This is a genomic window from Pseudomonas sp. WPR_5_2 (assembly GCF_003634475.1).
GTDB classification, from domain to species: domain Bacteria; phylum Pseudomonadota; class Gammaproteobacteria; order Pseudomonadales; family Pseudomonadaceae; genus Aquipseudomonas; species Aquipseudomonas izuensis.
In genome coordinates this window covers 308,843-424,185 of record NZ_RBLA01000002.1, presented here as the reverse complement: position 1 = coordinate 424,185, position 115,343 = coordinate 308,843, and the positions used below count along the sequence as shown (strand labels likewise).

General features: G+C 55.4%; 98 protein-coding genes and 2 pseudogenes (2 of these 100 running past the window's edge). 34 read left to right on the top strand and 66 right to left on the bottom strand.

The window, feature by feature from the left end; translation table 11 throughout:
* Positions 1–895: the 3' portion of an NADH-quinone oxidoreductase subunit NuoN gene (gene nuoN / locus BJ917_RS10585; protein WP_096510114.1), read on the top strand. 569 nt of this gene lie to the left of the window's left edge; 895 of the gene's 1,464 nt are visible here — the last part of the coding sequence; its start codon lies off the left edge, out of view; it ends in the stop codon at positions 893–895.
* Positions 896–1,263: 368 nt separating this feature from the next.
* On the opposite strand, the gene BJ917_RS10580 is transcribed toward nuoN, so the two are convergent.
* Genes BJ917_RS10580 through BJ917_RS10555 form a run of 6 tightly spaced genes read right to left on the bottom strand, consistent with a single transcriptional unit; the run spans position 1,264 to position 7,221 of the window.
* Positions 1,264–3,006 carry an ABC transporter substrate-binding protein gene (locus BJ917_RS10580; RefSeq protein ID WP_096510113.1) on the bottom strand — a complete coding sequence of 581 codons (1,743 nt, stop codon included), beginning with the start codon at positions 3,004–3,006 and terminating at the stop codon, positions 1,264–1,266.
* Between the two features lie 48 nt (positions 3,007–3,054).
* On the bottom strand, positions 3,055–3,327 hold the full coding sequence (locus tag BJ917_RS10575; protein WP_096515285.1) for a DUF2160 domain-containing protein: 273 nt from the start codon (positions 3,325–3,327) through the stop codon (positions 3,055–3,057).
* 10 nt (positions 3,328–3,337) lie between these two features.
* The gene (locus BJ917_RS10570) at positions 3,338–4,138 is read right to left on the bottom strand and encodes a carbohydrate ABC transporter permease (protein ID WP_096510112.1); all 801 of its coding nucleotides are present in this window, start codon (positions 4,136–4,138) and stop codon (positions 3,338–3,340) included.
* 10 nt (positions 4,139–4,148) lie between these two features.
* A complete protein-coding gene (locus tag BJ917_RS10565) occupies positions 4,149–5,015 on the bottom strand; it encodes a carbohydrate ABC transporter permease (RefSeq protein ID WP_096510111.1) in 867 nt (288 codons plus the stop codon).
* Positions 5,012–6,127, bottom strand: a complete 1,116-nt coding sequence (locus tag BJ917_RS10560) for an ABC transporter ATP-binding protein (protein ID WP_121103326.1) — start codon at positions 6,125–6,127, stop codon at positions 5,012–5,014. The genes BJ917_RS10565 and BJ917_RS10560 overlap by 4 nt, the downstream gene beginning before the upstream one ends.
* Positions 6,127–7,221, bottom strand: a complete 1,095-nt coding sequence (locus tag BJ917_RS10555) for an ABC transporter ATP-binding protein (RefSeq protein WP_096510109.1) — start codon at positions 7,219–7,221, stop codon at positions 6,127–6,129. Before BJ917_RS10555 ends, BJ917_RS10560 begins: the two co-directional genes overlap by 1 nt.
* Positions 7,222–7,607: 386 nt before the next feature.
* Here BJ917_RS10555 and BJ917_RS10550 point away from each other — a divergent pair, with 386 nt between their 5' ends.
* Positions 7,608–9,464: a sigma-54-dependent Fis family transcriptional regulator gene (locus BJ917_RS10550; protein WP_121103325.1), complete on the top strand. Its 1,857-nt coding sequence runs from the start codon at positions 7,608–7,610 to the stop codon at positions 9,462–9,464.
* A 188-nt stretch (positions 9,465–9,652) separates the two neighbouring features.
* Here the strand turns inward: BJ917_RS10550 and cysS are convergent, their stop codons facing one another.
* Together cysS and BJ917_RS10540 are read right to left on the bottom strand one after the other, a co-directional pair.
* Entirely contained in the window at positions 9,653–11,035 is a 1,383-nt protein-coding gene (cysS, locus tag BJ917_RS10545; RefSeq protein ID WP_121103324.1) for a cysteine--tRNA ligase, read from the bottom strand.
* Between the two features lie 16 nt (positions 11,036–11,051).
* Entirely contained in the window at positions 11,052–12,749 is a 1,698-nt protein-coding gene (locus BJ917_RS10540; RefSeq protein WP_121103323.1) for a glutamine--tRNA ligase/YqeY domain fusion protein, read from the bottom strand.
* A gap of 249 nt (positions 12,750–12,998) precedes the next feature.
* Here BJ917_RS10540 and BJ917_RS10535 point away from each other — a divergent pair, with 249 nt between their 5' ends.
* Together BJ917_RS10535 and lpxH are read left to right on the top strand one after the other, a co-directional pair.
* Complete coding sequence (locus BJ917_RS10535; RefSeq protein ID WP_095192734.1) at positions 12,999–13,502, top strand: peptidylprolyl isomerase; 504 nt, start codon at positions 12,999–13,001, stop codon at positions 13,500–13,502.
* Positions 13,499–14,251 carry a UDP-2,3-diacylglucosamine diphosphatase gene (gene lpxH, locus BJ917_RS10530; protein ID WP_121103322.1) on the top strand — a complete coding sequence of 251 codons (753 nt, stop codon included), beginning with the start codon at positions 13,499–13,501 and terminating at the stop codon, positions 14,249–14,251. The genes BJ917_RS10535 and lpxH overlap by 4 nt, the downstream gene beginning before the upstream one ends.
* A gap of 122 nt (positions 14,252–14,373) precedes the next feature.
* Here lpxH and BJ917_RS10525 read toward each other — a convergent pair whose 3' ends face one another.
* The 7 genes from BJ917_RS10525 to BJ917_RS10495 all read right to left on the bottom strand — a co-directional run bounded on the left by BJ917_RS10525 (position 14,374) and on the right by BJ917_RS10495 (position 25,572).
* Positions 14,374–15,906 carry a DHA2 family efflux MFS transporter permease subunit gene (locus BJ917_RS10525; RefSeq protein ID WP_121103321.1) on the bottom strand — a complete coding sequence of 511 codons (1,533 nt, stop codon included), beginning with the start codon at positions 15,904–15,906 and terminating at the stop codon, positions 14,374–14,376.
* Positions 15,907–16,065: 159 nt separating this feature from the next.
* Complete coding sequence (locus BJ917_RS10520) at positions 16,066–17,265, bottom strand: efflux RND transporter periplasmic adaptor subunit (RefSeq protein WP_121103320.1); 1,200 nt, start codon at positions 17,263–17,265, stop codon at positions 16,066–16,068.
* Between the two features lie 15 nt (positions 17,266–17,280).
* The gene (locus BJ917_RS10515; RefSeq protein ID WP_121103319.1) at positions 17,281–18,750 is read right to left on the bottom strand and encodes an efflux transporter outer membrane subunit; all 1,470 of its coding nucleotides are present in this window, start codon (positions 18,748–18,750) and stop codon (positions 17,281–17,283) included.
* A complete protein-coding gene (locus BJ917_RS10510; protein ID WP_096510101.1) occupies positions 18,740–19,222 on the bottom strand; it encodes a MarR family winged helix-turn-helix transcriptional regulator in 483 nt (160 codons plus the stop codon). The genes BJ917_RS10515 and BJ917_RS10510 overlap by 11 nt, the downstream gene beginning before the upstream one ends.
* A gap of 234 nt (positions 19,223–19,456) precedes the next feature.
* Positions 19,457–23,131 carry a translocation/assembly module TamB domain-containing protein gene (locus BJ917_RS10505; RefSeq protein WP_121103318.1) on the bottom strand — a complete coding sequence of 1,225 codons (3,675 nt, stop codon included), beginning with the start codon at positions 23,129–23,131 and terminating at the stop codon, positions 19,457–19,459.
* Positions 23,128–24,855 carry an autotransporter assembly complex family protein gene (locus BJ917_RS10500; RefSeq protein WP_096510099.1) on the bottom strand — a complete coding sequence of 576 codons (1,728 nt, stop codon included), beginning with the start codon at positions 24,853–24,855 and terminating at the stop codon, positions 23,128–23,130. The genes BJ917_RS10505 and BJ917_RS10500 overlap by 4 nt, the downstream gene beginning before the upstream one ends.
* A gap of 66 nt (positions 24,856–24,921) precedes the next feature.
* Positions 24,922–25,572: a GNAT family N-acetyltransferase gene (locus tag BJ917_RS10495; RefSeq protein ID WP_096510098.1), complete on the bottom strand. Its 651-nt coding sequence runs from the start codon at positions 25,570–25,572 to the stop codon at positions 24,922–24,924.
* Positions 25,573–25,886: 314 nt separating this feature from the next.
* On the opposite strand from BJ917_RS10495, the gene xthA reads away from it, so the two are divergent.
* Positions 25,887–26,699 (top strand): exodeoxyribonuclease III, encoded by an 813-nt coding sequence (gene xthA / locus BJ917_RS10490; protein WP_121103317.1) that lies wholly within the window; start codon positions 25,887–25,889, stop codon positions 26,697–26,699.
* Positions 26,700–26,886: 187 nt separating this feature from the next.
* Positions 26,887–28,227: a substrate-binding domain-containing protein gene (locus BJ917_RS10480; RefSeq protein WP_121103316.1), complete on the top strand. Its 1,341-nt coding sequence runs from the start codon at positions 26,887–26,889 to the stop codon at positions 28,225–28,227.
* Positions 28,228–28,335: 108 nt separating this feature from the next.
* Here the strand turns inward: BJ917_RS10480 and BJ917_RS10475 are convergent, their stop codons facing one another.
* The gene (locus BJ917_RS10475) at positions 28,336–29,565 is read right to left on the bottom strand and encodes an acyl-CoA dehydrogenase (protein ID WP_096510095.1); all 1,230 of its coding nucleotides are present in this window, start codon (positions 29,563–29,565) and stop codon (positions 28,336–28,338) included.
* Positions 29,566–29,739: 174 nt separating this feature from the next.
* Here BJ917_RS10475 and BJ917_RS10470 point away from each other — a divergent pair, with 174 nt between their 5' ends.
* The 3 genes from BJ917_RS10470 (at position 29,740) to BJ917_RS10455 (ending at position 32,324) form a co-directional block, all read left to right on the top strand.
* Complete coding sequence (locus BJ917_RS10470) at positions 29,740–30,669, top strand: LysR family transcriptional regulator (protein ID WP_096510094.1); 930 nt, start codon at positions 29,740–29,742, stop codon at positions 30,667–30,669.
* A gap of 206 nt (positions 30,670–30,875) precedes the next feature.
* Entirely contained in the window at positions 30,876–31,277 is a 402-nt protein-coding gene (locus BJ917_RS10465; RefSeq protein WP_007980992.1) for a MerR family DNA-binding transcriptional regulator, read from the top strand.
* 147 nt (positions 31,278–31,424) lie between these two features.
* On the top strand, positions 31,425–32,324 hold the full coding sequence (locus BJ917_RS10455; RefSeq protein ID WP_121103315.1) for a hydroxymethylglutaryl-CoA lyase: 900 nt from the start codon (positions 31,425–31,427) through the stop codon (positions 32,322–32,324).
* A 678-nt stretch (positions 32,325–33,002) separates the two neighbouring features.
* On the opposite strand, the gene BJ917_RS10445 is transcribed toward BJ917_RS10455, so the two are convergent.
* Entirely contained in the window at positions 33,003–34,700 is a 1,698-nt protein-coding gene (locus BJ917_RS10445; RefSeq protein ID WP_121103314.1) for an AMP-binding protein, read from the bottom strand.
* A 207-nt stretch (positions 34,701–34,907) separates the two neighbouring features.
* Between BJ917_RS10445 and BJ917_RS10440 the strand changes: the two genes are divergently transcribed.
* The 4 genes from BJ917_RS10440 to BJ917_RS10425 all read left to right on the top strand — a co-directional run bounded on the left by BJ917_RS10440 (position 34,908) and on the right by BJ917_RS10425 (position 40,598).
* Positions 34,908–36,071, top strand: coding sequence for an isovaleryl-CoA dehydrogenase (locus BJ917_RS10440; protein WP_096510090.1), 1,164 nt, complete (start codon positions 34,908–34,910; stop codon positions 36,069–36,071).
* An 11-nt stretch (positions 36,072–36,082) separates the two neighbouring features.
* On the top strand, positions 36,083–37,690 hold the full coding sequence (locus BJ917_RS10435; protein WP_096510089.1) for a carboxyl transferase domain-containing protein: 1,608 nt from the start codon (positions 36,083–36,085) through the stop codon (positions 37,688–37,690).
* 137 nt (positions 37,691–37,827) lie between these two features.
* The gene (locus tag BJ917_RS10430; protein ID WP_121103313.1) at positions 37,828–38,643 is read left to right on the top strand and encodes a gamma-carboxygeranoyl-CoA hydratase; all 816 of its coding nucleotides are present in this window, start codon (positions 37,828–37,830) and stop codon (positions 38,641–38,643) included.
* Positions 38,643–40,598 (top strand): acetyl/propionyl/methylcrotonyl-CoA carboxylase subunit alpha, encoded by a 1,956-nt coding sequence (locus tag BJ917_RS10425; RefSeq protein WP_121103312.1) that lies wholly within the window; start codon positions 38,643–38,645, stop codon positions 40,596–40,598. The genes BJ917_RS10430 and BJ917_RS10425 overlap by 1 nt, the downstream gene beginning before the upstream one ends.
* Before the next feature lie 39 nt (positions 40,599–40,637).
* Here the strand turns inward: BJ917_RS10425 and BJ917_RS10420 are convergent, their stop codons facing one another.
* The 11 genes and pseudogenes from BJ917_RS10420 to BJ917_RS10375 form a co-directional block, all read right to left on the bottom strand.
* Positions 40,638–41,276 carry a LexA family transcriptional regulator gene (locus BJ917_RS10420; protein ID WP_096510086.1) on the bottom strand — a complete coding sequence of 213 codons (639 nt, stop codon included), beginning with the start codon at positions 41,274–41,276 and terminating at the stop codon, positions 40,638–40,640.
* A gap of 954 nt (positions 41,277–42,230) precedes the next feature.
* Positions 42,231–43,094, bottom strand: a complete 864-nt coding sequence (locus tag BJ917_RS32680) for a methyl-accepting chemotaxis protein (RefSeq protein WP_372237716.1) — start codon at positions 43,092–43,094, stop codon at positions 42,231–42,233.
* Positions 43,089–43,388 (bottom strand): annotated as a pseudogene (locus tag BJ917_RS32675) (HAMP domain-containing protein); the annotation flags it as partial. The pseudogene BJ917_RS32675 and the gene BJ917_RS32680, both read right to left, overlap by 6 nt.
* 987 nt (positions 43,389–44,375) lie before the next feature.
* Positions 44,376–46,838 (bottom strand): RND family transporter, encoded by a 2,463-nt coding sequence (locus BJ917_RS10410; RefSeq protein ID WP_256658539.1) that lies wholly within the window; start codon positions 46,836–46,838, stop codon positions 44,376–44,378.
* A 4-nt stretch (positions 46,839–46,842) separates the two neighbouring features.
* Positions 46,843–47,832 carry a YCF48-related protein gene (locus BJ917_RS10405; RefSeq protein WP_256658538.1) on the bottom strand — a complete coding sequence of 330 codons (990 nt, stop codon included), beginning with the start codon at positions 47,830–47,832 and terminating at the stop codon, positions 46,843–46,845.
* Between the two features lie 189 nt (positions 47,833–48,021).
* Positions 48,022–49,383 (bottom strand): DUF1329 domain-containing protein, encoded by a 1,362-nt coding sequence (locus BJ917_RS10400; RefSeq protein ID WP_121103309.1) that lies wholly within the window; start codon positions 49,381–49,383, stop codon positions 48,022–48,024.
* A gap of 12 nt (positions 49,384–49,395) precedes the next feature.
* Positions 49,396–51,099, bottom strand: coding sequence for a DUF1302 domain-containing protein (locus tag BJ917_RS10395; RefSeq protein ID WP_121103308.1), 1,704 nt, complete (start codon positions 51,097–51,099; stop codon positions 49,396–49,398).
* A gap of 666 nt (positions 51,100–51,765) precedes the next feature.
* Positions 51,766–52,668: a transporter gene (locus BJ917_RS10390; RefSeq protein WP_121103307.1), complete on the bottom strand. Its 903-nt coding sequence runs from the start codon at positions 52,666–52,668 to the stop codon at positions 51,766–51,768.
* Positions 52,669–52,741: 73 nt separating this feature from the next.
* Positions 52,742–53,092: a Rieske 2Fe-2S domain-containing protein gene (locus BJ917_RS10385; RefSeq protein WP_121103306.1), complete on the bottom strand. Its 351-nt coding sequence runs from the start codon at positions 53,090–53,092 to the stop codon at positions 52,742–52,744.
* A gap of 18 nt (positions 53,093–53,110) precedes the next feature.
* Complete coding sequence (locus BJ917_RS10380) at positions 53,111–54,037, bottom strand: VOC family protein (RefSeq protein ID WP_121103305.1); 927 nt, start codon at positions 54,035–54,037, stop codon at positions 53,111–53,113.
* Between the two features lie 95 nt (positions 54,038–54,132).
* Positions 54,133–55,131 (bottom strand): fumarylacetoacetate hydrolase family protein, encoded by a 999-nt coding sequence (locus tag BJ917_RS10375; RefSeq protein ID WP_121103304.1) that lies wholly within the window; start codon positions 55,129–55,131, stop codon positions 54,133–54,135.
* A 291-nt stretch (positions 55,132–55,422) separates the two neighbouring features.
* Here BJ917_RS10375 and BJ917_RS10370 point away from each other — a divergent pair, with 291 nt between their 5' ends.
* On the top strand, positions 55,423–56,019 hold the full coding sequence (locus tag BJ917_RS10370; protein WP_121103303.1) for a TetR/AcrR family transcriptional regulator: 597 nt from the start codon (positions 55,423–55,425) through the stop codon (positions 56,017–56,019).
* A 117-nt stretch (positions 56,020–56,136) separates the two neighbouring features.
* Here the strand turns inward: BJ917_RS10370 and BJ917_RS10365 are convergent, their stop codons facing one another.
* The 7 genes from BJ917_RS10365 to BJ917_RS10335 all read right to left on the bottom strand — a co-directional run bounded on the left by BJ917_RS10365 (position 56,137) and on the right by BJ917_RS10335 (position 62,365).
* Positions 56,137–57,063: a 3-keto-5-aminohexanoate cleavage protein gene (locus BJ917_RS10365; protein WP_121103302.1), complete on the bottom strand. Its 927-nt coding sequence runs from the start codon at positions 57,061–57,063 to the stop codon at positions 56,137–56,139.
* Positions 57,060–57,599 (bottom strand): cupin domain-containing protein, encoded by a 540-nt coding sequence (locus BJ917_RS10360; RefSeq protein ID WP_121103505.1) that lies wholly within the window; start codon positions 57,597–57,599, stop codon positions 57,060–57,062. Before BJ917_RS10360 ends, BJ917_RS10365 begins: the two co-directional genes overlap by 4 nt.
* Before the next feature lie 54 nt (positions 57,600–57,653).
* Positions 57,654–58,124, bottom strand: coding sequence for a PaaI family thioesterase (locus BJ917_RS10355; protein ID WP_121103301.1), 471 nt, complete (start codon positions 58,122–58,124; stop codon positions 57,654–57,656).
* A gap of 11 nt (positions 58,125–58,135) precedes the next feature.
* Positions 58,136–59,125: a fumarylacetoacetate hydrolase family protein gene (locus BJ917_RS10350; RefSeq protein ID WP_121103300.1), complete on the bottom strand. Its 990-nt coding sequence runs from the start codon at positions 59,123–59,125 to the stop codon at positions 58,136–58,138.
* Between the two features lie 13 nt (positions 59,126–59,138).
* Entirely contained in the window at positions 59,139–59,984 is an 846-nt protein-coding gene (locus BJ917_RS10345) for an ABC transporter substrate-binding protein (protein WP_121103299.1), read from the bottom strand.
* 97 nt (positions 59,985–60,081) lie between these two features.
* Positions 60,082–61,041, bottom strand: coding sequence for a PDR/VanB family oxidoreductase (locus BJ917_RS10340; RefSeq protein WP_121103298.1), 960 nt, complete (start codon positions 61,039–61,041; stop codon positions 60,082–60,084).
* 76 nt (positions 61,042–61,117) lie between these two features.
* On the bottom strand, positions 61,118–62,365 hold the full coding sequence (locus BJ917_RS10335) for a Rieske 2Fe-2S domain-containing protein (protein WP_158602481.1): 1,248 nt from the start codon (positions 62,363–62,365) through the stop codon (positions 61,118–61,120).
* A 281-nt stretch (positions 62,366–62,646) separates the two neighbouring features.
* Here BJ917_RS10335 and BJ917_RS10330 point away from each other — a divergent pair, with 281 nt between their 5' ends.
* Complete coding sequence (locus tag BJ917_RS10330; RefSeq protein ID WP_158602480.1) at positions 62,647–63,210, top strand: MarR family winged helix-turn-helix transcriptional regulator; 564 nt, start codon at positions 62,647–62,649, stop codon at positions 63,208–63,210.
* Positions 63,211–63,271: 61 nt separating this feature from the next.
* Here BJ917_RS10330 and hpaR (BJ917_RS10325) read toward each other — a convergent pair whose 3' ends face one another.
* The 4 genes from hpaR (BJ917_RS10325) to BJ917_RS10310 all read right to left on the bottom strand — a co-directional run bounded on the left by hpaR (BJ917_RS10325) (position 63,272) and on the right by BJ917_RS10310 (position 67,379).
* Positions 63,272–63,694: a homoprotocatechuate degradation operon regulator HpaR gene (gene hpaR / locus BJ917_RS10325; RefSeq protein WP_121103504.1), complete on the bottom strand. Its 423-nt coding sequence runs from the start codon at positions 63,692–63,694 to the stop codon at positions 63,272–63,274.
* A gap of 300 nt (positions 63,695–63,994) precedes the next feature.
* Positions 63,995–64,900 carry a plasmid partitioning protein RepB C-terminal domain-containing protein gene (locus BJ917_RS10320; protein ID WP_121103295.1) on the bottom strand — a complete coding sequence of 302 codons (906 nt, stop codon included), beginning with the start codon at positions 64,898–64,900 and terminating at the stop codon, positions 63,995–63,997.
* Between the two features lie 2 nt (positions 64,901–64,902).
* Positions 64,903–65,817, bottom strand: coding sequence for a plasmid partitioning protein RepB C-terminal domain-containing protein (locus BJ917_RS10315; protein WP_121103294.1), 915 nt, complete (start codon positions 65,815–65,817; stop codon positions 64,903–64,905).
* Complete coding sequence (locus BJ917_RS10310; RefSeq protein WP_121103293.1) at positions 65,814–67,379, bottom strand: recombinase family protein; 1,566 nt, start codon at positions 67,377–67,379, stop codon at positions 65,814–65,816. The genes BJ917_RS10315 and BJ917_RS10310 overlap by 4 nt, the downstream gene beginning before the upstream one ends.
* Before the next feature lie 707 nt (positions 67,380–68,086).
* On the opposite strand from BJ917_RS10310, the gene BJ917_RS10300 reads away from it, so the two are divergent.
* Positions 68,087–68,305, top strand: coding sequence for a hypothetical protein (locus BJ917_RS10300; RefSeq protein WP_121103291.1), 219 nt, complete (start codon positions 68,087–68,089; stop codon positions 68,303–68,305).
* Positions 68,306–68,517: 212 nt separating this feature from the next.
* On the opposite strand, the gene BJ917_RS10295 is transcribed toward BJ917_RS10300, so the two are convergent.
* The 3 genes from BJ917_RS10295 to BJ917_RS10285 are packed head-to-tail and all read right to left on the bottom strand — an operon-like array spanning position 68,518 to position 71,896.
* Positions 68,518–69,423 carry a plasmid partitioning protein RepB C-terminal domain-containing protein gene (locus tag BJ917_RS10295; protein WP_121103290.1) on the bottom strand — a complete coding sequence of 302 codons (906 nt, stop codon included), beginning with the start codon at positions 69,421–69,423 and terminating at the stop codon, positions 68,518–68,520.
* On the bottom strand, positions 69,423–70,334 hold the full coding sequence (locus BJ917_RS10290) for a plasmid partitioning protein RepB C-terminal domain-containing protein (RefSeq protein ID WP_256658537.1): 912 nt from the start codon (positions 70,332–70,334) through the stop codon (positions 69,423–69,425). The genes BJ917_RS10295 and BJ917_RS10290 overlap by 1 nt, the downstream gene beginning before the upstream one ends.
* Positions 70,331–71,896 carry a recombinase family protein gene (locus BJ917_RS10285; protein ID WP_121103289.1) on the bottom strand — a complete coding sequence of 522 codons (1,566 nt, stop codon included), beginning with the start codon at positions 71,894–71,896 and terminating at the stop codon, positions 70,331–70,333. The genes BJ917_RS10290 and BJ917_RS10285 overlap by 4 nt, the downstream gene beginning before the upstream one ends.
* Before the next feature lie 110 nt (positions 71,897–72,006).
* On the opposite strand from BJ917_RS10285, the gene BJ917_RS10280 reads away from it, so the two are divergent.
* Entirely contained in the window at positions 72,007–72,351 is a 345-nt protein-coding gene (locus tag BJ917_RS10280) for a hypothetical protein (RefSeq protein WP_121103288.1), read from the top strand.
* Positions 72,352–72,537: 186 nt separating this feature from the next.
* Here the strand turns inward: BJ917_RS10280 and BJ917_RS10275 are convergent, their stop codons facing one another.
* Together BJ917_RS10275 and hpaA are read right to left on the bottom strand one after the other, a co-directional pair.
* Positions 72,538–73,212 carry a hypothetical protein gene (locus BJ917_RS10275; RefSeq protein WP_147432562.1) on the bottom strand — a complete coding sequence of 225 codons (675 nt, stop codon included), beginning with the start codon at positions 73,210–73,212 and terminating at the stop codon, positions 72,538–72,540.
* 985 nt (positions 73,213–74,197) lie between these two features.
* The gene (hpaA, locus tag BJ917_RS10265; protein WP_121103285.1) at positions 74,198–75,100 is read right to left on the bottom strand and encodes a 4-hydroxyphenylacetate catabolism regulatory protein HpaA; all 903 of its coding nucleotides are present in this window, start codon (positions 75,098–75,100) and stop codon (positions 74,198–74,200) included.
* Between the two features lie 177 nt (positions 75,101–75,277).
* On the opposite strand from hpaA, the gene BJ917_RS10260 reads away from it, so the two are divergent.
* The 8 genes from BJ917_RS10260 to hpaI all read left to right on the top strand — a co-directional run bounded on the left by BJ917_RS10260 (position 75,278) and on the right by hpaI (position 82,587).
* Positions 75,278–75,952 carry a fumarylacetoacetate hydrolase family protein gene (locus tag BJ917_RS10260; RefSeq protein ID WP_121103284.1) on the top strand — a complete coding sequence of 225 codons (675 nt, stop codon included), beginning with the start codon at positions 75,278–75,280 and terminating at the stop codon, positions 75,950–75,952.
* Positions 75,949–76,719, top strand: coding sequence for a fumarylacetoacetate hydrolase family protein (locus BJ917_RS10255; RefSeq protein ID WP_121103283.1), 771 nt, complete (start codon positions 75,949–75,951; stop codon positions 76,717–76,719). Before BJ917_RS10260 ends, BJ917_RS10255 begins: the two co-directional genes overlap by 4 nt.
* A 5-nt stretch (positions 76,720–76,724) precedes the next feature.
* Positions 76,725–78,185, top strand: coding sequence for a 5-carboxymethyl-2-hydroxymuconate semialdehyde dehydrogenase (hpaE, locus tag BJ917_RS10250; protein ID WP_121103282.1), 1,461 nt, complete (start codon positions 76,725–76,727; stop codon positions 78,183–78,185).
* Positions 78,186–78,293: 108 nt separating this feature from the next.
* Positions 78,294–79,151: a 3,4-dihydroxyphenylacetate 2,3-dioxygenase gene (gene hpaD / locus BJ917_RS10245; RefSeq protein ID WP_121103281.1), complete on the top strand. Its 858-nt coding sequence runs from the start codon at positions 78,294–78,296 to the stop codon at positions 79,149–79,151.
* A 61-nt stretch (positions 79,152–79,212) separates the two neighbouring features.
* Positions 79,213–79,605, top strand: a complete 393-nt coding sequence (locus BJ917_RS10240) for a 5-carboxymethyl-2-hydroxymuconate Delta-isomerase (RefSeq protein ID WP_121103280.1) — start codon at positions 79,213–79,215, stop codon at positions 79,603–79,605.
* A gap of 42 nt (positions 79,606–79,647) precedes the next feature.
* Positions 79,648–80,952, top strand: a complete 1,305-nt coding sequence (locus tag BJ917_RS10235; protein ID WP_121103279.1) for an MFS transporter — start codon at positions 79,648–79,650, stop codon at positions 80,950–80,952.
* Positions 80,953–80,964: 12 nt separating this feature from the next.
* A complete protein-coding gene (gene hpaH, locus BJ917_RS10230; RefSeq protein ID WP_121103278.1) occupies positions 80,965–81,768 on the top strand; it encodes a 2-oxo-hept-4-ene-1,7-dioate hydratase in 804 nt (267 codons plus the stop codon).
* An 18-nt stretch (positions 81,769–81,786) separates the two neighbouring features.
* Positions 81,787–82,587: a 4-hydroxy-2-oxoheptanedioate aldolase gene (gene hpaI / locus BJ917_RS10225; RefSeq protein ID WP_121103277.1), complete on the top strand. Its 801-nt coding sequence runs from the start codon at positions 81,787–81,789 to the stop codon at positions 82,585–82,587.
* A gap of 64 nt (positions 82,588–82,651) precedes the next feature.
* On the opposite strand, the gene hpaR (BJ917_RS10220) is transcribed toward hpaI, so the two are convergent.
* The 3 genes from hpaR (BJ917_RS10220) to BJ917_RS10210 all read right to left on the bottom strand — a co-directional run bounded on the left by hpaR (BJ917_RS10220) (position 82,652) and on the right by BJ917_RS10210 (position 85,397).
* The gene (gene hpaR, locus BJ917_RS10220; protein ID WP_121103502.1) at positions 82,652–83,074 is read right to left on the bottom strand and encodes a homoprotocatechuate degradation operon regulator HpaR; all 423 of its coding nucleotides are present in this window, start codon (positions 83,072–83,074) and stop codon (positions 82,652–82,654) included.
* A gap of 126 nt (positions 83,075–83,200) precedes the next feature.
* Entirely contained in the window at positions 83,201–84,151 is a 951-nt protein-coding gene (locus BJ917_RS10215; protein WP_121103276.1) for a p-hydroxyphenylacetate 3-hydroxylase reductase component, read from the bottom strand.
* A 76-nt stretch (positions 84,152–84,227) separates the two neighbouring features.
* Positions 84,228–85,397: a p-hydroxyphenylacetate 3-hydroxylase oxygenase component gene (locus BJ917_RS10210; protein WP_121103275.1), complete on the bottom strand. Its 1,170-nt coding sequence runs from the start codon at positions 85,395–85,397 to the stop codon at positions 84,228–84,230.
* A gap of 726 nt (positions 85,398–86,123) precedes the next feature.
* Here BJ917_RS10210 and BJ917_RS10205 point away from each other — a divergent pair.
* Positions 86,124–86,747 carry a TetR/AcrR family transcriptional regulator gene (locus tag BJ917_RS10205; RefSeq protein WP_121103274.1) on the top strand — a complete coding sequence of 208 codons (624 nt, stop codon included), beginning with the start codon at positions 86,124–86,126 and terminating at the stop codon, positions 86,745–86,747.
* A 122-nt stretch (positions 86,748–86,869) separates the two neighbouring features.
* On the opposite strand, the gene BJ917_RS10200 is transcribed toward BJ917_RS10205, so the two are convergent.
* From BJ917_RS10200 to BJ917_RS10170, 7 genes are all read right to left on the bottom strand, one after another.
* Entirely contained in the window at positions 86,870–88,168 is a 1,299-nt protein-coding gene (locus BJ917_RS10200) for an NADH:flavin oxidoreductase (protein ID WP_121103273.1), read from the bottom strand.
* 66 nt (positions 88,169–88,234) lie between these two features.
* Positions 88,235–89,008 carry an SDR family NAD(P)-dependent oxidoreductase gene (locus BJ917_RS10195; RefSeq protein WP_121103272.1) on the bottom strand — a complete coding sequence of 258 codons (774 nt, stop codon included), beginning with the start codon at positions 89,006–89,008 and terminating at the stop codon, positions 88,235–88,237.
* Between the two features lie 43 nt (positions 89,009–89,051).
* Positions 89,052–90,224 carry an MFS transporter gene (locus BJ917_RS10190; protein WP_372237710.1) on the bottom strand — a complete coding sequence of 391 codons (1,173 nt, stop codon included), beginning with the start codon at positions 90,222–90,224 and terminating at the stop codon, positions 89,052–89,054.
* Positions 90,221–90,565: a cytochrome c gene (locus BJ917_RS10185; RefSeq protein WP_121103270.1), complete on the bottom strand. Its 345-nt coding sequence runs from the start codon at positions 90,563–90,565 to the stop codon at positions 90,221–90,223. The genes BJ917_RS10190 and BJ917_RS10185 overlap by 4 nt, the downstream gene beginning before the upstream one ends.
* Complete coding sequence (locus BJ917_RS10180; protein WP_121103269.1) at positions 90,562–92,238, bottom strand: FAD-binding protein; 1,677 nt, start codon at positions 92,236–92,238, stop codon at positions 90,562–90,564. The genes BJ917_RS10185 and BJ917_RS10180 overlap by 4 nt, the downstream gene beginning before the upstream one ends.
* Positions 92,239–92,242: 4 nt before the next feature.
* Positions 92,243–92,698, bottom strand: coding sequence for a hypothetical protein (locus tag BJ917_RS10175; RefSeq protein ID WP_121103268.1), 456 nt, complete (start codon positions 92,696–92,698; stop codon positions 92,243–92,245).
* Between the two features lie 2 nt (positions 92,699–92,700).
* Positions 92,701–92,943 (bottom strand): hypothetical protein, encoded by a 243-nt coding sequence (locus tag BJ917_RS10170; RefSeq protein ID WP_147432561.1) that lies wholly within the window; start codon positions 92,941–92,943, stop codon positions 92,701–92,703.
* A gap of 329 nt (positions 92,944–93,272) precedes the next feature.
* Here BJ917_RS10170 and BJ917_RS10165 point away from each other — a divergent pair, with 329 nt between their 5' ends.
* On the top strand, positions 93,273–93,890 hold the full coding sequence (locus BJ917_RS10165; RefSeq protein ID WP_121103266.1) for a TetR/AcrR family transcriptional regulator: 618 nt from the start codon (positions 93,273–93,275) through the stop codon (positions 93,888–93,890).
* Positions 93,891–94,002: 112 nt separating this feature from the next.
* Here the strand turns inward: BJ917_RS10165 and BJ917_RS10160 are convergent, their stop codons facing one another.
* A complete protein-coding gene (locus tag BJ917_RS10160; RefSeq protein ID WP_121103265.1) occupies positions 94,003–95,115 on the bottom strand; it encodes an FAD-dependent oxidoreductase in 1,113 nt (370 codons plus the stop codon).
* Between the two features lie 540 nt (positions 95,116–95,655).
* On the opposite strand from BJ917_RS10160, the gene BJ917_RS10155 reads away from it, so the two are divergent.
* The 4 genes from BJ917_RS10155 to BJ917_RS32275 all read left to right on the top strand — a co-directional run bounded on the left by BJ917_RS10155 (position 95,656) and on the right by BJ917_RS32275 (position 99,772).
* Complete coding sequence (locus BJ917_RS10155; RefSeq protein ID WP_121103264.1) at positions 95,656–96,660, top strand: ornithine cyclodeaminase family protein; 1,005 nt, start codon at positions 95,656–95,658, stop codon at positions 96,658–96,660.
* Positions 96,661–96,705: 45 nt separating this feature from the next.
* Complete coding sequence (locus BJ917_RS10150; RefSeq protein WP_121103263.1) at positions 96,706–97,716, top strand: dihydrodipicolinate synthase family protein; 1,011 nt, start codon at positions 96,706–96,708, stop codon at positions 97,714–97,716.
* Between the two features lie 27 nt (positions 97,717–97,743).
* Positions 97,744–99,195: an NAD-dependent succinate-semialdehyde dehydrogenase gene (locus BJ917_RS10145; RefSeq protein WP_305955484.1), complete on the top strand. Its 1,452-nt coding sequence runs from the start codon at positions 97,744–97,746 to the stop codon at positions 99,193–99,195.
* Between the two features lie 370 nt (positions 99,196–99,565).
* Positions 99,566–99,772 carry a hypothetical protein gene (locus BJ917_RS32275; protein WP_121103261.1) on the top strand — a complete coding sequence of 69 codons (207 nt, stop codon included), beginning with the start codon at positions 99,566–99,568 and terminating at the stop codon, positions 99,770–99,772.
* 140 nt (positions 99,773–99,912) lie between these two features.
* Here the strand turns inward: BJ917_RS32275 and BJ917_RS10135 are convergent, their stop codons facing one another.
* From BJ917_RS10135 to BJ917_RS10090, 10 genes and pseudogenes are all read right to left on the bottom strand, one after another.
* Positions 99,913–100,278 (bottom strand): histone-like nucleoid-structuring protein, MvaT/MvaU family, encoded by a 366-nt coding sequence (locus BJ917_RS10135; RefSeq protein WP_121103260.1) that lies wholly within the window; start codon positions 100,276–100,278, stop codon positions 99,913–99,915.
* 430 nt (positions 100,279–100,708) lie between these two features.
* Positions 100,709–101,809, bottom strand: coding sequence for an SAVED domain-containing protein (locus BJ917_RS10130; RefSeq protein ID WP_121103259.1), 1,101 nt, complete (start codon positions 101,807–101,809; stop codon positions 100,709–100,711).
* On the bottom strand, positions 101,806–102,303 hold the full coding sequence (locus BJ917_RS10125) for a Mov34/MPN/PAD-1 family protein (RefSeq protein ID WP_158602479.1): 498 nt from the start codon (positions 102,301–102,303) through the stop codon (positions 101,806–101,808). The genes BJ917_RS10130 and BJ917_RS10125 overlap by 4 nt, the downstream gene beginning before the upstream one ends.
* Positions 102,288–103,919, bottom strand: a complete 1,632-nt coding sequence (locus tag BJ917_RS10120; RefSeq protein WP_121103257.1) for a ThiF family adenylyltransferase — start codon at positions 103,917–103,919, stop codon at positions 102,288–102,290. The genes BJ917_RS10125 and BJ917_RS10120 overlap by 16 nt, the downstream gene beginning before the upstream one ends.
* The gene (locus BJ917_RS10115) at positions 103,916–104,893 is read right to left on the bottom strand and encodes a nucleotidyltransferase (protein WP_121103256.1); all 978 of its coding nucleotides are present in this window, start codon (positions 104,891–104,893) and stop codon (positions 103,916–103,918) included. The genes BJ917_RS10120 and BJ917_RS10115 overlap by 4 nt, the downstream gene beginning before the upstream one ends.
* Positions 104,894–105,202: 309 nt before the next feature.
* Positions 105,203–105,450 (bottom strand): annotated as a pseudogene (locus BJ917_RS10110) (IS5/IS1182 family transposase); the annotation flags it as partial.
* A gap of 42 nt (positions 105,451–105,492) precedes the next feature.
* Complete coding sequence (locus BJ917_RS10105) at positions 105,493–106,815, bottom strand: hypothetical protein (RefSeq protein WP_147432560.1); 1,323 nt, start codon at positions 106,813–106,815, stop codon at positions 105,493–105,495.
* A gap of 144 nt (positions 106,816–106,959) precedes the next feature.
* Positions 106,960–108,528: a nucleotidyltransferase gene (locus BJ917_RS10100; RefSeq protein ID WP_121103254.1), complete on the bottom strand. Its 1,569-nt coding sequence runs from the start codon at positions 108,526–108,528 to the stop codon at positions 106,960–106,962.
* 3 nt (positions 108,529–108,531) lie between these two features.
* Positions 108,532–109,848, bottom strand: coding sequence for an HNH endonuclease (locus tag BJ917_RS10095; protein WP_158602478.1), 1,317 nt, complete (start codon positions 109,846–109,848; stop codon positions 108,532–108,534).
* Positions 109,849–110,330: 482 nt separating this feature from the next.
* Positions 110,331–111,239, bottom strand: coding sequence for a site-specific integrase (locus tag BJ917_RS10090; protein WP_121103252.1), 909 nt, complete (start codon positions 111,237–111,239; stop codon positions 110,331–110,333).
* Positions 111,240–111,430: 191 nt separating this feature from the next.
* On the opposite strand from BJ917_RS10090, the gene BJ917_RS10085 reads away from it, so the two are divergent.
* Positions 111,431–112,405, top strand: coding sequence for a DNA-binding protein (locus tag BJ917_RS10085; protein WP_121103251.1), 975 nt, complete (start codon positions 111,431–111,433; stop codon positions 112,403–112,405).
* A gap of 421 nt (positions 112,406–112,826) precedes the next feature.
* On the opposite strand, the gene BJ917_RS31880 is transcribed toward BJ917_RS10085, so the two are convergent.
* Positions 112,827–113,096, bottom strand: a complete 270-nt coding sequence (locus tag BJ917_RS31880) for a hypothetical protein (RefSeq protein WP_158602477.1) — start codon at positions 113,094–113,096, stop codon at positions 112,827–112,829.
* Between the two features lie 1,047 nt (positions 113,097–114,143).
* Here BJ917_RS31880 and BJ917_RS31745 point away from each other — a divergent pair.
* Both BJ917_RS31745 and BJ917_RS10075 read left to right on the top strand, forming a co-directional pair.
* The gene (locus tag BJ917_RS31745; RefSeq protein ID WP_147432559.1) at positions 114,144–114,797 is read left to right on the top strand and encodes a hypothetical protein; all 654 of its coding nucleotides are present in this window, start codon (positions 114,144–114,146) and stop codon (positions 114,795–114,797) included.
* Positions 114,794–115,343: the 5' portion of a DDE-type integrase/transposase/recombinase gene (locus BJ917_RS10075; protein WP_121103249.1), read on the top strand. It continues 38 nt past the right edge of the window; 550 of the gene's 588 nt are visible here — the first part of the coding sequence; the start codon lies at positions 114,794–114,796; the stop codon falls past the right edge of the window. The genes BJ917_RS31745 and BJ917_RS10075 overlap by 4 nt, the downstream gene beginning before the upstream one ends.

Sequence of the window (115,343 nt, the reverse complement as noted above, 5' to 3'; positions counted from 1 at the left end):
TGTCGGTATCGGCCAGGCCCTGGCGGCCACCGGCATGCCGAGCTCGCTGGCGCAACTGGGCCTGGGCATGATGCTGATCGGCCTGGCGTTCAAATTGTCGCTGGTACCCTTCCACCTCTGGACCCCGGACGTCTACGAAGGTGCTCCGGCACCGGTTGCCGCGTTCCTGGCGACCGCTTCCAAGGTTGCCGTGTTCGCGGTGATGGTGCGTCTGTTCCAGATCTCGCCAGCGGCGAGCAGCGGTGTGCTGAGCAACGTACTGACCATCATCGCCATCGCGTCGATCCTGTTCGGTAACCTGCTGGCCCTGACCCAGAGCAACCTCAAGCGTCTGCTGGGTTACTCGTCCATCGCCCACTTCGGTTACCTGCTGATCGCCCTGGTGGCGAGCAAAGGCCTGGCCGTGGAAGCCATCGGCGTGTACCTGGTCACCTACGTGATCACCAGCCTCGGCGCCTTCGGCGTGATCACCCTGATGTCCTCGCCGTACAACGGCCGTGACGCGGACGCCCTGTACGAATACCGCGGCCTGTTCTGGCGCCGTCCGTACCTGACCGCCGTACTGACCGTGATGATGCTGTCCCTGGCCGGTATCCCGCTGACCGCGGGCTTCATCGGCAAGTTCTACATCATTGCCACCGGTGTCGAATCGCACCAATGGTGGCTGGTCGGCTCCCTGGTTCTGGGCAGTGCCATCGGCGTGTTCTACTACCTGCGCGTCATGGTCACCCTGTACCTGATCGAACCCAACCTGCGTCGCCACGATGCGCAACTGCACTGGGAACAACGTGCAGGCGGCGTGATGCTGCTGGCCATCGCGGTACTGGCGTTCTTCCTTGGTCTGTATCCACAGCCGCTGCTGAACCTGGTTCAGCAATCGGGTCTGGCGGGTTGATCGTTTAGCGATACTTGGTAGTTAGTAAATAGAAACGGCACCTTCGGGTGCCGTTTTTGTTTTTGGAGTTTCAATAGCAAAAGATCGCAGCCTTCGGCAGCTCCTACATTTAGATCGCATACTCCCTGTAGGAGCTGCCGAAGGCTGCGATCTTTTGCTCTTTATATATTTGACCTTCCATTAGAAACCTATTGCTTGTGATGGCCCCTTCGCGAGCAGGCTCGCTCCCACAATGGATTTCCTGCGTACACAATATTTATAAACACCCGGGATTTATTGTGGGAGCGAGCCTGCTCGCGAAGAGGCCTTAACAGACACAATCAAAAACGGCACCTTCCGGTGCCGTTCGCCTTTCTCGCTCCAGCCGTTTACTTACGCGCGTCCGCCCAGGATTTCAGCAGTTCGTTGTAGCTCACGGTTTCGCCCTTGGGCTTTTCGTTGGCCAGTTTCGGCTTCGGTGCGCCCGGCTGATCGAACCAGTATTGCGCATCGCGCTCCGGGTTCATCTTCGGTGCGCAGGTGGCTTGTGCCTTCGAACGTTCCAGGCGGGACATGATGGCGTCCTGATCCTTGGCCAGACCGTCCAGTGCTTCTTGCGGAGTCTTGTCACCACTGGCGGCTTCGGCGATGTGGCTCCACCATAGCTGTGCCAGACGTGGATAGTCCGGCACGTTGGTCCCGGTCGGGGTCCACTGCACGCGGGCCGGGCTGCGGTAGAACTCAACCAGGCCACCGAGTTTTGGCGCCAGGTCGGTCATGGCCTGCGAGTTGATGTCCGATTCGCGGATCGGGGTCAGGCCGACGATGGTTTTCTTCAACGATACGGTTTTCGAGGTCACGAACTGCGCATAGAGCCACGCTGCGAGTTTCTGTTTCTCAGGCGTGGACTTCATGAACGTCCAGGAACCCACGTCCTGATAGCCCAGCTTCATGCCCTCCTCCCAGTAAGGCCCGCGTGGCGATGGCGCCATGCGCCATTTCGGCGTGCCATCGGCGTTCACCACGGGCAGGCCGGGTTTGGTCATGTCGGCGGTAAAGGCGGTGTACCAGAAGATTTGCTGGGCGATGTTGCCTTGCGACGGCACCGGTCCGGATTCGGAGAAGGTCATGCCCGCGGCTTCCGGTGGTGCGTAAGCTTTCATCCAGTCGACGTATTTCTGGGTGGCGAACACCGCTGCCGGGCCGTTGGTGTCGCCACCGCGAGTCACGCTGGAACCCACCGGATGACAATCCTCGACACGAATCCCCCACTCATCCACCGGCAAGCCGTTAGGCAGGCCCTTGTCGCCGCCACCGGCCATGGAGAACCAGGCATCGGTGAAGCGCCAGCCCAGGGACGGGTCTTTCTTGCCGTAGTCCATGTGCCCATAGACGCGCTTGCCGTCGATTTCCTTGACGTCTTCGCTGAAGAACTTGGCAATGTCTTCATAGGCCGACCAGTTCACCGGCACGCCCAATTCGTAACCGTACTTTTCCTTGAACTTGGCTTTCAGCTCCGGCCGCTCGAACCAGTCGGCGCGGAACCAGTACAGATTGGCGAACTGCTGGTCGGGCAATTGATAGAGCTTGCCATCCGGCGCAGTGGTGAAGGAAGTGCCGATAAAGTCCTTGATGTCCAGGGTCGGCGAGGTGAAGTTCTTGCCCTCGTTGGCCATCAGGTCGGTGATCGCTTCGGTCTTGCCATAGCGGAAGTGGGTACCGATCAGGTCCGAGTCGTTGACCCAGCCGTCATAGATGCTCTTGTCCGATTGCATCACGGTCTGCAGCTTTTCCACCACGTCGCCTTCCTGCAGCAGGTCGTGGGTGACCTTGATGCCTGTGATCTCGGTAAAAGCCTTGGCCAGTACCTTGGATTCATACTCGTGAGTGGTCAGGGTTTCCGAGACGACCTTGATGTCCATCCCGCGAAACGGCTCGGCCGCCTTGATGAACCACTTCAATTCCGCCAGTTGCTGATCGGCCGTCAGCGTGGATGGCTTGAACTCGCTGCCGATCCATTTCTTCGCCGCTTCTTCATAGGCATCGGCCCAGGCCGTTGCGCTCAAACCGCTGAGTGCCAGCATGGCTGCCAATGAAATGCTATGTCGCAGCTTATTGTTTTTGTCGAACATAGAGACCTCCTGTATGGGATTTCGGAGCAACATTGCCGAGCGACTCGACTAGCCCCAACGCATCACAGCCAACAGCCACACCAGGGACATCGCGAAGGCGACCCAGATGCTCCAGTCGGTCACGCCGATTACCATCAGATGCAGGTAGGCGCTGCCGAGAAGACCGATAAACAGCCGATCGCCACGGGTAGTGGCAATCGGTAGAAAACCTCGCCGAAGCACGCTCGGCGAACGCAGCTCCCAAGTGGTCATGCCCACCAGGATCAAGGCAATGACGCCGAAGAACGCCATCGTAGGGACGGTCCAGCTCATCCATTCCATCATCAGTTCCTCATACCCGACCCAGGGCAAAGCCCTTGGCCACGTGGTTGCGAACAAACCAGATCACCAGCATGCCGGGCAGGATGGTCAACACCCCTGCCGCCGCCAGCACCCCCCAATCGATGCCGGACGCCGAGACCGTGCGGGTCATGACCGCCGCGATGGGTTTGGCGTTCACCGACGTGAGGGTTCGCGCCAACAGCAGTTCGACCCAGGAGAACATGAAGCAGAAAAACGCCGTCACACCGATGCCGGAGCCGATCAGCGGGACGAAAATCTTCACGAAGAATTTTGGAAAACTGTAGCCGTCGATGTAGGCCGTTTCGTCGATTTCCTTCGGCACGCCGGACATGAAACCCTCGAGAATCCACACCGCCAACGGCACGTTGAACAGGCAATGCGCCAGCGCCACGGCGATGTGGGTGTCGAACAGTCCGATCGAGGAGTACAGCTGGAAGAACGGCAGCAGGAACACCGCCGGCGGTGCCATGCGGTTGGTCAACAGCCAGAAGAACAGGTGCTTGTCGCCGAGAAAGCGATAGCGCGAGAACGCATAGGCTGCCGGCAGCGCCACGCTCAAGGAGATCACCGTGTTCAGGCTCACGTAGTACAGCGAGTTGAGGTAACCGGTGTACCAGGCCGGATCGGTGAAGATCACCTTGTAGTTGTGGAAAGTGAAATCCAGGGGAAACAGCGTCAGGCCCCCGAGGATTTCGGTGTTGCTCTTGAAGGACATGTTCAGCAGCCAGTAGATCGGCACCAGCAGGAACAGGATGTAGAGCAGCAGTGGAATCAGCTTTCTCTTGCTCATGGTGCGGGCCTCAGCGGTTGGCGTCAGAGTGAGTCATGGCGGTGTAGAACAGCCAGGACACCAACAGGATGATCAGGAAGTACACCAGCGAGAACGCCGCGGCCGGGCCCAGGTCGAACTGCCCGATGGCCATCTGCGTCAGGGTCTGGCTGAGGAAGGTCGTGGCATTGCCCGGCCCGCCGCCGGTGAGCACGAACGGCTCGGTGTAGATCATGAAGCTGTCCATGAAGCGCAGCATCACTGCGATCAGCAGCACGCTCTTGAGCTTGGGCAACTGGATGTGCCGGAACACCGCCCAGGCCGAAGCCCGGTCAATTCGCGCCGCCTGGTAGTACACGTCGGGAATCGCCCGCAGGCCGGAGAAGCACAACAGCGCCACCAGCGAGGTCCAGTGCCAGACGTCCATCACCAGCACGGTGACCCAGGCGTCCATGGTGTTCGCCGCATAGTTGTAGCTGATGCCCATGGCATTGAGGCTCGAACCGAGCAGGCCGATGTCGGCCCGACCGAAGATCTGCCAGATGGTGCCAACCACGTTCCACGGGATCAGCAAAGGAATCGCCAGGACGATCAACACCACCGACGACCAGCGGCCCTTGGTCGGCATGGTCAGCGCAATCGCGATTCCCAGCGGGATTTCGATCAGCAGCACACAGGCCGAGTAAATGAACTGACGCAGCAACGAGTCGTGCAGACGCGGATCGAGCAAGACCTGTTTGTACCAGTCGGCACCGACGAAGTAGCGGCTGGACTGATCGAAGATGTCCTGCACCGAGTAGTTGACCACGGTCATCATCGGGATCACCGCACTGAAGGCCACCAGCAGGAACACGGGTAGCACCAGCCACCAGGCCTTGTTGTTCTGCACCTTGTTCATGGCTGCACCTCATCCATTGCATGCGGCTCCAGCAGGAATTCGTCGGCGTAGACCATCAGCCACTGCCCCGGAAAACTGATGTAGGCCGTGCCTTGGGGAACCGGCTTGTCTTCGGCCAGGCGCACTTTCAGCGGCACGCCGTCGAGGTTCAGGGTCATGATCTTGTAGGTACCGAGGTCTTCGACGTGTACGACGTGTGCCCGCAGTGCCTCATCGAACGGCTCGTCCCACACGTGGACGAATTCCGGGCGAATGCCGACCTTCAGGGTTTGCCAGGTGCTCTCGGCGATGCGTTTTTGCATGGTCGCTGACAGCGGCAAATGGGTCGAAGCGAAACCGACGCCGCCCGGTTGTGGCTGCACCTCGATCAGGTTCATGCCGGGGCTGCCAATGAAGTAGCCGACAAAGGTATGGCTCGGCCGCTCGAACAGTTCCCGCGGCGTGCCGAACTGCACGATCTGCCCGCCGTACATCACGGCGATTTTGTCGGCGAAGGTCGAAGCCTCCAGCTGATCGTGGGTGACGTAGACCATGGTGATGTTGAACTGCTCGTGGATCTGCTTGAGCTTGCGCCGCAGCTTCCACTTCAGGTGCGGGTCGATCACCGTCAGCGGTTCATCGAACAGGATCGCCGACACGTCATCGCGCACCAGCCCACGGCCCATGGAGACTTTCTGTTTTTCGTCGGCGGTGAGGTTGCGGGCCTTTTTGTTCAGCAGATTCTGAAGGTCGAGGACTTCAGCGATTTCCTGCACCTTGGTGTGAATTTTCGCCTCGGCCATGCCCTGGTTGCGCAATGGGAAGGCCAGGTTGTCGAACACCGTCATGGTGTCGTAGACCACCGGAAACTGGAAAACCTGGGCAATGTTGCGTTTTTCCGGGGTCAGGTCGTTGACCGCTTTACCGTCGAACAACACGTGACCCTGGGACGGACTGAGCAACCCGGAAATGATATTGAGCAACGTTGATTTGCCGCAGCCCGAAGGACCGAGCAAGGCATACGCACCGCCCTGCTCCCAGATGTGATCCATCTCGCGGATCGCGTAATCCTCGGGCACGCTCGGTGTGCTGGTGTAGCTGTGGGCGAGGTTCTGCAAACGGATTTCGGCCATCAGGCAACCCTCGCGACACGCCGGCCCGGCGCCTGGACCAGCCGCCCCTGCGTATCGAACACAAACAGTTTATGGGTCGGGATGTAGATGCGGATCGGCGCATCGACGTCGTATTCGTGAACGCCGGGCAGGTGCAGCACCAGCAGGAAATGCTCGTTGCGCACGTGCAGGAAGGTTTCCGAGCCACTGATTTCGGCGACCTCGACGGTCACTGCCAATTCGAGGTCATCGTCGTTGCTCGGCACCAGCGAGATATGGCTGGGGCGCACGCCAAAGCGGAACTCGCCCTCGCCCACCGGACGCAAATCGACGTTCAGCGGGAAATGCACGAAATTGGCGAAGCTCACTTCATTACCGGCGATACGCCCCGGCATCAGATTGATCGGCGGCTCGGAAAACAGCTCGGCCGCGAGAACAGTCTGCGGCTGGTGATAGACCTCGGACGACTTGCCGCTCTGAATCACCCGCCCCTCGTGAAGAATGGTCGTGGTGCCGCCCAGTGCCAGGGCTTCGTTGGGCTCGGTGGTGGCATAGATAGCGATGGTGTGGTGTGCCTTGAACAGCTCACGCATTTCCTGGCGCAACTCTTCGCGCAACTTGTAGTCGAGGTTGACCAGTGGCTCGTCGAACAGGATCAGTTCGGCATCCTTGACCAACGCCCGGGCCATGGCCGTGCGCTGTTGCTGGCCGCCGGAAAGTTCAAGGGGATGGCGCTGGAGGAATTTCTCGATGCGCAGCATCTTCGCGGTTTCCAGCACCTTGCTCTGGATCAGCTCATTGGACACACCCGCCTGGCGCAGGGGCGAAGCGATGTTCTCGAAGACGGTCATGGTCGGGTAATTGATGAACTGCTGATAGACCATCGACACGTTGCGCAAACGCACTGGCCGCTGGGTGACATCGACGCCATTCATCAGGATGCGACCGCTGTCAGGCTTGTCCAGCCCGGCCATCAGGCGCATGAGACTGGTTTTGCCGGACAGCGTGCGCCCGAGCAAAACGTTGAAGGATCCAGGTTCGAACTTGAGGCACGCATCGTCAATCCAGGTCTGGCCCTCGACGGTGCGGCTGACATGCTCCAGGGTTAATGACATGGCTCGGCCTTTTTTATTTTTGGAGACAAGCGACCGGAGCTGTATAGCGACATTTGTGCCAAAAATTTCAAGCCATTGATCTGTTTGGAAAATCTTTGAAATTGCCGAAAATCCGCGTTCGATGCTGAACACAAATGAACAATCGAGACTGAACAACTGAACAGTTCAACGATTGACAATGAACATTAGTGAACAACACTCTATGGATGCTTTTGTCGCCGCTGGAACGAAGCCAGAATGACAAAACCTGTGGGAGCGAGCCTGCTCGCGAAGAGGGAGTGTCAGTCGACATTGAGTTGCCTGACCCACCGCTTTCGCGAGCAGGCTCGCTCCCACAGAGGACTGCCTATAACAACAATAAAAGCGTCAATCAGAGGCTGACTTCAATGGCCGCACCTGCCCCCGCGTTATCCCATGACGCCATCATCCAGGACTCCTGGAAACGCTGCCGCGCGTTCGGCCTTGATCATCAGAGCGCTCCGGCGTTCGACCAGCTACCGGCCGAAGGCATCGCACAGCTGCTGGAAAGCCAGCACTCACTGGTACAGACCACCCATCAGGAAGTGCTGCCGTATTACGAGAACATCCTCAGCAATTCCAACTGCCTGATCATGCTCGCCGACAACCAGGGCCAGGTGCTGACCTCCTGGGGTACCCAGCGTTTTATCGAACCGAGCCTGACCCGCGGCTTCAGCGCCGGCGCCAGCTGGATGGAGCGTTGCAGCGGCACCAACGCCATCGGTACCGCGCTGGCTTGCGAGCAGGCGGTGCACATCGAGCACGATGAACACTTCCTCAAGGCCAATCGCTTCATGACCGGTTCCGCCGCGCCGATTTTCGACGCCGAGCGCAAGGTAATTGCAGTGCTGGACGTGTCCAGCGACAGCTACCTGCCGCCATCCCATACCCTGGGCATGGTCAAGATGATGAGCCAGACCGTGGAAAACCGGCTGATCCTCAACCTGTTCCACGGCCAGCATTTCCAGCTGACCTTCAACACCGGCCTGAACAACCTCGACAGCCAGTGGGCCGGGTTGTTGATTTTCGATGAGAGCGGCCAGGTGCTGTCCGCCAACCGTCGCGCTGACAATCTGCTGGGCGTGCGATTGTCGCGGGTCAGTGTCGAGAGCCTGTTCAAGGTGTCGCTACTGGAACTGCTGAATCAACCCGAGGGGTTGCCCTTCTCTCTGCAAGCCTCTGGACGCAATCGCTTCCAGTGCCTGCTGAAACGGCCGCAACAGGCGCCGATTCAGGCGAGACTGTTTTCTGAAGCAAAGAATGCGGAACCTGCCGTGGCGGCACCCGCCCCGGCCGCCATCAGCCTCAACACCCTGCACTTCGGCGACAGCCGCGTGGAAAAAGCCGTGCGCCAGGCCGAACGCTTGCTGGAAAAGGACATTCCGCTGTTGATCCATGGTGAGACCGGGGTCGGCAAGGAAGTCTTCGTCAAGGCCCTGCACCAAGCCAGCTCTCGCAGCAAACAACCGTTCATTGCCGTCAACTGTGCGGCGATCCCCGCCGAACTGGTGGAGTCCGAGTTGTTCGGATATGAGAAAGGCGCGTTCACTGGCGCCAATCAGAAAGGCAGTATCGGACTGATTCGCAAGGCAGACAAAGGCACGCTGTTCCTCGACGAAATCGGCGACATGCCGCTGCCAACCCAGGCGCGATTGCTGCGGGTGTTGCAGGAACGTTGCGTGCAGCCGGTGGGCAGCAGCGAGTTGTTCCCGGTGGACATCCGCATCATTTCCGCGACCAACCGCTCGCTGCGCGAACAGATGCAGTTGGGGCGTTTCCGTGAGGATTTGTATTACCGCATCGGCGGCTTGACCCTGGAATTGCCGCCACTGCGTGAGCGCAGCGACAAGCAGGCGTTGTTCAAGCGTCTGTGGGAGCAGCACCGCGAACCGAGCCAGTGGGCCGGCTTGAGCCGAGAGGTATTGGAACTGTTCGATCGCCATCCGTGGCCGGGGAATTTGCGCCAGGTCAGCAGTGTGATGCAGGTGGCGCTGGCCATGGCCGAGGAACAACCGGTGCGACCGGAGCATTTGCCGGATGATTTTTTTGTCGATCTGGAGATGGAGCCGGTCGAGGCACCGGAACCGCTGGCGGTGGATCTTGATGATGCCGAGGATTTGAATCGGCAGTTGCGGGCGGTTGGGGGGAATATTTCCCATCTGGCGCGGCGGTTGGGGGTTAGTCGAAATACCCTCTATAAGAGGTTGCGCCAATCAGAAAGCTGACTGCTGCGCAGTCAATCGCGGGCAAGCCTTGCTCCCACAGGATTTCGTCGTCCACACGTTTCGGACACGACTCATCCCTGTGGGAGCAAGGCTTGCCCGCGATGGCGTCACCTCAGATAACGATGCACTCCTGTCCAAAAAACAAAAACCCGCACAAGGCGGGTTTTGTTTTATAGCCAATACGGCAATCAGTCAGCCAGACGCCAGGTCGTGCCACCCTTGCCGTCTTCCAGCACCACGCCCATGGCGGTGAGCTGGTCGCGGATGCGGTCCGATTCGGCCCAGTCTTTACCAGCACGCGCTGCCAGGCGTGCAGCGATCAGCGCTTCGACTTCAGCTGCGTCCACACGCCCTTCGGCGCCTGCTTGCAGGAAATCATCGGCTTCGAGCTGCAACACACCGAGCACACTGGCCAGTTCCTTCAAGCGCGCCGCCAGACCGGCCGCCGCATCGAGATCGCTCTCGCGCAGGCGGTTGATCTCACGCACCATCTCGAACAGCACCGCGCAGGCTTCCGGCGTGCCGAAGTCGTCGTTCATCACCGTGGTAAAACGCTCGACGAACGCTTCGCCACCCGCCGGCGCCACGTTCGGCAGGCCTTTCAACGCGTGGTAGAAACGCTCCAGGGCGCCCTTGGCGTCCTTGAGGTTGTCTTCCGAGTAGTTGATCGCGCTGCGGTAGTGGCTCGACACCAGCAGGTAACGCACGACTTCCGGGTGGTACTTGTCGAGCACGTCGCGAATGGTGAAGAAGTTGTTCAAGGACTTGGACATCTTCTCGCCATTGATGCGGATCATGCCGCAATGCATCCACGCATTGGCGTACGTCTTGCCAGTGGCCGCTTCGCTCTGGGCGATTTCGTTTTCGTGGTGCGGGAACTCCAGATCACTGCCGCCGCCATGAATGTCGAAGGTCTCACCGAGGCAGCAGGTGGACATCACCGAGCACTCGATGTGCCAGCCCGGACGCCCGGCGCCCCACGGCGATTCCCAGCTCGGCTCGCCCGGCTTGGCAGCTTTCCACAGCACGAAGTCCAGCGGGTCCTGCTTGGACTCGTCGACTTCGATGCGCGCACCGATGCGCAGGTCTTCGATCTTCTTGCGCGACAGCTTGCCGTAGCCCATGAACTTGCCGACGCGGTAGTACACGTCGCCATTGCCCGGCGCATAGGCGTAACCCTTGTCGATCAGGGTCTGGATCATCGCGTGCATGCCAGGAATGTGGTCCGTGGCACGCGGCTCCATGTTCGGCTTCTTGATGTTCAGGCGCGCTTCATCTTCGTGCATCGCCGCGATCATGCGCTCGGTCAAGGCTTCGAAGGACTCGCCGTTCTCGTTGGCGCGATTGATGATCTTGTCGTCAATGTCGGTGATATTGCGCACATAAGTCAGATCGTAGCCGCTAAAGCGCAGCCAGCGGGTCACCAGGTCGAAGGCGACCATGCTGCGGCCGTGGCCCAGGTGGCAGTAGTCGTACACGGTCATGCCGCACACGTACATGCGCACCTTGTTGCCATCGAGCGGCTTGAAGACTTCTTTGCTCTTGGTGAGCGTGTTGTAGATCGTTAGCACGTCTTAAATCCTTGAATCACTGGCCCCACGAATCACGCAGGGTCACGGTACGGTTGAATACCGGCTGACCGGGTTTCGAGTCCTTGATATCCGCGACGAAGTAACCTTCGCGCTCGAACTGGAAACGGTCTTCCGGCTGTGCGTTGCCCAGCGAAGGCTCGGCACGACAACCGGTCAGCACTTGCAGTGAATTCGGGTTGATGTTGTCCAGGAAACTCGCGCTGTCCTCGGCTTTCTCCGGGTTGGCGGAGCGGAACAGACGGTCGTACAGGCGCACTTCGCACTCGACGCTGGCGGCGGCCGGCACCCAGTGGATCACGCCCTTGACCTTGCGCCCCTCAGGGTTCTTGCCCAGGGTGTCCGGGTCGTACGAGCAGCGCAGCTCGACGATGTTGCCGTCGGCGTCCTTGATCGCTTCGTCGGCACGGATCACATAGCTGCCGCGCAGACGCACTTCACCGGCCGGCTCCAGGCGCTTGTAGCCTTTTGGCGGCTCTTCCATGAAGTCTTCACGGTCGATGTAGATCTCACGGGCGAATGGCAGCTTGCGCACGCCCATGTCTTCTTTCGGGTGGCACGGCAGTTCGAGGTTCTCGATCTGGCCTTCCGGGTAGTTGGTGATCACGACTTTCAGGGGACGCAGCACGCACATGGCGCGTGGCGCGCTGTGGTCGAGGTCGTCGCGGATGCTGAATTCGAGCATGCCGAAGTCCACCACGCCGTCGGAACGGTTGGTGCCGATCATTTCGCAGAAGTTGCGGATCGATTTCGGCGTGTAGCCGCGGCGGCGGAAGCCCGACAGTGTGGACATGCGCGGATCGTCCCAGCCATTGACGTGCTTTTCATCGACCAACTGCTTGAGCTTGCGCTTGCTGGTAATGGTGTAGTTCAGGTTCAGGCGGCTGAACTCATACTGGCGCGGGTTGGCCGGCACCGGTAGGTTTTCGAGGAACCACTCGTACAGCGGACGGTGGCTTTCAAACTCCAGGGTGCAGATCGAGTGGGTGATGCCTTCGATGGCGTCCGACTGACCGTGGGTGAAGTCGTAGTTCGGGTAGATGCACCACTTGTCGCCGGTCTGGTGGTGATGAGCGTGACGGATGCGGTACATGATCGGGTCGCGCAGGTTCATGTTCGGCGAGGCCATGTCGATCTTCGCGCGCAGCACACGGGCGCCGTCCTTGAACTCGCCGGCCTTCATGCGGGCGAACAGGTCCAGGTTCTCTTCGACGCTGCGGTCGCGGAACGGGCTGTTTTTGCCAGGCTCGGTCAGGCTGCCACGGTATTCCTTGGCTTGTTCAGGCGTCAGGTCGTCGACATAGGCTTTGCCGGACTTGATCAGTTCGACGGCCCAGTCGTGCAACTGGTCGAAATACTGCGAGGCATAACGCACTTCACCGGACCACTCGAAGCCCAGCCACTTGACGTCGCTTTCGATTGCGTCGATGTATTCCTGGTCTTCCTTGGCCGGGTTGGTGTCGTCGAAACGCAGGTGCGTGACGCCGCCGAACTCCTGGGCCAGGCCGAAGTTCACACAGATCGACTTGGCGTGACCGATGTGCAGGTAGCCGTTGGGCTCAGGCGGGAAACGGGTGACGATCTGCGTGTGCTTGCCCGAGTCCAGGTCTGCCTGGATGATCGGCCGCAGGAAGTTGACCGGCACGGCAGGGCCGGTCTTGGAATTCGAGGTAGGGTCGACAGTGGGCTTGCTCATAGGATCCTTGGCGTACAAGTGCATGGCCTGCGTGAAGGCCGGACAAAACAAAGCCGCTATCATAGCCGATGCCGTCAAGCCGCTGACAGAGCAGGCCCGAAAACGGCTGCATTTAATCGGATGCAAATGAAAAACAGCCTCGAAATTCGCGCCTGTCGCGCTAAACTGCGCTCCTTGGTCGAAACAGACCAACACGGTAAGGGGCCGCGCTGCCTCGACACCCACGAATTCCTTGAAAGAGTAGCCAACATGACCCAAGTCAAATTGACCACCAACTTCGGCGACATCGTCCTCGAACTGAACGCTGAAAAGGCACCGATCACCGTTGCCAACTTCGTTGAATACGTCAAGGCCGGCCACTACGAAAACACCGTTTTCCACCGTGTCATCGGCAACTTCATGATTCAGGGCGGCGGTTTCGAGCCTGGCATGAAAGAAAAGAAAGACAAGCGCCCGAGCATCCAGAACGAAGCTGACAACGGTCTTTCCAACGACAAATACACCGTTGCCATGGCCCGTACCATGGAGCCGCATTCGGCTTCCGCCCAGTTCTTCATCAACGTGGCTGACAACAGCTTCCTGAACCACAGCGGCAAGAACGTACAAGGCTGGGGCTACGCGGTATTCGGTAAAGTGACCGCCGGCACCGACGTTGTCGACAAGATCAAAGGTGTGGCCACCACTTCCAAGTCCGGCCACCAGGACGTACCGGCAGACGACGTGATCATCGAGAAAGCCGAGATCATTGAGTGATATTGCTGATTTCAGACTTGCATCTGGAAGAGGAGCGCCCGGACATCACCCGGGCGTTTCTGGATTTGCTCGCCGGACGCGCCCGCTCGGCGAGTGCGCTGTACATTCTGGGCGACTTTTTCGAGGTGTGGATTGGCGATGACGCCATGACCCCTTTCCAGCGCTCCATCTGCCAGGCCCTGCGCGATTTTAGCGACAGCGGCACAGCCATTTTCCTGATGCACGGCAATCGCGATTTCATGCTCGGCCGGGCCTTCTGCAAACAGGCCGGCTGCACCCTGCTGAAAGACCCGAGTGTCGTGCAGTTCAACGGCGAGCCGGTGCTGTTGATGCACGGCGACAGCCTTTGCACCCGCGACGAAGCCTATATGAAGCTGCGTCGCTACCTGCGCAATCCCATCAGCCTGTTCATCCTGCGGCATCTGCCGTTGAGCACCCGGCATAAGCTGGCGCGCAAGCTGCGCAGTGAAAGCCGTGCGCAAACGCGGATGAAGGCCAATGACATCGTCGATGTCACGCCCGAAGAGATTCCGCAAATCATGCGCAAGTACGGGGTGAAAACCCTGATCCATGGCCACACCCACCGCCCGGCCATCCACAAGTTGCAACTTGGCGATCAGGCGGCCCGGCGCATTGTGCTGGGGGACTGGGATCGTCAGGGGTGGGCGTTGCAGGTGGATGAGCAGGGGTTTGCGCTGGCGCCGTTTGATTTTGCCCCGCCGCCGCAGTTGGCAGCGCCCACTCTCTAACACCGAACACATATCCACTGTGGGAGCGAGCCTGCTCGCGAATGCGGTGTGTCAGGCGACATTGATGTAGCTGACACTCCCTCTTCGCGAGCAGGCTCGCTCCCACAGGGGTTATGTGGTGTTTAGTGGCCCGCGGAGGCCGCAGGGCCTGCTTTCGCGGTAAACGGCGGCTTGGCCAGCCACACGATCAGGATCAAGCCCATGAACATCCAGCCCAGCAAGGTGAAGTAATCCACCGTGGACATGATGTACGCCTGGCTGACCACCGTCTGCTCCAGCTGCGTGTACGCCTTGGCCCCTGCCCCGCCCAGATGGGTCAGCGCTTCGCGGGTCGCCGGATCGAACGGGGTGATGCTTTCGGTCAGGTAGGCATGGTGCTGGTCGGCGCGGCGGATCCAGATCCAGGTGGTCAACGATGCCGCGAAGCTGCCGCCCAAGGTTCGCAGGAACGTGGCCAGGCCCGAGCCGTCGGCAATCTGGTGCGGTGGCAGGTCCGACAGCAGGATGGTCAGGGTCGGCATGAAGAACAGCGCCACGCCAATACCCATGAACAGTTGCACCATGGCGATGTGCTGGAAGTCCACTTCATTGGTGAACCCGGCACGCATGAAGCAGCTCAGGCCAATAGCCAGGAACGCCCCGCCCGCCAGCACCCGCATGTCGAAGCGCGGTGCGTATTTGCCGACGAACGGTGACAGCAGCACCGGCAGGATGCCCAACGGCGCCACGGCGAAACCGGCCCAGGTCGCGGTGTACCCCAAGCGTGTCTGCAACCATTGCGGCAGAATCAGATTGATCCCGAAGAACCCGGCATAGCCCAGAATCAACACGATGGTGCCGTAGCGGAAGTTGCGGTGGGCAAACAGCCGCAGGTTCACCACCGGGTGCTCATCGGTCATTTCCCAGATCACGAAGAACGCCAGGGCGACCACGGAAATCACCGAGCCGATAATGATGAAGCTGGATTCGAACCAATCGGCGTCATTGCCTTTGTCGAGGACAATCTGCAACGCACCGACGCCGATGATCAACGCGATCAGGCCAACGTAATCCATGGGTTGGCGGCTGGTGACCACCGGACGCTTCTTCATCTGTTGCGTGACCACCCACGCGGCGAACAGGCCAATGGGCACGTTGATGAAGAAGATCCACGGCCAGCTATAGCTGTCGGTGATCCAGCCACCGAGGATCGGCCCGGCAATCGGCGCCACCACCGTCACCATCGCCAACAACGCCAGGGCCATCCCCCGTTTCGCCGGGGGGTAGACCGCAATTAGCAGCGTCTGGGTCATCGGGTACAACGGCCCCGCCACCACCCCTTGCAGGACCCGAAAGCCCACCAGTTCCGGCATGGTGGTAGAAATCCCGCACAGGAATGACGCCAGCACGAACAGCAGCGTCGCCCAGATAAACAGCTTCACCTCGCCGAAACGCCGGCTGAGCCAACCGGTCAACGGCAGCGCAATCGCGTTGCTCACCGCAAACGAGGTGATCACCCAGGTGCCCTGTTCCGAACTCACGCCCAGGTTCCCGGAAATCGTCGGCAGCGCCACGTTGGCGATGGTGGTATCGAGCACTTGCATGAAGGTCGCCAGCGACAGGCCGATGGTGCTGAGCACCAGGCTGGGTGGCGTGAAAGACGCGTTATTGCTCATCGCGAATCCTATGAAACAGGGCGGTCGGTCACAGCTAACCCCCTGTGGGAGCGAGCCTGCTCGCGAATCCGGCGTGTCAGCTGCATCGATGTCGCCTGACACACCGGATTCGCGAGCAGGCTCGCTCCCACAGGGCCGGTGTGATGAATGCTTGGCGAATCAGCGGTTGGCGGTCTTGCTGACCGCAGCGCTGTTGTCGTGAATCAGTTGCGTGATCATCGCGTCAGCCTCGGCCAGCTGACGGTCATAGATGCTGGTGCTGAACGACGCCTTCTGCGGTGGCTGTTGCGCCAGCACCGGGCCGCTCTGATCGTGCAGATCGACATCGACCATGGTCGACAGGCCGACCCGCAAGGGGTGTTTGGCCAGTTCTTCGGCATTCACATGAACCCGCACCGGCACCCGCTGCACGATCTTGATCCAGTTACCCGTGGCGTTCTGCGCCGGCAGCAAGGCAAACGCGCTACCGGTACCGGCGCCGAGACTGTCGATGGTGCCGCTGTATTTCACGCTGCTGCCGTAAAGGTCGGTTTCGATTTCCACCGGTTGGCCGATGCGCATGTCGCGCAATTGGGTTTCCTTGAAGTTGGCGTCGATCCACAGCTGATCCAGCGGGATCACCGCCATCAGTGCTGTACCCGGCTGCACACGCTGGCCGAGTTGCACGGTGCGCTTGGCCACGTAACCGGTGACCGGCGCGATCAGGGTGCTACGGGCGTTGTTCAGGTAGGCCTGGCGCAATTGCGCGGCGGCGGCCATCACGTCCGGGTGCGATGACACCACGGTGTCGTCGACCAGCGCGCTGGTGGTCTTCAGTTTTTGCTTCACGTCGGCCAGGGCGTTCTGCGCCGAGGTCAGGTCGTCGCGGGCGTGGGACAGCTCTTCCTGGGAAATCGCCCCACCGGCGGCAAGGTTTTTCCGCCGATTGAAGTTGTCCTGGGCCTTCTGCACTTCGGCCTGTTGCGCATTGACCTGGGCTTTCATGCCATCGACATTGCTGTACAAGCCGCGCACCTGGCGCACGGTGCGGGCCAGTTGTGCCTGGGCGTTTTGCAAGCCGATCTCGGCGTCGTTGGGGTCGAAGTTCACCAGCACCTGGCCTTCATGAACCAGATCGCCATCATCGGCACCGATGCTGACCACCGTGCCAGTGACCAGCGGGGTAATTTCCACCACGTTGCCATTGACGTAGGCGTCGTCGGTGCTTTCGCTCCAGCGACCATAAAACTCGTGATAAGCCCAGACACCAGCGCCGCTCAACGCGACAGCGACGGCAAGGATCAACAACATGAACTTGCGTTTGCCCGAGTTGGGATTGCCCTGGGGTGTTTCAGTTGGGGTTGTTTCGGCAGTGGCCATGACAAATACCTTGAATTAGTGAGTCAGCGTGGCTGGAGCAGCGTTGGCCGAGGCCATGGCCTCAGGCTGGAAGCCACCGCCCAGCGCCTGCATCAGTTGGATCGACAGATCGATCTGCTCGGCATTCAGGTTGGCCAGCTGACGCTGGGCCTGGAGCAATTGCTGCTCGATGCTGAGCACGTCCAGGTAGTTACCGATGCCGGAACCGTACCGCTGGACCACGGTGTTGTAAGAATCCTGGGCGATGTCGGTGGCGTGCTGCTGGGCAGCGATTTGCCGGCCGATATCACGCAATTGGTTGATGCTGTCGCTGACATCCCCCAATGCCTTCACCAGGCTTTTGTTGTACTGCGCCACCGCGAGGTCGTAGTCGGCGTCGCGGGAATCGAGGTCGGCGCGCAGGCGGCCACCGTCGAAAATCGGCACGGAAAGGGTTGGCGCGATGTTGAAAAAGCGGCTCGCCGAACCGAACATCGCATCGCCCAACAAAGATTCGGCACCGGCGGCGGCACTGAGGTTCAAGTTGGGATAGAAGCGGGTTTTGCCGGCGTCGATGTTCTTGCTCGCCGCTTCGACCCGCCAGCGCGCAGCCACCAGATCCGGACGACGGCCGAGCAACTCGGCGGGCAGCACCGACGGCAACGCCACGGCGCTGGCCTTGAGGATTTGCGGCCGGGCGATTTCATTGCCGCGGTCCGGGCCCTTGCCCAGCAGTACGGCCAAGGCGATCTTCGCGCTATTCAGGCGTTTCTCGGCGTCGATCAGATTGGCCTGGGAAGTGGCTTCCAGGCTTTCGGTCTGCTGGAACTGGTACTGGCTATCGATCCCGGCGCTCAGTCGGCGCTTGCTCAGGTCGAGCATTTGCCGGGTGCGCTTGAGGTCTTCGGCGGACAGGTCATGAACGATGTGCGCCTGGCCCAGATCGCTGTAGGCGCGGGCGACGTCGGCGGACAGGGTCAACTGCGCGGCCTGTCGATCCACTTCGGCAGCCCGGGCCTGGCCCAATGCGGCTTCCCAGGCGTCACGCTGGCCACCCCAGAGGTCGAAGTTGTAGTTGAAGCTGGTGCTGATGTTGCGCAGCGTCGCGTAGCGGTCGCCCTGCCCGCTCGGGTCCTGGTCCCGGGCCAGGCGCGAACGGCTGACGCCGGCGCTGGCATCGAGGGTCGGCATCCGATCGGCATCGGCGGCGTAAGCAGCGGCGCTGGCCTGATGGGCACGGGCGTCGGCAATCTGCATGTCGGGGCTGTCGTGCAGGGCTTCGCGGATCAAACCGTCGAGCTGCGGATCGCCGAGGTTTTTCCACCAGTCGCTTTTCGGCCAGGCCGCCGGCGACAGCTTCACATCGCCAAGGGATTGCCCGGCCTTGAGGCTTTTCGCATCGAGGCTGACGCCTTCGGTGGTCAGGCCACTGTAATTGGCGCAACCGGCCAGGCTCATGGCCAACAGCACCAGGCTCAAGCCAGTACGCAGGGTCTTACTGTTCATCGTTTCCACCTACCCGCAGCAAGGTGATCGAGTCACCGGCTGCCAGCAAAATTTTCTTGAGGATCCGTTCCAGGGTTTGCAGCTCTTCCGGAGTTACGGCACCGGCCAGTTCGTTCATGGCATCGGCGCCGATGTGCGGCAGGCGATCGGCCAGTTTCTGCCCCTCTTCGGTCAGCACCAGCCGCACCTGGCGGCGGTCCGCTTCAGAGCGCTGGCGAGCGAGGAAACCTTTCTGTTCCAGTCGATCGAGCATGCGGGTCATCGAACCGCTATCCAGGGACAAGTGCCGGCACAGTTCGCCCGGCGTATCGACCCCGAACTGGGCCATGATGATCAGCACCTTGAACTGCGCGGCGGTGATGCCGTGGGGTTCCATGTGCGTGTCGATGATCTTGTCCTTGAGCAGCGCAGCGCGCCCGAGCAGCAGACCGAGATGGCAATTGTGGAAATCGTCCGGGGAGAAATGCTTCATCTGACCACCAGTTAGCTGCCTAGGCAGTGAATGTATGTCGAGATGTTACTGCCTAGGCAGCCAATGTCAACGTAATAGTTAGGTTGCTTGGTAAATAGTTGACCAATGGTGTCGGGTTTTGTGGCGCCCACACTGACGCTTTCGCGAGCAGGCTCGCTCCCACAGGTACAGCGTGATCCTTGTGGGAGCGAGCCTGCTCGCGAAGGGAGCGACTCGGTTCGTAGATAGTGCGGCTTAGAAATCCCGCTTGTAGAAGATGTCCAGCGAACTGGCCACGCCGCCAGCCGCTTCGAGGTAGACCTTTTTGCTCAGCTTGTAGCGCAAGGCAATGGTGTTGGCCGGCTCGAACACACCGACGCCATAGCGCAGGCTGAGCCTCTCGGAGAGGTTGCCGCTGGCGACCACGCTGGTGGTGTTGCCGCTGCCCTGGGTATCGAGCTGGAAATCCTCGATGCCCAGGTTTTTCGCCAGACCACCGGTCACCCCCGAACTGCCCATCAAGCCCAACCCGAGCGCTGCCTGGGCGAGCATGTTGTTGTCTTCACCCGTGGTGCTCAGCGGACGCCCCAGCACCAGGTAAGACAACGCCTGCTCCTGACTCATGGCCGGCTCGGAGAAAATCTGCGTGGTCGGCTGCTCGGCACTGCCGCTCAAGCGAATGCCGGCGATCACGTCGTCGGTCTGGCGGATCGCTTCGATGTCCAGGTACGGCTGATCGATGGGACCTGCAAACAACAGGCGCGCCCGGCGCACGGTCAGGCGCTGGCCGTACGCACGGTAACGCCCGTCGTTGAGCCAGAGCTCGCCACGGGTGTCGAGGTTGTCGCCGATGTGCACATGACCTTGCAGGTTCGCCGTCAGGCCAAACCCGGCGAAGCTCAGTTTGTCTTCCCCCACCACCACATCGATGTCCATCACCGTGGCCATCGGCGGCTTGCCCTCTTCGGTCTGCTGGCCGACGATCACCGTGTCATCCGACACCTTGACCGTCGATGGCGGCAACTCACGAATGGTGATGTCGCCCTTGGGCACCCGCACTTTGCCGGCGACCGCCAGCTTGTCGTCCTTGATCGAGATCTTCAGGTCCGGCGCCACTTCGAGCTTGGCGTAAGGTTCGACGGTGACGGGTAACTGCGAGCCCTTGAGCGCCAGGTCAACCATCAGTGCCTGACCCCAGGCAATATTGCCGTTGAGGCTGCCCTGCCCGGTCTTGCCGCTTTTCCAATCGCCATTGAGTTGCACGGTTTCGCCAGCGATCACCGCCCGCAGTTGCAAGGCCTGGATTGCCAGCGGGAGTTCAGGCCCGGACACCTCGCCATCACTGAGCAGCAAATTGCCGCTGACCTGCGGTGCCAGCAATCCGCCAGAAATCGTGCCGCTGCCATTCAAACGTCCGGCCAGTTTCTCGACCATGGGCACAAACGGACGCGCCACCGACAGATCCAGGCCACTCAAGCGAAATGAACCGGTCACCGGTTTGTTCTTCGGCAGCGGGTTGATCTGCGCCTCCACCATCAATTCGCCGAGTTTGCCGCCGACGAAATTCAGGTCGGTGTCGATGCGCTTGGGTGTGAGTTTGCTAGTGAGTTTCAGCGTCTGATACGGGAAGTCCAGCCACTGGTCCTTTTCCTTGATCCGCAGCGTGCCGCCACTGGCATCGATGCTGATCTGCCCGTTCGGACCGCTGGCCGGCAGGTCCAGTTGCACGTCGGCGTTGAGTCGGCCCTGCCAGGTGAAATCCTTCGGCAACCACTGCGCGAGGCTGTCGATCGGGAATTGCTTGAGGTGGTAACGCAGCTTCGGCTCAGGCACCAGCCGCTGATCTTCGCCGCAGAGGCTGGCCTGGCCGGACATCCAGCAGTGGGCGCCAAAGTTGATTTGGCCGTCCGCCAGCCGCTCCAGTTTAGCCGGACCCTGGAGTTTCCAGTCCTGGCCACCGGCCTGGATATCGCCGCTGGCCAGGCGACCGCGCCAGTTGCCGGTGTCCAGCGCGCCATCCAGTCCAAGGGCCAGTTTCAGCTTCGGCCCTTGCAGGTCGAGGCTCAGTTTCTGGTTCTTGATGTCGCCCTGGCCGCTGGCGGTCAAGGTGCCGAGCGAGGTATCACCGGTCTGGATGCCGCTGCCCTTGAGGTCGATTTTCGCCCGTTGCGCACTGTCGAGGGTGGCGTCTAGGTTCAGGCTTTGCAGGCGATTGTCGGCGAACGCCAGTTGCGTACCTTGCAGCCCGAGCTTGCCTTGGGGCGCCTTGAGCGTACCGGCGACATCCACGCGACCATTGACCTGGCCGCGCAATTGCGGCCAGAGCTGGGCCAGGCGCGGCAACTTGATGTCGATCTGCCCGACAAGCTTCTGTTGCAGGCTGCCCTTGCCGTTGATGCTGTTGTCGCCCAGACGGATTTGCAGCGCGTTCAGATTCCATAGCTCGCCGCCGCCATCGGCCTTGGCTTGCAATACTGCCGGTTGGCCACGCAGCTTGCCCTTCAGATCAAGGTCGGCGCTCAGGCTGAGTTTTTCATTCTTCATCTCGCCTTTGCTGCGCAACGGTCCGGCGAGGATGCCCGGCAGCTCCGCAACCCAGTACGCCGGGTTGATCGCCGAAAGGTCCAGCGCGGTGTCCCAGGCAATGCCATCGGCGAATTGCAGGTTCAGGTGCCCTTCGGCCTTGCCCTGCCCGGCGGTCAATTGAATTTGTTGCAGGTAGATTTTCGTCAGGTCCCCGGCGAACGGGCTGCTCAGGCTGAACGCTCCGGCCGGGCCATCCGCCACGGCGTCGAAGTGGCCGAGGTATTGGCCGTCGGTGTAGGAGACTTCGCCCTTGAAGGTGCGCAAGGCCACTTGCGGCTCATCGATCAATGGATAGAGGCGGTGCCAGGGGAAATCCAGCCAATCGACCTTGGCCTCGGCGTTCAAGCCTTTGCTCCAATCCAGTTGCCCCGTGAGCTTGAGGCTTTGCTTGTCGTTGGCCGTCAGGTCCAGTGCCGCGATCTGCGCACCGTTGGCGTCGACCTTACCTTGCAGCATCAGCGCCACCGGGCCTTGTTCGGCAGGCAGCGTGGCTTTACCGAGCAACTGATAACCGTTTTTCAGGTCACCGGCACCGGTGAGTTCCAGTTGATTGAGTTGCAGGGTGTCCGGCAAGTCGGCGCTGGCCTTGAAGCCGTCAGCGGTGATCCGCACCTTGGCTGGCAGGTTTTCCACCAAGGGTTGCAGCTCGCCGGTCAATTGTCCGTTCAGGTAGCCGCTGCTGTCAGCCTTCAGGTTCAGGGTCTTGAGCAGGTCGCCATCGACTTTCAGGGCCAGTGCCCATGGCTCGGTGCCTGGCGCAGGAAGCGTGAGTTTGCCTTCTGCCTTGAGCGGCCAGTTGCCGGTCGGTTGCAGCAGGCCGGACAGCTTCAGGCTCAGCTCATCGCGTTGCAAACTGACCAAGTCGATCTGCAAGCCGCTGGTCGTCCAGTGCGCCGCCAGTTGCAGGCCCTTGAGCTGTTCACTGCCGTTGAACAGCAGGCGGCCGATCCGAACGTCGCCCAGTTCGAGCGCCACGGGCAACTGCAAATCCGGAAGACTGATCGGCCCGCTGCTCTCTTCTTGCGCCCCGGGCGGAAATTGCAGGCTGACCTGATCAGCCTGCAATTGTTCGATGCACAAGGTCATGCGTGTCAGGCACAACGGCGACCAGGCGAACATTACTTTGTCCAGCTCGACCCGGCTGGTGCCCTGCTGCCAGAGCACATGGTCTGCGCTCCACTGCCCTCCTAATTGCCCCTGGAAATTGTCCAGGCTCAAGCCCGGCACAAAACCGAGTGCCCAGCGACTGCCCGTCGCTGTACCCAGCACCGTGACCAACGTCAAGACCACCAGCATCAACAACGTCAGAATCGCCAGCAGCGTTACGGTCAAACCACGCTTCACAATTCAGGCCCCATGGAAAAGTGCAAACGAATACCGCCATCGTCGTCCAGTGCATGGGCCAGGTCGAGGCGGATCGGTCCTACCGGCGAGACCCAGCGCACGCCAATGCCGACCCCGGTCTTGAGGTTCGGCAGATCGAGGGTATTGAAGGAGTTGCCCTGGTCGACGAAGGTCGCGACCCGCCACTTTTCGGCGATGGAGTATTGGTACTCGGCACTGGCCGCGACCATGTAGCGGCCGCCGATGCGGTCACCCTCGCTGTTTTCCGGGGACAGGCTCTGATAGTCATAACCGCGCACGCTCTGGTCGCCACCGGCAAAGAACCGCAGCGACGGCGGCACCGATTTGAAACCGTTGGTGGCACTGCCGCCGACCTGCACCCGACCGAGCAAACGGTGTTTGTCGAACACCGTGGTCAGGCCTTTGACCAACGCCGTGCCGTACACCAGGTTGTTGTCCGAGCCCAAACCTTCCTTGGCCACTTTGGTTTCGAATGCCAGGCGATAGCCGTTGTGCGGATCGATGCGGTTGTCGCTTTTAAGGTACGAATAACTCACGCCCGGCATCAGCAACGTACTGAGCCCGGAGTCGTCGCCGAGCCGATATTCCTCGCGCTGCCACTTGAGCGACACGACCCGCTGCCAGCCGCTGGGCAGTTTGCTGTGCCATTCGGGGCCCAGGGTCAGCATCTTGCTGAGGCTGTCCTTGTCGGCAATTTCTTCGTTCTGATAACCACCGGCAAACCGCAGTTTGTCCGTCAGCGGCGGGTCCAGCGGAATGTCATAGAACAACCCGACGTTTTGCCGCGGCGCCGAAATTTCGGTCTCCCAGCCATAGCTGTGACCCTGCGGGTTGACCCAATGCCGGGTCCAGTTGGCCTTGACCCGTGGACCGACGTCAGTGGAAAAACCAAGCCCGAGGCCCATGGTCCGTGGCTTGCGGGTTTCCAGTTTGACGTCCACCGGGATGACATCCTCCTTGGAAGCCGTCGGCGCGGCATCCACCCGCACGCCTTCGAAATAGCCGCTCGATTGCAGTGCCTGGTTGAGTTCGGCGATCAGTTCGGAGTCATACGGTGTACCGGCTTTGAACGGCACCATGCGTTGCAGCAGGTCTTCGTCGAATGGCGTGTCGCCTTCGAAACTGACCTTGCCCAGGGAGTAACGCGGGCCGCTGTCGTAGATCAATTCGATATCGGCCACCCCGGCCCGCGGGTCGACCGACAACGTCGAACGAGTGAAACGGCCACTGAAAAAACCGTAGCGCGAGGCCTGATTCTGGATCAGTCGCTTGGCGTCTTCGTATTGGCCATGATTGAGCACTGCGCCGGTTTGCAGCGCATGGCCCTTGGGCACACGAAAGGCTTTGAGGGAGGCCGCCGGGCCGTCGACGCGGATGGTGACGTTGCGCAGATGCACTGGTTCGCCGGGGTCGATTTCCAGTATCAGGTGCGGTGTCTTGCCCCCCGTCACTTTGCTGTCGATCTGCGGCTGGTAATAACCCAGGGCCTGGGCAGCCTTGCGCGCCTGTTCCTCGGCGCCTCGACTGAAGCGCAACAAGGCTTCTTCATCACGATCGCCGAGACTGCCGATATAGCCCTCTATATTGGCTTTCAGTGCATCGTTGGACGGTTTGATCCGCACATCCAATTCACTTTGGGCCAGTGCCGCGCAGCTGCTGATCAGCATGAGCACGCCACTGGTAAATCTTCCTGGAAACTTCATAGGCGCGGATGCTATCACGAGCTTGAGAGCGTGATAGAGCATAGCGTGGCCGGAAAGTTCTCACTCTTATGCCGTGGCTGTTTGCACCACCTGGGGGTTGGCGTGAAAAAACACATGTTCACGGATCGGTCCTACAGCCACCTCGCCGATTTCCTCATAGCCCTGACGCTTGTAGAACTCCAGATATCGCGGATCCCCGGTGTCGAGAATCACCCCCTGGGATTTTTCATCCACCGCGCACCAGTTATGCACCGCTTGCAGCAATTGCTCGCCGAAATGCTTGCCCTGGAATTGCGGATGAATCCCCAGCAACGGCAGGACATGCACCGAGTCGGACGGCACGCACGCCGCTACGGCATCGTGATACTCAAGGTAGCGTCGGGTGCAGCGAAATCCCGTGCTGAGCACCATGCGCAAACGCCAGGCCCAGCTTTCGGTAATACCCAGCCGACGCAGTGGCGGCGCGATCAGCGCGATGCCGATCAAGCGATCGTTGACCAGCAGGCCGATGGCCGGGAAATCCTGCAGAAAGTGCTGCTTGACCAGTTCCCGCACAGTGGCGCGCACCCGCTGTTCATAACCAGGGCGTTCGGCTTCGAACAGGTAAGCGAATGTCGGCTCGTGCCGGTAAGCCTGGTACAACAGGGAACGCGCTTCGCGGGAATAACCGCTGTCGAGCATGTGGATATCGGCAATCGCGGTGGAGGTTTCGGGCATGACGATTGATCTCCCCGGCGCGGCTCGGGTGGCTGCGCTCTTGTGGGTAGGAGCCTTTGGGTGACGACACAGTTCCCCCACAGGTATAGACCAGACTCATTGATTGTGGGAGCAGGCTCTGCCAGTCGACACAGCTGTGATTGTGCGGGCCTCGTCGCGGGCAAGCCTTGCTCCCACAGGTAAAGCTGGACCGAGAACCTGTGGGAGCAAGGCTTGCCCGCGATGAGGCCCGCACTGTCGACGAAGATCTGACTGACCACTGGCCCCATTCCGACATGTCAGCTAGCATCGCCCTTTTGCCAGGACTGCCGACCATGAAGATTGTCTCCTTCAACATCAACGGGCTGCGCGCCCGTCCCCATCAGCTGGCGGCGCTGATTGAAAAGCACCAGCCCGATGTGATCGGCCTGCAGGAAACCAAGGTCCACGACGACCAGTTCCCCCTCGATGAAGTCAAGGCCCTGGGCTACCACGTATATTTCCACGGGCAAAAGGGACATTACGGCGTCGCCCTGCTCTCGCGTCAGGAACCACTGGCCCTGCACAAAGGCTTCGTCACCGATGAAGAAGACGCGCAGCGGCGCTTCATCTGGGGCACGTTCGCCGATGCCAATGGCGTGCCGGTGACCATCATGAACGGCTATTTCCCACAAGGTGAAAGCCGCGACCACCCGACAAAATTCCCCGCCAAGGAACGCTTCTACAGCGATCTGCAGCGATTGCTGGAAGACCAGTTCAAGAACGACCAGGCGCTTGTCGTCATGGGCGACGTGAATATCTCCCCGGAAGACTGCGACATCGGCATCGGCCCGGACAACATGAAACGCTGGCTGAAAACCGGCAAATGCAGCTTCCTGCCGGAAGAGCGCGAGTGGATGGCCCGCTTGAAAAACTGGGGCCTGGTGGACAGTTTCCGTCACCTCAACCCTGATGTGACCGATCGTTTCAGTTGGTTCGACTATCGCAGCCGCGGGTTTGAAGACGAGCCCAAGCGTGGATTGCGCATCGACTTGATCCTGGCGTCCCACGGCCTGCTGCCACGGGTCAAGGATGCGGGCGTGGACTACGAACTGCGCGGCATGGAAAAACCGTCGGATCATGCGCCGATCTGGCTTGAATTGAGCTGATCTCAAGCCCTGCGCGGTTTCCCTGTGGGAGCGAGCCTGCTCGCGAAGGCGGAGTGTCAGTCGACATTAATGCTGACTGAGATACCGCCTTCGCGAGCAGGCTCGCTCCTACAATGGAAAGTGTCATATTTCGGACATCTTACTGACTTAATCTCCCGACACCTCTTTCGCTATGTAAGGTGCCGGCATGACGCTGCGCGTTCTGTTCCTGTTGATGCTCTGCGCCTGGCTGCCGCTAACAACCTCGGCCAGCGATCTGCCGACGCCCGAGCAGGGCCCGGTGCTGCGCATCCAGGGCTCTAACACCATTGGCGCGGCATTGGGCCCGGCACTGGTCGAAGGTTTGCTGCGCCAACAGGGCCTTATAAAAGTACACAGCGAAACCCCGGACAAGGCCAATGAACTGCGGATCGTGGGTGAAACCGTACAGGGGCGCCGGATCGTAGTGGAGCTGACAGCCCACGGTTCCAGTACCGGTTTCACGGCACTGAAAACCGGCAGCGCCGATCTGGCGGCTTCGTCACGTCCGATCAAGGAGCGTGAGGTGCTCGACCTTCAATCACTGGGCGATCTGAAAAGTGCCAGAGCGGAACAGGTCATTGCCATCGACGGCCTGGCGATCATCCTTCATCCACAAAACCCGCTGAAACAGCTCGACACCGTGCAACTGGCGCGCATTTTCAGTGGCGAAGTGAAAACCTGGGAAGAACTCGGCGGCAGTGGCGGGATGATTCATCTGTATGCGCGGGATGATCAGTCCGGCACGTACGATACGTTCAAGGAGCTGGTCCTCAATGGCCACGGGAAAACCCTGAGCGGTGCCGCGAAACGCTTCGAATCCAGCGAGCAATTGTCCGATGCGGTCAGCCTCGACCCCCAAGGCATTGGCTTCATTGGCCTGCCCTACGTGCGCCAGGCCAAGACCGTGGCGATTGTCGATGGCCAATCCCAGGCCATGTTGCCGCAGAACAGCCTGATCGCCACCGAAGACTATCCGTTGTCCCGCCGCTTGTTCTTTTACTTGCCACCGAACGGGAAAAATCCCTGGGCCGAGGCGCTGGTGGCCTACGCCCAAAGCAGCCAGGGCCAGGCGATTGTTGCCGCCAACGGTTTTATCGCGCAGACCGTGCAGGCCATGGCCGTCACCCCGAATGCGCTGATGCCCGAGGGCTATCAGGGACTCAGCCGTCACGCGCAGCGGTTGACGGTCAATTTTCGTTTCGAAGAAGGCAGCGCCAGCCTCGACAACAAGGCCCGACAGGACCTGTCACGGGTACTCGACTATATAAAGCAGCATGACAAAACCGAGCGGCAGGTCACGCTGGTGGGGTTTGGCGATGCCAAGAGCGATCCGGCACGCGCCGACCTGTTGTCGAAACTGCGAGCCATGGCGGTGCGGCGGGAACTGGTGAAAAGCGGCGTGGTATTGCGTGAGGTCCGCGGCTTTGGCGCCGAAATGCCGGTGGCGGCCAACAACGAAGATGAAGGGCGGATCAAGAATCGGCGGGTTGAGGTTTGGGTTTACTGATATTACTGCGTTGAATGGGCCACCGCCTTCGCGAGCAGGCTCGCTTCCACAGGGGAATGCATTCCAACTGTGGGAGCGAGCCTGCTCGCGAAGAACGATAACGCGGACTTATTGACCGCTACGCATCATCTCTTTAGGCACGTACTTGCCGATCTCGAACTTGCCGATCGCCGCGCGGTGCACTTCGTCCGGGCCGTCGGCCAGGCGCAGGGTACGCTGCATGGCATACATGTAGGCCAGCGGGAAGTCATTCGACACCCCTGCCCCGCCATGAATCTGGATGGCCCGGTCGATCACCCGCAAGGCCACGTTCGGCGCCACCACCTTGATTTGCGCGATTTCGCTCTTGGCCACTTTGTTACCGACGGTGTCCATCATGTACGCCGCTTTCAACGTCAGCAGGCGCGCCATGTCGATCTCCATCCGCGAGTCGGCGATCTTGTCGATGTTGCCGCCCAGGCGTGCCAGGGGCTTACCGAACGCCGTACGGTTCACCGAGCGTTTGCACATCAGTTCCAGCGCGCGCTCGGCCATGCCAATCGAACGCATGCAGTGGTGAATCCGGCCCGGGCCGAGGCGACCCTGAGCAATCTCGAAACCGCGTCCTTCGCCCAGCAGGACATTTTCGTACGGCACCCGCACGTTTTCGAACAACACTTCGGCGTGACCGTGGGGCGCATCGTCATAACCGAACACCGGCAGCGGACGCAGGATCTTCACGCCGGGGGTATCGACCGGTACCAGAATCATCGAGTGCTGGGCATGGCGCGGGGCGTCGGGGTTGCTCAGGCCCATGAAGATCAGGATCTTGCAACGCGGATCGCAGGCGCCGGACGTCCACCATTTCTTGCCATTGATCACCCACTCGTCGCCATCGCGCACCGCACGGGCAGCCATGTTGGTGGCATCGGAGGAGGCAACGTCCGGTTCGGTCATGGCGAACGCCGAGCGGATCTCCCCCCGCAGCAGCGGTTCGAGCCAACGCTGTTTCTGTTCTTCATTGGCGTAGCGCACCAGCACTTCCATGTTGCCGGTGTCCGGCGCCGAGCAGTTGAACGGCTCGGGGCCCAACAACGAGCGACCCATGATTTCTGCCAGCGGCGCGTATTCGAGGTTGGTCAGGCCGGCACCGAGCTCGGACTCAGGCAGAAACAAATTCCACAGGCCTTCGGCCTTGGCCTTGAGTTTGAGTTCTTCCATGATCGCCGTCGGCTGCCAGCGATCGCCCTCGGCAACCTGACGTTCGAACACGGCTTCGGCGGGATAGACGTAGGTGTCCATGAACGCAGTCACGCGCTCACGCAGTTCTTGCACCTTGGGCGAATAAGCGAAATCCATGAGCAGATCTACCTTTTTGCTGGGGTCAAAGGAGTTGTTTAGTTCATGCAATCGATGCTAGAACAGCCATGAAAATTTACCTAGCCTATTCTCGGCGTGTATTAACATTCATCACCGATATATGATCGACTGATAGCCAAGGCTGCCCGTCCACACAATAAGAGAGCCGCGTAAATGAATCTGAGCAAGGTCGACCTCAACCTTTTCATCGTCTTCGACGCGATCTACACCGAAGCCAACCTGACCCGCGCCGGGCAGATTGTCGGCATCACCCAACCGGCAGTGTCGAACGCCCTGGCCCGCCTGCGCGAGACCTTCAACGATCCGTTGTTCGTCCGCACCGCCCAGGGCATGGTGCCCACGCCGATGGCGCAGAACATCATCGGCCCGGTGCGTAACGCCCTCTCGCTGCTGCGGGTGTCGGTGCAGGAAAGCCGCATTTTCAACCCGCTGCAGGCAGTCAAGACCTATCGCATCAGCATGACCGACCTGACTGAAGCGGTGATCCTGCCGCCGCTGTTCCAGCGCCTGCGCCGCCTCGCGCCGACGGTGATCATCGAGAGTTTCCTGTCCAAGCGCCGCGAGACCACCAAGGAACTGGCGGCCGGCCGCCTCGATTTCGCCGTGGACGCGCCGCTCAACACTGACCCGCAGGTGCGCCACGTCAAGTTGATGGAAGACCGCTACGTCTGTGCCATGCGCAAGGGGCACCCACTGGCCACCAAGGAAAAATTCACGCTGGATGATTACCTGGGCCTGACCCACATCCATATTTCCAGCCGGCGCAGCGGCCTGGGTCACGTCGACCTGGCCCTGGGCAAGATGGGCATCCAGCGCAAGATCGCCCTGCGCTCCCAGCATTACCTGATGGCCTCGCAAGTGCTGCAACAGACCGACATGGTCATGACCGTGCCGGAACGCTTCGCCCGCCGTAACGACTTGCACGCCTTCAGCCTGCCGGTCAACGATGTGCCGCCGGTGGAAACCCATCTCTACTGGCACGAAAGCACCGACCAGGACCCGGCCAACCGCTGGATGCGCGAGCAGATGATCGAGTTGTGCCAGCAGGTGACGGCGCATGAGAAGAAGCTGGAGAAGGTGTAGGGCTCTGCACCGCGTTATCGTTCTTCGCGAGCAGGCTCGCTCCCACAATGGATATTCAGTGAACACAATATTTGTGTCAGATAGATATCCCCTGTGGGAGCGAGCCTGCTCGCGAAGAGGCCAGTGATGACACTGAAAATCCCTGCCACTTGACGTAAACGTCAACCTGCCATTAGCTTAGCGCATGACCTTTTGCGAGCGCTTCCATGAGCAGCCAGACCTACAGCATTTCCGACCTCGCCCGCGAGCTCGACATCACCACACGGGCCATTCGTTTCTATGAAGAGCAAGGCCTGCTCAGTCCCGAACGCCGTGGTCAGGAACGCATCTATTCACCCCGTGACAAGGTCAGCCTGAAGCTGATCCTGCGGGGCAAGCGCATTGGCTTTTCCCTGGCCGAATGCCGCGAACTGATCGAGCTCTACGATCCGTCCAGCGGTAACACCAAGCAACTGCACAGCATGCTGGCAAAAATCAGCGAGCGCCGGGAACAGCTGGAACAGCAACTGCTGGACATCGAACAGATGAAACTGGAACTGGATACCGCTGAAGAGCGCTGTGTGCAGGCGCTGGAGCAGACGCTCAAGAGTCAGGAATCAATCCAGTAGATCCACACACTACCCTGTGGGAGCGGGCTTGCCCGCGATGAGGGCATGACATTCAACATTGATGCAGACTGACCCAACGCCATCGCGGGCAAGCCCGCTCCCACAGGGTTCATCGAACATTCAGACAATAAGAACAGGTCGAATCCCATGTCCCTCCCCACCCAAGTACGCATTGTCGAAGTCGGCCCCCGCGACGGTCTGCAAAACGAAGCTCAACCCATCAGTGTCGCCGACAAGGTGCAACTGGTCGACGCGCTCACGGCCGCGGGCCTGGGCTATATAGAAGTCGGCAGTTTCGTTTCACCCAAATGGGTGCCGCAGATGGCAGGTTCCGCCGATGTTTTCGCGCAGATCCAGCGCAAACCGGGCGTCACCTACGGCGCACTCGCGCCCAACCTGCGCGGTTTTGAAGACGCCCTCGCCTCCGGGGTCAAGGAGGTCGCAGTGTTCGCCGCGGCGTCCGAAGCCTTTTCCCAACGCAACATCAATTGCTCGATCAGCGAAAGCCTGGAGCGTTTCGTACCGATCATGGACGCGGCCCGCCAGCACGGTGTGAGCGTGCGCGGTTACGTGTCCTGTGTGCTGGGCTGCCCTTATGAAGGTCAGGTCGCACCAGAACAAGTCGCGCGTGTGGCCCGTGAACTCTATGCCATGGGCTGCTACGAAGTTTCTCTGGGCGACACCATCGGCACCGGCACCGCCGGCGCAACCCGCAGGATGTTTGAGGTGGTATCGGCAGATGTACCCCGGGAAAAACTGGCCGGGCATTTCCACGACACCTACGGCCAGGCCATGGCCAATATCTACGCCAGCCTGCTGGAAGGGATCTCGGTGTTTGACAGCTCCATCGCCGGGCTCGGTGGCTGCCCTTACGCCAAGGGCGCCAGCGGTAACGTCGCCACCGAGGACGTGGTTTACCTGCTCAATGGCCTGGGGATCGAAACCGGCATCGACCTGGAGGCCCTGATACGCGCCGGCCAGCAAATCAGCGCCGTGCTGGGTCGCCCGACCGGCTCCCGTGTGGCGAAGGCCCTTAGCGCACATTGAGTGCAACGACACCGTCGTGTGTTACCGCGACATCCGAAATGTGGGGAAAAGCGAGTAACACGGAAACAAATTGTCAGGGATTCCCTGAGAGAAAAATCCTACAAAATATTAAGTTATTGATTTTAAAGGATTTTTAAAAGTTGGCACGGCTCCTGCTATCTCTATGGCATAACAAGAATAAAAAATTGCGACACACCTAATAAAAACAAGACGTAACGACTCTGACATAACAAAAACAACACGGCAGAGACGCAGCTAACAGATTTTTTTGGAGAAGATGTGCTTTTCAGGGTGCTTTTCGGAGTAACCCGCAACCGGGCAGAGAACAATAAAACTACCTTCAGGTAGCTCCCGAACTGGTTGGATCGCTCAGCGAAAAAGTAGATCAGCGCTCAAAAAAATACGTTTGCTCTTGATCCCGGATGGGGATCGCCAAAAACAGCGGTAAAGGGCAACGGTTGCCAAAAACAAAAACAGACCGCCCCTCAATAATAAAAAAAGAGCACGCGCAACGAAAATTAAAGGGGAGCTTCGGCTCCCCTTTGTGCTGTCTGCGATTCTGAAAATAATGCAAAACCCTGTGGGAGCGGGCTTGCCCGCGATGGGGGCATTACATTCAACATCGATGCTGACTGTTCCACCATCATCGCGGGCAAGCCCGCTCCCACAGGTTTTGTGTCATGCCTTGTTGATGCGCAACTCCTCGATACTGATCTCGCGCATACGGAATTTCTGGATCTTGCCGGTCACGGTCATTGGGAACTCTTCCACGAACTTGAAGTAACGCGGCGTCTTGAAGTGCGCGATGCGCTCCTTGCACCAGGCTTGCAGTTCCTGTTCGGTCGCACTGTGGCCGGGGTGGAACTTGATCCAGGCGACGATCTCTTCACCGTAACGCGAGCAAGGAATGCCGATCACCTGTACGTCAGCCACCGCCGGATGGGTGAAGAAGAACTCTTCCAGCTCCCGCGGGTAAATATTCTCGCCACCGCGGATGATCATGTCCTTGTTACGTCCGGCGATGCACACATACCCCTCGGCGTTCATGCTCGCCAGGTCACCGGTGTGCATCCATCCGGCCTGGTCGATCGCTTCGGCAGTGCCCTCCGGGTTGTTCCAGTAACCGAGCATGACGCTGTAGCCCCGGGTGCAGAGTTCGCCGATGGTGCCGCGGGGCACCGGGTTGCCCGCCTCGTCGATGATCTTGCTTTCCAGCTGCGGCTGAGTGCGGCCGACGGTGGTGACGCGCAACTCCAGATCGTCTGATGGACCGGTCTGCAACGACACCGGGCTGGTTTCCGTCATGCCGTAGGCAATCTGTACTTCAGTCATGTGCATTTCATTGATGACACGGCGCATCACTTCGATCGGGCACGTTGCCCCGGCCATGATCCCGGTGCGCAGGGTCGACAGGTCGAACTCGCCGCGTTGCGGTTGATCGAGCATGGCGATGAACATGGTCGGCACGCCGTACAGCGCAGTGGCCTTTTCTTCGGCGACGGTGTTCAGTGTCAGCAGTGGATCGAAGGCATCGTTGGGATAAATCATGGTGCTGCCGTGGGTGATGCAACCCAGATTGCCCATGACCATGCCGAAGCAGTGGTACAAAGGCACCGGGATCACCAGGCGATCCGCGGCGGTCAGTCCGAGGCTTTCACCGACCATGTAACCGTTATTGAGAATGTTGTAGTGACTAAGGGTCGCGCCCTTGGGGAAACCGGTGGTGCCGGAGGTGTACTGGATGTTCACTGCCTGGTCGAAATGCAGGCTGTCCTGGCGCTCGTGCAATTGTTCGTCCGACACGCCACCGGCCAGTTCGGCCAGTTGCGACCACGGCAGGAAACCGCTGGGCGGTTGCGCATCCAGACTGATGACACCGCGCAACTCGGGCAGGCGCTCGCTGTGCAACTGGCCGATGGATTGCTCCGCCAGCTCCGGCACCAGGCCTTGCAACATGGCGTGGTAATTGGAGGTCTTGAAGGCCCCGGCGCACACCAGCCACTGGCAGCCGGATTGCTTCAATACGTATTCGAGTTCGGAACTGCGGTAAGCCGGGTTGATGTTGACCAGGATCACGCCGATTTTTGCGCTGGCGATCTGGCTGATGCACCACTGGGCGCAATTCGGTGCCCAGATGCCGAGACGGTCACCGGTCTGCAAGCCCAGCGCCAGCAGTGCCTTGGCATGCAGGTCCGCAATTTCCGCCAATTGCCGCCAGGTGTAGCGCAGCTGTTGATGGCGCACGACCAGCGCTTCCCCGGTCGGGTACTGCGCCACTGTGTTATCGAACGCCTGGCCGATGGTCATTGCCAGCAAGGCTTTGTCCTGGGAACCGCGGGTGTAGCTGCGCTGCGGGTTTGCAGTGGGTTGATCCATGATGACCCCTATTGTCTTTATTAACGGGCGACTCGCGGTCTCCCACAATGTGGCTCCGCGTTCTATCTTGAACTGCCTCTACTCTCGCTCAAGTTGACGTTAACGTAAAGGGTGATTGACAGCCATTCGTCACAGGCTTACGTTAACGTAAAGGTGAGAGCTAAATCACTGCCCTCCCCACCCGACAAAAAAGCCAAAAGGTGACCCATGAGCTACCCATCCCTGAATTTTGCCCTCGGTGAAACCATCGATATGCTGCGCGATCAGGTTCAGTCCTTCGTCGCCAAAGAGATCGCCCCCCGCGCCGCTCAGATCGACACCGACAACCTGTTCCCCGCCGACCTGTGGCGCAAATTCGGCGACATGGGCCTGCTGGGCATCACCGTTCCGGAAGAGTACGGCGGTGCCGGCCTGGGCTACCTGGCCCACGTGGTGGTGATGGAAGAAATCAGCCGTGGCTCGGCCTCGGTGGCGTTGTCCTATGGCGCGCACTCCAACCTCTGCGTCAACCAGATCAACCGCAACGGCAATCACGAACAGAAATCCAAGTACCTGCCGAAGCTGATCAGTGGCGAGCACATCGGCGCCCTGGCCATGAGCGAGCCGAACGCCGGCTCCGATGTCGTCTCGATGAAGTTGCGCGCCGACAAACGCGGCGACAAATACGTTCTGAACGGCAGCAAGACCTGGATCACCAACGGCCCTGACGCCAACACCTATGTGATCTACGCCAAGACCGACCTGGAAAAGGGCCCGCACGGCATTACCGCCTTCATCGTCGAGCGCGACTGGAAAGGCTTCAGCCGCAGCAACAAGTTCGACAAGCTCGGCATGCGCGGCTCGAACACCTGCGAACTGTTTTTCGATGACGTCGAAGTACCGGAAGAGAACATCCTCGGCGTACTCAATGGCGGCGTGAAGGTGCTGATGAGTGGTCTCGACTACGAACGCGTCGTGCTCTCCGGCGGCCCGACCGGGATCATGCAGGCGTGCATGGACCTGATCGTGCCGTACATCCATGACCGCAAGCAGTTCGGCCAAAGCATCGGCGAATTCCAGCTGATCCAGGGCAAGGTCGCCGACATGTACACCCAACTCAACGCCAGCCGCGCCTACCTCTATGCGGTAGCCCAGGCCTGCGAGCGCAACGAAACCGCACGCAAGGACGCCGCAGGCGTGATCCTCTACAGCGCCGAACGCGCCACGCAAATGGCCCTCGACGCGATCCAGATTCTCGGCGGCAACGGCTACATCAACGAATTCCCGGCTGGTCGTCTGTTGCGTGACGCCAAGCTGTACGAAATCGGTGCCGGCACCAGTGAGATCCGTCGCATGCTGATCGGTCGCGAACTGTTTAACGAAACCCGCTAACGGAGCTGCCCATGGCTATCCTGCATACCCAGCTCAACCCCCGTTCAGCGGAGTTCGCCACCAACAGCGCGGCGATGCTCAAACAGGTCGATGCGCTGCACACCCTGCTCGCTCAAGTGGCGCAAGGTGGCGGCCCGAAGGCCCAGGAACGCCACACTTCGCGGGGCAAATTGCTGCCCCGTGAACGCATCAATCGCCTGCTCGATCCGGGTTCGCCGTTCCTGGAGATAAGCCAACTGGCCGCCTATGAGGTGTACGGTGAAGACGTTCCGGCCGCTGGCGTGATTGCCGGGATCGGCCGCGTGGAAGGCGTCGAGTGCATGATCGTCGCCAACGATGCCACGGTAAAAGGTGGCTCGTACTACCCGCTGACCGTGAAAAAACACCTGCGCGCCCAAACCATCGCCCAGCAGAACCGTTTGCCCTGCATCTATCTGGTGGACTCCGGTGGCGCCAACCTGCCGCGTCAGGATGAAGTGTTTCCGGATCGCGAGCACTTTGGCCGAATCTTCTTCAACCAGGCCAACATGAGCGCCATGGGCATTCCACAGATTGCCGTGGTCATGGGCTCCTGCACCGCAGGCGGCGCATATGTGCCGGCGATGGCCGACGAAGCGATCATGGTCCGCGAGCAAGCGACGATCTTCCTCGCCGGCCCGCCGCTGGTGAAAGCGGCGACCGGTGAAGTGGTCAGCGCCGAAGATCTTGGCGGTGCTGATGTGCATTGCAAGATTTCCGGGGTAGCGGACCATTACGCCGAAAGCGATGAACACGCCCTGGCCATCGCCCGTCGCAGTGTCGCCAACCTCAATTGGCGCAAGCTCGGCGACGTGCAGCAACGCGCGCCCATCGCCCCGCTCTACAGCAGCGACGAGTTGTACGGCGTGGTGCCGGCCGATGCCAAACAGCCTTTCGATGTGCGCGAAGTCATCGCTCGACTGGTGGACGGCTCGGTGTTCGACGAGTTCAAGGCCCTGTTCGGGACGACGCTGGTCTGCGGCTTTGCCTACCTGCACGGTTACCCGATCGCGATCCTTGCCAATAACGGCATCCTGTTCGCCGAAGCCGCTCAGAAAGGCGCGCACTTTATCGAGCTGGCCTGCCAGCGCGGCATTCCGTTGCTGTTCCTGCAAAACATCACCGGCTTCATGGTCGGTCAGAAGTATGAAGCCGGCGGCATCGCCAAGCATGGCGCGAAACTGGTGACCGCCGTGGCCTGCGCCAAAGTGCCGAAGTTCACCGTGATCATCGGTGGCAGTTTTGGCGCCGGCAACTACGGCATGTGCGGTCGGGCCTACGACCCGCGGTTCCTGTGGATGTGGCCGAATGCGCGCATCGGCGTGATGGGCGCCGAACAGGCCGCCGGCGTGCTGGTGCAGGTCAAGCGCGAGCAGGCCGAACGTGGTGGCCAGGGTTTCAGCGCCGAACAGGAGGCCGAGATCAAGCAACCGATCCTCGACCAGTATGAGGAACAGGGCCACCCTTATTACTCCAGCGCTCGCCTGTGGGACGACGGTGTCATTGACCCGGCACAGACCCGCGATGTCCTGGGCCTGGCTTTGTCGGCGTCGCTGAATGCGCCAATCGAACCGAGCCGCTTCGGCGTGTTCCGGATGTAATCCGCCCCCTGTCGGAGCGAGCTCGCTCGCGATGGTCGTCAACGAAAACGCGGGGCATCAGGTAGCCAGCGTTGTTTGAACGTCCATCGCGAGCAGAGCTCGCTCCTACAGAGAACAGAGTTGTGGAGACGGACAATATGAGCGATTTCAACACCCTCGAACTGCTGACCGACCCACGGGGCTTTGCAACCCTGTGGCTCAGCCGCGAAGAAAAGAACAACGCGTTCAACGCCGAAATGATCCGCGAATTGATCCTCGCCCTGGACCAGGTGTCGAGCGATGCCAGCCTGCGTTTCCTGCTCGTGCGTGGTCGCGGCAAGCATTTCAGCGCCGGTGCGGACCTGGCGTGGATGCAGCAATCGGCCGAACTCGATTACCACACCAACCTCGACGACGCCCGGGAACTGGCAGAGTTGATGTACAACCTGGCCAAGCTGAAGATTCCGACCCTGGCCGTGGTGCAAGGTGCAGCCTTCGGCGGCGCGCTGGGCCTGATCAGTTGCTGCGATATGGCGATTGGCGTCGATGACGCACAGTTCTGCCTGTCGGAAGTGCGCATCGGCCTGGCACCGGCCGTGATCAGCCCGTTCGTGGTGCAAGCCATCGGCGAACGTGCTACCCGGCGCTATGCCTTGACCGCCGAGCGCTTCGGCGGGCAACGGGCGCGGGAACTGGGCCTGTTGTCGGAGAGCTATCCAGCCCAGGAGCTGGAGCAAAAAATCGAGCAGTGGATCGACAACCTGTTGCTCAACAGCCCGGCGGCCATGCGCGCCAGCAAAGACCTGCTGCGTGAAGTCGGCGACGGCTCGCTGCTCCCGGCGCTGCGTCGCTATACCGAGAACGCTATCGCCCGCATCCGCGTCAGCCCCGAAGGTCAGGAGGGCCTGCGCGCCTTCCTGCAAAAACGCCCGCCGAGCTGGCAAGCCGAAATCACCCCCAAGGAGCCGCGTTGATGAGCGCACCCGTCCTCACTACCCTGCTGGTGGCCAACCGCGGCGAAATCGCTTGCCGGGTGATGCGCACCGCCAAGGCCCTGGGCCTGACCACCGTGGCCGTGCACAGTGCCACCGACCGTGATGCACGCCACAGCCGTGAAGCCGATATTCGTGTCGATCTGGGTGGCAGCAAAGCCGCCGACAGCTACCTGCAAATCGACAAACTGATCGCCGCCGCCAAGGCCAGCGGTGCCCAGGCGATCCACCCCGGTTATGGTTTCCTGTCGGAGAACGCCGGGTTCGCCCGTGCCATTGAACAAGCCGGCCTGATTTTCCTCGGCCCGCCCGCCTCGGCCATCGACGCCATGGGCAGCAAGTCCGCCGCCAAGGCCCTGATGGAAACCGCCGGCGTGCCGCTGGTGCCGGGTTATCACGGCGAAGCGCAAGACCTCGACACCTTCCGCGATGCCTGCGAACGCATTGGCTACCCGGTGCTGCTCAAGGCCACGGCCGGCGGCGGCGGCAAGGGCATGAAAGTGGTCGAGGACGTCAGCCAACTGGCCGAAGCCCTGGCCTCGGCCCAGCGTGAGGCGCAATCGTCATTCGGCGATTCGCGGATGCTGGTGGAGAAATACTTGCTGAAACCGCGTCACGTGGAAATCCAGGTCTTCGCCGATCAACACGGCAACTGCCTGTACCTCAACGAACGCGACTGCTCGATTCAGCGGCGGCACCAGAAAGTCGTCGAAGAAGCACCGGCACCCGGCCTGAGCCCGGAACTGCGCCGCGCCATGGGCGAAGCCGCCGTGCGTTCGGCGCAAGCCATCGGCTACGTCGGCGCCGGCACCGTGGAGTTTTTGCTGGATGCTCGCGGCGAGTTCTTCTTCATGGAGATGAACACGCGCCTGCAGGTCGAACACCCGGTCACCGAAGCCATCACCGGCCTCGACCTGGTGGCCTGGCAGATTCGCGTGGCCCGTGGCGAACCTTTGCCGATGACCCAGGATCAGGTGCCGCTGATCGGCCATGCCATTGAAGTACGGTTGTATGCCGAAGACCCGGGCAATGACTTCCTGCCGGCGACCGGTCGCCTGGAGTTGTACCGCGAATCCGCGCCGGGTGCGGGTCGCCGGGTGGACAGCGGTGTCGAAGAGGGTGACGAGATTTCACCGTTCTACGACCCGATGCTCGGCAAGCTGATTGCCTGGGGCGAGGACCGTGAGCAGGCTCGCTTGCGCCTGCTGAGCATGCTCGACGAGTTTGCCATTGGCGGGCTCAAGACCAATATCAACTTCCTGCGCCGGATCATCGGTCATCCGGCGTTTGCCGCCGCCGAACTGGATACCGGGTTCATCCCGCGCTATCAGGAACAACTGCTGCCGGCGCCGTCCGGGCTCAGCGATGAGTTCTGGCAAGCCGCTGCCCAGGCGTTCACCCAAAGCCAGCAGAGTACACCGCGTAGCGATGACCCGAGTTCTCCTTGGGCCATTGGTAATGGTTTCCGTGCCGGATTGCCGTCGGAAATCACCCTGCACCTGAGCTGTGAAGGCCAGGACCGCGCGTTGACGCTGGGCGACCGCAACGCCCACAGCGCACAGCTCAACGGCGAGCAATTGCTGACCGAGCACAACGGTCTGCGCCGCCAGCATCGGGCGATCCGCCGGGGCGATTTCGTGTACCTGCAATGGGAAGGTGAACTGCGCCGTATCGAGTCCTACGACCCGATCAGCGCCGTTGAAGCCAGTCACAGTCATCACGGCGGCCTGACCGCGCCCATGAACGGCAGCATCGTGCGTGTATTGGTGGAGGCCGGGCAAACGGTCGAAGCCGGGGCGCAACTGGTGGTGTTGGAAGCGATGAAGATGGAGCACAGCATTCGTGCGCCCCACGCCGGTGTGGTCAAGGCGTTGTATTGCCAGGAAGGCGAGATGGTCAGCGAAGGCAGTGCGCTGGTGGAGTTGGAAGAGGCTTGAAATGAAGATCGGTCCTACGCGCTGCGAGGACCGATCTGATCAAAATTTGGCTGTTGCCTGAACCACCACGCCGATAATTCGGCACTCTTCGGTGTAAAGGGTTTTCGGATACGTCGGATTGAGCGGGACCAGGTAACGCTGCCCGCCCTCTTCGATCAACTTGCGGAAAACCGCCTCGCTGCTGTCCGGCCATTGGGCAATGACCAACTTGCCGGGCTCGGCGTCCACGTCCGGGTCCACCAGTATCAACATGCCCTCGGCGATGCTCAGGCCACTGGGTGCAGTCATCGCGTCACCGACGACCGTCAGCCAGAACGCCGCGCCCCGGGCGTGATAATCGGACAATTCAAAACGGTACTGCGCCTGTTCGCCATCGCGCACTTCTCCGGTTTCCCGCCAGTCACTGACCGGGTAGCGGAAGTACGGGTTGTACTTTTGCGTCAGGGAAATTTCGTCGTCCTGTGAATCCGCGGGCTCGCGAATCACCAGCACCACTTCGAGGAAGTCCATTCCGAGTGCCTTCAACACCCGGTTCATGTTGTCGATGCCAGGCTCGCGACGTTTATTCAGCCAGTGGCCAACGCCACCCTGGGACATCCCGAGGCGTTCGGCGAGTATCTCTTGAGTGACTTTGAGCTCACTCATCTTGGCCTTGACCAATTCAATCCATTTATCCATGTGCGGCACGATACGTGGGCGCCTCCGGCCGACAAAACACAAATTGTAGTATTTAAACGATGGTCACAAATACAGATCGTACTAGGCGACGAGTTCCATTAAAACTTGAAACGGAATCATCAAAAACTGAAACGCCCCGCAGCTTTTACGCACTCTTACAGCTTAAGTTCACGACTCCGAACAGCAGCTAGGATGATTGAAGCAAAATGAAGACACTCGTGGTTTTGTCTCAACGATCTTGGCACCGCGAGAGCCTATATCCTGCACCTAAGACAGCCATGAGTTAATCGCAGCATACAAATTAAAAACATCTCAACTTATAACTTGCCCGTAGTAGAAACCATTAATAAAAAAGGCCCTCGAAGGGCCCTTTCTGTATCATACCAAAACCACTTAGCCAGCCAAGACTCTACAATCATAGCGTCCTAACAACGCACAAAAATAGTAGTTAGAATTTAGGCTCTTTTGCAAGCTGCGGTGTAAAATCTGACTCCTGAACCTTCTGCTCAACACTCAGATCTCAATCACAGGCGCATATTTTTCTACCGCGGAATTCGGAGGCGACTGTTTTCAACAGAATCGGCCAGTAGGAGCCACTTCTCAAACTCAGTAGAGGGCGTGCCTTCCAGTTATTGGACCCTACCGGTCATTTTGAATAATAAATTAATTTCTCAGATAAGTTGAAACGAGCAAATCAAGCTACATTGCCCCCACATAAAGCGGCTACCTTACTACCGAAAACCTGATGGAGTTCGCCATTACTTCTGTAGGTGAGCCGTTTTGTGGACGGCACTCGTCCCGACCTGGCATTCCCCAAAGGCGATTTGACCTAACCGTGCTGGCGCGGCCGGATCGCCCTGGCTAATTCTTTCTAGCGGTCAGAACCAGATCTAAAGCTAAGTATTAAACCGAAACATGCCCTATGCAGAAACTTTTCGAATTAACCATCAATTTTTAAGTACGAAAGTGCCCGACCGCAGAATACAACTCCGCATCCACCTGCTGGAGCTCGAGCGTCAAACGCTGCAACTCCACACTTTCTTGAGCGCTCTCCTCCGCCACTTCGCGCACTTGAACTATATTCTGGCTTGCCTGTTCTGCCAAAACTTGTTGTTGCTCCGCTGCTTCAGAGATTTGTTTGTTCATCTGTTCAATACTCGATACGGCGCGTGTAATTCGTGTCAGTGCCTGAGACGCTTGTCCAGCAAGGATCACTGTTTCCCCTGTCAGAGCATGGCTACCCTGTAGCCGCTCACTTGCATGCTGGGCGACTCCTCGAAGGCGACTGATTAAGTCATGGATTTCAGCAGTGGAACTCTGTGTGCGACGTGCTAGGCCACGCACTTCGTCAGCTACTACAGCGAACCCGCGACCGTGCTCGCCCGCTCTCGCTGCTTCAATGGCGGCATTTAACGCCAATAAATTGGTCTGTTCTGCTACAGCTTTAATCACATCAAGCACCCCACCAATAGCGGTACTCTCTGCCAGTAACAGTTGCATTGCGTCGGCACAGCCAGTCATTTCTAATGCTAGTTGGTCGATTTTGGAACCCGCCTGGCGTGCTAAAGCGTCACCTTCTCGCGCTTGGCCCTCGGCAAGAGCTACTGCGGTACTAGCGTCCTGAACGTTACGTGCAACTACGCTGGCTATGGCGGTCATCTGCTGCATTGCCGTCGCAGCGACTTCAGTCTCCTGACGTTGCCTCTCAACGCCCCGGCTGCTGCGCTGAATGACTTCTGTTAAGCTCCTTGCCGTTCCGTTGAGCAGGCCTACCCCAGTTCCTATTCGACCAACCAGACCTCTCAAACCACCCAGCATGCTATTGACGGTTGCCAATAGCTGCCCAAGTTCATCGTGACGGACGTTATCACCGTCAAGCGTATAACTCAGATCACCTGCAGCGACCCGTTGAGTCAGTTGAACAGCCCGGCGCAATGGCTGCAGTATCAATTGACGTATTAATAGACTCGCGCCAATACCTAGCACTAACGCCAGTAGGCAAATAAGGCCAAGCTGACTGTATGCGCTGCGACTGTCGCTTTGTATCGCCTGACTCTGAAATTCGTTGGCCCTATCCAGCAACTCGCTGACTTGCCGGGTTTGCGTGCTCATTGCTTCGCTAATAAGTGCGCTTTGCTTGCGGCTGGCAACAAATTGCTCGAAGGCTTTTCGATAATTTCCCAGAGCGTTACGTGCAGCCTGCAGCGAAACCATTTCCTGATCATCGAGATTGAGCACCTGCATTGAAGACAGCAGGTCGCTCATACTCATCTCCCAATCGCTACGAAAGCGCTCCTCACCATCCAACGAGTAATAAAGTTCGCTGTCACGGAGCTTGGCCAGCTTGTCGCGCAAAGCGGTGGTCTGCTCCAGCAACAACAGTTTTCCACTGTCTGGAGGGGTTCCTTGTTCTTGTTGCGCGCTCAATGCATCCAGTTGGTCGAGAAATACCAAGGTGAAGCTTTCTCCCGCAGCCTGCGCGAGTGTTTGCATGCGCAAGCGAGCTTCTCGTGCTTGCTGAAGAGACTCGGCATAACTCAGGAATTGTCTTAAATAGTCGCTGGACGCATCGCGCATTGCGATCTCAGCGGTATTTTTTTGAGGAAGATCATCAAAATGCCGAATGAGTTGCTCAACTGCACCGCGCACTTGATCGTGCGCCTTAGGAGAAAGATTCAGTGCATATTCTTTTTCCGCAATACGGGCTTGCAGGATCAACGTTTGAATCCAGTCCTCGGTACGAAGTTGTTCACCGCGAACCCCCAACAGACTAAGAGAATGGAAGGCGGTAATCCCCACTCCGAGCGTGAATAGCAGCACTAACCCAAAACCGATCGACAGCTTGGCTCCTACCGAGAGATTACCCAGTAGCCGGCTCACCAAAAACATACAAATCTCCTCTTCATGCAAGTGGTGACGCACCTAGGAACAGGAAAACATGCCCAGTGACGTAGCCCCTGCTATTTCGCCGACTGAGGCAGAGCCGCTGTCCGGAATAATCTGAACCAGGCCCAGAGTTATCTGGGCGTTATATTTCCCCCAGTGGATGAAAGCCCTTGATCAACCGTGATAAGCCGTGGAGCTGACAAGGGCTGCCGATCAGGAGATGGAGCTGTCCAGACGCAGTGAATGACCTGAAGGGGATTGCTCGCTCAACGCCACTGGGCTAGCCACCTTACTGCTGGAAGCATCACTGCGCAGCGTGGAAGGCAATAGGAAATAAGCCAGTGCAGGCAGCAGTAGAAGAGCGCCCACCATGTTCCAGACAAACATAAATGCCAGGAGCACACCCATGTCAGCTTGGAATTTGATTGGGGAAAATATCCAGGTACCTACACCTATCGCCAAGGTAACCCCGGTGAGCATTACAACCTTGCCTGTGGAGACCAGGGCGCGGTAGTAAGCTTCGGAGAGGCTTTTACCTTCACGCAAGAAGCCCAACATGATGGTCATTACATACAATGCGTAATCAACCCCAATACCTACACCTAAAGCGATTACCGGCAAAGTCGCGACTTTCACACCAATACCTAACCCGACCATCAATGCCTCACACAGTATCGACGTGAGCATGAGCGGAATTACGGCACAAAGAGTGGCTCGCCAGGACCTGAAGGTGATGAGGCAGAGCAAAATAACCGCTCCGTACACCCAGAACAGCATCTCGCGATTGGCCTCTTTGACCACAATGTTTGTTGCAGCCTCGATTCCCGCGTTGCCGGCGGCAAGCTGGAATTTGACCTCTTCGGTATCATTAGCCGCTGCAAAGGCTTCGACGTGACTTACCAGGCGAGAAAGGGTTTCTGCCTTATGGTCTTTGAGAAAAACATAAAGCGTCAGCAGGCTACAGGACTCGTTGTAAAGTCCCCGCGGCGCGCTGGCAGTAATCATATTCAACATCGCTTGATTGTTTTGCAGCTCGTACCACTTCGAGTTGCCCTCAGACAGTCCTACCAACATGCGGCGATTTAGCAAAGCCATGGAGTTCGTTGAGTCTACCCCGGGCAGACTACGCAACTGCCAATCCAAATCATCGACTTTACGCAAGATATCGTAACGCGAGCAGGCGCTCTTCGGCGTCTTCACCATTATGGCGAACAGGTCACTACTGGCTCCATAACTGCGCGTCATGAAGGCATCATCCAGGTTGTAACGCGAGTCTGGACGCAACTCTGGCGCACCAGCATCCAGATCACCAATTGCCAGATGCAAACTGACCATAAATCCCAGAAAGGCGGCTATTAAGCTGACACCTACGCAGATCAAAGCCCAAGGCTTGCGAGTAAAAAGATCAAGGAATCGCCAAAAAACGTGTCGCGCTTGACCGCTCTGCTCTGCTCGTTCGCTCTTGAGGCTCAGTTCAGCCGCGCGGGGATTGACGCCAACATAGGAGAGCAAGACCGGTAGCAAAATGAGGTTGGTGAAAATCAGCACAGCAACACCAATGCTAGCGATAATTGCCAAGTCTTGAATGACTTTGATTTGAATAATCATCAGCACGGCAAAACCCACCGCATCACAAAGCAGTGCAGTCAGGCCAGCGAGAAACAGTCGACGAAAAGTGAAGCGCGCAGCAACCACTCGGTGCATGCCACGACCAATATCCTGCATGATGCCGTTCATTTTCTGGGCGCCATGGCTCATACCGATGGCAAACACAAGGAAGGGCACCAACACCGAATACGGATCTAGCTCATACCCTAGCAACGGCAGCAACCCAAGCTGCCAGATAACCGCCACCAGTGAGCAAAACACGACCAAAAGTGTGCTGCGCATGCAGCGGGTGTAGCCATAGAGCACGACTGTTGTGATAGCGATGGCGGCGGAAAAGAAGAGCATGATCTGCCCCAATCCATCAATCAGGTCTCCAACCTTCTTTGCGAACCCAGTAATGTGAATGTCAACGCTGTCGCTTTGATATTCAGCGCGGAGCGCCTCCAATTGACCAGAAAGTTTGGCGTAATCGAGGGCCTGGCCATCCGGCGTGCGTGACAACAACGGAATGGAAATGATGCTGGACCGCTGGTCGAAGGCTACCAGTTGGCCGATCTCGTTAGACAGCTGCACATTGTTGCGTAGTTCAGCGAGTGATGCGGGACTACCGTCGAATTTATCAGGAATTACCGGCCCACCATCAAGCCCATCCTCAGTCACCGAAACCCAGCGAGTTGCAGGCGTCCAAAGTGACTTCATGTAAACACGATCCACGCCTGGCAGCAAAAAGATGCGATCACTCATGGACTGCAAAGTACGCAGGTAATTCGTGTCGTAGATGTCCCCCTTTTTGTTGGCAACAGCGATGCGCACCGTATTACCCAGTCCAGACAGCTCCTTTTGATTGGCTAGATAATTAGCAATGTAGGGATGTCCGGTAGGGATCATCTTCTCGAAGCTAGCGTTCAATTCTAGTCGAGTGGATTGCCAGCCGAGCAGAACAGTGACTAGCAGACATAGCAGAAGCACCCAATGGCGATGGTTGAATAGAGCACGCTCTACCAAGGTCCCTGAGCTTGGATCAAATACGCCTGACTCAGGCAGGGAAGGATGACGAGCGGAATTCATATGCTCACTCCGAAACTTCAATAGCAGGATGTGAAAAACGTGACAAACCAGCAAAACCAGAGGCAATCAGACTGCCGTCGACCGCTTCAACAATGCTGCTCACGGGGATTCCCAGCGGCTTGCCCACCGGGTTTAGCACTAAACTATTTGAGGTCGAGCTACTGAACAAACCACCAGCTTGATTGGCTAGCAATACACTCCCATCGGGCAATCTAGTGGAGCCACTGATTGAATTCGGCCAGGAGACATTCAATTGATGAAAGCTCTCACCATCATCAGATGACAAATAGGCATGACCTTTAAGACCCGCTACCAGCAGAGCTCCATCCCCCCGTATATTGGTAGTGAAGAAGCTCCCGTTATATGGACTTGGCAGCTGTGCAAAAGTCTCTCCGTCGTCAATTGAGCGAGCCACGTAACCTTGCTCACCGGCGAGAAACCAAAGGTGGTCTTTCCGAGCGATAGCGTAAATATGCACAAACGACGGATTCTCGACGCGACCTATCAGCGACTGCCATGTTGCCCCTCCATCCTGAGTAGAAAACACTAACCCGTAGGAGCCGGCGACGATGCCGCGCTTAGCGTCGAGAAATTGCAGCGCTAGAAGTGGTTTATCTGGCCCATCCGCTATCAAGCGTTCAGCGTTGGAAATGCGGATATCAGCCGCGTCCGCATCGACTGCACTTGCTTTTTGATCCTGAGCAGCCTTCAACTCAATCTCTGCAGCCTGCACACCAGTAAGCTGTAGACTCCAGTTTTCGCCGCCGTCCACAGAGGCCAACACTGTGCCAGCGTGCCCGACCGCCCAACCATGCTTGGAGTCTACGAACTGAACTGCAACCAGGCTAACTGAGACTGGAACCTGTGCCTGCCGCCAGGATTGTCCATTGTCATCGGAGAGTACAATAACGCCCCGTTCACCCACGGCGATGAGCCGGTCACCAGCACGTGCCAAATCTATTAGAACAACATGCGAGGGTTTGGCAATTTGCATTGCTGGAGAGTCTAGGGCAGCCCCAACAACCCCGCCGTCAGCATGAGGGGGCGAAGAAAAAGTAGACAGAACCAAAGCTATTGCCAAACAATTTAACCGACTATTTTTTATCATTTTTATTATCTCTTAGATCGAATACTTCAAAAGCACCGACCAGAAATCGTCGGTGCTTTTCAGAGATGCTTAGCGTTAACGCACACCCTGCCCCGCCATGACGGCAGGCGAGAAATCAGACTTCTTAAAGCGATCTACAATCCCCCATTGCGAGGGCTGCCCAGTCAGTAAATCAAGGATGAACCAAGTACCGGACGTAAAATCATAGAACCCCGACGACACAGAAGCTTGGGCAGGGATATCTGGCATGACTGCCGGCAGCGCCCACAGTGTTTTCGCCAATTGGCCACTTGCATCCCAACGATCGCCTAACAGCGCTTGCCAAGTATCTTCATCTAGGTAGTAACGGCTTTTAACCATTTGATGGCGCTCGCCGGGCTTCAGATCTGCCTCAACTACCCACACACGATGCAGTTCCCAGCGCAGAACGTCTGGATTGAGATGTCGCTTACCAAGTACATCTTCAGGCTTGTTTGCTGTGAAGAATTTATTGGTGTTGTAGGGAACATATAATTCTTTCTTGCCCACCAGCTTCCAGTTGAAGCGGCTAAGTCGTCCTTTGTAAACCGACAACTCATCGTAAGCCATTACACCTGCAGTGGACGGCGCTGGTGTGTCGCAGCATGAGTTAGGTACTTTGCGCACTCGCCGTTGACCAGCAAGATAAATATGCGTTTGTGATTTATCGGCGTTGAGGTTAGCCCTATCTGTCGCTTGTTCCCCAGCACGGATTGGTGGACCAACATTAAGCAGACGAATCATCCAATAATCGCCATCGAAGGTCTGCGCTGAACCTTCCTGAAAATAATATGGCATCTCCTGGATAGCACGACCATCGGTAGTCATCACCTGCTGACCATCGGCGGTCATCAAGTAGAAGCGCGCGTCCCGAGTAATCGAGGTACCGCTCCAACTAAGCAGATGATTCCACATTGCCTCGACACCATTTTTCGGAATCGGAAATGGGATGCCGCCAAAAGCCCCTTCAGGCATAGGACCAGCACTGCCCTCTACTAGCTTCGCATTAACCGCGTTCTTGGCTGTATTATCATATACCCACTGGGGAGCTGCGGCAGTTCGGCGTGTTGGGTAGATATCCATTCGAAAGGTATCAGGATATCGCTTGAACATTTCCTTAACACCATCGCTCAGCTTGTCTGCGTACTGAGCCATATTCTTCGATGTAATGCTATAAAGAGGCTTATCCGAGGCGAACGGGTCACCGCGCTTACCTCCCTTCTGATAATTTTGATCAACAGTGGTATATCCACCATTCCATGCTGGAATACTTTTATCCGCATTACCCGCCCGCTCTGCCCCAAACGGGGTCAGGCTTTTACCTAGTTCTTCTACTCCGGCCGCCATCGCGGTCGCACTTAGAGCAACGGCTCCTATTATGGCAAAGCAAGCGGCACTAAATTTAAATCGAGAAGTCATCTTCAAATCCTCTTAGAAAGTGCTTTTGATTGAAAAGGCCAGGTAATCCCGGTCCTTTAATGCTTGCTTAAAATTAAACTGGCTCGCTTCATTAAGCGTAGTGTCTTCTGGACCGTAATAATGTGTATATGTCAGACCACAAGTAATACGATCAAGGTAGGTGGCGCTCACACCAATGTTCAAATCACCACCTTTATCAGGGCCGAAACCTCCAACCACAGCAGACTTACCCATCGGGAAATAGCTGGCACCCAACGGAACACTAATATCGATGCCCGAGAAGACCTGGCGGTAAGTTGGCGTATATACAAATTTTAGCCCTACCCCATCATCTGTAGCATTCGGATCCAACGCAGATCGGTTTTCGGTAACTTTCAGCAGCCGGTTCCAGGCTATTTCACCAATCAGCGTGGCTTCATTGGATATGATTGAGGGTTCAAGAGAAGCAAGAACGTTCAAATTCACATGTGCCGTCCGCCCAACCGCATATAGTGGATGGCTGTCGTTATCAGCTTCTACACCAGGCAATACCACCTGACCATTCGATACCAGAGGCATATTCCAGCGCATGGAAGCTTCCCCTGCAAAATTGTATTCACCCACTGATGTTGTGAAACTTGCGCCCAGTGCCCGAATATCCTCTGGATACACCCAATAAAATTCGCCCACTTGCCCGGTGGCAAAATTTGGACCTGTTACATTAGGACGTAAGTACAGTTGGGGAGTTTTATCGTGGTATTGGATAGCATAAAGCCCGTAATCAACAGTTTCAGCTGCGTAGCGCAACTGCAATCCACCCTGTCCGGAGTCCCTGGCTTTCTTGTCCTTACCGTGAAAAAAGGCGGCAGGGCTACTCGGGTTACCACCGAGAAAACCCGGGAATGGTTCTCCAACAATCAAGCGTTCAGCCCCCTCTCCCATCATGTCGAGAGTGGAGAAATAGCTGCCGGCAGCAGGTAGTCGTGTTTGTTCCCACTCAAACTGATAGAACGCGCCTAACGAGAGCGCATCAGTTAGCTGGTAGGAAGTAGACAATTGACTTACTGGCCTGGTGATTTCTTTGAACTGGGTATTCGGAACTGAAATGGCTTTGACTACATCCACCGGAGCCATGCCGCCCGCGATCCCGTTCGCTCCGAAAAACAGGCTTTCTCCCCAAATTAAGGCGTGCTGCCCCAGGCGAACGGACAAAGCACGATCTGCAACCTCACCATTCCAATAGACGAACGCATCTAACAACTCACCATCGCCGCCATGCAGATGTCGGGTGTCATCAGTGAATTCGTCATAGGCAACCGAGACCTGATTCGCGCGTGCAGGGTTGTCGTTATCGTTGTCCTTTTGGTATTCGGTGTCGAACCAAGCCGCCCCGCTCAAACGGCCACCGAAATTGCGGTAAGCGACATCCATTTCCGAAAGAAGGTCGAATCGATTAGAGATCAGGCCCTTATCGAAAGCGCGGTCGCCATCATCCTGGTTCAGGCTGACCTGGCTTTCGGAAAGCTTGCTACTTTGGTCCTTAAGACGCCACGCAGAACTGTACTTGAGGGTGTTATCCCAGCGAACACGAAGATCGCTATCACCTGTGTCTATTTGGAAAGCACTGACACTCATCGTTATCAATCCCGCAGCACCGCCGACGAGAATGCGTGACAAAAACCTCGTCTGCCCTGAAGGCGCGACATATGAGTACGCAGTAGACTTAAATACACGCATATACGAACCTCTTTTGTTTTTGTATTAGGCTTCGCTAAATTTCAAAATTGACGCCGTTAACCGCTCCTCCCAAAAATTCATAAAACCTTCCCGGTCCTCACGAGCGCCTGCGACGGTACAAACTTCGCAAACATTTTACGATACGGGACGTTTCGTATACTTACAGCTACCACCCATCCCTGTCAAGCCCGCAGCGATGTATTCGCCTACGGTTCCTAGGTCCTTGGTTTTGGCTTGCTGCCGCGTACCGGAGGGCAACCTAAAAGGCTCCGGTGCCAGAGGTGAAAACGTCACAGAACACAGCGTTTTTACGCCCTATTGAGACTCAAAAGCTGCCACCATTCTGCCTAGAGTTCGTTCTGTGATGCTCTGTCACCTCCTCACCTTTCGGTCGCCAGGTGATGACCAACAGAAAATATCGATACGTATCGTTTTTATGAAATATTTACAATGATATGCACTGGCACCGGTAAGAGAAGTTGAATTTTGCGGCCGCTAAACAAGATAAAACCGCGTCACGTATCGCTCCTCTTTTGCAAAGGATAAGAATCGATTCGTGCAGGAAGATAGGCATGACTTAAGAGTTCGGAAATATAAAGTCCAAATATCGGATACTCATAAAAAAACGCTTGCATTGTCAGCCAAGCGAAAAAGTGCAGCACCTAATTAAAACTTAAACATTCCATTAAGCATAACTGTGTCGCCTTCGGAAGCATTCCGAGCAAATACATCTTTCTGAAAGCTAGCTATTATTCCCCAGTCCCGACTTGCGTAGCCGATTTGAGGACCAACCTTTATAGACTTCGTACGATTCCCAACATCATCCCCATGAAACTGGTCATCATTCAACTGGGTCGATAAATATCCACCAATTCCTGCCAACCAATTTTGGGTCAGCCGATAGTTAAAACCATAGTCAACGGCAAGCTGCACACCGGACTTATAATCAGTCTTTGGATTCTCGTAACTGTAGTTAACACTAATTTTGGAACTGACCTCAACCTGCGGAACTGGGAACCACGTAAAAGCGTAAGCAGCATAGATCGCCTTGCTATTATTTCCTGGATTAACCAATGCATGCTCATCATATTTCCCCCACGGCGCCACAAAATCCAACTCCAGATTATGTAGATATGTAGGAGACTGCCAACTCACCAAAGCACCGAATAATGGATCGCCCATTCCATTAGAGGAGTCTCTACTTTGCGGCCCCAGGGCTGGGATATCCAAGTGACCGTCCACATAAGGGACCGCAACCTGCAACGAGACGTTACCGCCAAGTAGTGTTGGCCCATCAAGAGTGTGAACTAATCTCAAAGCATGAGCATGGACTCTTCCTTTCGCCTTCGGAAATACCTTATCTCCTCTTCCATCACGAATTGAATCCACACCAACAGTTTTATTATACGTGTAGGCATGAGTCTCGCCTGGAGCACCTACTGCCCCACTCATAACGGTTACAATGCCCAATGGGTAGCTGGATGTGCCACCTTCAAGCGCCATCAAATTAGAGGAAAACAGTAATACACCTAGACAAACCACACGACAAAAATCAACTGGAGCCTTCATCACACTTTCCTTTCTTGTTCTTGTTCTGTTTTTTGGCAACGGCAATTAAAAACCACCAAAAATCTTCGGAGCCTTAACTTCCCAAGAGAAATATTTCTCCTGTCTCAGTAATTTCTAAGCTCACAGGACTCAAACGCAAACCAAGACAGGGACCTTTAACACACAAACCCGAATCAATTTCAAAAAGTGCGCCATGACCACTACATACGATGTATTTTGACGCACTGTCCAAATATTGATTTTTCCGTACCGGCATAGTTGAGCCGGGCCAATGGGGACAAGAATTTTTGTAGCCAAAAATATTCCCGCCATCATTGACTAAAAAAATGTCGTCGTGACCTATGGTTTCCGTCCTGAACCCCAAAGATTGCCCTGGCGCAATTTGCTCGAGATGGCAAAGCCTACGGTAATCAGATTCTGCCATCTTCGACCCACCTCTTTATCAATCAGGCTTTCCGCCGGGAGCCCATTTTTCACGCCAATGGAATAGGAACACTTGGGAGTTATCGGTGATTGCAGGAGCTACGCGCGGCGTCCACTCATCGTCGTGCTGATCCATATCGGCGTCGTACTCGATATGGCAACCCATTGGTGTGTTGAAGTACCAAAACCAGTTAGACCCAAACTTATGTCGCCCTGGCCCCCAATACGATTCGTAACCTTTCGCAGCAAATGCGTAGCCGGCTTGCAGTACTTCCTGTGGCCCTCCCATGTGGAAGGTAAAATGCTCACATCCCTGCAGATGCGGCGGGGTCTGAATGAAGAAAAGGGTATGGTGATCGAAGGTACCCGCGGGGCGCAGGAATGGGCCCATCCCGATGAACTTGTCTACTAGCTTAAATCCCAGACGATCAGCATAGAAACGCTCGGCCTTCTCGGCATCAGGGACGAAATAGACAACATGAGATAGCGTTCGTGGTTTAGGGGCGAGCTCTGAGTTGTCGTCTACGCCGGTCTTGTTCGCAGGACGGTGAATGTCTCCAGGGGCGTTTACACGTTCGGCAGGCAGTTCATGTGGCTTTCTGATCGAGACTTGAAAGCCTAGAGAGAATCCGAGATCGTCCACTAACTCCAACGAGCCATCGGCCAAAACTTTGACTTCACGCTCACCTTCAAATTCTTTCTGGATGCTCTCTAGGGTCGCGAGGTCTTTTACGCCATATACCGTTTTGCGCAGCATATTTGCAGTCGGCAAATTCCATGTAGGTAACGCTGGATCATCGCGATGCTTGATGACTACACCAGTTCCATCCAATGCCTCAAAGCGTCCGCCCCCTACCGGCTCAAGGCCGTAATCCTGAAGGAAGCGCTCGCAGAGCGCGACATCGTCAACACCAAAATACAAAGTGTCCGGGCCAAGGATGTTCATTTCAACACCTATCAAAGAATGCGTTTTTGTTTTAGCAGACCCGTACTTTTACCGGGCCTGAGATCTCTGATGCGCGCGTGAATTTCAAATACACGTCACATGAATGGTTTACGTTCTTCGGGCCACCAGAGCCCCGAGACCGGCTGCCCCATTTTGTTGCGTAGAGTTCCAACTCCCTCAACAATCATTTCGACGACGTCACCTGGCTGGAGCTTACGATCAAGCTCCAAAGCTGAACCACCGCCCATAGTTCCCGAACCGATCACATCGCCAGGCACGATGGCTTCACCAAGGCTCGCCCAAGCAATTAGTTCGCCAATGGTCCACAACTTATTGGAGCTGTCACCTTTGCCCCAAGTCTCACCATTGACACGAACTTCCATACCGATACGGTCCAGGTCTTTGAATTCATCGACGGTGGTAATCCAAGGCCCAATACCGTAGGCGAAGTCTTTACATTTGGTGGGGCCCATCCCAATTGGCATCTCGACCGCCTGACAATCGCGGGCACTAAAATCGTTGAAGATGGTGATACCAAAGAGATGGTCAAGTGCGTTTTCAGGACGCAGGCTTTCTCCACGCTTTCCAATGACGTAACCGAGCTCCAGCTCGTAGTCCATGTGCTGGATATATCCTGGCCATGGAACTTCCGCCTCATGCCCGATGACCGTATGCGGTGTGCCTTTGAAATAGCCAGGCACCTTCAAAAGATTTGGAGTTGGCGGCTGACCAATTTTTTCATGGAAGCCTTTGATGTGGCCCACGAATGTCAGCCCGTCTCGCACCACTGACGGGTCCGAGGCGGGCAACCACTGCACGTTATCGAAGGCGATGGAGTGCGCATCTGGCCGCTTTGCATTGATCTTTTCAGCCGCGTGAACAAATGGGGCTCCCAGCGCAATAGCCGCCGACATGCTGCCCGGGAACACAGCAGTTGCGTATTTCAGTGCAGCTTCTCGGGAAGAGCCTTCTTTGACCAACTGATCATGCAGCGCGCGCTTCAGGTCGATGACCCGGCGCTCCTCTGGGACTACCAGGACCAAACGAGCTTCCGCGCCGTCGGGCCCATTGACAGAAATTCGGCCGAGTTTCATGTGATCTTCCTCTTTTTATTGACTCGTATGAGCATGGTTTGAGCTTTCTGATTCAAAGCTAAACGACACGGATCGTTTTGTAAAGAACATGTTTAGCACCTGGCTCATTTTGGAGCCCCCATGCGCCAGAAGGCTGATTCAGTGCGAAATCAAGAGGATTTGGCCAAGGTGCGACAGACGAATTGGCGTTTTCGTCAGCCCATGAATATACTAATCGTACCGTTTCGTTATTAACGTCACATCATGAACCACTCAGACTGCTTTAGGTCCGCGGACTCAAGGAATCAATCAATGCAGGTTAAGAAAACGTCATCACCTGCTGGACGACCTCGTAGTGAGGCAACGCGTCGACAGATCCTGGATGCTGCCATTAGTCTTCTCCAGGACAAATCAATACAAGCAATCTCTATAGAAGCGATCGCTCGAGAAGCTGGAGTAAGTAAGGCGACAATTTATCGATGGTGGGAATCCAAGGCGTCTGTGGTAATCGACGCGTTTATCGAACAACATTTGGTCAAAACCACATTTCCTAAAGGTCTGCGTCCACGTGAAGCCATAACCCACCATTTCCGCTCTCTGGTGACGCAGTATTCAGGATGGCCTGGCCGGCTCGTCGCTCAAATTATTGCCGAAGGCCAATCTGACCCTGCCATCCTTCGTGTCTTCCGTGAACGATTTCATTACGGCCGCCGAGCAGTCGTCAGGGAAATGCTTGAAGAGTGGAAAAACAGTGGCGACATTCCAAAAGATTCAGATGTCGAAGTACTGATGGATGTGATCTATGGGCCGGTTTATATGCGTCTGATGATAGGTCATGCCCCTCTAGACGAAGCCTTTGCTGAATCTCACATTAAGTACATCTGCGAATTACTGGGCTCTAAATCCTGAGGATTGTCGTCTCCAGACTAAAAAGCCGGCCAATTGGCCGGCTTATCGATGTCATTACAGCGTCAACACTTTATCTACAGGATGTTCCGTCGCTTGATTGGCCCGCTGGATGCAGCGTTAAAAAGCAGTATTTGTCTTTCCCTTCAAAGAAAGCATTTCTCTTGCCTCTTGAGGGGTAGCGATTTCAAACCCCAACTGTTCGACAATACTTCGGATTTTCCGTACTTGTGCTGCATTAGAAACTGCCAACTCACCTCGCCCAATGTATAAGCTATCTTCAAGTCCAACCCTGACGTTTCCACCCATGATTGCCGCGAGAGTCGCTAGTGACATCTGGTCTTTGCCAGCGCCCAATACCGACCAGTGATACTGATCACCGAATAGACGATCAGCAGTTCGCTTTTGATGCATCACATCTTCGATATGAGCCCCCATGGCGCCACGCAATCCAAAAATTGTCTGGATGAACAACGGCGGCTTAACCAGTCCTTTATCCAGGAAATACTTGAGCGTGTACAAGTGACTAACGTCGTAACACTCGAACTCAAAGCGGGTACCCGTATCTCCAATGGTTCGCAGGATCCATTCGATATCGGAAAAAGTATTGCGGAAGACCAGATCCTTTGTGGCGTTAAGATGCTCCACTTCCCAGCTGTAACGCCACTCTCGATCCTTGCTAGCCATTTCGGAAAGGTTGAGGTTTATAGACCCCATGTTCAGGGAACACATCTCAGGTTGCAGCGCAACTCCTGCCGCTGCACGCTCGCTAATGGCCATTCCCGGACCACCACCGCCGGTAGAAATGTTCACGATTGCATCCGTTTCGGCCTTAATACGAGACACGAATTGACGGAAGATTTCAGGATCGCCAGTGGGCCGACCATCCTCAGGGTTTCGAGCGTGAAGATGAACGATCGCTGCTCCTGCGTTTACTGCTTCGATCGCCTGATCGCCAATCTCTTCTGGAGTAACCGGCAAATGAGGGGACATCGACGGCGTATGAGCACCACCTGTGATAGCGGCGGTTATGATAATTTTTCTCACAGTTCTTCTCCTTCTTTCAGCGCTAACAGGACAAACAGCATTCGACAGTTACGCCCTGAGCGATTCGACCAACTGTGGTTAGTTGCTCGCTGTACCAGCACGTCTCCTGGTCGCATAGCGGTCTCACCGTGATCCATCATCGCGACAATCTCGCCCTCGAGTACCACGGCGTAATCAAGCGATTCCGTTTTATGGAACCAGAAATGTCGAGGCTTCTTTTTGTCGCGAACACCTTCGCTATCGAGAAATTCGACCAACTTTTCTTGGTCATAAACTTCGTCTGGTGGAAAGTCGACTATCCGAAGAAGCGAACCATCGTCAGAATGAAAACCAAATTTGTGTCCGGCTGGCGCTGGATCCAAGCCTTCCGCGCGCCCCGCCCCCGTTGCCCAAACGACCTGTGCTACCGGTTTACCAGCTTGCGCCAGAACATTTGGAGTATTGGCGTCACTGGTAAAAATCGACTCACCAGCTTCGTTATGGCCAGTGACAATTCTCCGTACAGGCTTATAGGCCACTTCGGAAATGTTATTCATCATGCAACCTCAAAACGGTTCGTTTAGTTTCGTAATTAGCTAAATTTTTTTGACTCATGCCGCCTTTAGGCGACTCACCGGCAAAACCACAAATGTTGCTGACGAACTGGCAACCAGCACTTCTCGCTGAGGGTCATGAAGTTCGGCTCTGGCAAATGCAATTTGACGCCCCACACGCTCAACTGTTGCCTTTGCTTTCAACAACGACGGTTTCGCAGCCGCCTGCATGTTCACCGTAATGCTGGTAGTGGCACAGGTTTGCCCACAAGGCAGCGTGCTGAGCACTGCAAAAGCCATGGCATAGTCGAGCATGGTCATCAAGGTGCCGCCGGCAACAACACCATTTCCCTGAATGGCTGTTACTGGCGCTTCGAAACTGAGTTCGACAACTCCAGGGCGACCATGAACCAACCGAGCGCCAAGAGCACTTAGTCCAGCAGTCAGTTCGAACGGGATATCGAATTGGGCCTCTGAAATAACACGCTCCAAAAAAGCGCGATCTGGATTGTCATCGATCGTTTGCATAATACATTACCTCAACTTGGATAAATGATGCACTGCTGCCGCTGCTCACCCAGTCCAGCAATTGTGCCAGTCATAATATCGCCGTCGCGCAAGAAACGATTGTAATGAGTTCCATTGCCTGCAGGGGACCCGGTACAAATGACATCACCAGGCAATAACTTCGCGTACTTCGAAATGTATGCAATCTGTTGTTCAATTCCAAAAAGCATATCTGCAGTGGTCTCATCCTGCATTGTTTTGCCGGACACTGTCAGTTGCATCGAGAGGTTGTGCGGATCTTCAACGAACTGCTTGGGAACTAGGTACGGACCAAGCGGAAGAAAGCCTGGCTGCCCTTTCGATCTTAGCCAATCGGTACCGAGCATCTTGTAGTCAGTACGTGGAATCAGGTCGCGAGCCGAGATGTCATTGACGATCGTGTAACCGGCCACGTAGTCCATGGCATCCTCCACAGAGATATTGTACCCCCCCTTGCCTATCACTACGGCTAACTCCAGTTCCCAGTCGGGCTTGCTGGTAGTGGGTGGAAGAACCAAATCCTCATAGGCACCCGAAATTGCAGAGACTGGCTTGGTGAATACATAGGGCTCACCATTAGCGACCCTCTCATCCATCATTTCTTCGGCCCACGCCCTCAACTCTTCCTTGTTCAACCCTTCTGGCCCGACGTTTGAATCAACGGTCAAATCAACTACATGTTTTCGATAGTTTGCACCTGTGCAGAACACTTGCCGCGGCAGATCAATCGCGGGGCGAAACGTGAGTTGGCTTTCATCATACCAAGAGGAAGTAGTGGCGTTATTCACAATCGATTCGAGTGCAGCGTAACTGGCATCCCAATTTTCAAGTAGCGACAGCACATTTTTTTCTCGGAGAATATCGACCCCGAACTCCTCAGCCACGATGCTGACTGGAACAACCTTTCCGTCGACAACCAGACCAGCAAAACGGTGCTGCGGATTGGTTTTCAAAGAAAATGTACCGAGCGAGAACTTTTTCATGTGCATCTCCGAATTATTGTAAGAATGAGCCGTCGACAATTTGCTCATAGGTAAAATCCGCGCCAGGCAACCCAAGCAAAGCTCTCTGCCCAATAAGAAGCTCAATACCCTCGCGAGAGGGCGTCAGAGTTCCAGGAAATGTATTCACCAGTGCTGTTACTGCTTCGACAGGCATGCCAAGCAGCTTCAAAGCCTCTGTCAGCCTTGCTGTGTCGCCAGGCAGAATCGTTAGTGTGGCCTTGAGGATGCGAACCCACGCTTTCAGCGCTTCATTCGTATGGCTTACAGATTTCCTCACTACCAATCCTTGACCTGGAAAATTGGCAAATACATCCTGAATCGTTGCAATTTTTTTGAGTCCCCGCTGCACCGCCATGGTGTCGAACGGCGGTCCGAGCAATGTCGCATCACCCTCTCCCGCAACAAGTGCCGTAAACCGCTCACGCACCCCACCAACAGGTGTCAGGTGATAGTCGTCAGCACTGAGTCCTGCATCTTTGAGTAGCGCTCGGAGAGCAATGACAAAACCATTCTCGGGGGCATCAACCAGAATGTTGGCACCGCGCAAATCCGCAGGAGCTGACATGCTAGAGGAGCCGACCAGTTGTAACGGCGTGGTGGTTTCAATCTGAGCAATCACCACGAAGTCTTGCGGGCCTTGCCGGCGGTTCCAGTGCAGGACGTTGTCGATCGAGGTTACGACCGCGTCGACCTCTCCTGCACACAGTGACAAGTACTGCTCATCAGACGATTGAGTCATCGAAGATTCGAGGCGCAAATCTGCCGGCATCTGCCACGAGGCTGCTACCGCAATGGCAGGAGGGACAAACCACATCACACGGAGAGAGTCGTTGGACATTTTTTGTTCTCGTTGAAAGTACTCCATATATAAAACTATACGTATCGTATTGTCAACGAGCGGCCCCATGCTTGATAAAACCACTGGAGTGCGGGTGTTACAGGTCTAATACCATACGAGGCGTCTTGCTTCCTGAGCAGCAGACAAAAACCGTCTTGCCCGCCTGTTTTTCCGCCTCGCTGAGAATTGAATCGCGATGGTCTGGCGTGCCCTCCAACACCCTCACTTCACAAGCACCACAGATGCCTTCGCGACAGGAATGCATCACCTCTACACCGTTTTCAATCAGCGCATCGAGTATGCTTATACCCTGCTCGATCTTGAGGGTCTTGCCGGTCTTCGCCAGTACGATCTCATAGCCACCGGATGTCGCGGCTTCCTGCAGCGGTATAAAGCTCTCAAAGTGAACTCTGCTATCAGGGATGAAATGCGCCCTTGCTTGCTGGGAATAAGCCTCAATCATTCCCGCTGGCCCGCAACAATAATAATGCCGAGCCCCATCATCACCACGGAACAGCTCCTGGATGTGAGCAACGGTAGCCTCAACGTCATACCCCAACAGCATCTGAACCTTGTCCTGGGTAATGTATCCTTGCATCGCGTCGATCAACGCAGCGTGGTGCACACTGCGGGCGAAGTAATGAAGTTCCCAGTCCATTTTTTTGCTGTTTAAATGCTGTGCCATACACCAGAGTGGCGTAATTCCTATTCCGCCCGCGATCAGAACAGAACGATGCTCCCCTTCAGTTAGGGGAAACAGATTTCTAGGCTCACTGACCTGCAGTCTGTCTCCGGCACGCAAGCGCTCGTGAATCATGATTGATCCGCCGCGACTTTTAGGATCTTTGGCTACCGCTATGACGTAACGATTTCTCTCAGACGGATCGTTGAGTAATGAGTAACTGCGCAGAGGAATATTCTCAGCAATCACGTCAATATGAGCCCCTGGAGAAAATGCAGGAAGTACTGCCCCCCCTAGTCCCTTTAGCTCATACGCCAGTACCCCATCTGCCTCATGGGTAACTGATTTGATGTACACCTGGTATGTGTTTGGCATTTTGCAACCTAGCCCGAACTGTGATTTTTGTTGGAGCGCTAGGCCGTCAGCTCATCAAACTGACGGCCTAACGGGCTCAGAGATAAGACGCCTTTCGCTCTTGACGTCTCTGCTCCGTGTAGTCCTGAATCAAGGTCCCAACAGGAATCATGTCAGCCAACGCCCTCAATGAACGGTATTCGCTAGCTTGAGCCTGGATACTGTCCTCATTGGCTTCCGATTGGCGGATTCGCTCCATAAGCTCACGCCGCAATCGGACAATTGCGAGGTCCCCGCTACCCAAAAACTCCCGTGTCCGATCGACGATAGGAATACTCTCTGCGACAGCGTAATCCTCAAAAATAACGCCCGGAACTCCTGTCCAGCTTCGACCAGCACGCATTGCTTCGCGATCTTGGCCATAGTTGGGAAGCCCTTGGCGGGACGCAGCGAAGTTGTCATCCGACTCATCGGTGCCGAGCAGTGCGAAATCCGGGAGGTTTTCATCGATAGGTTGGCGCGAATCCCAGTAGACATACCATTGAAGGCTTCGCGTGTTGTTGACCGGAACCACGATAATCAGAAATCCCGCTTCTTGTTCGGTTGTGCCTATGAACGCAGTGCCCGGGGCTACGAACTCGGTAACACGAAGGTAGTCTTGCTCTTGACCTGTAGTACGCAACGAATACGACCGCAAGCCATATGGCTTACTTTCTAGTGTGTACTTCGGGGTGTCGTTGCCAGTGACTAGCTGAAGTCCTGCTTGGGGAAGTTCAGGATTAGCCGTGGTGTCATGGTGCAGCAGCCCGATATGGGCCGAGTCCATTAACGTTTCGACGTTTTGCAACCAGTTCGCTTCATTGTAAGACGCCCGAGGTCTGGCGTGCTTACGATCAAAATAGGTGAATGCATAGTCGGTGAAGGCCGGCGCTTCACCCTCCCCCAAATACACCCAAACAATTCCGCCGCCCTCGCGCACCTGAAACCCTTGGCCCTTTACCTTTTTGCAAAAAGTCTGATCTTTCTCGGTTGGCATTTTGGTGCAATTGCCCTGCGCATCAAAACTCCAACCATGAAAGATGCATGTCAGGCGGTTACCTTCATTTCGGCCCAACGCAAGCGAAACTCCGCGGTGCGGACACGCCTCATGAAGGAATCCGACGTTGCCATCATCTCCGCGGAAGGCGACATATTTTTCGCATAGCAATTCGACACGTTGAGGCGTGCCCCCAGGCTCAAGCGCTTCACTGCGTAGTGCGGGAATCCATTGCCGTTTCCAATACTTGTGCAGCGGTGTGCCAGGGGAAACGTCCGTAAGCAGGCGGTTTTGTTCAGCGGTCAGCATAGCGAGTCCCATTCTTGTTTTTTGGAAGAGCCGCGGCCAGGCGGCCAAATTTATCTTAATAAAAAAGTATCTCAGCAATTAAGATATATTTAGGCTATGCTCGCTTTTGAAGACCGTCAAGGGAATTCGTTAGCATGTTAACGCTTTGTGGTTAGCGCTCCTTCGGCCCGATAGCAGCTGGGGTCATCGCCTCTATGTCATTCCTTGTAGCGCTATGGCTGCAAGGCACACCTGGTTCGCGCTGGGGTATGATTACCTCAAAGCCACCTGATGGATTTTGCATGAACGATTTATTGTTTCCTGCCGCCAGCCCTGAGGCCGTGGCACAAGCGTGGCGCAATGAACGCCCGGATCTGGATCACGATGGACTGGCGATTACTCTTCGTATTCGAAGCCTCGCCATGCTCATTGATCATCACATTGAGGTAATCGCGGATGACCTTGAGCTTGGAATAAAAGATCTCATGCTGCTGTTCGCATTACGGCGAAGCGGTCCGCCATATTGCATGCGCCCTACCGATGTCTTTCGTCTACTCAAGGTGACGTCAGGCGCCGCAACGTATCGAGCGGACAAGCTCGTAGAACGCGGCGTCGCTAACCGGATTCCCGATCCACGCGATCGCCGAGGTCAATTGATTCAATTGAGTGAAGAAGGAATGCGCTTGGTAGATGTCGCCATCACCCGCTTGGCGGAGTCAAGCTCGAAATGCCTTGCTGCGCTCGACAGCAAAGAAGCAGAACTTGATCAGATCGACCATCTGCTGCACTCGCTGGAAGCCGGGTGGATGGAGATTACCCCCATCAGTGAAAACCCGCTCGCACGCTCTGACGCTCTCGGTCGGTGATGAACAGTCGAAAACTGCAGATGAGCGGATGTCGCCGATTTGAAATGGCACGTAGCCCTTTTCAGGGCTTTATCTTTTTAAGATCCTCGAGAAGCTCGAGCAATTTCTGCAGTTTCTTCTCACCAAACTGCCGCTGGATCTCGAGGTAGTTGCGCTCCATCCCCTCGCTCATCGACAAAAAACACTCATGCCCATGCTCGGTCAGATTGAGGAAAATGCGTCGCTGATCTTCAGTCGATTTCCTGCGAATGACCAGGCCGTCACGCTCCAGGCGCTTGAGCACACCGCTCATGCTGGGTTTGAGAATACAAGCCTGATGTGCCAACTGGTGACTTTCCAATTCGCCCTGTTGGCGCAGGATTCGAATGACTCGCCACTGCTGTTCGGTCAAATCATGATCGTTCAAACCAGGACGGAAAAACGTCATTACCGCTTCGCGAGCCTGGAGCAAGGTGAGTGTCAAGGAAGGTCTGGGATTGGACATATTGAATGGGCTATGTGAATAAGCCATCAGCTTACGGTTGGCGCTTAAGCAGCGCAACCGGTTGGAAATCGGCCGCACACCTACCCCCAAAAACAAATACGATTCAGCCATTGGGTAATTGCACAGACTTGCCCACCCACTTGCATTCGACCTGACCAGTCATTTGCATCGGATTTGACCAGCAAGACTCGTGGGCATGACCGGCAGAAAACGACCCATTGCGGTCATTCGCGAGTTAGCAACGATCGAATATAGGTTCAGTGTCTGCGGTGATGAAGTGAGTTCAGCTCACTAGAATTATCACTCTCTTTCAGGCTTCCTGGCGTCAGAACTGACCGCGTCCATGATCGCAGTTAACTCAACCAGAAGTTCTCCATGGCAACGGTTTAAGTAGCCCAATATGGTTTCATTGCGTAGTAGGCGGGCCAGATAACCTTTGGCAACGACCAAAAACAGCATCGTCTCCCCCAGCGTGTCCTCCACTACCTTGTAATCGTGAAACAGCTTTTCCATCTCGCGTTCCATTCTCGCCAGTTCTTCAACGCTGACCTCGGTGGTGATTTTCGTTTTTTTTTCGATCAACATATCCGGTCTTGAAGCGGCAAGTACCATGTTGGCATAGGTCTGGGTGAAGCAATTGGCGGAAACCATCAGCTCCACGGTTTCAATCTGGCGAATGGGTTTCATTTTTCTTAATGTGCGGAATACGCCTTGGCCAACCATTTTGACTTTAAGCATTTCTACCACTTCGGGTGCAATGCCATCCAGCAAGCGTTGTCGTTCATGGATGCGCTCAATGTTGATGCCCAAGACCTTAGCGATCAGGGCGGGGGAAATGCCTTTACGGACAGCGGTGAGAATCATCTTGTTCTCTTGCACGGGAGTTAGGCGGTTGATCTGGCGGTTGTAGGTAAAACCTTCGTCATCAGTTGACAGCAGGCACAGTGCTTCACGGACACCCAGTGCTTTCAGGGCGTGAAGGCGAAGATGACCGTCGAGCAACACGAAGGCCGCCGCCCCCTCCACATTGGTTTGTTGCCGATGCACCGCCAGCGGTTCAATGACGCCTAACTCCCGAATCGAGGTCAGGATCGTTAAGTATTTTTTGGTCTGTTCTATATCCTTGTCCATAGATCGGGTCGGGAGAATCCGGTCGAGAGGGACCGGGATGATTTCCCGCTCAAAGCCTTGCTTTACCTGGCCCATGATCACCCCTCCCCTTGGATACGGTCAGCCAGCGACTTAGGCATGTCCGCGATGTTTTCGTTGCGCAGCAGCGCGCAGAAGTAGTCGTCCGCGAGCAGTCGGCGCATAGCTGTGACGATGATCAATACGCGCTGTTCATTGATGTCGGCTTTTTTGAGCATTACTCGCTGCCGCCTGACTTCGGTCTGGTAGGTGCTCAGAAGTTTTTGCGGCGTCGTCGGTTGGTCGGCGGCTGATCGCTGTTGACCGTAGTGCTTTCCTAAAAATCGACGCCTATCGATCAGGCGTCTGACCTTAATCAACTGCTCGCCTTTCAAGACACCGGTTTCATAGGCTTCCATCATCGCGACCTGTACTTCGGTATCACTCGACCTAGCCACCATCGTCGCGAGCGTGATCGGTAACCAGCCTTTTTCGACTGCTGCGATGAGCCGCTCTTCCCCTTGACGTAAGAGCAGGAGAATAGCGTTGATGTAGGTGGGATCGAGGCTGGTCTTAATGCTGATCTGTTTTGTGGTGTAGCCACGGTCAGACAAGATTTGAATGGAGTAGAGCAAGTCTTTGTTCGTGTGCTTACGGCGGGCCAGGTTTTCGACCAGGCTAATGAGAAACCGGTCAGCTTCACTGGCACTGACAACGACACAGGGAATTTCTCGTTCGCCCAACGCACAAAAGGCTTCGTATCGGCCTTGTCCACAGACCAGTTCGAAAAACCCAGCATTGTCTTGGTCGTTGCTGGGCGTGACCGTAATCGGTCGCTTCAGGCCCAGGCTCGAAATGTTTTCGACCAGCTTGGCAAACACCTGTTTGTTGCGCGCACGGGGATTGAGGACGCGGATACGATCCAGGCTGACCATTTGGACGGTCGTCGCTTCGCCTACATGGTGCGGGCTTCGAGGGTGTTGCGGCATGTTCATGCGGCTCTCCCCACGACAGTGCGACGAGACAGTTGCGCCAGGGCTTCGAGGCTATCGTAGCGATAGATTTCCAGGTTAGAAGCGTTGGACTCACTCAGACGAATGTTGGACTGTTGAATATCGAGCGTTGGCAGGATGTAGTAATCGCGGGCGATCTCTTCCCCCGGCTCCATACGGACGGCAACGGTGATATCGGGTGAGAGGCCAAGATCGAAGCGTATTTTCCAACGATTTGCTCCCGAGCCACTGCGCTGACAGCGGCACAGCACTAGAGAAATCAGTAGCTCTTCGTTGACTTGGAGCAAATCGCTGGTTGGGTCGATTGCAACTCTTCCCCCGATTTGCTGAATGTGCTCGACCGTTCGAGCCAGCATCAGTGGATACATCAGTCGAAGTTGATGGTTGGCGGCAACGTAGTCGTAGTCTCGCGAAGGAGTGTAGCCAATGAGCGAGTACGTGCGAAGAAGACTGCCAAATCTATATTGATACGCTGTGCTGGAGGGGCAGTCGTCAGACTCATTGATGATCAGGCCCGATAGATAACCCGCTTTCTCGTACAATTTTTTGAGCCGTTCAAGCATTTCGGCGTCGGGCATGCGATAGCTGCGTGACTGGATGATCTCTTGGGCAGCGGCGAACAGTACGCGGTCGACTAAAGCAGGAAAGACACTATCCGCCCGTATCCATTGGTCTGGATCATTCCGCACATGTTCTTGTTTAAGTTTGAAGGAGGACCGGTTCCAGACGTTGTTGCCAATGTACTTCTCGTTGGTCAGGACCTGATGGACACCCCCTTTGGTCCACGGTCTGGCTAAGTCATTTTGGAGTCCTCGACTGTTCAGTTGTTGCGCAATCTCCGTTTCCGAATAACCGGCTTCAACAAATCGTTCGTAGATCCAATGAACGGTTGCAACCTCGTCCGGCGGTCCAGGAATAAGCTTTACGCGGTCGGTTTGGATGCTTTTGTGTTCGCCAATCGCCAGTTCCGCTTTAGGGTTGCCAAGCGCGTCTACCAACTGACGCCTGAGCCCGTAGCCGGCCATACCACCCTGTCGATAGCCCAACTGGATGAGGCGAGATTGTCCCGCAAAGACTTTGACGGACAGTTCCCGACTGTACTCGCCAGCCATCATTCGCTTCAGGCTTTTTACGATGTTAGAAACGGGTGAGCCGTCATTGGAAAATTGTTCCGCGCAATAATGAACTGAGACCCCGGCTTGTCGGCAACGGACTTCGAAGCTGGCCGCTAAATCCGGATCTTGAAAACGCCCCCAGCGGCTGACGTCGTAGACGAGAATGGTCGAAAAACTGAGCGCGCCGCTCTCAACATCGCTAAACAGTTGAATTAGAGCATCACGTCCTTCCAGACGAAGGCCACTCTTGCCTGCGTCGGTATAAATTCTGACTATTTCGAGGGAATGCGCCGCTGCGTAGAGCTTGATTGTGTCGAGCTGATTTTCAGTCGAGTACTGCTGATGCTCTGTGGACATCCGGACATAAGCCGCTGCCAAACCTGGGTCTTGGCGGGTGTTTTCCGAACGAGCACTTTTACGACTGCGCATACGCATTAGCCCCCTGCGTGCATCCACACTGGACGTGCGCCGTTGGGGCGTCCACGTTTTTGCTGGCTACTCAAGCAAGCGGTGTGTCTTCCAACCATAGAGGATCACAGGGGGAAAAATGTTTCCTAAAAAGGGCAAAACTTTTCCGAACAGACAAGAATATGCATCGGGGCTGGCGGTGGCGTTACAAGGTGAGTTGGGCTCGACGCACCAAGCCGTGAAGACACTGATGAGGTGGACGGATGCAAACGAGCGGACTGCCAAAAACTGGTTAAAAGGAACTAGTGGACCTCGTGGGGAACATCTTGCGCGCCTTGTACAGCACTCAGATGCTGTATTGGCGACCTTCCTCGAGATGGCCAAGCGAAATAGCTACATAATGCGCACAACCCTTCCATCATTGAGGAATGATCTGATGCGGGCGGTGAGTGCGATTGATTGTTGTTTGTCCGCAGTGAGCGAATCTGAGCAGGATTAGGGGTTAATGCTCATCGGTCCGTCTAGTGGCCCCCTCATGTGTCTGCGCAGCAAAAAAGCAGACATACGTTTTCATGTGTTTGAGAAGAATTTTCTGCCCATGTCTCAAGCTTTTGCTAGAAAGGACATGGCTAAGGCGAACAAACGGGGGGCTGAGCGATTACCTACTCAGCCTTAGTCAGCAGCGAAATGAACTAGGCTCCATGAACCACTCATCAAGGACGACCGTCATGCCAGACAAATCAGAATGCAAGATTGCCACGGCAGATGCTCTGACCTTAATCGTGCACAACCAACACGCCCTAGGTGCGGCAATAGAAGAAATCACCAAGTGGCTTTCAGAGAATGGAGTAGAGAGAGTTGCAGTTAACGCAGCCGTGGCCATGGAAACACTAGACATAAATGCTAAAGCGATTACGGATGCGATTATGCGTGTACGGCGGTCTTAGAGAACTGTCCTTGACACAAATGACTGGGAGCTCGGGTGTGAGACCTTTCATTCACGATCACCAGCTATCGACCCAAAGCGTGAGTTCTGGCATGGTGGCCTCAAGGGAAGCTGGTTTCGGTTAATTTTGAATAGCAGCAAAGGTAGCAGGTCTGCGTTAGACATCGTATTCCTCCATGGAAATGAAGAGAGTAGCCCTTCAATTCCGGGGCGCTATTCCCGTTCCAGCTGCCGGGCATCTGAAGTAACTGCCTCCATTATCGAGACCAGCTCTTCGAGTAGTTCTGCGTAGTGATGAGTCAGGTAGAGGGCAATGGCCTGATTGCGAAGTAGGCGCATGAGGTACCCCTTAGCCACAACTAAGACCAGCATAGTTTCTCCCAGGGTATCCTCGACTTGTCTGTAGTCATGCTGCAGGTTTTCCATTTCCCGCTCCATGCGAGCGATGTCCACCACACTGACCTCATGGGTTAGCTTTTTTTTCTGTTCAATTAGCATCTCAGGCCGAGACGCCGCCAACACCATTCGAGCGTAATTTCTGGTGAAGCAATTGGCCGAGATCATCATTTCTACCGTTTCAATCTGGCGAATAGGCTTCATCTGACGAAGGGAGCGAAATACGTCCTGCGGTACCATGCGAACCTTGAGCATTTCCGCGGCCTCTGGGGCTATGCCACGCAATAAATTTTCTCTGTCGTGGACTCGATCCACATTGATCCCTAGCACCGTAGCAATGCGAGACGCTTCGATACCCTTTTTCAACGCAGAGACAATCATCTTGTGTTCTTGTATCGGCGTCAGTCGGTTGATTTGCCGATTGTAGGTAAAGCCCTCGTCATCGGTAGAAATCAGGCATAGCGCTTCAGTCGCTCCAAGGAACTTCAGCGCTTCGAGCCGAAGGTGTCCATCCAAAAGCATGAACGAGGATATCCCTCCAGCTATTACCTGTTTGGGATGAACCACCAATGGTTCAATAACGCCTAATTCTTTTATTGAGCTCAAAATGCTCGCGTATTTTTTACTGCCAGCGATCAAGTGCTCGACCTTTCGCGATGGAAGGATCTGTTCAACCGGAATCGCAATGACGCGCTGCTCAAATGCCTGCTTGATCTCTGCCATCACTGCTTCTCCCCAAATATTCTGTCAGCCAGGGGCTTTGGCAAATCAGGGATATCTTCATTGCGAAGCAGGGTGCTGAAGTACTCGTCAGCCATTAATTTACGCATGGCCGTAACGATGATCAGCAGTCGTTGTTCATTGATGTCGGACTTTTTGATCATCACTTTCTGGCGCCGAACTTCCTTCTGATAGGTGTTAAGGAGCTTCTGTGGAGTCGTCTTCTCTGTGCTTGCTGGCATTTGCCCATACTGCTTGCCGAAGGTTTTTCGTTTATCAATCAGACGGCGTACCTTCATCAGCTGCTCGCCTTTAAGCAGGCCGCTTTCGTAGGCATCTATCATGGCTTGTTGGACGTCACTGTCCTTTGAGCGGGCAATGTCTATCGCCAGCTTGATGGACAGCCATCCTTTCTCGACAGCAGCAATAAGCCGCTCCTCTCCTTGGCGTAGCAACACAAGAATGCCTTGTATGTAGCCACTATCAAGACAGGTTTTACCGGCTATCTGCTGGCAGGTGTAGCCACGTTCCGAGAGAACCTGGATCGCAGTCAAGAGCTCGCGATTGGAATGCTTCCTGCGTGCCAAATTCTCAACAAGGCCGATCAGGTATCGATCCGCCTCACTGGCACTCACCACGATGCAGGGGATTTTCTTCTCACCCAATGCTTGAAATGCTTCAAAGCGACCTTGGCCACAAACAATCTCAAATGCCTCAGTGCCGCTGGTCGTGGGAGCCACCGTGATCGGACGCTTCAGCCCTAATGCCGAGATGTTCTCGACTAATTTGGCGAATACCTGCTTGTTGCGCATCCGAGAATTGAGTACGCGGATATCTTCCAGTGGGATGAGTTGAATCGTCGACACTTCCGCGATATGCATCCAGGCTCTGCGAGGGGTTTGAATAGCTGTCATGCCACCCTCCTGTAATCAGCGCGGCGCGTTAGTTCCGAAAGGATATCCAATGTGTCGAACCGGTAAATCTCGAGGCTAGCCTGGTTGCTCTCCGCCAGGCGTAGGTGAGGTGTTTCCATGTCGATGCTGGGCAGGATGTAGTAGTCCTGGGCTGCCTCTTCGAGCTCTTTCATCCGTACGGCGACGGTCAGGTCAGGATTCAGGCCTAAGTCGAAACGAATGTTCCATCGCTTAAAGCCAGCTGTGGAGACCTGACAGCGACAGAGCACGAGGGAAATGGACAACTCCTGGTTAACCAACATGAGATCGGTGCTTGGATCAACCGCAACATGGCCTCCTACCTCTGCGATTTTCATAGTCGTTTGCTCAAGCAGTAGCGGGTGCATCTTGCGAAGCCGTTTATTGGCTTCGATGTATTGGTAATCCCGCGCAGGGGTGTATCCGATCAGGGAGTAACAGCGGAGCAAGCTTCCAAAGCGATGCTGGTAGGCACTACTTGAGGGACACCCTTCCGCATCATCAATGACAAGCCCTGACAAAAAACCTCGGCGTTCATAGATGGCCCTCAATACGTGCAGCATTTCGTCATCGGGCATCCGGTATGAGCGCGTTTGGATGATCGATTGGGCTGCCTGAAACAGGATTGAGCTGACAATCGGGCTGAAGACACCATTAGCTCGCACCCATTCTTCAGGTGGGTTTTGTGTTCGCGTCTGTTTCAGTTTGAATGAGCTGTGGTTCCAGACGTTATTGCCGATGTACTTTTCGTTGATCAACACTTGATGCACAGTGCCTCTAGACCACAATCGAGAGCGGTCATTGAGCACGCCGCGAGCATTCAACCAATCAGCGATCTCACGTTCGCTCCTGCCTTCCTCCACGAACAATCGGTAGATGTGGAGCACCATTTCGACTTCGCTAGGTGGGCCGGGTACCAAGATCACACGATCAGTTTGGATGCTTTTATGTTCACCTAAACTCAGTTCGTTTTTGGGTGAACCAGTACTGTCGACTAATTGCCGCCTTAGCCCGAAGCCTGCCGGGCCACCCTGACGATAACCCAGCTCGATCAGCCGAGATTGACCCGCAAAGACTTTTACTGACAGTTCCCGACTGTATTCGCCCGCCATCATCCGCTTTACGCTTTTGACGATATTGGAGACCGGCGATCCGTCGTTGGTGAATTGCTCTGCACAGTATTGAACGGAGACACCAGCTTGGCGGCAGCGCACTTCATAACTGGCGCTAACGTCTGGATCCTGGAAGCGGCCCCAACGACTGACATCGTAGACAAGGACTGTTGAGTATTCGGCACGACCGGTCTCCACGTCGAAAAACAACTGCTTCAGTGCATCTCGTCCCTCCAGGCGAAGGCCACTTTTGCCCATATCCGTGTAGACCTTAACGATCTCAAGCGTGTGGGTAGCCGCATAAATGCGAATGACGTCGAGCTGATTTTCGGTCGAGTACTGCTGGTGCTCTGTGGACATGCGGACATACGCGGCTGCCAAGGTCGTGCTTGATTCATTGTGAGCATCACCCGCGTCAATGAGCGTGTGCATCGACACCATCCTCAATCTAACCCACGGCTGCTGGGGCGACCTCAGTGCCGTGATCAGTCACCGCGTTTTCGAAATAGCTCTATTGAAGGTAGAAGACCGGGGAGAGAAAAATGTTCACGAAAACGGGCAGTTCTTTTCTGGCTCAAAAACAATATGCAGCGGAGATCGCTAGGGCTCTTCACACCGAGCTCGGCGAAACGCATCAGGCGACGAAAACACTGATGCGTTGGACGAACGCGAACGAGCGGACTGTTAAGAATTGGCTGGCCGGCAGTAATGGTCCGCGAGGCGAGCATTTGGTGGCACTGGTCAAGCACTCTGACCTTGCCCTGGCTGCGTTTCTTGGTATGGCAGGAAGAAGGCATGCGCTTACTGCATCGGAACTCCCAACACTCAGGCAGAAGCTTCAGATGGCATTAGAGGGAATTGATTTGTGCCTAACGACTAGCGATTGAGCTTTGTAACCAGGCCGAAAACAGCAAGCTCTCATTACGAAGAGTGTCCGCTATTGGCCGGTTTCTGCCTGTCGCGACTGGCTGAAAACGACCCAAAGTGGTCTGTAGGTGAACTAGAAAGTACTCGGAGACTGGCGAAGCCAGCCCTAGCAGAATGTAGATGCAATGACTCGATAAGCGGCACGTTTACTGCCCATTTTGAGTAACGCGGTACTCAAGTGAGTTCGCAGATGCAGCGAGCACCTCTATGACGTAGCCAGAGACTGGCAGGCGTTTCTCCCCTGGGGCGAGACGGATGGCAACAGTGTCGCCAGGTATGGCAAGGTGATAGTCAGTTCCTGAGCTGACGGTTGTGGACGAAGCCGTGGTCTGCGCCCTGCCTGAGACGAGAGTTGTGTTGCCCATACTGCTCGCAGTGCCGGAGCCTGTTGTCGTAGCTGAACCGGACGTAACGGACATTGGGGTCCGAGTGAGGGTTGTTTCGTTGCTGAGAATGTCCACGTCCTTCCGGTATAGAACGACAACTCCGGATGGCTCTATGCCCGCGAAGCGGATCTCCGAAAAACCTTCCTTCGTTTTACGGCCCCACATGTCTGCTTTGCCGACTACGTTTTCGAGATTGCGCTCTCGATCTATTCGCAACACGACATCCCCTCTACCTGCAAGAAGTACCTTGTCAATCGACTGCGCTGGTTTTGATGTGTGCTCGATTGAGCCGCATGCGGAAAGACACAGCAAGAGAACGACAGCACCGAACCTCACCATAGGTAACAGACTCCGATTGCAAAGCGGGATTGGTGTAGCAAGCGCAAGATTCTGAGTCAGTGTAGGTGCCGGATCAAATACCAGCAGTTTGTCCATTGGCCGCTTCTGGCCGTTCTCTGCCGGTCATGCCCACGAATCGTACTGGTCAAATCCGATGCAAATGACTGGTTAGGTCGAATGCAAATGGGTGGGCAAGCCCGTGCAATTACCCAAAATGCAAACAGGTATGAAAACCAGCGCAATTCGCCACCTCGGTGTTAATCACTTTTCTGTCTTGTTAACTACCGAGTTCACAGTGCAAAAATTAGGTTAACAAGTCGACGAGTTGAGCCCTACAGAAGCTACCGCTCTGATCTAGGCTTTTGCGGGTATAGCGCGCAGAAGCAAGAGTGTCTGCGCCTTGTCCGTAAGCGTCCGGCCAAGCCACCTAGGCATACGGATTATGCCCGTTGAGCCGCGTCGACTAGATCAAGCTCATGATCGCCGCAGCCAGTTTTCCGCTGCGTATCGATCCGGCGAAGAGCCAGTTCTTGCTGCTAAGAGACTTCTGAACCGGGGGCTGAGGGATTATCGGGGTGAATCTAGGTGATCCAGGAGGTGACAGCAGAATTGACATAGCGATTATGGGTTGACTATTGTTCATCTGCGCCTAGGCGTGAACCACAGGGTGGTTACAGGGATCTTCAGATCGCACCCCTCTTCTGATGAAAGTCAGATGGCCCAGTGCCAGGTAACAGTGTCCTGCCCCTTCGAACGCATGCAATCGACGGCTGAGAATCCCGCCTAGAGCGGGATTCGTCGTTTTTGGCCCTTCAACTACCCGGAAGTAAATATCGAAATTTCTGGCATGTAAATGCCCCAAGGCGTGAGTTAGGAGGCGCTTTCGTGGACGTCTAAATCGGGGGCGAAGCGACCTGCGACCGGGCTGCTTTTGGCCGTTCTCTGACGGTCGTCACGATGTCTTGTGCTGGTCAGGTCGAATGCAAACGATTGGTCAGCACGGATGCAAATGACTGGTCAGTGGCAATGCAAATTGGTGGTCAAGTCCATGCAATTATGCAGCCATCCAAAATACACGTCGCTAGCGAAAACCCGAGTGTCGCTGACGATACTCTCCCGGCGTCATTTCTGCATTGCGCTGAAAAAAACGGCTGAAATATGCCGGATCCCTGAAACCCAGCAAGTAGCAGATTTCATTTGCCGAACTTCCCGTGAACAACAGCAAGCGTTTGGCTTCCTGCATGACTCTTTCGAACACCAAGCGCTTGGATGGCAAATCGGCAATACGTCGACAGACGTCGTTAAGCCGCGCTTCGGTAACACCAATGGCCTGCGCATAACGGCCAAGCGCCCAGTGCTCAAGATAATGCTCTTCAATCAATGCATTGAATCTATGAAAGATCTGCAAGTCTTCACGTCGCGTGGGCGTGGCTTCGAGAGGGTTTGCGCACAGCCGTAATACGCTGACCATGATCAGTCGAGTCAGACTTAGCACCGCCGCACTGTGACCGGCAGCCCCACTGCTCATTTCCCCTCGCAGTTCTTCGAATAGGAATGTCAGACGCCGCGCTTCGCTTTGCAGCTCAGGCTTGAGGTGATCAAGCGCCACACAGGCAGGCGGAAGTTGTGGACCCAATGCCAGCCCGGGATCGCTTTCGATCAATTGCCAGATTAACTGCTGGCGAACGGTAAGCACGTGGCCATCGCTGTCCGCCTCAGTCACGAAAGAATGGGGAATCGTCGGAGGGGTGAGAAAAAACATGGGGCCGGACTCAACGTACTGCTGATCATCAAGATAGACCCTCACCGTTCCGCTTTTGACGTAATGCACCTGGAAAAATCGATCGTGGCGGTGCACGGGCATGTTGCGCCCAAAGAAACCCGCCAGGTTGCCGAGCTTATCGTAATGCACCTCGCTATCGCTGTAGCGCTGATCGTAGACCTGGCCGATGTTGATGTTAGGAATTGGATACCGATCGCTCATCACACACTTCTCATTGTTTTTAGTCCCGACATCCCCGCCACCATGGTGCACCCGTTGCGAGTAAACCGCCATGAACGATAAGGCGCTTGACGATCATTAACATATTAACTATAACGATAACATGTTAACAATAATTAGGCTGGACACCTCCAGTCCCGCCACTGCCAGGAGAGAAGCATGAGCCCTGCCCTGCATGACGTTGCGACCGGCACCCTGCTCGGTGTAGCGCTGAACTACCAGGGGTTGCTACTGAAGCGCCTTACTGAATTCGAACAACCGCCGTATCAAAAGCCGCCTGTTAAACCGGTTTTGTTCATCAAGACGCCCAACACGCGCAACGTACATGGCGGTGCCGTGGTGCATCCCGGTGCAGGAATTTCATTGCAACCTGGCCCGGCTCTGGGGGTGGTGATCGGCAAGGATGCCAGTCGAGTGAGCGTTGCCGAGGCTCTGAATCACGTTGCTGGCTATACCATCGTCAACGAATTCAGCCTTCCGGAAGAGAGCTACTACCGCCCTGCCGTTAAAGCAAAATGTCGCGATGGCTTCTGCGCTATCGGCCCGGAATTCGTACCGCGTGATCAGCTTGCCAATCCACATGACTTGACCCTGCAGCTACTAGTCAATGGCGAGCTTCGACAAGAAGACTCAACCGCAAACTTCGTACGCAAGATTCCTCAGCTTATTGCCGAAATCAGCGAGTTCATGACTTTGTATGCCGGAGATGTGTTGATCACCGGGACGCCTTTTGGCCGTGTCGATGTCCTGCCAGGTGACCGCGTAGACGTAGAAATCCAAGGTCTGGGATGCCTGACCAATGTCATCGTTGCCGAGCAGGAGGGCACCGTATGAAACACGCTCGTATCCGATTCGAAAGCCAAACACATTCCGTCACAGTTGATGCGGACAACATTGTGCATCTAACCGATGGCCGCTCCCTCAGCGAAGACCAGGTCGAGTGGCTGCCGCCGGCCAATGGCAACATGTTTGCCCTTGGCCTGAACTATGCCGATCACGCCGCCGAACTCGCCTTCGCGCCGCCAACCGAACCTTTGGTGTTCGTAAAATCACCGGGCACCTATACCGGACACAATCAGATTACCTGGCGACCTGACAACGTTGCCTACATGCACTATGAGTGCGAGCTGGTTGCGGTCATCGGAAAGCCTGCACGCAACGTCAAGCGTGAAAATGCGCTGAGCTATCTGGCGGGTTACACCGTGTGTAACGACTACGCGATCCGCGATTACCTGGAAAACTACTACCGCCCAAATCTGCGGGTAAAAAACCGTGATGCCACGACGCCGGTCGGTCCGTGGATTGTCGATGTTGCAGATATCCCCGATCCGAGCAATCTGAAACTGCGCACCTGGATTAATGGTGAGCTGCGCCAGGAAGGTTCGACCAAGGACATGATCTTCGACATCCCTTACCTGATCGAATACCTGTCCAGCTTCATGACCCTGCAGCCCGGCGACATGATCGCCACCGGCACCCCGGAAGGGCTTGCGGACGTAGTTCCGGGTGATGAAGTGATTGTTGAAGTTGAAGGCGTTGGTCGCCTCGTTAATCGAATTGTCAGCGAAGCGGATTTTTTCTCCGCACGTAAAGGGGCTTGAGCAATATGATCAAACATTGGATCAATGGCCGCGAGGTCGAAAGCAAAGATACTTTCACCAACTACAATCCGGCCACCGGCGAAGCGATTGGCGAAGTGGCTAGTGGGGGTGCGGAAGAAGTCGCACAAGCAGTGGCCGCGGCCAAGGAGGCCTTTCCTAAATGGGCCGCTACCCCAGCCAAAGAGCGCGCACGACTCATGCGTAAACTTGGCGAGTTGATTGAGCAAAACGTTCCACATCTGGCCGAACTGGAGACCCTGGACACGGGCCTGCCGATCCATCAGACCAAGAACGTGTTGATTCCGCGTGCTTCGCACAACTTCGATTTTTTCGCCGAAGTCTGCACCCGCATGGATGGTCATAGTTACCCTGTCGACGACCAAATGCTCAACTACACCTTGTACCAACCAGTGGGCGTTTGCGGCTTGGTGTCCCCATGGAATGTGCCGTTCATGACAGCGACTTGGAAGACTGCACCGTGTCTAGCGCTGGGCAACACTGCCGTCCTAAAAATGTCAGAGCTTTCGCCGCTGACGGCCAACGAACTGGGTCGCCTAGCTGTCGAAGCTGGCATCCCGAACGGAGTGCTCAACGTCATTCAGGGCTATGGCGCTACTGCCGGTGACGCGCTGGTACGGCACCCAGACGTAAGAGCGATTTCCTTCACCGGTGGTACCGCTACCGGCAAGAAAATTATGCAGACCGCCGGCCTGAAAAAATACTCCATGGAGCTGGGCGGCAAGTCCCCTGTGCTCATCTTTGAAGATGCCGATCTGGAGCGCGCCCTCGACGCGGCGTTGTTCACCATCTTCTCTCTCAATGGAGAGCGCTGCACCGCTGGTAGCCGTATCTTCATTCAAGAAAGTGTTTACCCGCAGTTCGTGGCTGAGTTCGCGGCACGTGCCAAACGCTTGATCGTTGGTGATCCTCAAGACCCGAAAACCCAAGTCGGCTCGATGATCACCCAGGCTCACTACGACAAGGTCACCGGCTACATCAAGATCGGCATCGAAGAAGGCGCCACCCTCCTCGCCGGTGGCTTGGAACGTCCGGCGAACCTGCCAGCTCACTTGAGCAAAGGTCAGTTTATCCAGCCGACGGTGTTCGCCGATGTGAACAATAAAATGCGCATTGCCCAGGAAGAAATCTTCGGTCCGGTGGTGTGCCTGATTCCGTTCAAGGATGAAGCCGAGGCCCTTCAACTGGCGAACGACACCGAGTACGGCCTCGCGTCCTACATCTGGACCCAGGACATAGGCAAGGCCCATCGCCTGGCCTACGGCATCGAAGCCGGTATGGTATTCATCAATAGCCAGAACGTGCGAGATCTACGTCAACCGTTCGGTGGTGTGAAAGGTTCCGGTACCGGACGCGAAGGTGGCCAATACAGCTTCGAAGTTTTCGCCGAAATCAAGAACGTTTGCATTTCCATGGGCAATCATCACATCCCTCGCTGGGGACTCTAAGCAGCCGATAGCCGCTACTGAAGGCTGCGATTAGGCGCGCATCGCGCTCATCGCAGTTTTCATTGGCCGCTGAATTGAACTGACAAGAATAATTTCAGGAGAATCATCATGGGCGAAGTCGTCCTGGCTGCAAAAGTCTGTCATGTCCCGTCGATGTACCTGTCTGAGCTGCCGGGTAAACACCACGGTTGCCGTGCCGCCGCTATCGAAGGGCATAAGGAAATAGGCCGTCGTGCGCGCGAGTTGGGTGCCGACACTGCCGTCGTGTTCGACGTCCACTGGCTGGTGAACAGCGGCTACCACGTGAACAACGGTGAGCACTTCAGTGGTGTTTATACAAGCAATGAACTACCGCATTTCATCAAGGATATGGTCTACCACTACCCAGGCTGCCCGGAACTCGGACAGCTGATCGCCGAGGAAGCCAACGCAGCCGGTGTGCGTACGCTGTCGCATAACATCCCGAGTCTGGAGTTGGAATACGGAACCCTGGTGCCCATGCGCTACATGCACATGGATGTACCTGCAGCCGAAAAACTCAAAGTAATTTCCATCGCGGCCTGGTGTGCCTGGCATCGCCTCGAAGACAGCTTCACTTTCGGTGCCGCCGTACGCCGTGCAATCGAGAAGAGCGACCGCAAAGTCTTGGTGCTGGCCTCCGGATCTCTGTCGCATCGTTTCTCTGACGATCGAGAGGCGGAAGCCAATATCCACAACTGGACTCGCGAATTCGACAAACAGGTCGACATGCACGTGGTCAAGTTGTGGCGTGAAGGTCGATTCAAAGAATTCTGCGCGATGCTTCCTGATTACGCCGAACACTGCTTCGGCGAAGGCAAGATGCACGACACCGCCATGCTCCTAGGTCTGCTGGGTGGTCCGGACTACAACAAGCCAGTCGAAGTCCTCACGGAGCCCTTTGGCAGCTCCGGAACCGGTCAGATCAACGCCATTTTCCCGCTTTAAATTCGCTCAAGCGGCAGGGGCGCGCCCGCCGCTCAGCGCAACTACCACCCAGGAGGGCACGATGCCGCATTTTATTGCTGAATACACCGACAACATCGAGCAACAGGCCGACTTGCCGGGCCTTTTTGAAAAAGTCCACGCAACTCTTGGGAACAGTGGTGTATTTCCGCTGGGGGGAATACGTAGCCGAGGCGTTCGACTGGATAAGTGGCGTATGGCCGACGGCAAACACGATTACGCCTTCGTACACATGACCCTGAAGGTAGGCCATGGCCGCGACCTAGCGACACGCCAACAGGTCGCTGAAAAGCTGTTCGAAGTCATTACCACCCACTTTGCAGCGTTGCAGGCAGAGCGCCTGCTGGCGCTGTCGTTTGAAATGATCGAGCTGCACCCCGAGCTGAACTTCAAGCTCAACAACGTGCATGCCTTCCTCCAGCAGCAGGCGAATTAACAAGCCCTCCCCATCGGCCTCTCTCACAAAAAGTACAAAATCATGAGCATAGCCACCTCCGCTGCACAACCTTTGAGCGATGCTGCAACGCTGACTCACCGCACAGTGACCTGGCGGCTGATGCCACTGCTGCTGGTGTGTTACCTGTTTGCTCATCTTGATCGGATCAACATTGGTTTCGCCAAGATGCAGATGGGCGCCGACCTGCAGTTCAGCGATACCGTCTACGGCTTTGGTGCGGGCCTATTTTTTATCGCCTACGCGATGTTCGGTGTACCCAGCAACATCGCTCTAGATCGCATCGGGCCACGACGCTGGATCGCTTTGTTGATGGTTGTCTGGGGAACCCTGTCGACCAGCATGCTGCTGATCAAAAACGCTGAGGGTTTCTACGCCTTGCGATTTTTGCTCGGTGTCGCCGAGGCCGGATTTTTCCCGGGTATTCTGGTGTACCTGAACCGCTGGTATCCGGCCAGCAGACGCGCACAAGTCACTGCGTTGTTTGCCATTGCAGTGCCGCTGGCCGGGGTCATCGGTGGCCCCCTATCGGGCGGTATACTGCAAGGCTTTCATGATGTCGGGGGCCTGCGTGGGTGGCAGTGGATGTTCCTAATTGAAGGCGCACCCGTCGTGCTTCTCGGCTTGCTAGTACTCAAGGTGTTGCCCGACAACTTCGAGTCGGTCATGTGGCTGAGTAACGAGCAGAAAGACCAATTGCGCAACCAATTGGCTAGCGAAGAACAACGCAAATCAATCATCTCGTTCGGCGGAATTCTGCGAGACCCGCAAGTTTGGCTGCTGGTGGGCATCTATTGCGCGGTCATGTTGGCGGTCAATACGCTGGCTTTCTGGATGCCTACGCTGATTCACAGTTCCGGGATTGGCAGCGATGGCAAGGTCGGCCTGCTCAGTGCCCTGCCCTACCTGGCGGGCTGCGGTTTCATGATCGCCTGCGGACGCTCATCGGATCGGCGCCGTGAACGCCGGTGGCACTTGAGTGTGCCATTGCTCATGTCAGCCCTCGGTATCGCCGTAGCCGGACTTTTACCTGACGACCCCTTCATGGTAATCGGCGGATTGGTAATTGCGGGTATGGGTGCGAGCGCCGCACTGCCGATGTTTTGGCAGCTACCACCCGCATTCTTGTCAAACAGCACCCAGGCGGCAGGCATCGCCTTGATCAGTTCTCTGGGAAGCATTGCCTCGTTTCTGACACCCAATCTGATTGGCTGGATGCGTGACACGACCCACAGCGCCAGTCTTGCTCTCTACGTCCTCGCGACCTTGATCATCGCAGGCGCCTTTCTAGTGCTGCGCACACCCGCCGCCATCGTCAATCCTGATTAAGAGATCCAAGTCATGCTCGATCAAGAAATCATCCAGCAAGCCGCTGCCCAACTGGACAACGCCGAACGCTCTCGTGAGCAAGTCGGTCAGTTCTCCCTCGCGCATCCACACATCACCATCGAAGATGCCTATGCCATTCAGCGAGCCTGGGTGGCTCAGAAAATAAAGAACGGACGCAAGCTGGTGGGGCACAAGATTGGCCTGACCTCTCGGGCCATGCAGGTTTCATCAAATATTACAGAACCGGATTACGGGGCATTGCTGGACGACATGCTGTTCGACGAAGGCACCGATATCCCCTTCAACCGCTTTATCGTGCCGCGCGTTGAAGTGGAACTGGCATTCATCCTCGGCAAGCCGCTCAAAGGCCCGAACGTGACTATTTTCGATGTGCTGGATGCTACTGAATGGGTGATCCCGGCCCTGGAAATCATTGACGCGCGTATCCAGCAGATCGATCCCGAGACCAAAGCCACGCGAAAGGTCTTCGACACCATTTCCGACAATGCGGCGAACGCAGGGGTGGTCATGGGTGGCCGTGCTGTGCGCCCTCATGAGATCGACCTGCGTAAGGTGCCAGCCGTTTTGTACCGCAATGGCGTGATCGAGGAATCAGGGGTTTCTGCCGCTGTGCTCAATCACCCCGCGAAAGGTGTCGCCTGGCTGGCCAATAAGCTCGCCCCCTACGACGTCACGTTACAACCGGGGCAAATCATTCTGGGCGGGTCGTTTACCCGTCCAGTAGCCGCCAGCCCGGGCGATACCTTCCATGTCGACTACGACATGCTGGGCTCCATCTCCTGCCGCTTCGTCTGACTCCTGGAGGACTGATTCATGGATATGCCCATCAACACATTCAAGCAACGCCTGAAAAGCGGCAAAGCGCAGATCGGCCTTTGGCTCGGCCTCGCCACCCCTTACTGCGCGGAGCTGGCAGCCAATGCCGATTTTGATTGGTTATTGATCGACGGCGAGCATGCACCCAATGACGTGCGCAGCATGCTAGGCCAGTTGCAGGCGATAGCACCCTACGCCAGTCATCCGGTAATCCGCCCTGTCGCTGGCGACACAACGTTGATCAAACAGATTTTGGACATCGGTACCCAGACCTTGCTGGTGCCGATGGTCGAAAGCGCCGAGCAAGCGCGAGAACTTGTGCGCGCGGTGCACTATCCGCCCAGTGGCGTGCGCGGTGTAGGCAGCGCATTGGCGCGGGCGTCGCGCTGGAACACCGTGCCCGGATACCTGGACAAAGCTGATGAGCAAATATGCCTGCTGGTGCAGATTGAAAGCCTCAAAGGCCTGGACAATCTGGACGCTATCGTCAACGTCGAAGGCGTTGACGGGGTGTTTATCGGCCCGGCCGACCTGAGCGCTGCGATGGGCCATCGCGGTAACCCGGGCCATCCCGAAGTTCAGGCAGTCATTGAAGACACGATCATACGAATCCGCGATGCGGGCAAAGCACCCGGCATTCTCAGCGCTGACGAAAAACTGGCCAGACGCTACATCGAGCTCGGCGCGGCATTCGTAGCGGTGGGTGTCGACACCACTGTGCTAATGCAAGGCTTGCAAGCACTGACAAGCAAGTTCAAGAATACCCCGACCACCATCAGTACCGGCGGCGTTTACTGATTTTAGGCCAATTGCAAATGCTCACTGCTGGCGGTCGTTTCTGCCAGCAGTGATCCCCCAGAGATCAACGCTTCAGTGACTTCAAATCGTTGAGCAACTCCAGCAACGTCTGCAATTTTTCCGCGCCGAAGCGCTCCTGCAAGCGCTCATAGTTCTCTTCCATGCCCCCCCTCATACTTTCAAAACAACTATCTCCGGCAACCGTCAGTTTTACCAGCACTCGACGCTGGTCGTGTTCTGAACGCCGTCGTTCGACAAACTGCGCGGTTTCCATCCGCGCCAATACGCCTGTCATGCTGGGCTTGAGAATGCACGCCAAGTCCGCCAAACGATTGATCTCCAGTTCGCCCTGCTGACTGAGAATCCGCACTACTCGCCATTGTTGCTCAGTGAGGCCTATATCCTTCAGGGAAGGCCGAAAAAAGCTCATGGCCACTTCACGGGCCTGGAGCAAATTGAGTGTCAGAGACTGCCGATGCCTGGACATTTGATACGACCCGAATTTAGTTATCATGTTAACAATCTTATCACGACGAAATAGCGATGAAGTTTCTTGCGTCCATAAAAAAACGGCGCTTTCGGCGCCGTCCACTTGATCGCTATCCAGAGCACGTCAGTGCTTGATAACCGCTTTCAACACAGTCTTGAAGGTTTCCAATTGGTCGTCGCTGAATTGACTGAAGACTTTTTCCTGCTGTTCTCGGGCTATTGACCATAATCCTTCTGTTTCATCGATACCTTTAACGGTCAGACGCAAGCGCCCATCTTCTTCACAGACCAGCCCCTTGCGAGTGAGATTGGCAACGGCCTCTTCGATTTCCCGCACGGGCATCGCCACCTCCCGCTGCAGATCCGTGAGGCTCATCCCCGCATCATTTTCCAGCACCATCAGCATACGTGCCTCACTGGTCCGCAATCCCGTCGACAATTGCCGCGGCTGATAGCTTGCCTGATACGCGCGCAACGCTTGGGTCATGAGGTAGTACAAATTGTGGCTCAGCCTTCCTTGGAAGTGGCTGCTCGGCGGCTGCCCTTCACCACTCTTGGTCATGCGCGTGTGCGGCAACACCATGGAGTATGCCCCCTGGTGATACAGCAACGGCGAACGACCAAAATCATCGAAAGCCACTACCCTGCCAATCATGATCCAATGATCACCACCATCCAGCTGCTGATAATTTTTGCACTGAAAACGCGCTGAGCAATCAGCAAGAATTGGCGACCCGCCGTGACCTGATTCGTATTCGATGCCAGCAAAACGATCGTCTTTTGGACGAGCGAAATTGTTCGACAAATCAATTTGATCGGCAGCAAGCACATTCACAGCAAAGTGGGTAGCGGTAGCAAATACGTCATGACTTGTAGATCGCTTATCGATACTCCAGAGAATCAACGGCGGATCGAGCGATACCGAGTTGAAACTGTTGGCCGTCACCCCCACTTTGCGCCCGTTGTGATCGGCGGCTGTCACCACTGTCACACCGGTGGCGAAGTTACCTAATGCGCGGCGAAATGCACGCACATCAAAGGCGGAAGAAGCGGCAATCTCATTAATATCGGACATGCAAGACTCCCGAGCACGCCGAGGGGCGTGCTCTGATTATTTTTATGAGGGGCTTGTGGCTTGGCGGTGAACGGCCTCAGGCCATTGATGGATCAGGTTCAAGACCCATCAGTTCGCGACCAAGTATTTGTGCACACACGTCGTAGTCGGTGTAGGCATGTGCACCAGTAAGATGCGAATCGCGGAAAAGGCGTTGCAACTCGTTTGTTTCAAACCAGGCCCCCCCGCCAGCGGCCTCCATTAGACGGTCCACGGCCTGGATGCACATCTTCGTCGCATAGCCCTGATTAGTACGCCAGAACGTTAGCGTGGTGCGGCTTGGGTACTCCTGGCGCTCACTGAACTCAGCGATCTCCTCCCAGCTCTTTTCCAGTAGTGCTCGGGCGGCCGCAACCTGATGGGTGGACTCTGCCAAGCGCATCAATGCCGGGGTAGCGGCGCCGACAGCAGCACCCGTGTAGGCACGAACACGGTTGCGAGTTTTTTCACGGAAAACATCCAGCATGCGTTCGGCAATTCCCAAGCTGACGGTCGAGAAACCGCTGGCGAAATACGGCCGATAAGGGGCGAAGAAAATCTTGCTGTCCGGGTACAGACCAAAGCCTGCCGACTTACCTTCGATCATGTCCTTGGCTTTCTGGATTCGGTGCTCGGGTACGAAAGCATTCTTGACGATCAAGGTTTTGCTACCACTAGCACGCATACCAACGGCAAACCAATCATCGCGAATTTCATAGTCGCTGTTTGGCAGCACGGCGAAACAATAATCTCGAGTACCTTCGGCATTCTCGCGAAAGAAACCCATGATGGCCCACTCGGCATGATCACAGCCTGAACTCCATCCCATTTCACCACTGAAGAGGACACCGCCCTCCACTTCCTCGGTGCGACCAAAAGGCGCAATGCTGCTGCTAGCAGTAGCATCAGGGTCATTCCCCCAAACTTCATCCTGCAGCTTGCTTGAAAACATTGCGATTTGATGACTGTGAGTACATAGAAGGCTCATGGCCCAGGCAGTACTGGCACAGGAACCAGCCAACAATGCAATGCAGTCGGCAAACTGAGGCAGAGAGATCTCCATGCCACCGTACTTTTTCGGTTGCAAGGCATGGTGCATACCAATGCCTTTGAGCAGGGCAATATTTTCGGTGGGAACACAACGCGCGCGTTCGGCCTCGAAGGCGTTAGCCGCGATAGTAGGCAGAACGCCTTTCAGGTCTTCCAGCAGCGGATTTGGAGTTTTCATAGGCGGTCTCTTTATTATTGGATAGTAGCGCTCCGCTCAGCAGATACCTGCGAATAGTGCCAGAAGGCACAGTACGGTAGATGGCAAGCAGGTAAGCGGGTCAACACCAGTCCAGTATGGAGTGCCGGAACACGACAAAAAATGCACGTTACAAACGGAAGATTGCACTTTTCATAGAGGTGATTATTGCGATGAACAAAAAGCGCAAACGAGCCCCAAGTTTGGTTTATCGACACCGATGACAAACCAGTTCAAGCACGTAGGTAACAGTTTTGAATTGGGACAGATCAACTATGAGGGTCTGACCGAGCCACGCAAGGAGTTTAAAACCAACGGAGTTGGTATTGACATTCACTGATAGTTGCTTGAAGAAGTATGTCCCCCTCCTCCTTATCTGGTTGCTCGCGGAGCGACTGCCAGAAATGACTACCCCCCAAAAAAATCGCAGATATACGAGGCGCAATGACCCGTAAAGACCTCATAAACCAGAGGCATTGAAAGCTAGTACGCCCCCACCAATTTTTACGACGAAGGCCTACGTCTATGAGGCTAAATTGACGTAATCGTGAGCAAAATATTTCACGCTACACTGCCATTCCTCAATGGTAGGAATTTTTATACACAGGCTATATACTGAACCGTGCGTATCATAATTAATTTCGAGACGAGAGCCACCCTAGGCTTTTGTTTTTTTGAAACAAATGTACTTGGGCAAGGATCTTGGGAATGTCGATTAATAAATCCGTATCGACCGCTAAATCGATAGTGGGCCGCCCACGAAGTGAAGCTACACGCCGTCAGATCCTGGAAGCTACCATCAGCCTCCTGCAGGAAAAATCCATTCAAGCCATCTCAATCGAAGCGATCGCGCGAGAAGCTGGCGTTAGTAAATCGACCATATATCGTTGGTGGGACTCCAAGGCATTAGTCGTTATTGATGCGTTCATAGAGAATCAGATGCTGAAGACTTCATTGCCACGAGAGCTTGGTCCGCGAGAGGCAATTGCTCAGCACTTCCGATCCCTTGTAGAACAATATTCCGGCTGGGCCGGTCGATTGGTTGCACAAATCCTCGCGGAAGGTCAATCATCCCCCTCTACTTTAAAAGACTTTCGAGAGCGATTTCATTATGGAAGACGCGCCATAATTCGAGAGACTCTAGAAGAGTGGAGGATTAGCGGCGAGATCTCTCCCGATACAGATATCGAGATACTAATGGATTTGATTTACGGAGCAGTTTATATGCGACTCATGATTGGACACGCCCCACTCAATCAGGAATTTGCAGAGTCGCACATAAGCTTTGTGTACCACTTACTGGGTGTCAATATCATTGACTCCGAGGCCTAGTGATTGATGATAACGTCCAATGCGAAAGCATTGACTTGATCGAGTACCGGCGTCGAGCGATTGATTACGAACACCCCGTTCGTCTCGCCATAAAACTTATCGAAGTGCTCGTACCAATTGGATCATTTCTTCTGCGTGGCGCGGATAAGCTTGTCGGCAACGCCCATCAGCACCTTATTCCCCGCTACCCAGACGCCCAGGTTCTGAGCCGGGCTGGAACGTTTGGCCTTCGGATCCTCGCGTCCCATCTCCGGATTTTTATGACAGGCGACCGGTGCGTTGAGTATTAGCCTGCGTAGACAGGAATTGGCATGGTCACACCACACAATTTCAGCCTGACGGCCTTCGATAACCTTCACCGCATAATCAGGGTCGGCCAGCATCTGACGCGCTAGCATGCTGGCATCGACATCACCGTCCCAAATAGCCGCCGCCGCTTGCCTGGGGTCTGGAGTGCTGGAAAGGAACAGGCGCACCCCGCTACCCAGTGCCTTGCGGAAGGCCTGCGGCCCCCCGTGGTTCAGCATGTTGCCGGAAGAACTCGGCACATTGTCACGCATCGACTCGTAGTTGCCCTCGCTTAGCGAGATGAAGTCCAGGCCGACCTCGGCGATGTGCGCTGCCACTTCAGCGTAACCCTCAGGCCCTTGGCCGCCGGGCATATGGTCATTCACACTCATGCGCACACCCACCGGATAATCCGGGCCGACTTCGGCGCGCACCGCTGCAACCACATCGCGCAAGGCTCTAGCGCGATTCGCAACCGAGCCGCCGTATTCATCGGTGCGTTGATTGGCCAGCGGGGAAAAAAAGGACGAGTAGAAGTAGCACATGTGTGCGCCAATCTCGACCCCATCGAAACCACAAGCCTTGGCCCGGCGTGCACCGGCGACGACGCTCGCCTCGATGTCCTTGATCTCCTGGATGCTGGCCTCGTGTGGCACCGGTGTGATTCGGCCACCGGGGATGTACAGATGGTTGGGCAAGCCGCCGGCCCCCAAGTTCACCGGCTTCGGGCTGGCCGCCAAAATCCACTGACCGTTGCGCGGCACACCCATGCGGCCGAAGCTCGGAAACAGCTGCGCGAACACTGCCGCACCGCATTCATGTACAGCGTCGGTCATACGCTTGAGATCATCGACGAATTCGTCCTTGTCAAAGCGAAGGTTTGGTGAAAACGGCGACTCGTTCCAGGCTCGTTCGCTGCACACCGATCCGCCAACGATGACCAGGCCCACCCCGCCCTGCGCACGACGCTTGAGGAACGCGATGGTCTGCTCGCTTGGGCGGCCGTCTTCGGTCGGGCGAAGCACCGCCATCGGTCCAAGGATAATGCGGTTTTTAATCTGCAATCCATTGATCTGCAGCGGGCTTGCCAGCACCTTGGCTGCGTTGCTGGTATTCATCGAAATGTTGGTCATGGTCAAAACTACTCTTGCCTGTATAGGGTCGGCTTGCCGGGTTCAATCATCTGAATCCGACTCGACTTACATGATTGAGCTAGCACCACCGTCCACAGGAATATTGATCCCGGTGACCCATTTAGACTCATCAGAGGTCAGGTAAAGGCCAGCCCAAGCGACAGCGATCGGCTCGCCTGGCTTGCCGGTGAGGGTGCGTTCCACGATCGGAGCCACGGGTGCCTTGTCGCCAAATTCCCGATACATCGCCTGAACCGGCGGGGTGTTCATCACACCAGGGCTGACCGAGTTAACCCGTACACCAACAGCGATGCCTTCTGCGGCAAGTTGGCGCGTCAGGGCAAGGACCGCCCCCTTCGCCGCTGCATGCGCCGCCTGCGGTAGCGCTCTCGCTCCCTGCATGCCAGCACCGGAGCCGATGTTGACGATGGCACCTTTCGACTTCACCAGATGTGGCCAGGCAAGCTGACAAGCACGCCAGACAAGATCGAGTTCATTCTGGATCGTGAAGACATAGTCGGCGTCGCTCTGCACCGCAAAAGGCGCAAATCGCGGCAGACTGGCATTATTGTAGAGCGCGTCAATGCGGCCATGCCGAGCGGCAGCACCGTTGATCCAACGCGCTACATCGTCGCGGTTGCTGAGGTCGACAGGTGCAACCACGTCGATGGAATGACCATCGTTTTCTACCAGTTTCGCGGTTTCTGCGGCCGTCTGCGGATTGATGTCGCAGCCGACGACGATCGCGCCTTCGCTGGCGAACAGCCGAGCTGTCTCGCGCCCCATCCCACTGCCAATGCCGGTCAGTAAAACGACCTTGTCCTGCAATCGCTTGCTCATACCAATCCTCTAGTAAGGGACTTCATACAATTATTGTTTTTGATCACGACTGACGGGTACCAAGGCGAAAGCAGATGGCGGACAAAAGACCCAATACCAACGCCGCCCAGCCCAAGCTGCCATAGCCAACATGCAGGGCGAGCACGCCCCCTAGAAGTGGGCCAGTAGCCGAACCCGCCATGACCATCACCGGGGTGGCCGCGACCACGCGACCGGACGGGTCCAGTCGCGCCAGCACTCCGAATGCGAACACATGGGTAAATGTAACGACGGCGATGAGAACTGAGGTTGCTACGATGTAAACCCCGTAACCACCGAACTGGGTCACAGCGACAGCCGCGGTGGCTTGGATCAGAGGGCCAGCCATGACTACGCCCGAGGCCGGCAAGTGGCGTTCGAGAATGCTGGAAAGGGCGACAGGTACGAGATTCACGAAGCCACTGATAACTAGCACCGTGGTGATTTGCGCCGCGCTGAATCCATGCCAGCCCCCTACGCGCTCGATGAAGCCGAAGACCATCGAATGGCTCACCATCAGAAGACTCACGCCTGCGATGCCGGACCACACTCGGGTAGGCAACTTGGCGAGCGCGGATCCATCGTGCTGGACCGTACGGGTCACGTTCGGAAAAGCCAGCAGTGCGGCCAGTGCGGCAGTGAACATGATTCCCGACATCGTGTAGAAGAATATGTTCGGGCCGATCTTACCCACTAGCGGAGGCAGCGTCGCCATCACCAGGATGGACACCAGGCTCAGCGAGCTAAAAGCCATTGCCGCTGTGCGGTGCGGATTAGCAGTACCGCCCATCGTCCCGTGAACTATCGACAGGCCGCAGCCGACCGCCAGGCCTGCGACGACATGCGCCGAAGCCAAAAGGATATAGCTGCCACTTACGCTTGGCATGCTGGCAAAGGCCATACCAGCCACTGCATAAGCCGCCGATGCTATGCGCTTGCGGTTGAGTCGGGATAGTTTGGGTGCGATACACAGGCTGCTAAGTACGACCGACCCCAGGAAAAGCGTCAGCAAGAAACCTGCACGCTGCGGATCAAGGGCTAGCTGCCCGATCAGGACGATACCGACCCAGATCGGCAAAGTGGTGATATCCATCAGGCCAGCGCAATGCCCGATGACGAGCGCTGCGGTACCGTTGCGGGATTCCCTGCGGTTGCTAGCAGCCCTGGTCAGGGAGTCAGAAACAGAATGTGAGCTCATTGGTCTTTGGCCTTTAGGTAGTCGACGAGCAATTCAAGGTCGGCGTCGGTTATTTCGGTTTTACGAAATGCCGGCATGATCAGTACGCCGTTGCGAACGAAATATTTGATGAAGGCTGGGGGCATGTCAGTGCGCTCTTCCAATGCAGCCGGTAAGCTGCCGCCGTACTTGGCCGCCAGCGAAGCAGTGCCGGGCATGCGCGGAGATGCGGCGTGACAGATCCCGCACCACTGATCGAAAACCAGCTTTCCACGATTGGCTGATACGGCTTGTTCGGACGGCTCAGAAGCGACTGCCAGACCTGCCAGCAGCATCAGCACGATGAGGCAATGCGTCTTCATTTGGCGCCCTCCCTTAAGTGCTTGGGCCAGATGCCATAGCGGCCCGGCGAAAGAATCCCGTTAGGATCGATGGCGTCCTTAATGACCTCGTTCAAGCGCAGCAGGCTGTTGTTGTTGTACGAATACAGGCCCATGGCCTGGTCCTGGAATTCCGGGTGGCAACGATATTCGCCCCAACCGTGCTGTGCTCCGATATCGAGCAGTGTCCGATATGCCTTGATGGAGGCCTTGTTCATTGCCGCATCATCGGTGATCGGGAAGCCCACGATGAAAAGGAAAGCACGCTCGAAAAACGGCGCAGGCAGCGCAAAGGGCCTGAGGTTCCAGATCGGAACATTCTGCAGCGCAGGCATGGTGCGGTGCGCCTCTTCGAAGACGCGGTTGGCTTCGAGGATGCCATCCGCAGTCTGTGGAATAACCGGAGAGAACCACATATGGCCGCGCATCGGATGCGGGTTACCTCCGGCACGCGTGCCCATACCGAAGAAATCCATGTTCGGTACCCCCACATCCTGAGGATAAATCGTCCACTCAGCGGAAGCTTTGCGCGGATCGCTCTGGATCTGGCCAGCCTGAAAGCGCACGCCCTTGATCGACTTTACCGCCAGCTCCTGTACCACCTCCCACTGCGCCTGGATCACCTTCGGTGGCCCATAGAACTTCAGGTTGAGCACCCAATAAGGAATGTTGTTGTCCTGCCCATACTTCTGCAATTCAGCCGAATAACCGACCCTGGCTTTCGCAATCAAATCAACATGCTGTTTCTGCAACTGCGGCGGACCATCGTAAAAGGCGTCTACCAGATGTTTCGTGTAATTGCTGATACCGAGCAGCGGGCTGCCCATCTCCGGCGCCCCAGGGGCTAGCCCAGTGTTCTCGACGTACTTGAGCAATTCCACCACGGCGTGCAGGTCGTCATAACGCGCAGCCATCACCATGCCGTGCATGAAGGCTTCTGGTGCCGGCATCAACCAGATGCCCATCTTGGTGACAACGCCAAAATTGGACTGGGAAAAAATGCCGTCCAGGATAGGGCCCATCCCCATCTTGAATTGTCCCCAAGTCTGGGAACCGGGCAGCGCTCCCATTCCCGTGCGAACCACTTCCCCATTGGCCAGCACCACCTCCATGCCGCAGTGCGAATCGAAGTGGTTGCGAAAGCGCGACAAAGTGTGGCCCACGCCATGGTCAAGTGCATTGCCAACCACACTCCCCCAGCCCGGGTCGGCGACGTCCAACCACACCTTCAGGCCACGTTCCTGGATGTAGTTATACAGATCGAAATAGCTGACGCCCGGCTCCACGATTGCGTAGCCGTTGCTTTCGCTGACCTCAATGATGCGGTTCATCCGCTTCAGATCCAGCACTACACTGCCGGCATGATTGGGCGCTGAACCGCCGTAGCCAAGGTTTTTGCCAGTGGAAATCGTATACAGCGGAATGCGGTGCTTATCGGCAATGCGCACTACCGCCTGCACCTCTTCAACCGAACTGGGCGCCACGGCAGCTGATGCGCTTCGATCCTCGAGCGTGTCGCGTAACGGGGAATAGGAATCACGGTAGGGAAACAGATCTTCGTCCTCAACGAAGACCCATTCTTTTCCGACCACACCGGCAAACTCCTGCAGCGCGGCGGAAAAAACCTCGGGGGATACATTCGGGGGTGTTCTCATAATGTCACGCAATGATCCATGAAACCAAAGGATTGGGTTGGCTCGCCGATACGTCGTACTGATGCAGCAAAACCGTACGGCGCGATTGGCTGCGTGCTTGCTCCGCAAGACAATGCCAAACCTCACGCGTGGTGAGTCCGACGACAGCGCCACCTTGCTCGCGCCATAGCGGCACGAGCGATTGCTGCCAAAGCCTCGTGAGTCCGTCCGTGACTTCAAGCCGCGCACTGCCCTTTTTGGCGTGCTCAATGGCGAAAGCCAGGCTTTCCGGCAACCGACGGTCCGTCACGACAAAGCGAACTTCAAACTGACGGAGGTCGAATGGTTTTCGAACGATCTCTCGGGCAGGCATCGCGAGTGCCGGTAACACCCCCAGCATGGCGAGCGTCGCGGCACTTCCGGTGGATACGAGCAACTTCCGTCGCCCAATTCTAAAATTGGAAATATTGGCGATCGACATGCTCACTCCCCCAATCCGCTGAGGGATGCAGTGGAGTTCTGAACGCAGGTTGAAAGACTGCGGTCCGCTTCGAGAGTCAAGCCGATGGCATTACGCGCTGACGTAGCGTTGACCTGGAATGTGTCGAAATCAGCGAAGTCGGCGTGCTTGACACGCCCAGTCACCCGTACACCGGGCGAGTACCGGATGTCGCCCACGCCGGCGATAGTCGCAACATCGCCCTTCAGGCTCGAACCCTGATACATGTTTGTCTCCTTGGCGCGTTTTTGTTGTATGCCCGTGATGAGCTTCATATGCGCGGAACAAACATATACGATCCGTACCGTTTCGTGCAAGTATCCTTTTCTTCGCCTCAAGCGTCAGCCTTCATCCGGTCTCCAGAGCGAGCACACACTGGCCTTCCACTCTCACCAAGCTAGACCCAAAGCATTTTTTACATTGCTTCTTGAGTGGTCTGTTGGCTACGATCAGAAACGCCTCAGCTTGATTTCAGCAGGCAGCCGCCTTTGCCGCAGAGTAAGCACATGCAGCATCACGCTCCTGTTAAAATTAGTCATTTATTAAGGAATATTTTATGCAGGAGAAGAACAGCCTTTCTGCTAGGAAAGCGTCTTTAGGACGACCACGCAGCGAAGTCACTCGACTGCAAATTCTGAACTCGACCTTAAAGTTGCTGCGCGAGCAATCCATTCAGGCAATCTCAATTGAGGCAATTGCAAAGGAAGCAGGCGTCAGCAAAGCAACCATTTACAGGTGGTGGGACTCTAAAGCACTACTCGTTATTGACGCATTCATCGAAAACCATCTACTTAAAACCCCACTGCCAATTGAACTCGGCCCCAAAAAAGCCATCGCTCTTCACTTCCGTACACTAGTGGAGCAGTTTTCTGGTTGGCATGGCCGAATAGTTGCTCAAATTATAGCCGAGGGACAATCAGACCCTTCAGTGTTACGCGCCTTTCGAGAAAGGTTTCACTATGGGCGACGCGCGATAGTTAGCGAAACACTTGAAGAATGGAAACGCAGCGGCGAAATCCCGAGTGATACCAATGTCGAATCGCTTATGGATATAATTTATTCAGCCGTCTACATGCGCCTAATGGTAGGCCATGCTCCATTAAACGACGAATTTGCCAAATCGCATATCGAATACATATATCATTTGCTGGGCGTAACAAACTCAGACGATTAACCAAAGTCTGACCAGTTATTGACCAATGTAAACGATGTTTTAGTCCAATCCCGATTCCGCCCCAAAGGGGTGAATCGGGATATTTCAATAGACGATGCGGCTCTGATGTCTTCTATATTGGCTGGCCCAAATATTGATAGGTTTTCAGCAACAAAGCCGCCGACTTCTCCCTATTTTTAAGAGGATCTTCTTGCTCATAACGGCAAAGTTGCAATGACGCATCGCAAATTGTTTTGCAACGTTCAAATCGACGCTCGCTGTACATCGCTAGCGCATCGCGAACCGATCGGGTCTTGGAAATACAGTCTGCAAGCACCACGGCATCTTCGATGGCCATACCGCCTCCAGAAGTCATATGCGGTGTTGGTGCATGCGCAGCGTCGCCAATGAGTACTACGCGACCACGGTACCAAGGGGCTGGAACCAACGTAATATCCAGGGGACGGAAGATAACCTGCCTGGCTTCGGTTACCTGCTCAAGTGCTTCTAGCACAGCGGGGGCGGTATATTCAGCGAGGCGCTCGCGAATCATGATATTCGCTTGATCTTCAGGTACGCGCAGTGGCTCCTTGCTGTTCTCGAGATAAAAGAGGTAGCAGCTATCCTTCGATGTCGGAAAGGAGCCTACAGTCTTGCCCGATGGGCTGCGATACAAACAGAACCCATCAATCTGTGCAGGACGCGGCGCATTAAAACGCCACACACTTTGCCCCGCAAAACGAGGCCCACACTCAGAACCGAAAACCTGATCTCGGAGTTTGGAATAGGCGCCATCTGCTGCAACAACCAAGTCATACGTTGCCTCTCGGCCATCCGAAAACTTAACTTCGACGCAGTCACCACGGTCGTCGAGGCGCTCGATCGTCAACCCCTTATCCAGAACTGCACCCGCCCCTTCCGCTGCAGATTCCAAGATTCGAGCAAGTTCTGGCCGACGGATGCCACAGCTCGGGGGTGCAGGGTCCGAACGCAGGATTTGACCTGATGAGTCAAACTGCCGAAACGCTTCGAATCGCATACCACTGTCGAGACAAGGCTCTGCCAAACCGATCATGTCTAATGCTCGGACCGTGTTGTGTAACAGGCAAATCCCCGACCCCGCCGAAGGAATCCCTGGCTTGATATCGATACAGTGGACATCTACCCCCGCTCTACGCAGCGCATAGGCTGCGGTGGCACCGCCGATTCCGCTACCTACAATCAAAACGCGTTTAACTTGACTCATTCTTGTCTCCTCTCCGCTTCTTCGGCGGGTGGTATCTGCTACCTAATGACACAGCTTGTTTGCCAGATCCGGTCTATCAACTACGCCTCGGCAGAGGCATCCGCGACCGAATAAAGCCCTCGTTTAGTCATCTGCAGTGAGCCGCCAGGCATCGAGCAGTACAGATTCGGCGTAGCACTTTCGCCTGCTTTTGGCTTCAGCTGCGCATGGTTGGATCACGCCCCTGATCCACCAGTGCCGAACCAGTCCATCCAGGCCTTCAATCGCCAATCTGCCCGGCTTCATACACTCACCCAGACATCAACATTGCTAAAGACGAATCAAATCTATACGTTCCGTTTCGTTTCCGCAACCATGTCAAATCAAACCCATATTTAGGCCGTAAAGCCATTGACAACGGCGATCTTAGCCACCAATACTTTGTAAACGCATCGTTTTGTTTGTATTGTTTTACGTTGAACATCCAACCACAACCGGAGCGGCTACATGGGCCGCCTCGCGTTTTACTTCAACCATCTCTGCCGTTCCGGAGCTCGACGCATGACCGCCAATTCCCAGTCCCCCGTTTTCGTTTCAAGCGCTGCCGCGCAGGCCGTTTTCCGTTGGAAAGATGCGATCACCGCGCTACAGACTGCTTACGGACAACACTTGCCAGCCCGAGCTACGCCGCCCCGCACCGTTGCAAGTCTTGAAAAAACCTGGCTCCGTACCTTGCCGGCAATTCCGGCAGGTGGTCGTTACTTCGGTGCCAAGCTGATGGGCTCGAACATGGGCGATGCGCCACCTGGAATCGAGTACGTGATTGTCTTGTTTGATCGGACGACCAATCGCATTGCCGCATTTATTGATGCAAATCTAGTGACCGGATTCCGGACTGCAGCTACGTCAGCCGCAGCTCTTGACCGCCTCGCCCCCAAAAGACCTGCCCGCCTTGCCGTAATAGGAAGCGGGTTGGAAGCTTCGATGCACATCCGTGCTTTCGCCAGCGTCCGCGAATTGACGGAAATAGTTGTCTTCAGCCCCACCCCTGAGCGACGCGAAGCATTTGCCGCAGCAGCGACGCGAGATCTCGGAATACCTGCTCGGGGTGTTGGCTCAGCACAAGAGGCCGTGGAAGGCGCTGACATAGTGCTGACTGCGGCACGCTCACGCGATGAGAAGCCGATTTTGTTTGGCGATTGGTTGAAACCGGACGCTACCGTCGTTTCGATCGGATCGACCATCCCGGAGCAACGCGAGATAGACGTTTCAGTGGTGGAACGCAGCGATTTGATCATCTGCGACACCCTGGAAGAAGTTCTGGAGGAGACAGGAGACATGCTCGCAGCTCACGCCGCGGGGATCGAATTCCACCACAAGGCCTTCAGCTTGTCAGACCTGATGAGCGGCGCCTGCAGTGAACAGCTCAAGCAAACCAAGGCCCCGATGTTCAAGTCAGTAGGCGGTGGTCTTCAAGACATCGTGGTGGCGGAACTCATCCTGACTAAGGCTCTTGAAGCCGGACTAGCAACACCACTGCCAATCGATTTTGAAACAAAGCGCTGAGCGAACAGCGACGACCATCCCCCCCTGACTAAATAGGAGCCTTATATGGCTAATTACAATAAAAACGAAGCTCGAGAGTGGGCACGCGAGAAACTCGTTGGAGTCGCCAACGTTACGATTCCAACAATGACCTCCGACTTCAAACGCATTAATGAGAAAGCCGTTCGCCACGACGTAGAGTTGGCAATCAAGCATGGCTTTGTCGGCTCACTGTCTTGTTCGGAGGTAGCAATTACCCAAGAACAATATGGTGAATTCTGTCAAATCATGGCCGATCAAGCCGCCGGCCGTCTCGTGATCGTTCACCACGCGGTGTTCAACACACTGGAAGATAACATTGAGGCGGTGAAGCGAGCTGAAGCTGCCGGCGCCGACCTTGTGTTGCTAGGCTATCCTCCGTACTTCTATCCAAAGTCCTATGATGAGGTATTCGAATACACCAAGGCGATCTGCGACGCGACAAACTTGGGCGTAATCATCTTCCCCCTGCCCGCCTGGGGTTTCAGCCGCTTGCATCCCGCTGACATTCCGTTGGCGGTACTCCGCCGAATGGTCGACGAAATCCCCAACGTCGTTGCAATCAAAGCCGAAGGCGGCCTTCCTTACATCATGTCGGCGATCGAAGTTCACCGCGAGTTTCATGAAGAGGTCGTTATTTCGTCTCCGCTTGAGTATGAATACGTACCTTTGGCACAGGTGATGGATATCCCCTTCTGTGGAACTAACTATTCCTCTTATTACGGTCCGCTACTACCGCAGATCCACAAGTTGATCCGCGCGGGCAACTACGATGAAGCAACTCAGCTCTGGTACAAAATGGATCCGGCACGCAAAGCTTTTGCGAGCCTGCCAATGGCGGCAAACGGGCTCCTCAATCGCATGATGTGGAAGTACCAAGGCTGGTTGCAGGGCTACAACGGAGGTCCTATGCCCCACCCTACCCAACGTGTGTACCAACGCGACATGGCGGTACTACGTAAAGGACTGGAAGCTGCTGGATTGAACCCAACCACCGACCTCGATGAAGCCTTCTTCATCGGTCGTAACTCCGTTTGAGGACTGCCCATGAATAGTTCCGCAACCTTGAATCTGAAAGACCCCGACCTGTTGCGTCAGGCGATGTTGATTGACGGCGAATGGGTCCAGGCAGAGAGTGGCCAGACAATTGAGGTCCGCAATCCAGCGACCGGTGAATTGGTGGCACGCGTACCAAACGGTGGAGAGTCCGAGACTCAACGCGCAATCGCAGCCGCCGAAAAGGCCATGCAGGGATGGCGCAAGGCGCTGCCAAAGGAGCGTGCAAAGATCCTCCGTAAGCTCTATGAGCTTATGCTTGAAAACATCGAGGACCTGGCGGTCATCCTTACAGCCGAACAGGGTAAGCCCTTGGTGGAATCCCGTGGCGAAATCCTTTACGCCGCAAGCTTCATCGAATGGTTCGGGGAAGAAGCAAAGCGCGTGAATGGCGACATCATTCCCCAGAATGTGGAGGGTCGGCGCATTCTCGTGCAGAAAGCCCCTATCGGCGTGTTTGCAGCCATCACACCGTGGAACTTCCCCTCTGCAATGATTACACGCAAAGCCGGTCCCGGCTGGGCGGTTGGTTGCGCAGGAGTTATCAAGCCAGCCAGTCAGACGCCGCTCTCTGCATTGGCTCTGGCCGTACTCGCCGAGCGCGCCGGTCTGCCAGCAGGTGTGTGCAACGTCGTTACAGGCTCGGCCCGCGCAATCGGCGGAGAGCTCACCGCAAATCCGATCGTTCGTAAGTTGTCCTTCACAGGTTCAACCGAAGTTGGATCGCTGCTGCTTGCCCAGTGCGCACCGACCATCAAAAAAGCGAGTATGGAACTGGGCGGCAACGCACCGTTCATCGTCTTTAACGACGCAGATATCGATGCAGCCGTGAAAGGAGCGATCGCCGCCAAGTACCGCAATACAGGACAAGCTTGTGTTGCCGCCAACCGTATGCTCGTGCAATCAGGCGTCTACGAGTTATTTGCGAAGAAACTCGCGGAGGCTACCGCTGCTCTGAAAGTAGGCAACGGCATGCATGAGGGAGTGGTGTTGGGCCCATTAATCAATGAAGAAGCAGTAAAAAAGGTCGAAGAACACATTGCCGATGCGGTGGAAAAAGGGGCACGCATTGCTACCGGAGGCCTGCGCCACTCCCTGGGCGGTAGTTACTTCGAGCCCACAGTGCTCACCGACGTGCCACGCGAAGCACTAATCTTCAATGATGAAACTTTCGGTCCCGTCGCTCCCCTCTTTCGTTTCGATACGGAGGACGAGGCAATTGCGATGGCCAATGACACTCCTTTTGGCTTAGCGGCCTATGTTTACGCACGTGATGTGGGCCTGATCTTTCGTGTCGTCGACAATCTTGAGTTCGGCATGGTGGGCGTCAATGAAGGGATGATTTCTACAGAAGTTGCACCGTTTGGCGGCGTGAAGGCCTCTGGACTTGGCCGTGAAGGTTCAAAATACGGTATAGACGACTATTTGGAGATCAAGTACGTCGCATTGGGCGGCTTGTAGGCCAATAATAATGGGTGGTGCATTCTAAAATACATGCACCACCCCAGGCAGGTCCTAAATACAACGCTATGAGTTTTTATCTATAGCGCGACTGCTAAATTTTTTCACTCAATTCGACCATTCGCTTGCATGCTGAATGGTCCTTCGCATCAAAATTTAAATGTATAAATCGCGCCCCGACTTTCTGAGTCAGCATGTGCTAGTACGCGCGAATCATGATGTTCTGCCCGATACTGGTTTAAGTGGTGCTTAATTCAGATAGTAACCACACGACCCAGAACAAAATCGTGCAACGCTATGCCTACGACTACTCCTTCACCAGATGCACCTTTGTCCTAGAAGCCTGGACCATACGCCATTAGCGACCTAGCTGTCCGGTGTTCCCCAGCCCCGTATCAAGCTCACATTGCTCCTGCATAATCAGCACGCCATTAGTGCGGCTTTTGAAGAAATGACAAAGTTGCTCTCTGAAAATGGAGTGGGAAGTGTCGCCGTTAACGCAATTGCGGTCATGGAAACACAGGACACGAATGCTCAAGGTATCACCAATACCATCATGCGAGTGCGGCAGTTATAGACCCCCTCTATCACCCCGTAGATTCTCGTTCACAAGCGAATTTCGGCCGATTCCCACCCATCTCGAGGTGCTTCAAATACCCTAACCTTTGTCCAACAAGAAAGGGCCTCAAAGGGCCCTTTCTTGTACTCAAACCATCATCACTTTGCCAGCCAGGACTCGACCGTGTTGGAGCCAAATTCTGCTTTCCACTCCTTCAAAGTTTTGTGGTTGCCGCCTTTCGTTTCGACTACTTCGCCGGTGTGTGGGTTTTTATAAACCTTCACCTGGCGCGGTTTGCGGCTGACTGATTTAGATTCAAATCCTGGAGCGCGACGGCGAGCTTGAGGGTCCAGCAAGTTGATCACGCTCGGCAGGCTGTAGCCATATTCGCCGAGCAATGCGCGCAGCTTCGTCTCGAATTCGATTTCTTTCTGAAGGCCAGCATCATCTTTAAGAGTTTCGAGAGCTTGAAGCTGTTCGGCCAAGTGTTTTTCGAGCTGACGGAATTCTGCAAGCTTAGACATGGTAGTTCTCTATGTAGTTAGTCCTAACAATACACCAAAAAAACGCTTGAAATCCAGAGTCGGTGTCGGTGAAAGGACAGGAGTATATTTGTCGACGTTCAAGTCTCGTGCTGGTTGCAGTTGGCAGAGGGATACCCTTGTAGGTATTGATTGCGCACTGACTTGAGATCGTGACGGTACAGACGCTACAGAAGATGTATCTGCTCAGTTGATGGCATTTCGCTGCACTATGGCCTAATGACCGTTGACCACCGCTTTACCCGGCCGGTAAAAAACGCGCTCGGGACCTGTTGGTAGATTGACTCAACGCTACCCCCCAATGCTATCAGCGAAAAATAATAGCACCGGGGGAATAGCCTACTGCCAGACAACTAACTTAGTAGCGCACATAAAACATTATGCGCCCCACCCAACTGAGGGCCTAACCAAATTATACCGCAGACTCCAGGACCTCATTGTTAATAAATTCCCCATAAGGGATTTCGGAGTTCGGCATCATTACCCCCCAAGGATAAGGGTTTTCTGCTTGCGCACGCTGGTATTGATAAACAATCAACGCTGGCATATTTCTGCCGGCATAGCTTGTCCCCAGTCGCATACTCAATATGCTGGGTGCCGCCAACACCAGATGAATTTTCTTAACGCCAAAACGCTGATGCGACACAATGGCTTCCATGAACTGCTGCATCATCACTTGTATGGACGCCTCGCTAACAACTAGCCCTGGGTAAGCCTCATCAAGCTTTAGCTCTGCAATTGGCACGCCAGGGAAGGACTGACTTACTTCCCTTAAATCGACAGGATATGACACCGAAACCACCAAAACCGCATCATCGGTTTTACCCGAAGCAATGTTTACAGGCATTAAACTTGGCAAATCTGTCCCATTCGCAGGTGAAACCCAATTGAGTGCCTTACGATCCCAGTCAAACCAATTGATCGTGCTTTCAGCAGCGAATAACGCCCCACTTAAAAACAACAGGGGGACAGGTGCCAATCCCCCTGCATAGACAGTCAAGTCACTACGATCACGGCCGTCTTTCTTTTGCTTAAGGAGTTGCGGAAGGTTGTTTACTGCAGCAACTGCCAATTTTTTCTGCTGATCTGTTCCTTCAACCAAATCTCGCACATCAATCAGAATCGACTCCCGGACACCCATAACTCGACGAGGAATTGCGCTTTCGAGTGGCGTGTCGATCGTCTGTTTTAGCCCGCGAAGCTCAACGGCTATCACGCGCTTGCGACGCTGATCCTGAAACAGGACCCAGGACAGATAGAGCCCAATTGCAACCAACAAGCCTCCCAATCCGAGGCACACCGCGGTGACCCACCACTCCTGGTCAGCCGTGGCAATTTCACCCGCAATAAACTCTCCGTCAGTCCCCTTTTTGTTAAACGACAACTTCAGGGCTAAGTTAGGCCCGCCTAACATCAAGAGTGCGCCTGTCGACAGCAGAGCACCTGCTGGTGAGCGTCGGAAATACACCTCAACAATGGTGAGCACACGCTCCATCAGTGGAGAAATTTTCATGGTTTGAAATGTCCAAGGAGAATTAGGGGAAGGTTAGGTCTGGCGAACCAACAACCAATTGTGCGAGTACCAACAATGATGTAAACCAGCCCCCCAGCCGCAAACTTACCTTTAGCCAGGACAGTGCGGCAATCTTCTAAATCGATACCGGAGGGACACGGATTAGGTTCAGGATGGGTGTGCCAAAGTCCAAGTTGCGTACCATGGCCATGATTGGCGTTATGCCATTTTTCAGCTTCGACTTGATGTTTCGGCCCGCGGTAGAAGCTGGCCCGAGAGCGTTTATCCCCTATTCCTGGCACGGTCAGTGACTCCACCAGCAGTCCTTGCGTGTCGAGGTCAATAAACCCAAGAAGCAATCCGCCTGCCTCCGTTGAATCCGGTTTGCGCTGTGCCCAGTCGGCCAACCACCCGATTAGTTTCGGAGATAGCGCCCCTGAGGAACCATCCTCCAAATGCCAGACCACGTGACCAGTACTTAGGCGCTGCAGCATTTGCACCTCGGCTGCGCAAAATCGTCGGGGCCGAGCTCTGAAGGGATACGGCCGGCGCGCAAGGCGAAGTAGGTAGCTGAAGGGGTGATGTGTTCCGCTTTTGCCAGCAATCCTTCCCCAGACCATCGACTGTATGCAGTCGACTCAGCCAACACCCGTTCGACAGCCAAAATTGCCGTACGGGTAGCATCGATAGCGGAGTAAGGCGTAAATGCTCCACAGCCGGTCAGCTGCCGTGTGACATTTTGCCCAGCAGCCACGAGGGCAGTGGTCATACCAGAAACAGGTTGTTGGGTATCTGGATCAATGTACAGGCAATCCAAACACCCCCTCACACCCGGCCTCATTGCAATTGCATGGCCGCCCAGCCCGGCCGCTTCAACGCTGCTGCACACGATCAAACAACGCCAACGCTCCTGAAACGCCATCCGCACAATTGCCCGCTCGAGAACAGAGTTACCAGTCGTCAGCACGACGACATCCACCTGTGAAAGCGCTCCATTCGCCAACAATGGCTGTACGGCAGTGGCTTTAGCAAGCACATCGATACCTGGAGATCGTTGCCTCAGGAGTGTCGCGAGCGCCTCGACCTTGTATTGAGATATCGACTCTTTACCCAGAATGTGTCGACCTAAATTGTCAGCAGTGAATCGATCGTTATCGACTAGTGTGAGCTTGCTGACGCCCCCCAGAGCCAGATGCTCGGCCACTCTCGACCCAATAGAACCACAACCCACCACCATGACATGCTTAGCGACGACCGCACCACCCGTTCGTTGCATCAGATAGTCACGGTCCTGCCGTTTAAGCAGGTAGCTTGTCGCGGACCAGCGCTTGGCTTGAGCGGGAACGCCCCAATACAACAGCACCAATGCATGCCCGTATTTGTTCGGCACACGCAGTAGTACACCTCTGTTTTTTGGAGAGATGGCAATCTCTCTTTGCCCCGGAGATAAACGGCTGAGAAACCCCTCCCACCAGACCACATCGACAGAGCGTCGAAGGTCTAAAAGCTGGTGGATGGTCACGTCAATGAACCCGATGCATTGTTGCTGGCAGTGAGGCAGTTCGGTGATTCCTGAGTTGATCCGCCGAACTATTGGGGTGACCTTAAATGCACCTTGCTTTCGCATTTCCACTTCAGCATAAAGCGGTGTTGCGCTGTCGAGCGGACTGTCTAGCTGAACTGACCACGCACCACAGTTGTTGAGGTATCCCTCTAACTCATCCGCGAAAAGCGCTCGCCGCTCTTCATCTTGCAAGTGACGGTTTGAGGCCAACATCCGCGTTGCTTCAGCCAATAGCCAGCGAAGGACGCCAACGATGTCATTAGGGTCGTATTCGAGCCCCTCGCGATCGCTTACGCAAATATCGCCATCGCTGCTGGTATGCGGCCATCCCCACAGAGGTAAAGCTGTGCACCAAAAAATTGCTGGAAGGTTATGGAAATTCCAACCAATTGGGCACAGCTTCAGTGGCCAAAACTGGCCATGGTCAAACACGGAAAAGGTCCAATAGGGCCTGGCCGGCTCCAAAATTCGTAGGACGCCCTTTGCACCCAGGTCGTGCAACGCCTGCTCAACCTGTTCAACAAAGCGCTTTTGCTCCTCAGTCAAGCTGAACGACCTGAAACGCTAACTCCCGCCGATGTCTGTTTGGTCGTATCCACTTTCGCAGGCACCGGAAAGTCCTCACCAAACTGCTTGCTCAAGATCTTGCATGCTTCGTGGGTATCAGGCTGCTTCGCAGCTTCATTGAGGGAGTCTCGAAGAGCAACCAGACGCCCCTTCAGATCCTCCATTTGCTTGTCGGACATACGCTCGAACAGGTCCGAGTGCGGGGCGACAGGCAGATGGACATTCAAGCGAAGTCCCCAGTAGGCGAGCATCTGGTCAACCAGATCTCGGATGGCTACCAGGTCCCTGGGTTTGCCATCCATAGCGTCGTAGCGAGGGGAGAACCATTTGTATGCAGCGACCGTCAGCCCGATGCTTGGGGTATTTTTGTGGCCAATATGCTGATCACGCCAGCGTTTAAGGGCACGCACAACTCGGCGAAACTGGTTACGGTCGTCGCCTTCAAAACGGTCATTGATTGCGTCGGAGAGCTCCCGCGCTTCTGAGACGACCCATTCCCGATCCGCCAACGGGGTGGTGGACCGGCACCACGCGATATTGGTTTGATCGTTCGCATTGACGCTGTACACCGCCATATCAATATGATGAGTGGCAACACCATCTTTGTAATAAGTTACCGTCACACAGGGACGGCGGATTGTTACGGAGCGGTTATGACGCTCCAAGGCGTCATGCACAAACTTCTTCAGTTTCAGCGGGTCGGCGTAGTCTTCAGGGCTGCAGTCAAAAATGATACCGATGTCCATATCAGGATTACCGTCAAGCGGACGGATACCAGTATCAAGAGCATAGCTCCCCTGATAGAAGGTTTGGTAAGCGGGAGCATCGCCACTGATGTTGTTCTTTAGATCGTTCAGCAGCGTGTCCCGCCGCTCACGCAACTCTTTGCTGCTGTCGTAGCCAAATAGAATTGTGTTGTGAAAACTTTCGAATTGCGACTGTGCGTAAGCCATGTGATCCCCTTCCTCTGGAAAAACAGATCTGGTGACATGGCGATATGATTTCAAGATGGTGGCGCACAATAAAACAGAAAAAATTTTCGCATGGCTGCTTTTGACGCTTGCGGCCCGTCGCGACAGGTAGCAATCGGCCCAGAGCGTGTAACAACGCTCATGACCACATCGTCTCGGATCATCGACCTTCGTTGGCTAAGCGATTGCACAGTCCTATGTTGCGCGTCATCTCGATCGCGGCCTGGACCACGTCAACGCTGTTTTACAGCGTCTCGGATAGGCCAAATAGCCTTTTTTACACCGAGAGTGCTTCATCAAACGGTTAGTGCCGATAATTTTCATGACCCGTTTCAAGGTGTAGGTGAGCACATTCAAGCTCATCTCCGCGTCCATACCGGCCAGCTTTCGGGTCAGGAAGTGCGTCGTACCCATCCGTTGATTGAGAGTCCCGAAAGGATGCTCAACCGTTTTCGGGCTCTCATCATCTCCCGCGCGTCGCTCAGCCAAAACTGCATTTCTTCCAAGACGGCTTCATGTTCCCAGCGTTCAATTCGTCGAGTTCGTTCACAGGATCACCCTCCGGAGTACCGATAGATGGACTATCCGACGTTCTCCTCTATCTCGACCCTTTCAGCAGCAGGAGCTTTTCTTAAGCGAGAGGACACAGTGTAAAACTCTAAAATCCCCGAAATAAATAAATCCAAAGCTTTGCTACCCATTACTTTCACACCCTTAAGAACCCACCAAAAGCTCTGCACGACAGCGGAAACGCCTCGATAAAAAGCTTGTAAAAACCAAATCAACCAGGACCTCGAATTAAGAGCCGCCTCACCAACTAGCGAAACCGAAGCAATTGACGCTTTCCCTCCGGCAAGAAACGCAATCAAGAAAAACACAAATAACTTGTAATGATCTTTCTCCTTATCAAGCTTCACCCTCCCCGCCAAGTCAACCATTCTCTTGTAATAACGCTCTAACGACTTATTGTGTTGCCCGCCGGGAACAAGCATTTTTCTTCCAATGTCACTCACGCCCATATCAAACAACACCGGCAATGAACTGCACGCGCCCGACAATTCGCCGTGTTTGCCACATACTCTATCGTTGATCACTTCTACTTCAGATGAATCAATCAAACTAGACAATTCAAAACTAGAAAAATAGGGCGCCGCCAACGTAATATTTTTCTCATAACGGACTCTAGCAAGCTCTCTCGACACTGCGCTGATCTTTCCACATAACTCTTGGGACAAAACACCAGAATCAGAGTGACAGATCACATTAGCCTTTCTATACGCATCTTGATAGTAACTTAGCTGCGCATCGAAATCGCTGCCCACACTGGTCAATGCATCCTTATTCACTCGCACTTGATTATCTACAACCAAATAAATACACCCAACTAACGTAACAGCACACCATACATGCTCATAATAAAGCTTGAATTTATGACTTTTAAAGAAACTGGCAATTATAACCATCACTGCCCAGCCAAAAATAAATAACAAAAAAAACACAATGGCGGCAATGTACGGCGAGCCCATGTCCCCCTGTAAGCCATAGTGAAAAGCTCTTGGAGGATCAGGCATCTTTGGCATATACCCAAGCACAGAGGCTACGCCTGGTACGAGAAGTACTGTCGTTATTATAACGCCAGGAACTCTTCCAAGTACAAATCCCGCACGAATTACGGCCCATAAAATAGCCAGCACGATAAAAAAGCACCCGCCCGCCAGAATATTAAGACCCTGAGTTGGATCCAGATTAAATATAGGATAGGGGAGATTAGGGTCATAGATATTATTAAGAGCGCCAAAAGCATGAATCCCTTCAAGATTAATACTTAACCAATACGCAACAAACCGCGCAACCTCATAGCAAGGCCTAAAAAACTCTACCAAAAAACTCATAATTTCCTGCATCGCCCCCCCCCGCACAAACTATCAGTCATATTTTGCTAACTTGATCAGCTAATGCCATTTATCAACTCAATATTTTCAAATCCGGCTGCCGCCTCGATAAACAAGAGCAGCAGCCAGAGCTACCGTCCACAATCTAAAACTAACTCACATAATATTGACAATAAATGGGCCGCTGCGGGCAACGCAGTACCCATCTTTAACGATGAAGCACTCCATACTGTGGCTACCCCCATACAGGGTGCTTTCCCGTTTTTCCAAACGTCCGGCCTGTACGACACCTTCCTCGAACCCGCCGCGTAAACCACGGACTTTGCGAGCATCAAGACCCGTATTCACTACCTGCCAATAAACTTTATATGGATACTGGATATCGGTCTGAGCATGGAAGACCAACTGAGCGTGTTTAGGTAACGCGGACTCATCGCTTCCAACCATATATGGACGGTGACCGGCACGCGTAACCGTCATCCCTGATACTGTCACGGAGCCTTGAGCCAGCTCCCGCCAGACCATCGGCTTGCGATGTGGCGCATCCAGAATCCTTCTAACTTTGTTGCTGATAAAGCCTTTCGCTTTACTTAAGCCCTCCAGGAGACTGCCTGCGGCCGATTGTTTGGTTACTGCCGACTCCACAAGAGAACGCCCCATTCGCGGCGCAAGGATATCTACAAAGGAGTCCGCATCCGTCATTCGAGCCGCGGCTTCGAAGTCGGCCCGCGCCATGGTGAGCCAATCGTAGAAAGCATCTTTCTTATCCGGGGCCTCCTCCCACTTGTCAGCGAAGTTCTCACGAGGGTCAGTGGGATTTTCGATCCAGTACACGCCGTCTTTGATAGCAATGTATCTGTCCATGCCTTGCAGAATGCTCTGCAAGGCACCACCAGTCGTGATCTCCTGGTTATACGCATGCGCTGCTAACGTTGTGAGGATGATCGAGATAGGCCGAATCTCGGGATCTTCGCTGAAGCGCACGTCTCGGTGGCGTTTTAGTATCTTGATTGCAGCCTGTAGAGGCGTCCTGACTCTGTGCTCGGGGATTTCTTCTATCGAGGCCCGTTCGTTCAACGCCATGGCCTGCCGCCTAGCATTGAAGACAACTTTCATCCTGGATCGAAACCACTCAGAGTAGCCCTTTGGATTGCTACCAGGCCAATCCTCGCTGTGCCGGTGGTAGTTAAGGTGTTCCCGATCAGTAATTGCCATCGCCTGATCGGCCAATGCAATGCTACGACCTGTCGCCTCAATCAGAGATCGCTGCCGGGCTCCATCAGGGAGCGCTGGCAAAACATCCATGTGAAACTGGGCATCATCGGCATAGTTCAATGTCCAGCACCGACGCGCCTCCTCCGGTGATTTCATATTTTTGGAACGGGCATAATCCTTGAGCTCAAGGCCTAGCAACTCTTTCAGCTGGAATTGCGTATATTGCCGTTTGGACGCATCCACTTCACAAACAATATCGAGGTCGTAGTCTTCCTTTGCATCCAGAGGTTTGATCACTGTTCCCAGTCGAAAGGAGCCTTGGGGGTAAATCGTAGTTTCTTGCTGAGCGAAGCGAGAACCTGGCCGATCCAGCCATTTACCAACAGACTTATAGCTTCGCTCGGCGGCTTCATAGTGGCTGGGAGGGATCTCCAACGCATCCGCCAAGTCATTAAGCATCCGCTCTGCTTGAGTGGTGGGAGCCACTGGCGTGAATGTCTCTAGCTTCATGACTCAGGCCTCATGCGAAAGGGTTAGGCCGCGCTCATATCGGCTGGGGTTCTGCTGCCGGTTGTAAAGGGTCATTGATAAGGCACCTTTGACCTGGATCCGCCCGAGCGCAATAGCACACGATACCGGCAGCGCGCCAAACAAATGGACATGAGCCTCAGGCCCATGTAAGCGCTCGATATGGCTCAAGAGTTCCCGGAAGGACCGCATGAAGTCCTCTACATCGTCGTGCGCCTGAATCAGATTGGGATTTACCTCTGCCGCTGAGAACTTATAGAGAGGAACTGAGGGCAATGCACTGCACACCAGGTCCTCGTGAGTGGGAAAGGACAGTTCACATAGCACCCCAATGTCCCCTCCTCGCTGCTCGCAGGAACCAGACAAATGCTGAAAGCTGAAGACAGGTGCGGGAAAGCGGCGCTTCTTGGGCCAAGACCATGTCGCTGCATCTCGATCGTACTGCCGCATTTGCGCTTCGATTTCATCGGTCAGAGGAGCCCGGCCAGGATTAAGCTCGGCCACATAGGGTTCGAAGGGCATCGCTTTGCGGGTATCAGGAATTAGGCTACCCAAAAGTGCTAGGACAGGGATGGATGCAAGCCCAAAAAGGCTGAAATGCTCAACCTGATTGAGCCTTATGAGAGTGCTCTCAAGAACTTTACTTTCCAGCTCACGTTGCACTTTCTTTCGTGCCATTGCCCAGAACTCTGGGGAGCTGTCGAGTGTGTCTACCTCCAACAGGCTGAGCAGATCTATATGAATAGGATGGTTGAGGGCTGGCACCATGCCGGCGTTGACAATAGCCATGTTGATATCGTTGATATCCAACGGTTGCAGCCGCGACTTGCCAACGGCTGCGCTGATGTAAATAGCAACACTTTGAGGCTTTTTCACCAAATCCATGAGACGTTGCACTAACGCCTCATGATCGTGTTTAAGTTTCATCAACGCATCGGTGGGGAATAGCTTATCTCCCCGCTGTCGATCGTCGATGATCTTGTGACAGACCCTGCATAGCAGCAGATGGTTCTCGATCTTTTCGGCTAGACAGGCAGACTGTTTGGAGTCACCGCGCACCCCGCCAGTTGAAGACGCAATCACATGCGCATTTTCGGCTAAGTTGAAAGCTCGCCAACCTGAAGGGTCACGACTCAGATCGACATTGCAGCGTTGGCAACGCCCGCCAGCGCGCCCCCACAGCAAACGCTCATCGCCCTGCTTCAGATCTCCGTTTCGGCCTTTTCCAGTGGGTGTTTTCGAAGAACTTTTTTGAGGAGTTCCGGGTGTCTTTGTCACTGGGTTATCTTGCACAGCTTCCATTCCATGACCTGTATATAAAAACATGATGGCACATCGTAGCACCGACTGGGGGTCGAATGGGAGGCGTACAAATGTGGAGCCCCAACAGGAAAAGTCGCGACAGGTCCAAAGACTCAACGTTCAAGACTTGGTCCAGGAGTGGCCGTTCGATCGTGTTGCACGTAACGACAGCAATGCCGAAGTGCATATCCCGAAAGACCAATTTGGGTGGGCTGATAGCCGTTGGCCAAGAGGGCACCGGGCATTTCACAACGCATTTCTGTAGGAAACGAGGAAGAGCAATTGAAAGAAGAAAAGCAAGTGCTGTAAACCAATTTTTTGAGTTGTTATCTTCAGTGGTTTACAGATCAAAAAATCAGTTTACATATCCAAAGTATAGCGACTTAGCGCTCAACAATCGGCTGACCGATATCACCATACTGGACTCAATAGCACGCTTGCCCTGCTCCCTTCCCAACAGCCCCTGTAAGGAGTCCGCATGCCTAACGCGCCCAATCACCGAAGGGAGCATCGGCGTCTATGTAGCGGGCTGCCGACTGCACATCGCGCCAACCGACATACTCCATCAACGCCTTGCTGCTCCACTGGTTGCGACTGGCCCAAGTGGCAAAACCGCGGCGCAGCGAATGTGCGGTGTATTCCTCGCCAGCCACACCACTGCGCAAAAATGCCAGTCTCAATATCCGCGAAACACTGTTCGAATTGACCGGTTCCACCGCTAAGTGACCCCAACGATCGATGGCGCGAAACACCGGCCCTTGGTGGATGCCACTGACCGTCAGCCAATCCTGGTAGGCATTCACTGGGCACAGCCGCTTCAGCGCCGGGAGTACCAGGGTACGGCCGCGATGGTCGCGGTCGGTTTTACTGCTGGCGAGGAAGATGTCCAACGCTTGTCCTTCGCGCAGTTGAATGTGCTCGACCCGCAGCCGACACAATTCGTCGCCCCGCAGCGCGCGCCAAAAGCCCATCAGGATCAACGCCTGATCGCGTGCCGCGCGCAACCGCACCGCCAACTGATCGGCAGTCAGTTGCCCGGCCAGCCCCTCGATGCACGCTTCCAGCCTCTGTAACTGCAGCGCTTCGGCCTGCTTGATCGGTTGTGGATGCAGCGCCTGAATACCGCGCATGACATCGCGCACCCGTGACGCCTTGGTCGGGTCGGCAAAGCCGTGCTGCTGGTGCCATTGGGCCAGGGCCGCGAGGTGTGTGCGCAGGGTATTGCTGGACAACTGCGCACCATACGCCGCCAGGTAACGCACGATGCTTTCGCTGGTGGCCGGCAGCATCCCGCCCCACTCCGCTTCAAAGTGCTCAATGACTTGTGCATAGCGGCGCACGGTGCTGTCACGACGCGCCGCGTGCAGGTACCGCTCGGCTGAATCGCTCACCCAACCTCCCGCGTACCGCGATTTCGGGATTCAACGTCGAAAAAGGCCCCTCACGTTCAAGAAATCCTGATTCTCAAACGCCAGTTCGTCCGAATTTGTTCACAATCCTGCGTAGCGTGTTAGGTGTAATCACATACCCTGTAAAACAGTACGAAATAATCTGAGTACGGCTCCGATTGGGAGTAACCCGTATGGCCCGTGCAGGCATCAACAAGGCCCTGGTGCAGGACGCGTGTGACGCCTTGCGCGCACGCGGCGTGCATCCCAGCATCGACGCCGTCCGTGTCGAACTGGGTAACACCGGCTCCAAAAGCACCATTCAGCGCTTCCTCAAAGAACTCGCAGAGCGTGGGCCGAGTACACGCGCCCTTAACCTGGGGGACGAACTGCTGGCGTACATCAGCAGTCTAGCCGAGCGCCTGACCGAACACGCCTTGGCGGCCGTGGCCGACGACCGGGCTCGCCTGCAACGCCAACAAGAGACATTGGCTCGCCAACGCATTGCCGAACAGGCACGTTTGGAGCAGATGCAGCAGTCACACGCCACCGCACTGGCTGAACGCCGCGAGGGACTGGAACGGGAACGCGCGTTGAGCGAACGACTAAACGAGGCCGAAGGCGAACGCCAACGCCTGCGTGAAGCGGAGCACAGTTTGGACCGGTTGCTGGAGGAGCGTGCCGCCCAGATCCAGTCCCTCGAAGACAAGCATCGACATGCCCGCGCCGCGCTCGAACACTACCGCGAACAACAAGCGGAACAGCGCGAACACGAGTTGCGTCAACATGAAGTGCAACTGCAACAGTTACAGCAGGAACGCCGTACCCTACTGGGGCAAGTGCTGGCGAAGCAGGAGGAAGCCGGCCAACTGTATCGCGACTTGGAACGCCTGAGCGGCGAACAGCGGCAACAACAGCAGCAAACCCGGGCGTGCGAGCGTGAACTGCAACAGCTGCGTTTACAGCTTCATGAATGCGTCAGGAGCCGAGAAACGGACCAACTACGAATCCAGGCGCTATCGACCGAATGGGCGGCGCTACACGAAAAAGCCAAACGTTATCTACTCATGCATCGCCAGGGCTCCAAGGACCTCCGAGCAATATCCCAGCAAAACGAGAAGCTCCATATGCAATTGGCTCAGCAGAGCAGTAACACACCTGGGGCCTGAAACGCCTCGTCAACATTGCTACTTCGTACTCAATGGCTGCGCGCATGTGGGGATTATCTCATCGGTGCAATGGTGCACTGATTCAGGGTTAACCGAGCAATTGAAACTTAACGAGTCGGCATACAAGACCGCGCACAAAGGTGGCCTCTGCACCTGCCTTAACTTAGTTTGTGATGAAAGACAGTCGCCCCCCCTGCGTCGCAAATTGGCGGATCCAGACGCCCGTGATGCTTGCCGTAGCTCGAGGTGATGTATGAACTGTGCCTCACGCACTGACCGTTCGGTTGACCGCTCATGGCCGACGTCAAGACACTCCAGTGAAAACAGCTGACAAAACCTTGAGTGGAAAAGGATAGAGGCCTAAGAGATCGGTATATGGAAATACCCCAGTCTAAACGTGCATATATTTGCGTGTCGTATCTCAGTTGACCAATTGACCGGGCTTGGGAGGGTCACCCACCTGGAGCATAAAAGGAGGATGACGACGCAACGCCTGATAGAGGCGGCGTAAAATAGGATAGTGAAAAATTGAAACGTGTTCGTTGGCCGCAAGCGTCAGAGTATCAAACAAATGCTTTTGTTCATCGTCCGCAAGCTTCTGAACAAGCCGAGTTAACTTAGCCGCACCTTCATCAGAGTTGATCAGTCCCACCACACGCGCAGCGTTGATCCATTTGGCCCAGAATGCCACGAGCGCATCCAATTCCGAGCGTGTTTTTGGCCACCCATCTCCGACCCACTTCGCAGGCCCTAGCAGCGCGATACCCAGCAGACTATTTATTAAATCAAACAATGCATATCTTACGAACCCCACCGGCGTCAAATAACATGTTACCGCCAAAAGAGTGGGGAAATACCTCCAGCATTGCACCCTGATTCTGTCTTTTGGGCGTAGCCCAGATATTATAGTAAGCAACCGAGCCAGCTCCACGTCCACCGCCCAGTGATTAGGGAGCCACCTGAAAAAAATCAAGTCATCGCCATCACATACTTCGCAAAACTCCCCAGCGTCAATCAGCAACTCGTCAAACTCCCGATAATTTTGACTCAATGCTCGATAGAGTGGGTGTCTGATCCAGTGTTGCGCCTTAGGGCACCCCCGGAGAATTTGTTGTAGTCGTGCATGGAAGGGTACAACCCCATTCAGATACTCCTGGAACATCTTATCCGGAAAAGAGCATCTAGGAACCCGGCACACGATTTCAAACCAACGGGTTAACCCGAATGCTGTGTGATGTACCTGCACCAGATGAGCAATCGCATGGGCAATAAGCTTGCCGCGAAAGTGTTGACACTTCGATTTCCTCGGTCTGGCCATCATGCTCCCGGACGAGATCAGTTTTTCGGGTACAACGCAGTTTACGCCCATTCGTACCAACGGTATGTACGAGTCATATTTTTCATGGGTGTATTTTTCAACGCACCTCCGCCCCGCTTAGCAAGCGCGATCTAGAGCCCGCAAGCAATATAAAAACACGCTTTTTTGGGGACGTTTTACGGGTTTATATTTTTTTACCTGCCTGGTGTAACGTTGTTTATATCGAACACCTCGAAACAACAGAATAGAGGCCCTAAGAAAACCGACAAGAAGTACAGGTATATAGCCAATTAGTCTAAAACAAAGATCGTTTCCACTGCGGCTTTCGGTGTCTTGAATGTGCCCCACACCAGAGACACTTCATCTCGCCGCCCGTATACGCGATCAAACCCCGTTGCAGCGCTCCGCAGGAGTCATAACATGCTAAATCGCGAATGGTCGCCAGAAGGGAGAGAACCAGTTAGAAACTTTAACCGTTCACACTACGGCAAACACATTGTGTTTTTTCCTTCACAAAAAAACAATAAACAAATCATATGTGAAAGCCGCCACGAAGCTGATTATTGCGTTGTTTTAGAGTTGGATAAAAACGTGAGAACTTATTTCCTTCAACCGGTAACTTCCGAATTTAGGCTTGGTCTAAAAACAATCCATTACACCCCAGATTTTTTTGTAAGAACTCATGACCATACTGATTATTTTTCAGAAGTGAAACCAACGTTCGACCCATGCTCTCCCGGGTACTTGCAGATTTTACACTTATTCGAAAAACAGGCTCGAAAACTTCACTACGGCTTCCTCAAAGTTGAAGATCCGCCACCCGAGCAATTAACAAGAAAAAGCACTCTTCAGACGTTATACCTCCGATCACTGCAAGCCACAGAAATCGAATATCAGTACTTAGTCAACGAAACACAAGGCATAAGCTCACTGACCATAGGAGAACTACTCATGCAATCAGATGCCCCCTCGATGAGGGCTATTGCTAAAGCCATCATCCAAGGGGTTATCTGGATAGACCTTAAACAACCATTAAATTTAAACACTTTACTAGTATTTGGGAGTTCAAAATGAACAGCTTACCAATAAGGCCCGGGGCTCAATATGCTCTATACCAAAACATCCACGAAATAATCACTGTCGATCCCACGCAGATCGCGCTTCGGTCGATCAAAAGTAAACATTACGTATTTATTCCACACGATACGTTTCGTGCCCTGCAAGTGAACGGGGAGCTAACACTTCATCAACAGGCACCGATAGACAAATCACTCACTTCCATCTTGGCTAACTTGAACATCAAACAATCTAAAGACGTGCGCCGAAAAGCGTACGATCTACGCGGCCCTGGAAAAAAATATCAAGGTTCGCTACCAGAGGATTCCGAGCCCGGTGGGCGCATGGAAGTACTGGCATTAGACAACGGCATGGAAATTGCCAACCAAACGATCCAAAACATTGTTGCGATACTGGGTTTTAAATTCACCTACGGTCCACCTGGCTGTCCAGAAGTTAAAGCTCACGTCGAGCGTTTTTTTGGCACACTTAATCCAAACTTAATTCACGCCATACCCGGCACAACCTATTCAAATAGAGAACTGAAAGGTAATTATAATTCTG

What these genes read in the sequence shown, in the direction of transcription:
- BJ917_RS10580 (WP_096510113.1), bottom strand. Translation starts at nt 3,006, where the DNA reads ATGTTCGACAAAAACAATAAGCTGCGACATAGCATTTCATTGGCAGCC.
- BJ917_RS10575 (WP_096515285.1), bottom strand. Translation starts at nt 3,327, where the DNA reads ATGGAATGGATGAGCTGGACCGTCCCTACGATGGCGTTCTTCGGCGTC.
- BJ917_RS10570 (WP_096510112.1), bottom strand. Translation starts at nt 4,138, where the DNA reads ATGAGCAAGAGAAAGCTGATTCCACTGCTGCTCTACATCCTGTTCCTG.
- BJ917_RS10565 (WP_096510111.1), bottom strand. Translation starts at nt 5,015, where the DNA reads ATGAACAAGGTGCAGAACAACAAGGCCTGGTGGCTGGTGCTACCCGTG.
- BJ917_RS10560 (WP_121103326.1), bottom strand. Translation starts at nt 6,127, where the DNA reads ATGGCCGAAATCCGTTTGCAGAACCTCGCCCACAGCTACACCAGCACA.
- BJ917_RS10555 (WP_096510109.1), bottom strand. Translation starts at nt 7,221, where the DNA reads ATGTCATTAACCCTGGAGCATGTCAGCCGCACCGTCGAGGGCCAGACC.
- BJ917_RS10550 (WP_121103325.1), top strand. Translation starts at nt 7,608, where the DNA reads ATGGCCGCACCTGCCCCCGCGTTATCCCATGACGCCATCATCCAGGAC.
- BJ917_RS10540 (WP_121103323.1), bottom strand. Translation starts at nt 12,749, where the DNA reads ATGAGCAAGCCCACTGTCGACCCTACCTCGAATTCCAAGACCGGCCCT.
- BJ917_RS10535 (WP_095192734.1), top strand. Translation starts at nt 12,999, where the DNA reads ATGACCCAAGTCAAATTGACCACCAACTTCGGCGACATCGTCCTCGAA.
- BJ917_RS10525 (WP_121103321.1), bottom strand. Translation starts at nt 15,906, where the DNA reads ATGAGCAATAACGCGTCTTTCACGCCACCCAGCCTGGTGCTCAGCACC.
- BJ917_RS10520 (WP_121103320.1), bottom strand. Translation starts at nt 17,265, where the DNA reads ATGGCCACTGCCGAAACAACCCCAACTGAAACACCCCAGGGCAATCCC.
- BJ917_RS10515 (WP_121103319.1), bottom strand. Translation starts at nt 18,750, where the DNA reads ATGAACAGTAAGACCCTGCGTACTGGCTTGAGCCTGGTGCTGTTGGCC.
- BJ917_RS10510 (WP_096510101.1), bottom strand. Translation starts at nt 19,222, where the DNA reads ATGAAGCATTTCTCCCCGGACGATTTCCACAATTGCCATCTCGGTCTG.
- BJ917_RS10500 (WP_096510099.1), bottom strand. Translation starts at nt 24,855, where the DNA reads ATGAAGTTTCCAGGAAGATTTACCAGTGGCGTGCTCATGCTGATCAGC.
- BJ917_RS10495 (WP_096510098.1), bottom strand. Translation starts at nt 25,572, where the DNA reads ATGCCCGAAACCTCCACCGCGATTGCCGATATCCACATGCTCGACAGC.
- xthA (WP_121103317.1), top strand. Translation starts at nt 25,887, where the DNA reads ATGAAGATTGTCTCCTTCAACATCAACGGGCTGCGCGCCCGTCCCCAT.
- BJ917_RS10480 (WP_121103316.1), top strand. Translation starts at nt 26,887, where the DNA reads ATGACGCTGCGCGTTCTGTTCCTGTTGATGCTCTGCGCCTGGCTGCCG.
- BJ917_RS10475 (WP_096510095.1), bottom strand. Translation starts at nt 29,565, where the DNA reads ATGGATTTCGCTTATTCGCCCAAGGTGCAAGAACTGCGTGAGCGCGTG.
- BJ917_RS10470 (WP_096510094.1), top strand. Translation starts at nt 29,740, where the DNA reads ATGAATCTGAGCAAGGTCGACCTCAACCTTTTCATCGTCTTCGACGCG.
- BJ917_RS10465 (WP_007980992.1), top strand. Translation starts at nt 30,876, where the DNA reads ATGAGCAGCCAGACCTACAGCATTTCCGACCTCGCCCGCGAGCTCGAC.
- BJ917_RS10455 (WP_121103315.1), top strand. Translation starts at nt 31,425, where the DNA reads ATGTCCCTCCCCACCCAAGTACGCATTGTCGAAGTCGGCCCCCGCGAC.
- BJ917_RS10445 (WP_121103314.1), bottom strand. Translation starts at nt 34,700, where the DNA reads ATGGATCAACCCACTGCAAACCCGCAGCGCAGCTACACCCGCGGTTCC.
- BJ917_RS10440 (WP_096510090.1), top strand. Translation starts at nt 34,908, where the DNA reads ATGAGCTACCCATCCCTGAATTTTGCCCTCGGTGAAACCATCGATATG.
- BJ917_RS10435 (WP_096510089.1), top strand. Translation starts at nt 36,083, where the DNA reads ATGGCTATCCTGCATACCCAGCTCAACCCCCGTTCAGCGGAGTTCGCC.
- BJ917_RS10430 (WP_121103313.1), top strand. Translation starts at nt 37,828, where the DNA reads ATGAGCGATTTCAACACCCTCGAACTGCTGACCGACCCACGGGGCTTT.
- BJ917_RS10425 (WP_121103312.1), top strand. Translation starts at nt 38,643, where the DNA reads ATGAGCGCACCCGTCCTCACTACCCTGCTGGTGGCCAACCGCGGCGAA.
- BJ917_RS10420 (WP_096510086.1), bottom strand. Translation starts at nt 41,276, where the DNA reads ATGGATAAATGGATTGAATTGGTCAAGGCCAAGATGAGTGAGCTCAAA.
- BJ917_RS32680 (WP_372237716.1), bottom strand. Translation starts at nt 43,094, where the DNA reads ATGCTGGGTGGTTTGAGAGGTCTGGTTGGTCGAATAGGAACTGGGGTA.
- BJ917_RS10410 (WP_256658539.1), bottom strand. Translation starts at nt 46,838, where the DNA reads ATGAATTCCGCTCGTCATCCTTCCCTGCCTGAGTCAGGCGTATTTGAT.
- BJ917_RS10405 (WP_256658538.1), bottom strand. Translation starts at nt 47,832, where the DNA reads ATGCAAATTGCCAAACCCTCGCATGTTGTTCTAATAGATTTGGCACGT.
- BJ917_RS10400 (WP_121103309.1), bottom strand. Translation starts at nt 49,383, where the DNA reads ATGACTTCTCGATTTAAATTTAGTGCCGCTTGCTTTGCCATAATAGGA.
- BJ917_RS10395 (WP_121103308.1), bottom strand. Translation starts at nt 51,099, where the DNA reads ATGCGTGTATTTAAGTCTACTGCGTACTCATATGTCGCGCCTTCAGGG.
- BJ917_RS10390 (WP_121103307.1), bottom strand. Translation starts at nt 52,668, where the DNA reads ATGAAGGCTCCAGTTGATTTTTGTCGTGTGGTTTGTCTAGGTGTATTA.
- BJ917_RS10385 (WP_121103306.1), bottom strand. Translation starts at nt 53,092, where the DNA reads ATGGCAGAATCTGATTACCGTAGGCTTTGCCATCTCGAGCAAATTGCG.
- BJ917_RS10380 (WP_121103305.1), bottom strand. Translation starts at nt 54,037, where the DNA reads ATGAACATCCTTGGCCCGGACACTTTGTATTTTGGTGTTGACGATGTC.
- BJ917_RS10375 (WP_121103304.1), bottom strand. Translation starts at nt 55,131, where the DNA reads ATGAAACTCGGCCGAATTTCTGTCAATGGGCCCGACGGCGCGGAAGCT.
- BJ917_RS10370 (WP_121103303.1), top strand. Translation starts at nt 55,423, where the DNA reads ATGCAGGTTAAGAAAACGTCATCACCTGCTGGACGACCTCGTAGTGAG.
- BJ917_RS10360 (WP_121103505.1), bottom strand. Translation starts at nt 57,599, where the DNA reads ATGAATAACATTTCCGAAGTGGCCTATAAGCCTGTACGGAGAATTGTC.
- BJ917_RS10355 (WP_121103301.1), bottom strand. Translation starts at nt 58,124, where the DNA reads ATGCAAACGATCGATGACAATCCAGATCGCGCTTTTTTGGAGCGTGTT.
- BJ917_RS10350 (WP_121103300.1), bottom strand. Translation starts at nt 59,125, where the DNA reads ATGAAAAAGTTCTCGCTCGGTACATTTTCTTTGAAAACCAATCCGCAG.
- BJ917_RS10345 (WP_121103299.1), bottom strand. Translation starts at nt 59,984, where the DNA reads ATGTCCAACGACTCTCTCCGTGTGATGTGGTTTGTCCCTCCTGCCATT.
- BJ917_RS10340 (WP_121103298.1), bottom strand. Translation starts at nt 61,041, where the DNA reads ATGCCAAACACATACCAGGTGTACATCAAATCAGTTACCCATGAGGCA.
- BJ917_RS10335 (WP_158602481.1), bottom strand. Translation starts at nt 62,365, where the DNA reads ATGCTGACCGCTGAACAAAACCGCCTGCTTACGGACGTTTCCCCTGGC.
- BJ917_RS10330 (WP_158602480.1), top strand. Translation starts at nt 62,647, where the DNA reads ATGAACGATTTATTGTTTCCTGCCGCCAGCCCTGAGGCCGTGGCACAA.
- hpaR (WP_121103504.1), bottom strand. Translation starts at nt 63,694, where the DNA reads ATGTCCAATCCCAGACCTTCCTTGACACTCACCTTGCTCCAGGCTCGC.
- BJ917_RS10320 (WP_121103295.1), bottom strand. Translation starts at nt 64,900, where the DNA reads ATGGGCCAGGTAAAGCAAGGCTTTGAGCGGGAAATCATCCCGGTCCCT.
- BJ917_RS10315 (WP_121103294.1), bottom strand. Translation starts at nt 65,817, where the DNA reads ATGAACATGCCGCAACACCCTCGAAGCCCGCACCATGTAGGCGAAGCG.
- BJ917_RS10310 (WP_121103293.1), bottom strand. Translation starts at nt 67,379, where the DNA reads ATGCGCAGTCGTAAAAGTGCTCGTTCGGAAAACACCCGCCAAGACCCA.
- BJ917_RS10300 (WP_121103291.1), top strand. Translation starts at nt 68,087, where the DNA reads ATGCCAGACAAATCAGAATGCAAGATTGCCACGGCAGATGCTCTGACC.
- BJ917_RS10295 (WP_121103290.1), bottom strand. Translation starts at nt 69,423, where the DNA reads ATGGCAGAGATCAAGCAGGCATTTGAGCAGCGCGTCATTGCGATTCCG.
- BJ917_RS10290 (WP_256658537.1), bottom strand. Translation starts at nt 70,334, where the DNA reads ATGACAGCTATTCAAACCCCTCGCAGAGCCTGGATGCATATCGCGGAA.
- BJ917_RS10285 (WP_121103289.1), bottom strand. Translation starts at nt 71,896, where the DNA reads ATGCACACGCTCATTGACGCGGGTGATGCTCACAATGAATCAAGCACG.
- BJ917_RS10280 (WP_121103288.1), top strand. Translation starts at nt 72,007, where the DNA reads ATGTTCACGAAAACGGGCAGTTCTTTTCTGGCTCAAAAACAATATGCA.
- BJ917_RS10275 (WP_147432562.1), bottom strand. Translation starts at nt 73,212, where the DNA reads ATGGACAAACTGCTGGTATTTGATCCGGCACCTACACTGACTCAGAAT.
- hpaA (WP_121103285.1), bottom strand. Translation starts at nt 75,100, where the DNA reads ATGAGCGATCGGTATCCAATTCCTAACATCAACATCGGCCAGGTCTAC.
- BJ917_RS10260 (WP_121103284.1), top strand. Translation starts at nt 75,278, where the DNA reads ATGAGCCCTGCCCTGCATGACGTTGCGACCGGCACCCTGCTCGGTGTA.
- BJ917_RS10255 (WP_121103283.1), top strand. Translation starts at nt 75,949, where the DNA reads ATGAAACACGCTCGTATCCGATTCGAAAGCCAAACACATTCCGTCACA.
- hpaE (WP_121103282.1), top strand. Translation starts at nt 76,725, where the DNA reads ATGATCAAACATTGGATCAATGGCCGCGAGGTCGAAAGCAAAGATACT.
- hpaD (WP_121103281.1), top strand. Translation starts at nt 78,294, where the DNA reads ATGGGCGAAGTCGTCCTGGCTGCAAAAGTCTGTCATGTCCCGTCGATG.
- BJ917_RS10240 (WP_121103280.1), top strand. Translation starts at nt 79,213, where the DNA reads ATGCCGCATTTTATTGCTGAATACACCGACAACATCGAGCAACAGGCC.
- BJ917_RS10235 (WP_121103279.1), top strand. Translation starts at nt 79,648, where the DNA reads ATGAGCATAGCCACCTCCGCTGCACAACCTTTGAGCGATGCTGCAACG.
- hpaH (WP_121103278.1), top strand. Translation starts at nt 80,965, where the DNA reads ATGCTCGATCAAGAAATCATCCAGCAAGCCGCTGCCCAACTGGACAAC.
- hpaI (WP_121103277.1), top strand. Translation starts at nt 81,787, where the DNA reads ATGGATATGCCCATCAACACATTCAAGCAACGCCTGAAAAGCGGCAAA.
- hpaR (WP_121103502.1), bottom strand. Translation starts at nt 83,074, where the DNA reads ATGTCCAGGCATCGGCAGTCTCTGACACTCAATTTGCTCCAGGCCCGT.
- BJ917_RS10215 (WP_121103276.1), bottom strand. Translation starts at nt 84,151, where the DNA reads ATGTCCGATATTAATGAGATTGCCGCTTCTTCCGCCTTTGATGTGCGT.
- BJ917_RS10210 (WP_121103275.1), bottom strand. Translation starts at nt 85,397, where the DNA reads ATGAAAACTCCAAATCCGCTGCTGGAAGACCTGAAAGGCGTTCTGCCT.
- BJ917_RS10205 (WP_121103274.1), top strand. Translation starts at nt 86,124, where the DNA reads ATGTCGATTAATAAATCCGTATCGACCGCTAAATCGATAGTGGGCCGC.
- BJ917_RS10200 (WP_121103273.1), bottom strand. Translation starts at nt 88,168, where the DNA reads ATGACCAACATTTCGATGAATACCAGCAACGCAGCCAAGGTGCTGGCA.
- BJ917_RS10195 (WP_121103272.1), bottom strand. Translation starts at nt 89,008, where the DNA reads ATGAGCAAGCGATTGCAGGACAAGGTCGTTTTACTGACCGGCATTGGC.
- BJ917_RS10190 (WP_372237710.1), bottom strand. Translation starts at nt 90,224, where the DNA reads ATGAGCTCACATTCTGTTTCTGACTCCCTGACCAGGGCTGCTAGCAAC.
- BJ917_RS10185 (WP_121103270.1), bottom strand. Translation starts at nt 90,565, where the DNA reads ATGAAGACGCATTGCCTCATCGTGCTGATGCTGCTGGCAGGTCTGGCA.
- BJ917_RS10180 (WP_121103269.1), bottom strand. Translation starts at nt 92,238, where the DNA reads ATGAGAACACCCCCGAATGTATCCCCCGAGGTTTTTTCCGCCGCGCTG.
- BJ917_RS10175 (WP_121103268.1), bottom strand. Translation starts at nt 92,698, where the DNA reads ATGTCGATCGCCAATATTTCCAATTTTAGAATTGGGCGACGGAAGTTG.
- BJ917_RS10170 (WP_147432561.1), bottom strand. Translation starts at nt 92,943, where the DNA reads ATGTATCAGGGTTCGAGCCTGAAGGGCGATGTTGCGACTATCGCCGGC.
- BJ917_RS10165 (WP_121103266.1), top strand. Translation starts at nt 93,273, where the DNA reads ATGCAGGAGAAGAACAGCCTTTCTGCTAGGAAAGCGTCTTTAGGACGA.
- BJ917_RS10160 (WP_121103265.1), bottom strand. Translation starts at nt 95,115, where the DNA reads ATGAGTCAAGTTAAACGCGTTTTGATTGTAGGTAGCGGAATCGGCGGT.
- BJ917_RS10155 (WP_121103264.1), top strand. Translation starts at nt 95,656, where the DNA reads ATGACCGCCAATTCCCAGTCCCCCGTTTTCGTTTCAAGCGCTGCCGCG.
- BJ917_RS10150 (WP_121103263.1), top strand. Translation starts at nt 96,706, where the DNA reads ATGGCTAATTACAATAAAAACGAAGCTCGAGAGTGGGCACGCGAGAAA.
- BJ917_RS10135 (WP_121103260.1), bottom strand. Translation starts at nt 100,278, where the DNA reads ATGTCTAAGCTTGCAGAATTCCGTCAGCTCGAAAAACACTTGGCCGAA.
- BJ917_RS10130 (WP_121103259.1), bottom strand. Translation starts at nt 101,809, where the DNA reads ATGAAAATTTCTCCACTGATGGAGCGTGTGCTCACCATTGTTGAGGTG.
- BJ917_RS10125 (WP_158602479.1), bottom strand. Translation starts at nt 102,303, where the DNA reads ATGCTGCAGCGCCTAAGTACTGGTCACGTGGTCTGGCATTTGGAGGAT.
- BJ917_RS10115 (WP_121103256.1), bottom strand. Translation starts at nt 104,893, where the DNA reads ATGGCTTACGCACAGTCGCAATTCGAAAGTTTTCACAACACAATTCTA.
- BJ917_RS10105 (WP_147432560.1), bottom strand. Translation starts at nt 106,815, where the DNA reads ATGCAGGAAATTATGAGTTTTTTGGTAGAGTTTTTTAGGCCTTGCTAT.
- BJ917_RS10100 (WP_121103254.1), bottom strand. Translation starts at nt 108,528, where the DNA reads ATGAAGCTAGAGACATTCACGCCAGTGGCTCCCACCACTCAAGCAGAG.
- BJ917_RS10095 (WP_158602478.1), bottom strand. Translation starts at nt 109,848, where the DNA reads ATGGAAGCTGTGCAAGATAACCCAGTGACAAAGACACCCGGAACTCCT.
- BJ917_RS10085 (WP_121103251.1), top strand. Translation starts at nt 111,431, where the DNA reads ATGGCCCGTGCAGGCATCAACAAGGCCCTGGTGCAGGACGCGTGTGAC.
- BJ917_RS31745 (WP_147432559.1), top strand. Translation starts at nt 114,144, where the DNA reads ATGCTAAATCGCGAATGGTCGCCAGAAGGGAGAGAACCAGTTAGAAAC.